63 protein-coding genes, 5 tRNA genes and 1 other RNA gene (1 of these 69 running past the window's edge) are annotated in these 94,117 nt (G+C 35.3%); 17 read left to right on the top strand and 52 right to left on the bottom strand.

Features of this window, described 5'->3' with window-relative positions; translation table 11 throughout:
* The 3 genes from ACFO5O_RS04520 to ACFO5O_RS04510 form a co-directional block, all read right to left on the bottom strand.
* Positions 1 to 11,581 (bottom strand): Ig-like domain-containing protein (locus tag ACFO5O_RS04520; protein ID WP_387961344.1); only part of this gene is annotated, 11,581 nt, incomplete at its 3' end.
* Positions 11,582 to 11,832: 251 nt separating this feature from the next.
* Entirely contained in the window at positions 11,833 to 12,759 is a 927-nt protein-coding gene (locus tag ACFO5O_RS04515) for a PorP/SprF family type IX secretion system membrane protein (protein ID WP_387961342.1), read from the bottom strand.
* A gap of 29 nt (positions 12,760 to 12,788) precedes the next feature.
* Positions 12,789 to 21,962 carry a T9SS type B sorting domain-containing protein gene (locus ACFO5O_RS04510; protein WP_387961340.1) on the bottom strand — a complete coding sequence of 3,058 codons (9,174 nt, stop codon included), beginning with the start codon at positions 21,960 to 21,962 and terminating at the stop codon, positions 12,789 to 12,791.
* A gap of 464 nt (positions 21,963 to 22,426) precedes the next feature.
* Here ACFO5O_RS04510 and ACFO5O_RS04505 point away from each other — a divergent pair, with 464 nt between their 5' ends.
* Together ACFO5O_RS04505 and ACFO5O_RS04500 are read left to right on the top strand one after the other, a co-directional pair.
* The gene (locus ACFO5O_RS04505) at positions 22,427 to 24,016 is read left to right on the top strand and encodes a peptide chain release factor 3 (RefSeq protein ID WP_387961338.1); all 1,590 of its coding nucleotides are present in this window, start codon (positions 22,427 to 22,429) and stop codon (positions 24,014 to 24,016) included.
* 145 nt (positions 24,017 to 24,161) lie between these two features.
* Complete coding sequence (locus ACFO5O_RS04500) at positions 24,162 to 24,389, top strand: (4Fe-4S)-binding protein (RefSeq protein ID WP_387961336.1); 228 nt, start codon at positions 24,162 to 24,164, stop codon at positions 24,387 to 24,389.
* Between the two features lie 134 nt (positions 24,390 to 24,523).
* Here ACFO5O_RS04500 and ACFO5O_RS04495 read toward each other — a convergent pair whose 3' ends face one another.
* The 23 genes from ACFO5O_RS04495 to ACFO5O_RS04385 form a co-directional block, all read right to left on the bottom strand.
* Positions 24,524 to 24,835 carry a DUF3467 domain-containing protein gene (locus ACFO5O_RS04495; RefSeq protein WP_119029556.1) on the bottom strand — a complete coding sequence of 104 codons (312 nt, stop codon included), beginning with the start codon at positions 24,833 to 24,835 and terminating at the stop codon, positions 24,524 to 24,526.
* Positions 24,836 to 24,924: 89 nt separating this feature from the next.
* Positions 24,925 to 29,226 carry a DNA-directed RNA polymerase subunit beta' gene (gene rpoC / locus ACFO5O_RS04490; RefSeq protein WP_387961335.1) on the bottom strand — a complete coding sequence of 1,434 codons (4,302 nt, stop codon included), beginning with the start codon at positions 29,224 to 29,226 and terminating at the stop codon, positions 24,925 to 24,927.
* An 87-nt stretch (positions 29,227 to 29,313) separates the two neighbouring features.
* The gene (gene rpoB, locus ACFO5O_RS04485; protein WP_387961333.1) at positions 29,314 to 33,126 is read right to left on the bottom strand and encodes a DNA-directed RNA polymerase subunit beta; all 3,813 of its coding nucleotides are present in this window, start codon (positions 33,124 to 33,126) and stop codon (positions 29,314 to 29,316) included.
* 124 nt (positions 33,127 to 33,250) lie between these two features.
* Positions 33,251 to 33,628, bottom strand: coding sequence for a 50S ribosomal protein L7/L12 (rplL, locus tag ACFO5O_RS04480; RefSeq protein ID WP_387961332.1), 378 nt, complete (start codon positions 33,626 to 33,628; stop codon positions 33,251 to 33,253).
* Positions 33,629 to 33,687: 59 nt separating this feature from the next.
* Positions 33,688 to 34,209, bottom strand: coding sequence for a 50S ribosomal protein L10 (gene rplJ / locus ACFO5O_RS04475; protein WP_387961330.1), 522 nt, complete (start codon positions 34,207 to 34,209; stop codon positions 33,688 to 33,690).
* Between the two features lie 18 nt (positions 34,210 to 34,227).
* The gene (rplA, locus tag ACFO5O_RS04470) at positions 34,228 to 34,917 is read right to left on the bottom strand and encodes a 50S ribosomal protein L1 (RefSeq protein ID WP_387961329.1); all 690 of its coding nucleotides are present in this window, start codon (positions 34,915 to 34,917) and stop codon (positions 34,228 to 34,230) included.
* 11 nt (positions 34,918 to 34,928) lie between these two features.
* Positions 34,929 to 35,369 carry a 50S ribosomal protein L11 gene (gene rplK / locus ACFO5O_RS04465; protein WP_387961327.1) on the bottom strand — a complete coding sequence of 147 codons (441 nt, stop codon included), beginning with the start codon at positions 35,367 to 35,369 and terminating at the stop codon, positions 34,929 to 34,931.
* 71 nt (positions 35,370 to 35,440) lie between these two features.
* Positions 35,441 to 35,998 carry a transcription termination/antitermination protein NusG gene (gene nusG / locus ACFO5O_RS04460; RefSeq protein WP_387961326.1) on the bottom strand — a complete coding sequence of 186 codons (558 nt, stop codon included), beginning with the start codon at positions 35,996 to 35,998 and terminating at the stop codon, positions 35,441 to 35,443.
* Between the two features lie 20 nt (positions 35,999 to 36,018).
* The gene (gene secE, locus ACFO5O_RS04455) at positions 36,019 to 36,210 is read right to left on the bottom strand and encodes a preprotein translocase subunit SecE (protein WP_387961324.1); all 192 of its coding nucleotides are present in this window, start codon (positions 36,208 to 36,210) and stop codon (positions 36,019 to 36,021) included.
* 69 nt (positions 36,211 to 36,279) lie between these two features.
* Positions 36,280 to 36,352, bottom strand: a tRNA-Trp gene (locus ACFO5O_RS04450).
* Positions 36,353 to 36,416: 64 nt separating this feature from the next.
* Positions 36,417 to 37,604: an elongation factor Tu gene (gene tuf / locus ACFO5O_RS04445; protein WP_387961322.1), complete on the bottom strand. Its 1,188-nt coding sequence runs from the start codon at positions 37,602 to 37,604 to the stop codon at positions 36,417 to 36,419.
* 55 nt (positions 37,605 to 37,659) lie between these two features.
* A tRNA-Thr gene (locus tag ACFO5O_RS04440) sits at positions 37,660 to 37,731 on the bottom strand.
* 69 nt (positions 37,732 to 37,800) lie between these two features.
* Positions 37,801 to 37,873 (bottom strand) — tRNA-Gly (locus ACFO5O_RS04435).
* Between the two features lie 31 nt (positions 37,874 to 37,904).
* Positions 37,905 to 37,986: transfer RNA gene (locus tag ACFO5O_RS04430), tRNA-Tyr, on the bottom strand.
* A gap of 32 nt (positions 37,987 to 38,018) precedes the next feature.
* Positions 38,019 to 38,092, bottom strand: a tRNA-Thr gene (locus tag ACFO5O_RS04425).
* A gap of 100 nt (positions 38,093 to 38,192) precedes the next feature.
* Positions 38,193 to 38,495, bottom strand: a complete 303-nt coding sequence (gene hpf / locus ACFO5O_RS04420) for a ribosome hibernation-promoting factor, HPF/YfiA family (RefSeq protein ID WP_387961321.1) — start codon at positions 38,493 to 38,495, stop codon at positions 38,193 to 38,195.
* 64 nt (positions 38,496 to 38,559) lie between these two features.
* The gene (locus ACFO5O_RS04415; RefSeq protein WP_387961319.1) at positions 38,560 to 39,450 is read right to left on the bottom strand and encodes a tyrosine-type recombinase/integrase; all 891 of its coding nucleotides are present in this window, start codon (positions 39,448 to 39,450) and stop codon (positions 38,560 to 38,562) included.
* Between the two features lie 108 nt (positions 39,451 to 39,558).
* A complete protein-coding gene (rpsU, locus tag ACFO5O_RS04410) occupies positions 39,559 to 39,753 on the bottom strand; it encodes a 30S ribosomal protein S21 (RefSeq protein WP_119029567.1) in 195 nt (64 codons plus the stop codon).
* A gap of 126 nt (positions 39,754 to 39,879) precedes the next feature.
* Entirely contained in the window at positions 39,880 to 41,049 is a 1,170-nt protein-coding gene (locus tag ACFO5O_RS04405) for an acyl-CoA dehydrogenase family protein (protein WP_387961317.1), read from the bottom strand.
* A gap of 18 nt (positions 41,050 to 41,067) precedes the next feature.
* Entirely contained in the window at positions 41,068 to 41,922 is an 855-nt protein-coding gene (locus tag ACFO5O_RS04400; RefSeq protein ID WP_387961315.1) for a ComEA family DNA-binding protein, read from the bottom strand.
* Between the two features lie 32 nt (positions 41,923 to 41,954).
* The gene (locus ACFO5O_RS04395; RefSeq protein WP_387961314.1) at positions 41,955 to 43,655 is read right to left on the bottom strand and encodes an alanine/glycine:cation symporter family protein; all 1,701 of its coding nucleotides are present in this window, start codon (positions 43,653 to 43,655) and stop codon (positions 41,955 to 41,957) included.
* Positions 43,656 to 43,839: 184 nt separating this feature from the next.
* A complete protein-coding gene (locus ACFO5O_RS04390; RefSeq protein ID WP_387961312.1) occupies positions 43,840 to 44,067 on the bottom strand; it encodes a PspC domain-containing protein in 228 nt (75 codons plus the stop codon).
* Between the two features lie 12 nt (positions 44,068 to 44,079).
* On the bottom strand, positions 44,080 to 45,357 hold the full coding sequence (locus ACFO5O_RS04385) for a DUF2851 family protein (protein ID WP_387961310.1): 1,278 nt from the start codon (positions 45,355 to 45,357) through the stop codon (positions 44,080 to 44,082).
* A gap of 112 nt (positions 45,358 to 45,469) precedes the next feature.
* On the opposite strand from ACFO5O_RS04385, the gene ACFO5O_RS04380 reads away from it, so the two are divergent.
* A complete protein-coding gene (locus tag ACFO5O_RS04380) occupies positions 45,470 to 46,015 on the top strand; it encodes a DinB family protein (RefSeq protein WP_387961308.1) in 546 nt (181 codons plus the stop codon).
* 7 nt (positions 46,016 to 46,022) lie between these two features.
* Here the strand turns inward: ACFO5O_RS04380 and ACFO5O_RS04375 are convergent, their stop codons facing one another.
* From ACFO5O_RS04375 to ACFO5O_RS04345, 7 genes are all read right to left on the bottom strand, one after another.
* The gene (locus ACFO5O_RS04375) at positions 46,023 to 47,003 is read right to left on the bottom strand and encodes a PLP-dependent cysteine synthase family protein (RefSeq protein WP_387961307.1); all 981 of its coding nucleotides are present in this window, start codon (positions 47,001 to 47,003) and stop codon (positions 46,023 to 46,025) included.
* A gap of 124 nt (positions 47,004 to 47,127) precedes the next feature.
* The gene (locus tag ACFO5O_RS04370; RefSeq protein WP_387961305.1) at positions 47,128 to 48,369 is read right to left on the bottom strand and encodes an ABC transporter permease; all 1,242 of its coding nucleotides are present in this window, start codon (positions 48,367 to 48,369) and stop codon (positions 47,128 to 47,130) included.
* Positions 48,370 to 48,563: 194 nt separating this feature from the next.
* Positions 48,564 to 48,968 carry a hypothetical protein gene (locus ACFO5O_RS04365; RefSeq protein ID WP_387961303.1) on the bottom strand — a complete coding sequence of 135 codons (405 nt, stop codon included), beginning with the start codon at positions 48,966 to 48,968 and terminating at the stop codon, positions 48,564 to 48,566.
* 167 nt (positions 48,969 to 49,135) lie between these two features.
* Positions 49,136 to 50,008: a glycerophosphodiester phosphodiesterase gene (locus ACFO5O_RS04360; protein WP_387961301.1), complete on the bottom strand. Its 873-nt coding sequence runs from the start codon at positions 50,006 to 50,008 to the stop codon at positions 49,136 to 49,138.
* Positions 50,009 to 50,848 (bottom strand): sterol desaturase family protein, encoded by an 840-nt coding sequence (locus tag ACFO5O_RS04355; RefSeq protein WP_387961299.1) that lies wholly within the window; start codon positions 50,846 to 50,848, stop codon positions 50,009 to 50,011.
* 5 nt (positions 50,849 to 50,853) lie between these two features.
* Positions 50,854 to 51,747: a hypothetical protein gene (locus tag ACFO5O_RS04350; protein WP_387961298.1), complete on the bottom strand. Its 894-nt coding sequence runs from the start codon at positions 51,745 to 51,747 to the stop codon at positions 50,854 to 50,856.
* Between the two features lie 6 nt (positions 51,748 to 51,753).
* Positions 51,754 to 52,248 carry a YkgJ family cysteine cluster protein gene (locus tag ACFO5O_RS04345; protein WP_387961296.1) on the bottom strand — a complete coding sequence of 165 codons (495 nt, stop codon included), beginning with the start codon at positions 52,246 to 52,248 and terminating at the stop codon, positions 51,754 to 51,756.
* A gap of 59 nt (positions 52,249 to 52,307) precedes the next feature.
* On the opposite strand from ACFO5O_RS04345, the gene ACFO5O_RS04340 reads away from it, so the two are divergent.
* Positions 52,308 to 53,003 (top strand): class I SAM-dependent methyltransferase, encoded by a 696-nt coding sequence (locus ACFO5O_RS04340; protein WP_387961294.1) that lies wholly within the window; start codon positions 52,308 to 52,310, stop codon positions 53,001 to 53,003.
* On the opposite strand, the gene ACFO5O_RS04335 is transcribed toward ACFO5O_RS04340, so the two are convergent.
* The 3 genes from ACFO5O_RS04335 to ACFO5O_RS04325 all read right to left on the bottom strand — a co-directional run bounded on the left by ACFO5O_RS04335 (position 53,004) and on the right by ACFO5O_RS04325 (position 59,539).
* Entirely contained in the window at positions 53,004 to 54,623 is a 1,620-nt protein-coding gene (locus ACFO5O_RS04335; RefSeq protein WP_387961293.1) for an amidohydrolase, read from the bottom strand.
* Positions 54,624 to 54,761: 138 nt separating this feature from the next.
* Positions 54,762 to 56,489 (bottom strand): TonB-dependent receptor, encoded by a 1,728-nt coding sequence (locus ACFO5O_RS04330; RefSeq protein ID WP_387961291.1) that lies wholly within the window; start codon positions 56,487 to 56,489, stop codon positions 54,762 to 54,764.
* Positions 56,490 to 56,512: 23 nt separating this feature from the next.
* On the bottom strand, positions 56,513 to 59,539 hold the full coding sequence (locus ACFO5O_RS04325; RefSeq protein WP_387961290.1) for a tetratricopeptide repeat protein: 3,027 nt from the start codon (positions 59,537 to 59,539) through the stop codon (positions 56,513 to 56,515).
* A gap of 209 nt (positions 59,540 to 59,748) precedes the next feature.
* Between ACFO5O_RS04325 and ACFO5O_RS04320 the strand changes: the two genes are divergently transcribed.
* Positions 59,749 to 60,432 (top strand): cell division ATP-binding protein FtsE, encoded by a 684-nt coding sequence (locus tag ACFO5O_RS04320; RefSeq protein ID WP_387961288.1) that lies wholly within the window; start codon positions 59,749 to 59,751, stop codon positions 60,430 to 60,432.
* Here ACFO5O_RS04320 and ACFO5O_RS04315 read toward each other — a convergent pair.
* On the bottom strand, positions 60,429 to 62,012 hold the full coding sequence (locus ACFO5O_RS04315) for a right-handed parallel beta-helix repeat-containing protein (protein WP_387961286.1): 1,584 nt from the start codon (positions 62,010 to 62,012) through the stop codon (positions 60,429 to 60,431). The two genes, ACFO5O_RS04320 and ACFO5O_RS04315, sit on opposite strands and share 4 nt — an antisense overlap.
* A gap of 163 nt (positions 62,013 to 62,175) precedes the next feature.
* Here ACFO5O_RS04315 and ACFO5O_RS04310 point away from each other — a divergent pair, with 163 nt between their 5' ends.
* Together ACFO5O_RS04310 and ACFO5O_RS04305 are read left to right on the top strand one after the other, a co-directional pair.
* A complete protein-coding gene (locus tag ACFO5O_RS04310) occupies positions 62,176 to 63,054 on the top strand; it encodes a glycosyltransferase family 2 protein (protein ID WP_387961285.1) in 879 nt (292 codons plus the stop codon).
* A gap of 1 nt (position 63,055) precedes the next feature.
* Positions 63,056 to 63,988, top strand: a complete 933-nt coding sequence (locus tag ACFO5O_RS04305) for a glycosyltransferase family 2 protein (RefSeq protein ID WP_387961283.1) — start codon at positions 63,056 to 63,058, stop codon at positions 63,986 to 63,988.
* Position 63,989: 1 nt separating this feature from the next.
* Here ACFO5O_RS04305 and ACFO5O_RS04300 read toward each other — a convergent pair whose 3' ends face one another.
* The 5 genes from ACFO5O_RS04300 to typA form a co-directional block, all read right to left on the bottom strand.
* Complete coding sequence (locus ACFO5O_RS04300; protein ID WP_387961281.1) at positions 63,990 to 65,081, bottom strand: glycosyltransferase; 1,092 nt, start codon at positions 65,079 to 65,081, stop codon at positions 63,990 to 63,992.
* On the bottom strand, positions 65,078 to 66,187 hold the full coding sequence (locus ACFO5O_RS04295) for a phosphoethanolamine transferase (protein ID WP_387961279.1): 1,110 nt from the start codon (positions 66,185 to 66,187) through the stop codon (positions 65,078 to 65,080). Before ACFO5O_RS04295 ends, ACFO5O_RS04300 begins: the two co-directional genes overlap by 4 nt.
* Before the next feature lie 466 nt (positions 66,188 to 66,653).
* A complete protein-coding gene (locus tag ACFO5O_RS04290; protein ID WP_387961277.1) occupies positions 66,654 to 67,982 on the bottom strand; it encodes an O-antigen translocase in 1,329 nt (442 codons plus the stop codon).
* 82 nt (positions 67,983 to 68,064) lie between these two features.
* On the bottom strand, positions 68,065 to 69,369 hold the full coding sequence (locus tag ACFO5O_RS04285) for an O-antigen translocase (RefSeq protein ID WP_387961276.1): 1,305 nt from the start codon (positions 69,367 to 69,369) through the stop codon (positions 68,065 to 68,067).
* 192 nt (positions 69,370 to 69,561) lie between these two features.
* A complete protein-coding gene (gene typA / locus ACFO5O_RS04280; RefSeq protein WP_387961274.1) occupies positions 69,562 to 71,361 on the bottom strand; it encodes a translational GTPase TypA in 1,800 nt (599 codons plus the stop codon).
* A 195-nt stretch (positions 71,362 to 71,556) separates the two neighbouring features.
* On the opposite strand from typA, the gene ACFO5O_RS04275 reads away from it, so the two are divergent.
* Complete coding sequence (locus ACFO5O_RS04275) at positions 71,557 to 71,916, top strand: hypothetical protein (RefSeq protein WP_387961272.1); 360 nt, start codon at positions 71,557 to 71,559, stop codon at positions 71,914 to 71,916.
* 117 nt (positions 71,917 to 72,033) lie between these two features.
* On the top strand, positions 72,034 to 72,855 hold the full coding sequence (gene kdsA, locus ACFO5O_RS04270) for a 3-deoxy-8-phosphooctulonate synthase (protein ID WP_387961270.1): 822 nt from the start codon (positions 72,034 to 72,036) through the stop codon (positions 72,853 to 72,855).
* Here the strand turns inward: kdsA and ACFO5O_RS04265 are convergent.
* Positions 72,852 to 73,229 carry a DUF1801 domain-containing protein gene (locus ACFO5O_RS04265; protein ID WP_387961268.1) on the bottom strand — a complete coding sequence of 126 codons (378 nt, stop codon included), beginning with the start codon at positions 73,227 to 73,229 and terminating at the stop codon, positions 72,852 to 72,854. The genes kdsA and ACFO5O_RS04265 overlap by 4 nt on opposite strands.
* Before the next feature lie 229 nt (positions 73,230 to 73,458).
* Between ACFO5O_RS04265 and ACFO5O_RS04260 the strand changes: the two genes are divergently transcribed.
* Both ACFO5O_RS04260 and ACFO5O_RS04255 read left to right on the top strand, forming a co-directional pair.
* The gene (locus tag ACFO5O_RS04260; RefSeq protein ID WP_387961267.1) at positions 73,459 to 75,432 is read left to right on the top strand and encodes an adenylate/guanylate cyclase domain-containing protein; all 1,974 of its coding nucleotides are present in this window, start codon (positions 73,459 to 73,461) and stop codon (positions 75,430 to 75,432) included.
* 17 nt (positions 75,433 to 75,449) lie between these two features.
* Positions 75,450 to 77,015, top strand: coding sequence for an SRPBCC family protein (locus ACFO5O_RS04255; protein WP_387961265.1), 1,566 nt, complete (start codon positions 75,450 to 75,452; stop codon positions 77,013 to 77,015).
* A 5-nt stretch (positions 77,016 to 77,020) separates the two neighbouring features.
* Here ACFO5O_RS04255 and ACFO5O_RS04250 read toward each other — a convergent pair whose 3' ends face one another.
* From ACFO5O_RS04250 to ACFO5O_RS04240, 3 genes are read right to left on the bottom strand one after another with little or no spacing between them, the layout of a single operon-like run.
* Positions 77,021 to 78,442, bottom strand: coding sequence for a Dyp-type peroxidase (locus ACFO5O_RS04250; protein ID WP_387961263.1), 1,422 nt, complete (start codon positions 78,440 to 78,442; stop codon positions 77,021 to 77,023).
* A 5-nt stretch (positions 78,443 to 78,447) separates the two neighbouring features.
* Positions 78,448 to 79,758 carry a hypothetical protein gene (locus ACFO5O_RS04245; protein WP_387961261.1) on the bottom strand — a complete coding sequence of 437 codons (1,311 nt, stop codon included), beginning with the start codon at positions 79,756 to 79,758 and terminating at the stop codon, positions 78,448 to 78,450.
* 1 nt (position 79,759) lies between these two features.
* Positions 79,760 to 80,758: a patatin-like phospholipase family protein gene (locus ACFO5O_RS04240; protein WP_387961259.1), complete on the bottom strand. Its 999-nt coding sequence runs from the start codon at positions 80,756 to 80,758 to the stop codon at positions 79,760 to 79,762.
* Positions 80,759 to 80,901: 143 nt separating this feature from the next.
* Here ACFO5O_RS04240 and ACFO5O_RS04235 point away from each other — a divergent pair, with 143 nt between their 5' ends.
* From ACFO5O_RS04235 to ACFO5O_RS04225, 3 genes are all read left to right on the top strand, one after another.
* Complete coding sequence (locus tag ACFO5O_RS04235; protein WP_387961258.1) at positions 80,902 to 81,513, top strand: hypothetical protein; 612 nt, start codon at positions 80,902 to 80,904, stop codon at positions 81,511 to 81,513.
* A 45-nt stretch (positions 81,514 to 81,558) separates the two neighbouring features.
* Positions 81,559 to 81,852: a winged helix-turn-helix domain-containing protein gene (locus tag ACFO5O_RS04230; protein ID WP_387961257.1), complete on the top strand. Its 294-nt coding sequence runs from the start codon at positions 81,559 to 81,561 to the stop codon at positions 81,850 to 81,852.
* Between the two features lie 70 nt (positions 81,853 to 81,922).
* Positions 81,923 to 82,309 carry a ribosomal maturation YjgA family protein gene (locus tag ACFO5O_RS04225; RefSeq protein ID WP_387961255.1) on the top strand — a complete coding sequence of 129 codons (387 nt, stop codon included), beginning with the start codon at positions 81,923 to 81,925 and terminating at the stop codon, positions 82,307 to 82,309.
* A 2-nt stretch (positions 82,310 to 82,311) separates the two neighbouring features.
* On the opposite strand, the gene ACFO5O_RS04220 is transcribed toward ACFO5O_RS04225, so the two are convergent.
* Entirely contained in the window at positions 82,312 to 83,517 is a 1,206-nt protein-coding gene (locus ACFO5O_RS04220; RefSeq protein WP_387961348.1) for an NAD(P)-dependent oxidoreductase, read from the bottom strand.
* Between the two features lie 135 nt (positions 83,518 to 83,652).
* Between ACFO5O_RS04220 and ssrA the strand changes: the two genes are divergently transcribed.
* Positions 83,653 to 84,048, top strand: a transfer-messenger RNA (tmRNA) gene (gene ssrA / locus ACFO5O_RS04215).
* A gap of 107 nt (positions 84,049 to 84,155) precedes the next feature.
* On the opposite strand, the gene ACFO5O_RS04210 is transcribed toward ssrA, so the two are convergent.
* From ACFO5O_RS04210 to ACFO5O_RS04190, 5 genes are all read right to left on the bottom strand, one after another.
* Positions 84,156 to 84,926, bottom strand: coding sequence for a hypothetical protein (locus ACFO5O_RS04210; protein WP_387961253.1), 771 nt, complete (start codon positions 84,924 to 84,926; stop codon positions 84,156 to 84,158).
* A 235-nt stretch (positions 84,927 to 85,161) separates the two neighbouring features.
* Positions 85,162 to 86,814: a solute:sodium symporter family transporter gene (locus tag ACFO5O_RS04205; RefSeq protein WP_387961252.1), complete on the bottom strand. Its 1,653-nt coding sequence runs from the start codon at positions 86,812 to 86,814 to the stop codon at positions 85,162 to 85,164.
* 252 nt (positions 86,815 to 87,066) lie between these two features.
* On the bottom strand, positions 87,067 to 87,369 hold the full coding sequence (locus tag ACFO5O_RS04200) for a hypothetical protein (protein WP_387961250.1): 303 nt from the start codon (positions 87,367 to 87,369) through the stop codon (positions 87,067 to 87,069).
* A gap of 171 nt (positions 87,370 to 87,540) precedes the next feature.
* Complete coding sequence (locus ACFO5O_RS04195) at positions 87,541 to 89,526, bottom strand: protein-disulfide reductase DsbD family protein (protein WP_387961248.1); 1,986 nt, start codon at positions 89,524 to 89,526, stop codon at positions 87,541 to 87,543.
* 136 nt (positions 89,527 to 89,662) lie between these two features.
* A complete protein-coding gene (locus ACFO5O_RS04190; RefSeq protein WP_387961247.1) occupies positions 89,663 to 90,718 on the bottom strand; it encodes an endonuclease/exonuclease/phosphatase family protein in 1,056 nt (351 codons plus the stop codon).
* Between the two features lie 137 nt (positions 90,719 to 90,855).
* Between ACFO5O_RS04190 and ACFO5O_RS04185 the strand changes: the two genes are divergently transcribed.
* Both ACFO5O_RS04185 and ACFO5O_RS04180 read left to right on the top strand, forming a co-directional pair.
* Positions 90,856 to 93,624: a carboxypeptidase regulatory-like domain-containing protein gene (locus tag ACFO5O_RS04185; RefSeq protein ID WP_387961245.1), complete on the top strand. Its 2,769-nt coding sequence runs from the start codon at positions 90,856 to 90,858 to the stop codon at positions 93,622 to 93,624.
* Positions 93,539 to 94,117, top strand: the start of a protein-coding gene (locus tag ACFO5O_RS04180) for a DUF5689 domain-containing protein (RefSeq protein WP_387961244.1). 951 nt of this gene lie beyond the right edge of the window; the window shows 579 of its 1,530 coding nt (coding positions 1–579); it begins with the start codon at positions 93,539 to 93,541; its stop codon lies off the right edge, out of view. The genes ACFO5O_RS04185 and ACFO5O_RS04180 overlap by 86 nt, the downstream gene beginning before the upstream one ends.

Here is a 94,117-nt window from a genome sequence, read left to right as displayed (position 1 = left end):
CATCGTTTACCGCATTTACCGTGATGTTTTCATTCGCTGTGGCTGTATCCGTTCCATCGGTAATCACATATGGGAAGCTTACCAATCCTGTATAATTCGCTGCTGGAGTGAAGGTAATCACGCCTGCAATATCAATATCTACGGTTCCGTTGGTCACTGCGATACTTTGGGCTGTGCCTGGTGTTAAGGCCGTTCCATTAATCGATACGATGCTTAAAGTATCACCATCGGCATCGGTATCACCTGTTAATGGTAATAACTGAACAGAGGTGTCTTCATCTGTGGTATAAGCATCATCGACCGCTACTGGGGCGTCATTAACTGCATTTACCGTGATGTTTTCATTGGCCGTAGCTGTATCCGTTCCGTCCGTAATCACATATGGGAAGCTTACCGTGCCGTTATAGTTCGTTGCTGGGGTGAAGGTAATCACGCCTGCGGCATCAATAGCTACCGTTCCATTGGTCACTGCGATACTTTGGGCTGTGCCTGGTGTTAAGGTCGTTCCGTTGATAGAAACTATACTTAAGGTATCACCGTCGGCATCCGTATCAGCTGTTAATGGTAATAACTGTACAGAGGTGTCTTCATCTGTAGTATAGGCATCATCGACCGCTACTGGGGCGTCGTTTACCGGGGTTACCGTAATATCCAATGTGCTGCTACTTGTGCCGCCGTTACCGTCACTTATCGTATAGGTGATCTGAGGGACTGAACCTGTATAGTTCAATGCAGGTACAAACCCATAGCTACCATCGTTATTGATCGTAATATCCCCTTCTGTTAAATTAACCGTGGTTCCTACTGAATATGTAGTACCTCCTACTTCAAAGGTTGTAACAACCAATGTTTCATCAGAATTTGGATCCGTATCGTTGCTCAATAATCCTGAACCTGCCGTTACCGTTAAAGTTACTTCTTCTGCCGTACTGTTGGTATCTGGATTGGCCGTTGGTGGCAGGAAGCTTTTTGGAACTTCTACCGTTACTAATGCTATATCACATAGACCCGATCCATCACATACTTCATACTCAAAAGTATCAGTTCCAAATTCGAATCCTGGATTTGGAGTGTAGGTTATTGTGTTATCTCCATTAATTACTACGGTACCGTTTACAGGAGATGTTACAATGTTTGACACTGTTAAAACATCATTTTCAATATCTGTATCGTTGGTTAAAACGGGTATTGTTACTGCTACACCTGGATTGGTAGTTGATAAATCATCCACCGCCACTGGAGCATCATTTACCGGGGTTACCGTAATGTTTTCATTGGCCGTGGCCGTGGCCGTTCCATCTGTAATCACATATGGGAAGCTTACCGCGCCGTTGTAATTCGCATCTGGGGTGAAGGTAATCACGCCTGCAACATCAATAGCTACCGTTCCGTTAGTTACTGCGATACTTTGGGCTGTGCCTGGTGTTAAGGTCGTTCCGTTGATAGAAACTATACTTATAGTATCGCCGTCTGCATCTATATCTGCTGTTAATGGCAATAACTGAACAGAGGTATCTTCATCTGTGGTATAGGCATCATCAACCGCTACTGGGGCGTCATTAACTGTATTTACCGTGATGTTTTCATTCGCTGTTGCAGTATCTGTTCCATCGGTAATCACATATGGAAAACTTACCGCTCCATTATAGTTCGCTGCTGGGATGAAGGTAATCACGCCTGCGGCATCAATAGCTACCGTTCCGTTGGTTACAGGAATGGACTGTGCTGTGCCTGGTGTTAAAGCCGTTCCGTTAATCGATACGATACTTAAAGTATCACCATCGGCATCGGTATCACCTGTTAATGGTAATAACTGTACAGAGGTGTCTTCATCTGTAGTATAGGCATCATCGACCGCTACTGGGGCGTCGTTTGCTCCGTTTACCGTGATGTTTTCATTCGCTGTAGCGGTGTCCGTTCCGTCGGTAATCACATATGGGAAGCTTACCAATCCTGTATAATTCGCTGCTGGAGTGAAGGTAATCACGCCTGCAATATCAATAGCTACGGTTCCGTTGGTTACAGGAATGGACTGTGCTGTTCCTGGAGTTAAGTTCGTTCCGTTAATCGATACGATGCTTAAAGTATCACCATCGGCATCGGTATCACCTGTTAATGGTAATAACTGTACAGAGGTGTCTTCATCTGTAGTATAGGCATCATCAACAGCTACTGGGGCATCGTTCAAACTAACAATATTTACTGTTACCGTTGCTGTTGATTTATCGCCATTTACATCCGTAATTGTATAAGTAAACGTATCAATGCCAGAATAGTTTAAGGCAGGAGTGTAACTTAAAGTATCATCGGTTGGGTCGATTGGTGTTCCATTATTGTTTACTGCTACTGTACCTCCGTTGGCAGATGTTGTGCTTGGTAAGGTTATCGCTCCATTATTTGGGCCATCACCACCAAAACTATCAACACCATTTCCGTTATCTGCCAATACATTAATAATGGTAGTACCACTATCTTCATTAATGGTTACGGAATCATCAACTGCTATTGGTAAATCATTTACAGAAGTAACATTTACGGTTACCGTTGCTGTTGATGTATCATTATTTGCATCGGTAATGGTGTATGTAAAAGTATCAACACCATTAAAATCTGGTAATGGAGTATAAATAACCGTATCGTCTGTTGGATTAGTTGGTGTTCCATTATCGTTTACCGTTACTGTAGCTCCTCTTGCAGTAGTAGCACTTGGCAACGTTATAGCTCCACTATTTGGACCATCACCACCAAAACTATCGGCGCCGTTTCCATTATCTGCTAAAACATCTATACTATTTGCTCCGCTATCTTCTAAAACAGCTACCGTATCATTTAGTGCCGATGGTAAATCGTTAACAGGATTTACTGTTACGGTTACTGTAGCTGTTGATGTATCGTTGTTTGAATCGGTAATGGTATACGTAAAAGTATCAACACCATTAAAATCTAACGCTGGTGTATAACTTACCGTATCATCGGTTGGATTGGTTGGAGTGCCATTATCATTTACTGATAAAGAACCACCTTCAACTGATGTTGCACTTGGCAATGTAATAGTTCCATTATTCGGGCCATCGCCACCAAAACTATCAACTCCGTTTCCGTTATCCGCTAACACATTAATTACAGTTGCACTACTATCTTCATCTACTGTTGCAGCATCATCTACAGCTGTTGGCAAATCGTTAACAGCGTTTACAGTTACGGTTACTGTAGCCGTTGATGTATCATTATTTGCATCGGTAATGGTATAAGTGAATGTATCCGTACCGTTAAAGTCTTGTAATGGTGTATAACTAACCGTATCATCAGTTGGATTAGTTGGGGTTCCATTATCATTTACTGATAGTGAACCACCTTCAACTGATGTTGCGCTTGGCAATGTAATAGCTCCATTACCCGGGCCATCACCACCAAAACTATCTACCCCATTTCCGTTATCTGCTAATACGTTAATTACAGTTGCACTGCTATCTTCATCTACTGTTGCAGCATCATCTTGGGCTGTTGGCAAATCGTTTACAGCGGTAACATTTACGGTTACTGTTGCCGTTGATGTGTCATTATTTGCATCGGTAATGGTATATGTAAAGGTATCTATACCATTAAAGTCTAATTCTGGTGTATAACTTACTGTATCATCGGTTGGGTCCGTTGGTGTTCCATTATCATTTACTGATAAAGAACCTCCTTCAGTCGATGTTGCACTTGGCAGTGTAATGGCTCCATTATTCGGGCCATCACCTCCAAAACTATCGGCGCCATTCCCGTTATCTGCCAATACATTAATAATGGTTGCTCCACTATCTTCATTTAGCGTTACAGTATCATTTTGTGCTAAAGGCACATCGTTAACAGGGTTTACCGTTACCGTTACCGTTGCTGTAGAAGTATCTCCATTGGCATCGGTAATGGTATATGTAAAGGTATCAACTCCATTAAAATCTAATGCTGGTGTATAACTTACTGTATCATCTGTAGGATTGTTTGGTGTTCCATTATTATTTACCGTTAACGTACCTCCGTTTGAAGAAACAGGACTTGGTAAGGTAATAGCTCCTGTATTTGGGCCATCACCACCAAAACTATCGGCTCCATTTCCATTATCCGCAAGTACATTAATTATGGTTGCACCACTATCTTCATTAACCGTTGCCGCATCATCTTGGGCAATTGGCAAATCATTTTCTGATATCACCCACAAATCCAAAGTACTTGAAGATGTTCCTGCATTACCATCTGAAATGGTATAAACCACTTGAGGAACCGCTCCGAAATAATCTGGTGCCGCTACAAACACGTAGCTTCCGTCTCCATTAATAGTTAAATCTCCCTCGGTTAAATTAACCGTTGCTCCTGGTGCATAAGTAGTAGAATTTACCACAAATTGAGTTAAGGTTAAAGTTTCATCCGTATTCGGGTCGGTATCATTGCTTAAAAGACCGTTAGCCGCATTGATAGTTAAAGTTGTATCTTCTGGAAAACTTCTAGAATCTGCGTTTGCCGTAGGTGGAAAAAATGTTTTAGGAACAGTTACGGTAACCTGTGCAATATCACACAAACCAGAACCATCACACACTTCATATTGAAAAGAATCGCTCCCTGCAACTAAAGATGCGTTTGAGGTATAAGTTATGGTACCATCTCCATTTATAACAGCAGTACCATCTGTTGGTGGTGTTGTAATACTAGAAATGGTTAAAGCATCACCATCTACATCGGTATCATTAGTTAACACTGCTATGGTTACTGGTACACTTGTACTGGTTGTTGATAAATCGTTGGCCGCTATTGGTGCATCGTTAACTGGGTTTACCGTTATGGTTACTGTTGCCGAAGATGTATCTCCATTGGCATCAGTAATTGTATAATCAAAAGTATCGGTTCCATTAAAATTTGCTGCTGGTGTGTACGATATGGTATCATCTGTAGGGTCTGTGGGTGTGCCATTATCATTTACTGACACGGCACCGCCATTTGCACTAGTGGCTGTTGCCGCTGTAATTGCCCCGTTACTTGGGCCATCAACACCAAAACTATCAATACCACTACCGTTATCCAGTAAAACATTAACAACTGTAAGGCCGCTATCTTCGTTTACCGTGATAGCATCATCTTGAGCCAAAGGCACGCCATTAAAATAAGTAACTGTTGGGTCGTTAGTTGGGTCGGCATCTGTTGTTCCATTGCCATTAGGTGATTCTATGGTTTCATTATTAGGAATGGCGTTACCATTTCCATCAATATTTGTATCACTTACATCACTTACATCGTCGGTTCCATTTGGGCTATCCCCTAAAACAGAGGCACTATTTTCTATAAATTTCGCATTTAAATCGGTCTGTGTGATTGTTTGTTGCGCTGTAACCGTAACCGTTGTTCCAGGCTCTAAGCTTGCTATTGGACTTCCTGTAATGCTTCCTATATCTGCATTTGCATCGGTAACATCTATATTTGAAATTGTTACGTTACCCGTATTAGCCACTAAAATATCATAGGCAATAATATCATTTAATTGAGCCCCCGATGTTGTAATGGTTTTTGTTACCGTTAAGCTTGGTATTGCTGTAATTATGGTTTCTGTGGCATCATCTAAAAGATTACCATCGGTATCATCACCATCATCACTAACATCGGTAACTGTTATTGCTATAGAGGTATCACCGCTGGCCGTAACACTGTTGGTTACACCACCAACATTGGCGTCGTTTTGCGTTAACGTATAAGAAGCTGTGTAGGTTGCTGTTTCATTAACCAACAAAGTTCCTTCGGTACTACCCAAACTAGAAGGCCCTACAAATGTTGGACCACTTGTTAAAGTTAAAGGTGTAGCATCAGCATCTAATAAGGTATCTACAATACCTACATTGGTAAGTTCTGTATTACCTGTATTGGTGACACTGATGGTATAGGTAAGTACATCGTTAGCGCCATCTATACCATTACCATCGTCTGTTAATACGACTGTTTTAACCGCTTCGATACTTGGGTCTTGTACATATAACACCCCTTCATCTTCAACTGAACATGCATTTCCCGTATGTGTTATTTGCACTTTATAAATATTACCATCCATAGGAACAGTAACTGCCGTAAGCGTTAAGGTTGAAGCTGTTTCACCTGGCATTAACACATCGTTTTCAAACCATTGGTATGATAATCCAGCATCAGCATTTATATCATAATTAGGAGTTCCAGCCGTGAAACTTGAAGCTTCCATGGCTGTTGCCGAAACTGTAAAGGTAGCATTATCTCCTGCCTCAACGGTTTCATCGGCCACTGGTGGCGCTACCGTTGTTTCTACGGCTTTAGTAACAGCAGGCGTTAAACCTGTATAGGCTGTTGCGGCACCAGCTACTTTTCCATCGGTATCGTAACCTGTACCATCTACTTCTCCGTCGTTATTGGCATCGATATGTCCAGCTTCAATAGCATCATTACATCCATCATTATCGCTATCTATATCTAAATAATCTGGAATGGTATCATTATCATAATCTGAACAAGATGGCTGTGATAAAATAACATTATCAATTAACACACCTGTTTGCCCCACACCTAAACTTGTAGACTGAATTATTATTTTAACAGAACCTGTTGCTGTTGGTGTTAATGTTGTTGAATAATTATTCCAAACAATAGAAGATGCTCTTGCCCCTACAACCCCTGGACTATCAACAGCCGCTATATTATTAGGTTGTAAAGTAGTGAGTAAAATGGGCCCTGTACCGTAATCAACTGAAACTTCAGCCTCGAACAAACTTTCTACCGAACTATAATCTAAAGAAAAATTAACTGGTACACCTTCCGTAAATCCTAAATAGGTTTTTTGAATACCGGTAGCATTTGGAGTTCCGTATAAGTCTAAACTTTGTATGCCTTCCGAAGCATTAAAAATATCAAATACAATATCAAAGCTATTGGCGTCGGTTACTGTCCAACCTTCTATACTATTTTGAGCCAATAAGGCATCTACTTCGCCATCATTATCAGCATCTGGCCTTCCACCAACGGTATCAACTCCTAAAACTTGAATTACAGGGTCTTCAAATGAATCATTGTAATATAATTGCCCTGGGCATTCTACACTGTCTAAAATTCCATCGTTGTCATCATCCAAGTCACAACCATCTGGTACGCCATCGGCATCTACATCAGCGGAATCATCAAAGCCATTACAAATGTCGTTTAAGTTAATAACACCATCGGCATCATCATCACATTGGTCGCCAGTAATAGCTGCATCGTAGGCACTAATATTGGCTTGACCACCATTTGCTACGGTAGGCACACCATCGGTATCAACGTTATTACCTAAACTACCATCGCCAGCTACTTGGGCTAATGTAAAGCCTCCATTGCCTTCCAGGGCATCTACACAACCGTCTCCATCACTATCTGTATCCAGTTTATTTGGAATTCCGTCACCATCGGCATCGGTAATTACGGTTGTTGGGTTTACGTAATTATCAACACAATTGAACTCTACATTATGTAATCGTCCTTCAGATGTAGCATTCATACTGAAGGCTACCCCACCTAACCTAATGGTAAGTGAGCTTCTATTGGTATATCTTGCTGAAAAGTTAGATTCTGGAAAACTACTGCTAGACCCCGCAAATGCAGGTGCTTGCCCTGTAGCATACAACAAATCTTCATTTTTCATTGTTAAGCTTGTTGGGTCATTTAAGGTATAGCTAACTGGGAATGTTGTTGCATTGATTTCTGAAAATTCGCCTGTTCCGTCGCCATCGATATCATTAAAGTTCACAAAAAATTCGGCTATTCCTGCAGGGGTACTTGTATCTGCTTGAACAAAATCTATATTATATTCTACAAAAGCTTCGTGCCCAACATGAGGGATAGAAAACCTTGTTATGGGCTTAAAAGAGTTTGGGTCGGTAGCATTATCATCTAAAGCAACAATAGCACCGTGGTAAGTTCTCACAATTGTTACTAATGCATCATAACCAACAGCAACGTCGTTAAATCTAAAAACTTCGTTTTCTAAAAAGGTATTAACATCACCATCACCCGACTCTTCTGTATAATTTAAAAAGCTTAAAACGGTTCCGGCACAAGAGGGTTGAAAATTGGCTACTGTTCGTATTTCATCTTCATCTAAAATACCGTCGTTATCGTTATCTAAATCACTAATATCTGCAACACCATCGGCATCGGTATCTACACAAGCGTTTTTTACTGCGTCTGTAAATACATTATTTGTTCCGTTATAACCCGCTCCAACAACAAGACCGCGAGAGTCTACCGTTGGTGTACCCGTTCCATAAAACCCATTATTATCGCCATCGGCATCAGTTACTAAACCATAATAGGCTTCATCAGCATCAGAACAACCGTCATTATCACTATCAGGGTCCATATGGTCGTGGATGCCATCGGCATCTGAATCGACATAATTACAAGCGAATAGTATCATTTCCATAATATCGGAAGCTCCAAAATTACCAGCTTGTGCTATTTGTAATTGGAAAGAAGAAATTCTTCCCTTAATTTGTAAAGAACCAGCTGCAGCTCCATCAATATCATTCGAGGTACTTTCTGAAGTATACAAAGGGTCGGCAATTGTGCCTGCGCCAGAATCTTTTACCGTAGTGGAGGTCACTTGGAAATCATCTGTTCCTTCTAGACGTGTCCATGTTGCACCACCAAGTAAAGTTACTTCAGCAGAGTATTGTTCACCACTTCCTGCATCTAATTCACCCAATCTGTCTATATGCAAAATCGGGTTTACTACAACTAACGGGTTGCCATAAGGGTCTTCAAAATTAACCGTAATGGTAGAACCCCATGGGTATTGTCCTTCCAAAGATGTATCACCTTCTAAGGTTTCAGACCAAAAACCACTTCCTGCAGCATTAAAGGTTTCATTTGCCGTAAAGCCAGGAGAGGCCGTAGTACTAATTTTAACTACTACGCCATTATTATAGTTATAAACCACATCTGTTGCGGTTCCTCCCCATACTCCAGATTGCTCTGGTGCAAAACAAAATCCTTCATTAGAATCTAAAATTCCATCGTTATCATCATCCAAATCATAGCCATTCGGTATACCGTCGCCATCCGTATCCATAGGATTATAAGTAATGGTGATGGTTGAAATATTCGACCTGTTATCCTCATTATCATTTACACGATATTGTATAGGTGTTGGATCTGAAAGAAAAAAGGCAAAAGGTGTGAATGTAGCAGTACCTAATTGCTGGTCTACCAACCACTTACCTTCTGAAGGAATTGTAAAACCAATGGCATGCCCATGGCTATCGTTAATTACTTCGGTTGCATTTGCTGGTACAATTACATTTATAGATTCTTTGTCTATGGTTCCATCAGCATCTGAATCATTATCTAACAAATAAATAGAAACCGCTGAACCTACAATATTATCAATACTTAAATCGTCTTGAGTTACCGGAGCTATGAAAGGTGTACAAGATTCTACTTCATATTCTACAGCAGCTAACGAGAAATTTTTATCAATTCCATCAATTCTTACATAACGTGTGCCAACTTGTAAAACCGTAAACTCAATTACATCTGGATTGGTTGACGGTGCACTAGTAGTAACCGCTATTTCTGTAGATGCTGGAAATGGCGCCAACAAAAGTTGGTTATCTGCATTTACAGTGCCATCTAATGGGTCGCCATTTTTACTTAACACATAAAATTTAATAGTACTTCCTACTCGAGGAGATACTCCGGCTCCAAAATCTAAAACCAATACGTCGCCATTATCATCGGCCTCAGCAAAGTCCCCATCTGGAGCACCTAATGCTCTGGTACCATTTTTAAAATTACTAGATATCACATTAGTTGCATAACCGGGAGAAATTGTAATTTTTTCATTAACCGCACAACCACTCGCTTCAATATTGATTGTTATGGTTGCGGTATCACAAAGTGCTGTGGTATCGCAAATCTCATAAGTTAAAGTAGCTGTTCCTGTATAACCAGGAGTTGGTTCAAAATTTAAATTACCATTACCGTTGCTGGAAAATGTTCCTCCTGCCACTGTAAGTGCAGAAGTTGGATTAAAAGAAGCAGGGTCGATGTTATTATTACCATCTGTATCATTATCTAAAGCGTTAAAGGTTAAATATTCTGAATTATAAATTGTAAAGTTATCATCGTTAGCTACTGGCGCCACTGGTGGCGGGTTTACAGCTAGTGGAAAGGATAAAAAAGTTTCGCGTCCACAATTATCTGAAACCACCAAGGTGATGATAAGGTTTTCTATATTTGTTACCGGTGATGTTGAAAATGTAGGGTTTGGAATGCTTACATCATCAAAAGAACCTCCCCCTCCATCAAAGGACCATAAATAGGTAACTGAATTCCCTGGAATTGGAGAACTTGCTGTAGCATCGAAACTAATCGATTCGCCACCTTCAATAGAACCAGACACTGGAATATTATTAACAATGATAGGTGTTTTACCTACAGGGGCGTCAAATGAAAAGTTTAGCATTAAACGTTGCGCTGCTACATCATCGGCGGTGCCTTTATTATGGCTGTGTCCAGCTTCATACATGACCTGTCCTCTTTCTGGGTCTCCAAAACCATGACCGTAAGCTACTTTTGCGGCTTTACCAGGGGTATTTCCTGCCAATAAATCGGCTTGATTTTCATCCCAAACCGATATAGATGTAGTTGGCCTCCAGCTACCGCCAGGGCTAGGCAAGTACACTTGCTCTGAACCGTTTTCGGTAGCAGCATCAATAGCACCTAAATATTGCATAAACGAATCTGAAGGGTTATCATAGGTATAAGGCCCTCCAGAACCATCATCGTGAGCTCCGAAGTCTATTAACCCGGGAACGGGGTCACTTGATAAAAAATTAAGTTTTTGAGTTGAATCGGATGGATTTACCACACTTTCTAAAACACTAACGGCATGACAAGCAGCCCAAAACCATCCTTCATTACCTCCATTGGCTCTTGAATTGTTCCAATCGTATAAAATACCATGCGTTGCCCAGGTAGGGTCGGCATGCGGCAATATAAATAAATCATCACAGGCATTTAAGTTTAATGGCGTATCTTGTCTATACGCTGTACTGGGAATTCCTGCATTAACCATATATTCAATACCAATAGCCCCGTTGTCTAAATCCATAACCCAATTTGGGAATGTGGTAAGCTCTTTATGTAAATCAACCGTAATATCGCTCAAAGTTGTATAAGTAACTACGCCTTGGGCATTCCAATTAGCTAAACTATTTATAACGGATTGGTTTTGAGTATAGTCTTTATGAATAACAAATGGTCCTCCTCTAAAATCTAGACCATCAACGGTAAAATCAACACCGTTTCTCACTTTGGTCTTATTAATAGTCCATAGTACAGGTACTTTGTTTATATCTAACAACTCATAAACTAACCCATATGGTTTTAAGGCATTATCAATAGTTTGAGGAAACACCCCCATATCTATTATAACAGACCCTTTAGGTATATCGACTGTTTGAGCGGAAACTAAATATAAGTTGAAAAATGAGAATAATGTAAAACAAACTATCCTAACTTTAAAAGTTAAATTTGTATAAATTATAGATTTTAGCATGTCTTTTAAGATTAATTTATTAACCATTAAAGACAAACTTGGGACTAAATAGGCATTAATTAAGTCGAATATCGTTGAGCGCTAATTAAGTGTAGATGGATGGTTTCTTTTGTTCGATAAAGGAATTTGGGTTTAACGTTCGTATTTCTAGTCAAATTCTATTTGACTTTCTTATAAAATCATGCTGAAATTTAAAAATAAAAGCATCCTTTTTAAGGATGCCTTATAAATAATTATTTTACTGCTTTTTTTTAAAAGAATCTAGGGGAAAAAACTTTATTGATTAACTGCGGCTCAAAACGCAACATTATTTCGTGCGTTCCGCTATTGTAATTATTTAAATTAGTAGTGGTATAATCGTATGCATATCCAATATAAATGTCCTTGCTAATTTGAAGCCCTACGAGCCCAGCTAAAGCATCGTCCCATCTGTAAGCTAGTCCTAAAGTCAACTTATTGTTAAATAAAATATTTGCAGATACATCAGCAATCAAAGGCGCACCAGAAACAGCTTTAACTAGAAATGCTGGTTTCAATTTAGTGGTTTCACTTAAATCAAACACGTACCCACCAATTAAATAATAATGAAGTCGTTCAACTGCCAAGGATTCTTGGAAATCGTCATAATGATTTGTTGTCACAAAATTTGGGACTGACAAACCTAAATACCACTTTTGTGAATGCAAATACAATCCAGCTCCTATTATAGGTGAGAATAAATTCACATTTTCGTTAAATGCAACATCGGGATCTTTGTACCTCCCTTTACTCCAATCTGTATTTAACAAATGAAATCCACCGTTAATGCCAAACGATAATTCAGTATTCTTATCATTCACTTTTATGGTATATGAAAAATTTCCATTAAAAAAAGTCTCGGTGGCAGGGCCTAATTTATCATTTACGATAGACAATCCAAGCCCAATTTTTTTGTTTTTTAACGGGGTATGTACGCCTAATGTTTGAGTTTTGGGCGCACCATCGATTCCAACCCATTGTGTTCGATATAGACCAACGATACTTAAAGTATCTCTTTGCCCAGCATAACCTGGATTAACCCCCATGGTATTATACATATACTGTGTATACTGCGGATCTTGTTGTGCATTAGTGGTTTGCATAAAGAATGCAAATAATACAACGCTCAAATTTTTTATAATTGATAATTTATATGTCATTTTTGTTTCCTTTTGAATGTAATCAATGTTTATCTATTAATATATAGCCAATCAACTATTGGTTCAGAACCATCACCTATATCTAACACATAATAATACGTTCCCACAGGCAATTGATTCGACCCTGATATAGTAGCACGGCCATTTGAAGTTCCGTCCCAATTATTTTGATAATTGGCCTGTTCGAAGACTAGGTTACCCCAACGGTTGTAAACTTCTAATTTATTACTAGGATAGTTCTCAATACAATCAATAATAAATGTATCATTAACACCATCACCATTTGGCGAAAACTCATTATAAACCGTTAAGCAAATAGGTTCAACAACTGCGCTAGACACATTATTTTGTGGATTAATATCAGCTCCTCCACTTGAATTTAGAACTCTAGCAGTATTTAAATAGTCACCAAAACCAAGAACTTCTACAATTACTTCTAATATTTGAGAGGTACCAGCATTTAATTGAGGAACATCCCACACCCCGGTAATTTCAGAATATGAACCAATTGTAACCACTGAGCTTAAATAATCATAACCACTTGGAATGATTTCTTCAATAGTAATATTAGTTGCATCAACATCGCCTTCATTAACTAATACAATGCTAAAGGTTACTTGATCTCCAACTTTAGGTTTTAAATTATTAACAGCTTTTGAAACTGAAATATCAAAATTACAAACAACTGTTACTGGTTCAGTTATATCTTGAGCATTGAAACTACAAGGATTATTAGAATCAGTGCCATTCATATCTTCTACAGAATCCAACACGCCATCGCCATCTGAATCTTGATCACTTTGTGCATCATAAGGATCGGTACCATTTGTAGCTTCATCGCCATTAGTCACGCCATCACCATCACAATCAGCAGCCTGCCAAATAGCATTTGTGCCATCATAACCAGTGTAGCCTGCAGCTTGGGCTGGATCACAAGGATCATTTTGGTCTGTCCCATTATTGATCTCATTATCATCATCTATACCATCGCCATCTGTATCGCCTGATGCGGCATAAGGATCGGTACCATTAGTAGCTTCATCGCCATTAGTCACACCATCACCATCACAATCAGCAGCCTGCCAGATCGCATTTGTGCCATCATAACCAGTGTAGCCTGCAGCTTGTACTGGATCACAAGGATCATTTTGGTCTGTCCCGTTATTGATCTCATTATCATCGTCTATACCATCGCCATCTGTATCGCCTGATGCGGCATAAGGATCGGTACCATTTGTAGCTTCATCGCCATTAGTCACGCCATCAACATCACAATCAGCAGCCTGCCAAATAGCATTTGTGCCATCATAACCTGTGTAACCTGCAGCTTGGGCTGGATCACAAGGATCATTTTGGTCTGTCCCGTTATTGATCTCATTATCATCATCTATACCATCGCCATCTGTATCGCCTGATGCAGCATAAGGATCGGTACCATTTGTAGCTTCATCGCCATTAGTCACGCCATCACCATCACAATCAGCAGCCTGCCAAATAGCATTTGTGCCATCATAACCTGTGTAGCCTGCAGCTTGGGCTGGATCACAAGGATCATTTTGGTCTGTCCCATTATTGATCTCATTATCATCATCTATACCATCGCCATCTGTATCGCCTGATGCGGCATAAGGATCGGTACCATTAGTAGCTTCATCGCCATTAGTCACGCCATCACCATCACAATCAGCAGCCTGCCAAATAGCATTTGTGCCATCATAACCAGTGTAGCCTGCAGCTTGGGCTGGATCACAAGGATCATTTTGGTCTGTCCCATTATTAATCTCAATATCATCGTCTATACCATCGCCATCTGTATCGCCTGATGCGGCATAAGGATCGGTACCATTTGTAGCTTCATCACCATTAGTCACGCCATCACCATCACAATCAGCAGCCTGCCAAATAGCATTTGTGCCATCATAACCAGTGTAGCCTGCAGCTTGGGCTGGATCACAAGGATCATTTTGGTCTGTCCCATTATTGATCTCATTATCATCATCTATACCATCGCCATCTGTATCGCCTGATGCGGCATAAGGATCGGTACCATTAGTAGCTTCATCGCCATTAGTCACGCCATCACCATCACAATCAGCAGCCTGCCAGATCGCATTTGTGCCATCATAACCAGTGTAGCCTGCAGCTTGGGCTGGATCACAAGGATCATTTTGGTCTGTCCCGTTATTGATTTCTAAATCGTTTGACACACCGTCACCATCTGTATCTGTATTCAGATATGGGTTTGTTCCGTTATTAACTTCATCGCCATTATTGACACCATCACTATCACAATCGGCAGCTTGCCAAATTAAATTGGTTGCATCATAACCTGTATACGTAGGGGCTTGCATAGGATCGCATGGATCTGTTTCATCTGTTCCATTAACAGTTTCTAAATCATCTGGAATACCATCTCCATCGGTATCTACTCCCGAATAAGGATCAGTGCCATTAGTAACTTCATCGCCATTAGTCACGCCATCACCATCACAATCGGCAGCTTGCCAGATCGCATTTGTGCCATCATAACCTGTGTAGCCTGCAGGTCTTGCCGGGTCACATGGATTTTTAGGATCCGTTCCGTTTCCAATTTCAGTAGCATCGTTATCACCATCACCATCACAATCATTTCCAGAAGTCACAGGTTCGGTAACATCGGCCACATTGTAGTCACAGGCATCATTTGGATCTGTTCCATTTGCTAATTCTGTTGTATCCAGAACTCCATCATTATCGTCGTCTAGATCACAAGTATCTGAAATTAAATCGCCATCAGCATCTGGGCCAACTTCTAAATAATCAGCAACTGTATTCGCATTTGTATCTTCAGGGGTCGCATAACTGGCCAAAGTTACTGTCCCATCTGGATTGGTTGAAGGAGGGTTACCTGTTCCGTAATAATCATTGTCTCCACCGTCAGCAGTTGCGTCATCATAAGCTTCATTCGCATCATTACAGCCATCGCCATCACTATCTAAATCAAAATGATTTGGAATACCATCATTATCTGTATCTAAATTGGCACAAATTCCAAAGGTATTCAACGTACAAAAATCGGCGTCTTGGTAATTTGGAATCCCATCCATGTCATCATCGGCCATTGGGTTAAGCCCGTTAGATTCTACAGTATCTAAAATTCCATCATTATCATTATCTGCATCTGAATAATCTGCCACACCATCACCATCAAAATCATTAAACGTTGCATCACGATAATCAACATCACCACCGAATAAAACATCGCCATCGGTGTCTGGAAAGTTATCCTCTTGGGAATTATCTAACGCACCGTTAACATCTATAAAAGTATCCCCTTGAATAAGATCGTCATAATTATCGTCTAAACCATTAATTCCTGTTACTCCATCAGTTTGCCCATCGGCATTGGTATCTGCCGTTTCATTTCCGGCTTCCTCAATATCAAAAATGGTATCATTATCAGAATCTAAATCTAAATAATCTGGAGTATCAGTTCCGTCAGTATTAACTACAACTATAGGAGTACCAGAATTATTAACATCATAACTGTCATCAAGACCATCATTATCGCTATCTAATTCACTAGGTGGAATATAATCGACTGTTGATTGTCCCTCTACATTATCAGGAATTGTATCATTATCTGAATCTAAATCTAATTGGTTAAACTGACCATCATTATCTGTGTCTACAATAGTTAATGGTGTACCTCCAAGGGCGGAACCATCTCTATTATCAAAGTTATCGACGGCGTCAATTATTCCATCAGCATCAACATCATTAGTAAAACCACTACCATATTGACCATTACCGTTACTATCTATTCCACCGGCCTCAATCACATCAGCAATACCATCATTATCTGAATCGATATCATGAATATCGTGTCCGCCATCACCATCAGTATCAAAAGGAATAAGGCCAGCAGTGCCCACTGCTAAAGGCACACCTTCATTGCCTGAAGTTTGATATACGTCTGAACTGCCCAACAACCCTGTACCAGGCATACCATTACTATCGTCATCTTGAGTGCCACCTGCTTCAGTATAATCAGAAATACCGTCATTATCAGAATCTAAATCCAAATAATCAGGTTCTCCGTCACCATCAGAATCTGTAGGATTGGTTCGTGGGTTTCCGTCGCCATCTAAATCATCGTCTTCATAACTGTCTCTAATTCCATCATTATCAGAATCATAATCAACTGTATCCACAACCCCATCTTGATCTTTATCTTGTGTAAAAGCTTCTCTCCAATCTCTATCACCACCCACCTGATCAACGTCTGGATGATCTGTTGGCAATTGATTATTATTTGTTGCATTTAAGGGATCTGAGGTATTAGTTATGACATTATCAAAATCATCATGTAAGCCATCTCCATCACTGTCAACAAATAATACAGGGTCAACAATGCCATCATTATCTAAATCTAAAAGACCATCAATAGAATTATCAGTGGCATTTTCAGCCATATCGAAATCATCCCCTCCAATACCATTTATAACATCAGAATTTGTATCGGCATAATCTGGTGCACTACCTCCATCGGTATTTGTATAACCAATACCAACACCCCCATTATTAACATCATAGGCATTATCAATCCCATCACCGTCGGTATCTAATCCTGTTGGTGCTCGATAAGTAAAGGTTGATTGCCCTTCAATGTTATCTATAATCCCATCGTTATCTATATCAATGTCAAGGGTATTATTTACACCATCATTATCTCTATCTTTGTTAAATCCGAATCCACCAAGAATATTTCCTGCAGCATCAGGATCGTTAGTATCTGCTAGGCCATCGCCATCTGAATCTGCAGGAATACCAGTCCCAACAATACCATTATTATCACCATCAGACACTTGAAAGTTTCCTTCAAACGTATCTGGTAATCCATCACCATCTGAATCTAAATCTAAATAATTTGGGATGCTGTCTGCATCTGAATTTAAAAACTCTGGTAATGACACTTCACTTTCCATAGGGTCATGCCAACCGTTATTATTGGCATCAACAAAGCCGTCTACCTGACCATCATTATCAGTATCGTTATAAGAAGCATTATTTGAAAATGCCTCTGTCAAATCGGATATTGCGTCATTATCTGAATCTACATCCAAGAAATTATACAATGTATAACCTGGATTTACATCACTAGTTACATCCGTATTTATTGGATTAGTTGCCAATACACCACTTTCAGGTGAAGTCTCCAATTCATCTGCCAATCCGTTCACTCCAAAAGAAGATGAGTCTACAAAACCATCATTATTTGCATCAATATTTCCTGCTTCAATCACGTCTGGAATTGCATCGTTATCTGCATCTAGATCCAAATGATTGGCAACACCATCATTATCAAAATCATAAAGCTGCTCAATCCCTACAGTATCATCACCAATAAGGTTATTTGAGTCATCTTCATCTAAATATGCTGGTACGCCATCATTATCTGCATCAGCATTTGGATTATTTCCTCCGGATTCAAAAGTGTCAGGTACTCCATCATTATCATCATCTAAATCTGAAATATCAGCAACTCCATCATTATCTGTATCTAAAAGCACAGTAATTGAAACCGTATTTGTACTACATACCTGTGGGGTCACTGCCGTATTACATACCGTATAATCAACCGTTACTGTAGTGCCTTCTTCGCCTGCTGCTGGGGTATAGATCATCACTCCGGTAGAAGCATCAAAACTTACTGTACCTGTTGCTGTGCCTGTCCCTGCATCTACCAAACTTGTATTTGCCCCTGGTAAGAAATCATCGTTCGTTAAAACATTAACCGTATTACTTGTCCCTTCGGTAACATCTAAAACATCCGGAGCAGTCGTTGGAACCAACCTGTTAGGATCTGTAGTATCTCCATTGCCATCATTATCATCATCGGGATCTGTACTATCTGGAATACCATCGCCGTCTGTATCTACTTCTACAGTGATACTTACCGTATTTGTACCACATACCTGTGGCGTCACTGCCGTATTACATACCGTGTAATCAACCGTTACTGTAGTGCCTTCTTCTCCTGCTGCTGGGGTATAGGTCATCACGCCAGTAGAAGCATCAAAACTTACTGTACCTGTTGCTGTGCCTGTCCCGGCATCTACCAAACTTGTATTTGCCCCTGGTAAGAAATCATCGTTCGTTAAAACATTAACCGTATTACTTGTCCCTTCAGTTACCGTTAAATTATCGGCCGCTGTTGTAGCCACTAGTGGATTTGGATCTGTAGTATCTGGATTACCATCATTATCATCGTCAGTATCTGTACTATCTGGAATACCATCGCCGTCTGTATCTACTTCTACAGTGATACTTACCGTATTTGTACCACATACCTGTGGTGACACTGCCGTATTACATACCGTGTAATCAACCGTTACTGTAGTGCCTTCTTCGCCTGCTGCTGGGGTATAGGTCATTACTCCGGTAGAAGCATCAAAACTTACTGTACCTGTTGCTGTGCCTGTCCCGGCATCTACCAAACTTGTATTTGCCCCTGGTAAGAAATCATCGTTCGTTAAAACATTAACCGTATTACTTGTCCCTTCGGTCACTGTTAAATTATCGGCCGCTGTTGTAGCCACTAGTGGATTTGGATCTGTAGTATCTGGATTACCATCATTATCATCGTCTACATCACATTCTCCAACTTCTCCATCTGAATCAATATCTGAATCTACTGTAGTTACCGATGTATTAGTACCCGGGTATGCTGCTCCAGCAACAGTTCCATCACCATTTATGGTAGGCGGATTACCTGTCCCATAATACTCATTATCACCTCCATCTGCTGTAGCACTATCATAGGCTTCATTAGCATCAGAACAACCATCATTATCAGAATCAGTATCTAAATAATCTGCGATGTTATCATTATCAGTATCCGCTGGTGTACAAAAGGACAAATCTCCTATTGCTATTCCTTGAAAATTTGCTGGTGTGGGATTAACTTGATTATAATATATATCAATAGATTCAATTGGAACTGAAAAATTTAGTACTAGATTTTCATTAGTTCCAGCACCAGTAAATGTATTATTTCCATCATAAGTGATATTGGCTCCTGCTGTGTAATCAGCTGGAACTAAATCATAGGATCTTCCTTCAGAGGTAATAACAAATTGAACTTGATCGGTAAAATTAGCTCCTGTATCTATATCATAAATGGTAAACGCTAAATTTGTAACTGATCTTGAAAATTCAATTGTTTGAATGGTTTGACCTCCATTTATAGATTCTTGTAAAAATGTATAAGCTGAGGGTGCAAAAAAGTTATTTATTCTCCAATCCCCTACGCCTGGTGTTGGATTAGTGTTTGTTGTTCGAGACAAAGAAATGCTTACTCCATTAAACAACAAAGGTGGCGAGGCTATAGAAAATACAGGGTCCTCTCCTGACCTAATGGTAGTTCCTTCAACATAATGATTATTCCATATTAAAGACGCTGTTTGACAATTTAATTCAACCGTATCTAATATCCCATCGTTATCATCATCTAAATCATCTCCATTAACTACCCCATCGCCATCGGTGTCTGTTCCTGTACCACTAGAATTTGAGACACTAATATTTACAGTAGCGGTTCCACAAACATCAGGATTAGGATCTGAATTGCAGACTTGGTAAATAACTGTCACCAATTGCCCCGCTTCTGTTGCCAATGGTGTATAAGCTAATTCTCCAGTTGAAGCATCTAAAACTATTGTACCTCCTGCACTCCCACCAATTCTTGTTAAAACAGTTGTACCTAAATTACTTGGGTTTAAATTCGGTAAAAAATCGTCATTCGCAAGTATATTTATATTAGTTGCAATATTCAAGGTCGCAGTTGCACTTTCATCAACAGCAACTGGAATTAATGGATTAGGGTCTGAACCATCAGGGTTACCATCGTTATCATCATCAGGATCAGTACTATCAGGATCACCATCACCATCGGTATCTAGTCCTCCGCATGCTGAAGATACAGCAGGATTGGTTACATCTGAATTAGTTCCTGTGTACCCATCTGTATTTCCAATAACCCTCCCATTAGCGTCATATCCAGTTCCAGAAAGTTCTCCAGATTTCGTAGCACTTTCTGTAAATCCTGCTTCTAAAACATCATTACAGGCATCACCATCAGCATCTAAATCCATATGATCAGCAATTCCATCTAAATCGGTATCAAAATTATCATTAACACCATCAGAATTAGTATCTACAAATCCTGCATAGTCAGGGTCTAAATAATCTGGCACACCATCACCATCAGAATCTGCACTTGGATCTACACCTCCAGGAGACTCTTCAGTATCTAGAATGCCGTCGTTATCGTCATCTAAATCATTGGCATCTGTAACACCATCATTGTCATTGTCTGAAGATGCATAAACGGCAGCTGCAAACTGATCATCATCACTTGCAATAATATCACCATCAACCCCTAAAATGTCGGATGCCGACCCTCCTAAAGCAGAAGAAGGAGAACTAGCTGTTGCAACTGCTATTCTAAAGTTTTGATTTGTAGTTATCCCGATAACAGACAAGGGCACAAACCAATCAATAAAAATGGGATCGGTATTACAACTTGCATTATTATTTAAAGCGTCTGATCGTTGTGAATTCGAATCAGGATTATAAGTACCTAGAATTATACCTGAAGTGGTTCCATCTACATTTTCAACCAATACATCATTATTATTTCCACTACCGTAAATAACTTCTCGTTCAAACCCAGGATTTCCAGGAATACTATTTGGATCAGAAGGGCCAAACTTTAAATCAGTATCAAATAAAAAGCTATAACCAAATGCTCCATTAGCTTGTTTAGCTATACGCATTCTAAATACCATGATTTCATCACCATTATCTGGGGTGCCATCTGGATCTGAAATATAATAATACCCACCTGCAGATCCTGTGGAGGGATCACTTACAATTTCTGTGGCCGCACAACTAGACCCTGTTTGAAGATCTGAAGAAGGCTCTGCTGTTAATTGTGGTACTTCTTTAAATGGTATCTCAAATTGCGGCAACTCATTTCCAGTTGTAAAAGGTAATCCAGTAAGTGTTGTCCAGCCATCTCCATTAGGGTCCATTGGATTTGGACTTGGAGCAGCAGGTGTATAAATCTGACCTGGCGTTTGAGCGAATACTTTAGTGAATAAAACGGATACACAAAACACGACAATAAGCGTAGTGTTTTGGAGAGTAAAGGTTTTCATAGCGGTTTAGGGTAATTTATTTTTTTATAAAGTCTTTTTTAGTTTAGAATGACCATACTTAAGACAACCTCATCGAGAAATTTCGACCTTTAATCGATGAAATATCATTTTTTAACGTTGAAATGCAAATATACGATTATTATTTACTTAACCTAACAATTATCAAATATATTATGCATGCATAGTAATTAAAATTAAGCGATACCCATAAGAAACTATTTTACTTATAATAATTCAAATTATTTATTAAAAAAACCTGATTAATTTAACGAAAACGTTTTCGGCGAACATAATTCTAATAGCTCTGTTTCAATTTATTATGTATTATAAATTTCCTGAATTGGTCATTGTTCTTTGTGTAATTAAATGGATGTTAATCATAATTTAGTGATGTCAATGAATATTTAAGACGTGGGCTTTATAAAGGAGCAAATAAGTTTATCTTTGCCGAAAATTAATCATTAATGAATTTTAATTCCGAAATTAACAGACGACGAACCTTTGGTATTATATCGCATCCAGATGCTGGAAAGACTACCTTAACCGAAAAATTATTACTTTTTGGGGGTGCCATTCAAGAAGCTGGAGCAGTAAAGAGCAATAAAATAAAGAAAGGAGCCACTAGTGATTTTATGGAGATTGAACGTCAGCGTGGAATTTCTGTTGCTACATCGGTTTTAGCCTTTGAATACGATGGCATTAAAATAAACATTCTTGATACTCCCGGACATAAAGATTTTGCTGAAGACACCTTTAGGACTCTCACTGCTGTTGATAGTGTAATCGTTGTTATTGATGTTGCCAAAGGGGTCGAGGAACAAACTGAAAAACTTGTTGAAGTTTGTAGAATGCGAAATATTCCAATGATAGTTTTTATCAATAAACTAGATAGAGAAGGAAAAGACGCCTTTGATTTATTAGACGAAATAGAACAAAAGTTAGGTCTTCAAGTCGTTCCTTTAAGCTTCCCTATTGGAATGGGATACGATTTTAAAGGCATTTATAATATTTGGGAACGAAATATTAATTTATTCAGCGGTGACAGCAGAAAAAATATAGAAGAAACCATCGAAATTTCTGACCTAGAGGCAACGGAACTCAATTCATTAATTGGTGACAAAGCCGCTAAAACCTTAAGAGATGAAATTGAACTTGTAGAAGGTATTTACCCCAGTTTTGACCGTCAAGCTTATTTAGAAGGAAACTTACAACCTGTATTTTTTGGATCTGCGTTAAACAATTTTGGTGTTCGTGAACTCCTAGATTGTTTTATTGAAATTGCTCCAAAACCAAGACCAAAACGAAGTGAAGAACGTCTAGTAAATCCAGACGAAAAGGATTTTAGTGGATTTGTATTTAAAATTCACGCTAATATGGATCCTAATCATAGGGATCGATTGGCATTTGTTAAAATTGTTTCCGGAAAGTTTGAAAGAAATAAACCTTATTTACATGTTAGACATGGTAAAAAATTAAAATTCTCCAGTCCAAATGCCTTTTTTGCAGAAAAAAAAGAAATTGTTGACATTTCCTATCCAGGCGATATTGTTGGTTTACATGATACCGGAAACTTTAAAATTGGTGATACTCTAACTGAAGGCGAAGCCATAAACTATAAAGGGATCCCAAGTTTTTCTCCCGAACATTTTAGATATATCAACAACGCCGATCCTTTAAAGTCAAAACAACTTTATAAAGGCATAGATCAGTTGATGGATGAAGGTGTTGCACAGTTATTTACTTTGGAACTGAACGGTAGAAAGGTTATTGGAACAGTTGGTGCTTTACAATATGAAGTGATTCAATACAGACTTGAACATGAATATGGTGCTAAGTGTACATATGAAAACCTTAATGTACACAAAGCGTGCTGGGTTGACCCTGATGACCCTAAAAATGAAGAGTTTAAAGAATTTTTGAGAGTGAAGCAACGATTTTTGGCTAAAGACAAACAAAATCAATTAGTTTTTCTGGCAGATTCGGCATTTTCATTACAAATGACACAACAGAAATATCCAAGCATTACCTTTCATTTTACTTCTGAATTTAATTAAAAAAAGATGTAGTTCATCTAATTTTTATGAAAAATGTTGTTTTTTATCGATTTTTTTGTACATTTAATCGAATATTATTTACATCGTCTATATGGTGTAGCTAACTTTAATAGAGAATCATAACCCCAAAAATGATCTGCTACTTATGGAAACAAATGCTAACGTTTTCAGTAATAAAGATATTACTGTAACATTCGAACCCTGTGTATGTATTAATGCTGAACGTTGTGCTAAAGAGCTTTCTGATGTCTTTAGAAATTCAGTAATTCCATGGATCTACCTTGATGGTGCTTCCACAAAAAAAATCATTAATCAGGTTAAAAAATGCCCTTCGGGCGCATTAAAATTTTACTACAACAAAGAAGTTGCTTAACAGCATAAAAAAAACCTTTGATTAAATTAATCAAAGGCTTTTTTTATTAAGCTTGACCTGTTGGCCCAAAATTTAATGGTATAGGCGGTTGCTGAAAAAACTATTTCGAGCAACCTTTACCTTATTACTTTTATTTATGCCTGACCTGTTGGTCCAAAATTTAAAGGTATTGGCGGTTGCTCGTAATCTTTAATTTCACCATGAGCATTTTCAAATCGCTTTACATTATCACCTAATGCTTTTAGTAATCGTTTAGCATGTTGAGGTGTTAAAATAATTCTAGCCTTTACTTTACTTTTAGGAGTACCTGGCATGATACTTACAAAGTCCATTACAAATTCTGAAACTGAATGATTTATAATAGCAAGATTAGAATAAGTGCCTTCGGCTACTTTTTCATCTAATTCTATATTTATCTGTCCCTGCTTGTTTTTATCTTCAGCCATGGTTTCCTTTATTAAATTTTGAATCAACTTTAAATTAAATCAGGTTCTGGTTTCACTCCAATAAAGAAGTGAAACCATATTCACCTTATTTAGTTATAATTCATTTCTTGTTTAGCCTTCATCATTTCGTCGAATTCTTCTTTAGATCCTACAATGATGTTTTCATAACGCCTTACCCCTGTTCCTGCTGGAATTCTATGCCCAACAATTACATTCTCCTTAAGACCTTCAAGATCATCAACTTTAGCATTTACTGCTGCTTCGTTAAGTACTTTTGTAGTCTCTTGGAAGGATGCAGCCGAAATAAACGATTTCGTCTGTAATGAAGCTCTAGTAATACCTTGAAGAATTGGTGTTGCAGTTGCTGGGTGAGCATCTCTAGCCACAGCCAATTTTTTATCTTCTCTACGTAAAATAGAATTCTCGTCTCTTAATTGGCGCATCGTTACGATCTGACCTGGTTTAAGCGTAGCTGAATCTCCAGCATCTTCAATGACCTTCATTCCAAAGATTTTATCGTTTTCTTCAATGAAATCAGATTTGTGAACTAATTGGTCTTCAAGGAATATTGTATCTCCAGAATCAATAATCTGTACTTTACGCATCATTTGCCTAACAACAACTTCAAAGTGCTTATCGTTAATTTTCACACCTTGTAAACGATATACTTCTTGTACTTCGTTTACTAAATATTGCTGTACCGCAGATGGGCCTTTAATATTCAAGATATCATCTGGAGTCACAGAACCGTCAGATAGAGGCATTCCTGCTTTTACATAATCGTTTTCTTGAACAAGAATTTGATTAGATAATTTTACAAGATATTTTTTAACCTCTCCTAATTTAGATTCTATGATAATCTCACGGTTACCTCTTTTAATTTTTCCAAAAGAAACTACACCGTCAATCTCACTTACAACCGCAGGGTTAGAAGGATTACGCGCTTCGAATAACTCGGTAACACGTGGTAAACCTCCAGTAATATCTCCAGCTTTAGCTGATTTACGTGGAATTTTAACCAAAACTTTTCCTACACTAATCTTTTCACCGTCATCAATCATTAAGTGAGCTCCAACCGGTAAGTTATAAGAACGTATAGTATTTCCTTTAGCGTCGTCTATATGAAGCGTTGGAATCAACTTTTTGTTTCTAGATTCAGAAATTACTTTTTCTTGGAATCCTGTTTGCTCATCGATTTCAACTTGATAAGTTATACCTTGCTCAATGTTTTCATATTTTACTTTACCAGCAAATTCTGAAATAATTACTCCATTATATGGATCCCATGAACAAATAACATCACCTTTTTTAACTTTATCCCCTGGTTTTACATTAATGAATGAACCATAAGGAATGTTATTGGTACTCAAAGTGATACCTGTTTTCTCATCGACAAGTTTCAATTCAGAAGTTCTAGAAATTACAACTTGTGTTTTCTTGCCTTCTGCATCAGCACTTTCAACAGTTTTAAGATCTTCGATCTCTGCTATACCATCAAATTTAACGATCAATTTATTTTCTTCGGAAATGTTACCAGCAATACCACCTACGTGGAATGTACGCAATGTTAACTGAGTACCTGGCTCTCCAATTGACTGAGCAGCAACAACACCAACAGCTTCTCCTCTCTGAACCATTTTACCGGTAGCTAAATTACGGCCGTAACACTTAGAACAAATACCTTGTTTAGCTTCACATGTTAATGCAGAACGTACTTCAATAGACTCTAATGGAGAATCTTCAATACGTTTAGCAATAGCATCATTAATATGCTCACCTGCACTCACCAATAATTCTTCAGTTAATGGGTCATAAACATCATTAAGAGAAGTTCTACCTACTATTCTATCTTCAAGAGTTTCAATAATCTCTTCGTTTTTCTTCAATGGAGAAACTTCAATACCTCTTAACGTTCCACAATCTTCACTATAGATAATAACATCTTGTGATACATCAACCAAACGACGGGTTAAGTAACCCGCATCGGCAGTTTTAAGTGCGGTATCGGCAAGACCTTTACGAGCACCGTGGGTTGAGATAAAGTATTCCAAAATTGAAAGACCTTCCTTAAAATTAGAAAGAATAGGGTTCTCAATAATTTCACCACCTCCTGCGTTTGATTTTTTAGGCTTGGCCATTAAACCACGCATTCCTGTAAGCTGACGAATCTGTTCTTTAGATCCACGAGCTCCAGAATCAAGCATCATATACACAGAGTTAAATCCTTGTTGATCTTCACGGATACGCTTCATTGACAACTCGGTCAACTCGGCATTGGTAGATGTCCAAATATCAATAACTTGGTTATAGCGTTCATTATTGGTTATCAATCCCATATTATAGTTACCCATAATACCATCAACTAAAGTATTAGCTTTATCGATCATACTTTGTTTTTCTGGTGGGATAATAATATCACCTAAACTAAATGATAAACCACCTTGAAATGCAAACTTATATCCTAGAGTTTTAATTTCATCAAGGAATGCTGCTGTTTCAGGAACACTGGTTACTTTCAAAATGTTACCAATAATATCTCTTAAAGATTTTTTGGTAAGAACCTGATTAATGTAACCTGCCGCTTCTGGCACTTTCTCATTAAATAAGACACGACCAACTGTAGTTTCAATAATTTGGGTAGTTAACTCTCCATTTTCATTGAAATCCTTGGTTCTAACTTTTATTCCGGCATTTAATTCTACTTTCTTCTCATTGTAAGCAATAGTTACCTCATCTGGAGAATAGAATGTTAAGCCTTCTCCTTTAACTTTAACCTCATCAGTAGATTTACGTAGCTTGGTCATATAATATAGACCAAGAACCATATCTTGAGATGGTACAGTTACTGGAGATCCATTAGCTGGATTTAAAATATTATGCGAAGCCAACATTAATAGTTGTGCTTCTAAGATTGCTTCTGGGCCTAATGGTAAATGCACCGCCATTTGGTCACCATCGAAATCTGCGTTAAATGCAGTACATACCAATGGGTGCAACTGGATAGCTTTACCTTCTATTAATTTAGGCTGAAAAGCTTGTATACCAAGTCTGTGAAGCGTAGGAGCACGATTTAAAAGTACTGGATGTCCTTTTAAAACGTTTTCTAAAATATCCCAAACAACTGGTTCTTTTCTATCTATAATTTTCTTTGCAGATTTTACAGTTTTTACAATACCTCTTTCAATCAGTTTTCTGATAATAAATGGTTTGTAAAGCTCTGCTGCCATGTTTTTTGGCAATCCGCATTCAAATAATTTTAATTCTGGTCCAACGACAATTACCGAACGTGCTGAATAATCTACACGTTTACCTAAAAGGTTTTGACGAAAACGTCCTTGTTTTCCTTTTAATGAATCTGATAATGATTTTAATGGTCTGTTAGAATCTGTTTTTACAGCAGATGCTTTACGTGTGTTGTCAAATAATGAATCTACTGATTCTTGCAACATACGCTTCTCATTACGTAAAATTACTTCTGGAGCTTTGATTTCAACCAAACGCTTCAAACGATTGTTACGAATAATAACTCGACGATATAAATCATTTAAATCTGAAGTCGCAAAACGCCCACCATCTAAAGGCACCAAAGGTCTTAATTCTGGTGGAATGATTGGAATAGCCTTCATGATCATCCACTCTGGCTTATTTTCGCGATTGGCATTTGAATCTCTAAACGCTTCAACAACTTGCAGACGTTTTAAGGCCTCTGTTTTACGTTGCTTAGAGGTTTCGGTATTTGCTTTATGACGTAAATCATATGACAATTCATTCAAATCAATTCTTGAAAGCAAATCTATCAAGCATTCAGCTCCCATTTTTGCGATGAATTTATTTGGATCGTGATCATCCAAATACTGATTTTCTTGTGGAAGTGACTCAAGAATGTTTAAATATTCTTCTTCTGTTAAGAAATCCATTTTTTGCAACGGCTCGCCATCAACATTTTTTGCTAAACCTGGTTGAATTACTACATAACGTTCGTAGTAAATAATCATGTCTAATCGTTTAGATGGTAGTCCTAATAAGTACCCAATTTTGTTAGGTAACGAACGGAAATACCATATATGTGCAACAGGCACAACAAGGTTGATATGCCCAACACGGTCTCTACGTACTTTCTTTTCAGTAACTTCAACACCACAGCGGTCACAAACTATACCTTTGTAACGTATTCTTTTATATTTTCCACAAGCACATTCAAAATCCTTCACAGGACCAAAAATACGCTCACAGAATAAACCATCTCTTTCTGGTTTATGAGTTCGATAATTAATAGTTTCTGGTTTTAGGACTTCACCGCGAGACGCAGCCAAAACAGACTCTGGAGAGGCCAAACCAATTGAGATTTTATTAAATCTCTGTACTGTATTCTTATCTTGTTTTCTTGCCATAATACTTTATAGTCTTCAGTTAGCAGTCTTCAGTCTTTAGTTGCAAATAGTACTGCTAACTGAAGACTGTGAACTGCTTCCTTAAATTTATTCTTCTAATCTAATATCTAATCCTAAACCTTTTAATTCATGCATCAATACATTGAATGATTCAGGCAATCCTGGTTCTGGCATTGGTTCTCCTTTTACGATAGCTTCGTAAGTTTTAGCTCTACCAATAACATCATCAGACTTCACTGTTAAGATTTCACGAAGTGTAGCCGATGCGCCATAAGCTTCAAGTGCCCAAACTTCCATCTCTCCAAAACGCTGTCCACCAAACTGTGCTTTACCACCAAGAGGTTGTTGCGTAATCAATGAGTAAGGTCCGATTGAACGTGAGTGCATTTTATCGTCAACCATATGTCCTAGTTTCAACATATAAATCACACCAACAGTAGCAGGTTGATCAAAACGATCTCCTGTACCACCATCATATAAATAAGTATGACCAAATCGTGGAATTCCAGCTTCGTCAGTAAACTCATTTATTTGATCTAAAGTTGCGCCATCAAAAATAGGAGTTGCATAAGTGCGTCCTAATTTTTGACCAGCCCATCCAAGTACGGTTTCATAAATCTGACCAATGTTCATACGAGATGGTACACCAAGCGGGTTTAATACGATATCAACAGGAGTTCCATCTTCTAAGAATGGCATATCTTCTTGACGCACAATACGTGCAACGATACCTTTGTTACCGTGACGACCAGCCATTTTATCACCAACTTTTAGTTTACGTTTTTTAGCAACGTATACTTTAGCTAATTTGATAATTCCTGCAGGTAATTCATCCCCAACAGAAATGGTGAATTTCTCACGACGCAATGACCCTTGCAAATCATTTTCTTTAATCTTGTAATTGTGGATTAAATCAGCAATAAGCGCATTAGTATGGTCATCGGTTGTCCATGTTCCTGATGTTAAATGTGTATAATCATCAACAGCATTTAACATTTTAAGAGTATATTTCTTTCCTTTAGGAATGATTTCTTCTCCTAGATCATTAAAGATACCTTGAGCCGTTTTTCCGTTTACAATTGCGAATAATTTTTCAACTAAAATATCTTTTAGTTCATCAAATTTTCTATAATAAACAGTTTCTAAAGCATCAATATCTTCTTTATCTTTTGCTCTCTTGCGTTTGTCTTTAATTGCTCTAGAGAATAACTTCTTGTCGATAACTACACCATGTAATGAAGGTGATGCTTTCAATGAAGCATCTTTAACATCACCTGCTTTATCTCCAAAGATTGCTCTTAAAAGCTTTTCTTCAGGAGTTGGATCACTTTCTCCTTTTGGTGTAATTTTACCGATTAAAATATCTCCCGGCTTAATTTCAGCACCAATACGGATCATACCGTTTTCATCCAAGTCTTTAGTAGCTTCTTCAGAAACGTTAGGAATATCATTTGTTAGCTCTTCATTACCTAATTTAGTATCTCGAACTTCTAATGAATACTCATCAATATGGATAGAGGTGAAAATATCATCACGCACCACTTTTTCAGAAATTACGATAGCATCCTCAAAGTTGTATCCTTTCCAAGGCATGAAGGCCACTTTCATATTTCTACCAAGTGCCAATTCTCCATTTTCAGTTGCGTATCCTTCACAAAGCACCTGACCTTTAGTTACTTTATCACCTTTTACCACAATTGGTTTAAGGTTAATAGAAGTACCTTGGTTGGTCTTTCTGAATTTTACTAAAGGATAAGATTTGGTATCGCTATCAAAGCTCACCATAGCTTCTTCTTCAGTACGCTCATATTTGATAATGATTTCATTAGCATCAACATACTCAACAACACCATCACCTTCTGCATTAATCAATACTCTTGAATCTGAAGCCACTTGACGTTCTAATCCAGTTCCCACAATAGGAGCCTGAGGACGCAATAATGGTACAGCCTGACGCATCATGTTAGATCCCATCAAAGCACGGTTAGCATCATCATGTTCCAAAAATGGAATCAACGATGCTGAAATAGATGCTACTTGGTTAGGAGCAACATCAGTATAATTAGCATTTGCTGGATCAATTACAGGGAAATCACCTTCTTGACGAGCAATAATTTTTTCGTCAAATATTTTACCATTCTCATCCACTTTAACATTGGCTTGAGCAATAAGTAAATCTTCTTCTTCTTCAGCACTTAAATAAGTAGGTGCATTTTTAATGTCCACTACTCCATTTTCAACTTTTCTATATGGCGTTTCAATGAAGCCCATTCCGTTTACTTTAGCATAAACTGAAAGTGAAGAAATCAAACCAATGTTTGGTCCCTCTGGAGTTTCAATTGGACATAAACGACCATAATGCGTATAGTGAACGTCACGAACCTCAAATCCTGCTCTTTCACGAGATAAACCACCTGGTCCAAGAGCCGATAAACGACGTTTGTGTGTAATCTCTGCTAATGGATTGGTTTGATCCATAAATTGAGATAACTGATTTGTTCCAAAGAATGAATTAATAACTGAAGACAAGGTCTTCGCATTAATCAAATCTATTGGCGTAAACACCTCATTATCACGAACGTTCATACGCTCACGAATAGTACGTGCCATACGAGCTAAACCAACACCAAATTGAGATGATAATTGCTCACCAACAGTACGTACACGACGGTTAGATAAGTGATCAATATCATCAATCTCTGCTTTAGAGTTGATAAGTTCTATTAAATATTTAATGATGGTAATGATATCTTCTTTAGTAAGCACTTGCTTGTCCATACCAATATCAAGACCTAATTTTTTGTTCATTCTATAACGACCTACTTCACCCAGTGAGTAACGTTGGTCAGAAAAGAATAATTTGTCAATAATACCACGTGCTGTTTCCTCATCCGGTGGCTCGGCATTACGTAGTTGACGGTAAATATGTTCTACAGCTTCTTTTTCAGAGTTTGTTGGATCTTTTTGAAGCGTATTATGTATAATGGCGTAATCTCCTTGTTGTGCGCTTTCTTTATGTAAAAGAATAGTTTTCACATCCGCCTCAAGGATTTCCTCGATATTATCTTTATCAATAATCGTGTCACGATCTAATACAATTTCGTTACGCTCGATAGATACTACCTCTCCAGTATCTTCATCTACGAAATCTTCATGCCACGTATTAAGTACACGCGCCGCTAATTTACGACCAAGTACTTTTTTCAATCCGGCTTTTGACACTTTTACTTCTTCAGCAAGGTCAAAAATTTCAAGAATATCTTTATCACGTTCAAAGCCTATAGCTCTAAACAATGTAGTTACCGGTAATTTTTTCTTTCTATCAATGTAAGCATACATAACGCTATTGATATCTGTTGCGAACTCAATCCAAGATCCTTTAAAAGGAATAACTCTGGCTGAATACAACTTGGTACCATTGGCGTGGAAGGATTGACTGAAGAATACTCCAGGTGATCTGTGTAATTGAGAAACTACAACACGCTCTGCACCATTGATAACGAAAGTTCCACTAGGAGTCATGTAAGGAATGGTTCCTAAATACACATCTTGAACTATGGTTTCGAAATCTTCATGTTCAGGGTCAGTACAGTAAAGTTTTAACCTTGCTTTTAACGGCACACTATAAGTTAGACCTCTTTCTATACACTCTTCAATGGTATATCTTGGGGGATCAATAAAATAATCCAAAAACTCCAAAACAAACTGATTTCTTGTGTCTGTTATAGGGAAGTTTTCCATGAAGGTATTATATAGGCCTTCATTACCTCTTTGTTCTGATTTAGTCTCTAATTGGAAAAAATCCTGAAAGGATTTGATTTGAATATCCAAGAAATCTGGATAATCAGTTCTGTTTACTATAGAGGAGAAATTTAATCTTTCAGCTGTTTTTGCTAACATCGATGAACGAGATTTTGATTAAAAAAATAGTTGTTTTTTTATGTACATTTTATATACACAAAAGGGTTTAGGTCATTCCAATTAACTTGGAAGACCTAAACCAAAATTTGTAGGTTTGTTGAACTTACTTAAGCTCAACTTCAGCTCCAGCCTCTTCTAATGATGCTTTTAAACCTTCTGCTTCTTCTTTAGAAACACCTTCTTTGATGTTGCTAGGTGCATTGTCTACTAATTCTTTAGCTTCTTTTAGACCTAAACCAGTTAATTCTTTAACTAATTTTACTACTGCTAATTTAGAACCACCAGCGGCTTTAAGAACTACGTCAAATTCTGACTTTTCTTCAGCTGCATCACCAGCGTCAGCACCACCACCTGCAGCAACTGCAACAGCAGCAGCAGCTGGCTCAATGCCATACTCTTCTTTTAATATTGTAGCTAATTCGTTAACTTCTTTTACTGTTAAATTAACTAATTGTTCTGCGAAATCTTTTAAATCTGCCATTTTCTATCGTTTTAATAATTTTAAAAATATAATTTGTTTAAGTGCGTACTTATTTGTGTTTATCCTTCTTTTTCGGATAAGGTTTTAAGGATCCCTGCTAGTTTTCCTCCTCCAGATTTAAGAGCAGAAACAACGTTCTTAGCTGGTGATTGTAATAATGCTATTACATCTCCAATTAACTCTTCTCTAGATTTGATATCAACTAGTGCATCTAATTGCTCATCACCAATGTAAATTGCTTCTTCAATAAAAGCTCCTTTAAGCAAAGGCCTATCAGATTTTTTACGGAAAGCTTTAATTACTTTTGCTGGAGCATTTCCAGTTTCAGAATACATTACAGAGGTATTACCTTTTAATATAGTTGGAAGATTTCCGAAATCTTTTTCAGAAGCTTCCATAGCTTTTACTAATAATGTATTTTTAACTACAGCCAATCTTATGTTTGCTTTGAAACATGCACGACGTAGATCTGAAGTGTTTCCTGCGTTTAATCCAGATATATCTGCTAAATAGATATTTGTATTATCTGCTAATTGAGCAGTCAACTCTTCAATAACTTGTGATTTTTCTTCTCTTGTCATAATATTAAAGTTTAACTACTAATTAATTTTAGTATCTATGGATATACTTGGACTCATAGTACTAGACATGTAAATACTTTTTACATAAGTACCTTTAGCAGCTGTTGGTTTCAACTTCATTAGTGTTGTTAACAATTCATGTGCATTGCCAACTAGTTTTTCTGCATCAAAGGATGCTTTACCTATTGGAGCATGTACAATTCCTGTTTTGTCAACTTTAAAGTCAATTTTACCTGCTTTAACTTCGGCTACAGCTTTCGCTACATCCATTGTTACAGTACCTGTTTTTGGGTTTGGCATTAAACCTCTTGGACCTAAAACACGTCCTAAAGGGCCTAATTTACCCATGATAGCTGGCATAGTGATGATTACATCAACATCTGTCCATCCATTTTTTATTTTTTCAAGGTACTCGTCTAAACCTACATAATCAGCTCCAGCTTCTTTAGCTTCTGCTTCTTTATCGGGTGTAACTAAAGCTAAAACCTTCATGTCTTTTCCTGTTCCATGTGGAAGGGAAACAACACCTCTAACCATTTGATTGGCTTTACGTGGATCAACTCCAAGGCGTACAGCCAAATCAACTGATGCATCAAACTTTGTAAAAGAAATTTCTTTTACTAAAGCTGAAGCTTCCTCAAGAGAATAAAGTTTATTTTTTTCAACTTTTGCTCTTGCTTCTTTTTGCTTTTTTGTTATTCTTGCCATTTCAAAAATTTTTAGTTGGGTGCTTGACCGCCTTTAACAGTTATACCCATTGATCTTGCAGTACCTGCAACCATCTTCATTGCAGAATCGATTGTAAATGCATTTAAATCTTGCATTTTGTCTTCTGCTATAGCTTTAACTTGGTCCCAAGTTACTTTCGCTACTTTTTTTCTGTTCGGTTCTCCAGATCCTTTTTTTACTTTGGCCGCTTCCAATAATTGTACAGCAGCTGGAGGAGTTTTTATTACAAAATCAAAGGATTTATCTTTGAAAACAGAAATAACAACTGGAAGAACTTTACCAGGTTTATCCTGAGTTCTAGCGTTAAACTGTTTGCAAAATTCCATGATATTAACTCCAGCAGCTCCTAAAGCGGGTCCTACCGGTGGCGACGGATTCGCAGCACCTCCCCGAACTTGTAACTTAACTACTTTACTTAATTCTTTTGCCATTTTAATAAATTTAGTTTGTACATCTTTTAGATTGGAAGCAAAAAGACATACGCTATCTGTTGTAACAATTATTAAACTTTTTCAACTTGCATATAACTCAATTCTAAAGGTGTTTTTCTTCCGAAAATTTTCACCATTACTTCGAGTTTACGCTTTTCTTCATTTATCTTTTCTATGGTCCCATCAAATCCATTGAATGGTCCATCAATTACTTTTACTGTTTGTCCTAAAGTAAAAGGTATAGCGATGTTAGCATCTGCATCTACCGAAAGCTCATCCACTTTACCTAACATTCTATTCACTTCAGACTGTCTTAATGGCACTGGATCTCCGCCTTTTGTTTCTCCCAAAAAGCCAATTACATTGGTAATTGATCTAATAATATGTGGAATCTCTCCACTTAAATTAGCTTGAATCATTATATAACCTGGAAAATAAACACGTTCTTTGTTTATCTTCTTACCGTTACGAATTTGTATTACTTTTTCAGTAGGAACCAGAACCTGCTCAACATAATCCTCAAGACCTAATCTAGAAATTTCATTTTCGATATAAGACTTGATCTTATTTTCTTGACCACTTACGGCTCTAACGACGTACCATTTTTTATTTACACTAGTTTCAGACATTCTTGCGACTTTATTTTTAGTTAAATCCAACTAAAATAGGCTTTAATAACTTTACTGAAAACAGTATCTACTCCCCAAATTGCCAATGAAAAAATGATTGAAAATACAGCCACTACAACAGTTAATCGTTGCACTTCTGACCATATTGGCCAAGTGACATTATTCTTTAATTCTTCAAAAGACTCTTTGATATAATTTGTAATTCCTGCCATCTGATTTTTATTATCTTAAAAAGTAAGCTCTAGTTTATTAGAGTAATTTACTCTCCTTCTTTTTATTCGCACGGGTTGAGAGGCTCGAACTCCCGACACCTGGTTTTGGAGACCAGTGCTCTACCAACTGAGCTAAACCCGTAAATATAAATCAAGGCGTCACACTTTTTCGCATGACACCTTAACTCATATTTTTATGGTAATATTTAGTCTAAAATTTCAGTTACCTGACCAGCACCTACTGTACGACCACCTTCACGAATTGCGAAACGTAAACCTACGTTCATTGCAATTGGTTGGATTAGCTCAACAGTAATAGTTAAGTTGTCTCCTGGCATTACCATCTCTACTCCATCAGGTAACGCGATGTTTCCTGTTACGTCAGTTGTACGTACGTAGAATTGAGGACGGTAATTATTATGGAATGGTGTGTGACGACCACCTTCTTCTTTTTTAAGGATATAAACTTCAGCTTTAAATTTAGCGTGAGGTGTTACAGAACCTGGTTTTGTAATTACCATACCACGAGAAATTTGAGACTTCTCAATACCTCTTAATAAGATACCTGCGTTATCTCCAGCTTCACCTCTATTAAGGATTTGACGGAACATTTCGATACCAGTAATAGTAGATGTCAATTTTTGAGCACCCATACCAATAATCTCTACTGGATCACCAGTATTAGCAATACCTGTTTCAATACGACCTGTAGCAACTGTACCACGACCTGTAATAGAGAATACATCTTCGATTGGCATCAAGAAAGGCTTATCAACCTCACGTAATGGCTCTTCAATCCAAGAATCAACAGATTCCATTAATTGTATAACTGAATCAACCCACTTTTGCTCACCGTTAAGTGCACCTAAAGCAGAACCAGCAATAACAGGACCATTGTCACCATCATATTCATAGAAAGACAATAAATCTCTGATTTCCATTTCAACTAATTCTAAAAGCTCATCATCATCAACCATATCCACTTTATTCATGAACACAACGATACGAGGAATACCTACTTGACGACCTAATAGAATGTGCTCACGAGTTTGTGGCATTGGACCATCTGTCGCTGCAACCACAAGAATGGCACCATCCATTTGAGCAGCACCAGTAACCATGTTCTTTACGTAATCCGCGTGACCTGGACAGTCAACGTGAGCGTAGTGACGATTAGCTGTTGCATATTCTACGTGTGACGTATTAATTGTGATACCTCTTTCTTTTTCTTCTGGAGCGTTATCAATTTGATCAAATGATCTTGCTTCTGAAAAACCTGCATCAGCTAATACTTTAGTAATAGCAGCAGTTAAAGTTGTTTTACCGTGATCTACGTGTCCAATTGTACCTATATTTAAGTGTGGTTTTGAACGATCGAAAGTTGCCTTTGCCATGTTTAATTTATTTTAATCTTATTTAATATTAGTGTTCAATTCAATTTTTTTTAAGAGCCAATGACGGGATTTGAACCCGTGACCTCTTCCTTACCAAGGAAACGCTCTACCCCTGAGCTACACCGGCTTTTCATTTACGATTTGCCGATTTTAGATTTACGATTAATAATCGCATACCGTAACTCGTAAATTTTTGAGCGGGAGACCGGGTTCGAACCGGCGACATTCAGCTTGGAAGGCTGACGCTCTACCAACTGAGCTACTCCCGCAATTTTTAAGGTCTAGACCTTGAATATTTTGTGGGGAGAGCAGGATTCGAACCTGCGAAGTTAAAAACAACAGATTTACAGTCTGTCCTCGTTGGCCGCTTGAGTATCTCCCCAAAATATTTCATTAAGTTTTTAAAAGAACTTGAGCCGATGGAGGGACTCGAACCCACGACCTGCTGATTACAAATCAGCTGCTCTAGCCAGCTGAGCTACATCGGCTTTTCACTACTTTTTTAACCATAAAAAAGCCCGCTATTTCTAACGGACTGCAAATGTAGAGATTTATTTTTTTATTCAAAACATTTTTTGAAAAATTTTATTACGAATGTGCTCTTAATTTTTCTTTTCTCTTTTTTAGCTGTCTTTCTAATGATGAAACTGCCATATCGGCCCCTTCCTCAAACGTCTTACACTGTTTTTTTACAACAAAACTATCTCCTGGCACACTAACGCGTGCTTCAAAAACTTTATTCTCCTTATCACTGGTATTTTCTACTTTCAAATACACATCTGATTGGATGACTTTGTCATAAAATAAATCCAACTTATCCATACGTTTTTGAATGAAATCAATTAACTTCTTGTCTGCACTAAAGTTTACGGATTGCGTGTTTACTTTCATCTGTTCAGGTTTTAATAAAAATGAGATGCTATTAATTTCTCATTTTTAGATTAGACATTACATGTTACTTCTTACTTCTGGGGTGTGCATTGGCATACACCTTTTTTAACTCTGCTATACTATTATGAGTATAAACTTGAGTAGCTGCAAGACTTGAATGACCCAAAAGTTCTTTTACAGCATTTAAATTTGCACCTTGATTTAGTAAATGCGTAGCAAATGAGTGCCTCAATATATGAGGGCTTCGCTTTACTTTACTAGATGCTTTACTAAAATAATCATTTATAATTCTGTACACAAGGGTTTCATAAATTTTAACTCCCTTTTTTGTTAAAAAAAGAAATGATTTATCTTTTATAACTTCAAGATTATTCCGTTCTCCCAAATAGGATTGTAAGGTATCGATAACCGAATTTATTAACGGAATATAGCGTTCTTTATTTCTCTTCCCTAATACCTTTAAGGTTTTATTTGAAAAGTCAATATCGATAATTTTTATTTGTATCAATTCAATGCGTCTAATCCCAGTTGCATAAAATAATTCCACAATTAACTTATTACGAACAGCTTCAAAACCAGAGTCTTGATTTAACTCTTGTAAAACCAAATTCATTTCTTGCTCTGAAAATGGAATTTGAACTTTTTTGCTTGTTTTAAGTGCCTTATGTTTTGCTAATGGGTTAGTAGTAATTGAATTTGTTTTTAAAAGAAATTTAAAATAGGTGTTTAATGACGAAATTTTTCTATTAATACTTCTATTACTGATTCCGCTGTCTACTAAATGTACAATCCAATTTCTAATTTGCGGATAATTCACATGAGCTACTTCATTATCCTTACACTCGTTTGTTATAAATGATTGAAAGGATTCTAAATCTCTTTGATAGGATATAATTGTATGCCCTGAATAATTTTTTTCGTGTTCGAGATAATCCGTAAATAATTTAAACGACATGGTAGAATTTAGTAGTACAATCTAAAAATACAAAGATTTTAGATTAACTATAGATATATACAAAAAAAAGTCCCGCAATTGCGGGACTTTTAAATGTTGAATATATATTTATATATTTTCTTGATCTCTTAATCTCTGAATGTATTGTGCTTTTTGAATCTGCGCTCTACGTTCTACAGAAGGCTTGGTGAATTGCTTACGATTTTGCAATTGACGTTTCGCACCAGTTTTATCAAACTTACGTTTGAAGCGCTTTAGTGCTCTATCTATATTCTCTCCTTCTTTAATTGGTATTATTAACATAGTGTCTTAACCTCCTCTCTTTTAAATTTCGGTTTGCAAATATAAAACCTTATTTACAATTAGCAATAAAAAAAAACTTTTTTTAACCATCTTTAATATTAATCACTTAAGACCCACATTTTAAGCTTATTTCGTAGCTGGCTTATAATCTTTTTTATCGATAACCATTTTGGCGATAATCTCCCTTAAGATTTCTGAAGTGCCTCCTCCAATAGGTCCAAGACGGCTATCTCTAAACAATCTTGCCATCGGATAATCTTCCATATAACCATAACCGCCTAAAAACTGAAGACAACCATAAACTACCTCATCAGCCATTTTTGTAGACTGCAATTTTGAAATCGTAGCTTCTTTAACTACGTATTCACCCTTATTTAGTCTGCTAGCAACCGTATAATTATATTCTTTACAGATTTCCATAAAACTGTACATGTCAGCAAATTTATGGCGAAGGGCCTGGTATTTATTTATTGCTTTACCAAAAGTTTTACGTTCAGACATGTATTGTTGCGCATAATCTAAAGCATACTCTGCTCGTGCATGGGCATTAATCCCCATAATTAAACGCTCAAGCGCAAAATGTTGCATTATATACGGAAACCCTTTATTCTCTTCACCCATTAAATTATGAGCAGGTATACTAACATTATCAAAAGCGATTTCTGCAGTATCAGAAGCCCTCCAACCTAGCTTGTCTAATTTTGAAGCTGAAACACCAGGAGTATCCTTATCTATAACAAACATACTAATACCCTTGTTGCCTAATTCTGGATTTGTTTTAGCAGCAACAACCATATAATCGCAATAAACCCCATTGGTGATAAACGTTTTTGAACCATTTATAATATAGGTGTCTCCTTTTTTAACTGCAGTAGTTCGCATTCCGGCAACATCACTTCCTCCAAAAGGTTCGGTTACGCATAAGCATCCTATTTTATCTCCTGTAATACTTGGCGCTAAATAACGCTCTTTAATGTCGTTATTTCCTTCCTTATTAACATGAGTCATTGCCAAATACACATGAGCCCAAATGGCAGCAGCAAAGCCACCAGAATTAATTTTCTGCATTTCTTCTAAAAGAATAACGGTATAAAATAAATCTAGATTTAGTCCCCCATATTCTTCAGGATAAGGAAGTCCAAAGAATCCCATCTCTCCAAATTTTTTCCAAATAAACCGATCAATGGTTCCTGATTTTTCCCATTTTTCAATATGAGGAACAACTTCCTTTTGCAAGAAATCCTTTAAACTCTGTCTAAACATTTGATGTTCTTCAGTGAAGTACATGCTATTCATATGCGCAATTTTTAATTTTTATTCGAGGGTCAAATATAACTTAATTATCTCAATTTTATTTACTGGAAAGTTTTTAACCTTTAATAAATCGTCAAGTGATTTATAACCTTCAATGAGTATGCGCCTTTCAATAATATGATGTGCAATTTCATAATCTATATATTGAATAGTTACTAATTGATTGGCCGTTGCAGTATTCAAATTTAGTTTTTCAATGGATCTTGGCGTTTTAACTGTAAACTCATTCAAAATACGCTCAATAACTTCTGGGCTCAACCCATAAATGTCGTAAAGTTGGATATCTGCGATAAAACCACCGTTGAACTTATTTCTATATTTTATAATCCTATCTGAAAGTGCTTCACCAATACCATTGATTTTTTGGAGTTGTTGTGCCGTAGCTGTATTTAAGTCTTGTTTTTCTGCTAATGTTTTAGCCCCAAAACTTTGGTATTTATAATTTGACGTTTTCACTTTAGGATTAGTAATCCATTCTGGAAATTGAAAATATGGTGAAATAATTTCCAGTAATGAATCTGATACCTTTGTTACATTTTGAAATTCTTGAGTAGAATTAATCCATTTATCTTGTGCCCTAAATTTAAAAAGTCTATCGATTTCATCACCTGACATTCCTAAAGTGTAGCCTTTATAATCTGTAATATAGTTAGGATTAAAAGGATAGAGAATTGGTTTGTTTTCTTCATATGCCGCCAATCGCAGGGAATCAATTTCATGTTCAAATTTGGATATTTCCTTTTCATCTACAGTGATTTCACTTGAAGGCAGATCAACAAAAAAATACACACATTGCAATACAATTATGAGGACTAGGAATAAAAAAATCCCACTTCGCTGCTGTTTAGAAAACATAAAGTGGGATTTCATATGTATAATTAGAAAAATTAGTCTTCTATGGCATCAGCTTTAAGCTTGATAGCATCAAGGTATCTTCTTAGTTGTTTCTTAACAACTGGGAATAACAAGAATAAACCTACCATATTTGGGAAGATCATCGCAAATATCATTGCATCAGAGAATGACCAAATAGAGTTCATACTTGCTGCTGCACCTATTACCACAAATGTTAAAAACAATATTTTATAAGCTAAATCTGCTCTCTTTCCTCTTCCAAATAAGAACTTCCAAGACTGCAGTCCATAATAAGACCAAGAAATCATTGTTGAAACTGCGAAGAGTACAACAGCCACAGTTAAGAATACATTTGAATACGGTATATATTGAGCAAAAGCTTGCGATGTAATTCCGGCACCTTCAAATGGTGCTCCATCGATGTAAATAACTCCAGAACCATCTCCGCCATATTCAAAGAATCCACCAAGGTTAAATATCACAATTACTAGAGCTGTCATCGTACAAATGACAACGGTATCAATAAATGGCTCTAATAATGCTACTAACCCTTCAGAAGCAGAATATTTAGTTCTAACGGCTGAATGCGCAATAGAGGCAGAACCAGCACCGGCTTCATTTGAAAACGCCGCACGTTGAAAACCTACCAATAAAACACCAATTAAGGAACCAACACCAAAAGCAGTTGGATTAAAAGCTTCTTTAATAATAAGACCAACAGCATCATCAATTAAACCGAAATTACTAAAAATAATATATAAACAAGCAACGATATACAATAGGGCCATAAACGGAACTACCTTTTCTGTTACTTGCGCGATACGCTTAATACCACCTATGATAATAATACCAACTAATATAGCCAATACAAGACCTACAATAGCCCCTGCCGCTGTACTTTCCCAATCAAAAAGCTCTTTGATAACAATAGTGGCTTGATTAGATTGTGCGGCGTTACCACCACCAAAGGATCCTCCTATACAGAAAACAGCGAATATACCAGCTGCAATTTTTCCGAAGGTTTTAAAGCCTTTTGCTTTAAGTCCTTTACTTATATAATACATTGGTCCGCCATATACTGTTCCATCTTCACCGACATCACGATACTGAACACCCAATGTACACTCCACAAATTTGGTAGACATCCCTAATAACCCACATACTATCATCCAAAATGTTGCACCTGGGCCTCCAAGCGCAATAGCTAATGCTACACCAGCAATATTTCCATTACCAACTGTTCCAGAAACCGCAGTGGCCAAAGCTTGAAAGTGAGAAACTTCACCATCAGAACTTTCGTCTCTAATAGTATCTACTATGTCACCATCAACTGCTAAATCGTTTTCAACACTCACTAAATGCTCTTCAATGTCGACCTTCGATAAATCTTGTCCTTGTGCAATACCTCCTTCACCGTAAAGTTCTTTAGCGCCGTGCTTTTCTATATCTTCATACTTTCCTCTAACGGTGCTTATTGCCGTCCAGAAATATCTAATATTTGGAAAGCCGAAATAAATAGTAAAAAACAAAGCACTTCCAACTAATAGAACTAACACAAATGGTATTGTATATACGTCGTCCTGATAAACTGGAAAAAATATAACGTCAGTAAAAAATTGAGCAATTGGAGCAAAGGCTTGGTCTATTTTTTCATCAAGACCTATTTCTTCTTCTTGCGCAAAAATAATTGCGGGATATACAATAGCTAGAATGGATAGAAGATATTTCTTCATAATTTAGTGTTTAGTTAGTTTAAAATTAAAGGCGACAAGATGCTAAAAAAAATTGAGTTTTTAAAACATCTGCTGTTAAAATCATTTACAGCTTAACTTATGTTATAAATTGTGTTTAATTCTTGTATTTCTATGTCTGGGTAGGTTCTTGTTCGAAATAATTTTAATCATGGATTGATCATTGTTACAAATCAAATACTGAAGAGCGTTTAGTATAGACTAGGTCCTTTATTCGTATCCAAAAGGCGATAAACAAATAAAGTGCAAAACCAAAGCCTAATGTGACAAAGGTTAAATACATAAAAGATGTACGAACGACTTTAGCCCTTATTCCAAGACGGTCGGCGATACGTTGACATACATGATACCCATGTTTTTGAAAATAAAGTAAGGTTTTATAAAATATGTTCATGCTGCAAGTTAATCAATTCCTTGTTAATAGCGTATTGCCAATTCCACATTGTAAACATCTATTCTTTTCGCAATAACTATTCTTTAATTGAAGAAGTGCTTGCGATTGTAGTGCAGATTTAGAAATAGGTTTAAGACTATCAAATTTTTCTACAATACTGTTCTTTTCTGAAGACATACTTTGAATAAGACTTATGATTTCGTCATCAATGTCTTTTCCCAAATATTTAGAATAGCTGAATTTTACAGGAATAATAGTATTGATGAGCAACAAATTTATAAAGGATTTAGACATGACTTTCTTTGAGGCTTTTGAAGCGCTGTTAAACGAGTAATGTTTATCCCAATATTGAGTAGCTGAAACCTTAAATACCTTATAATAGACTTCCAAAGTTTCGATGGCCATTAATTTTGAAAATAAATTCTGATAACCATGATATAGCATTGCTAATTGGGACAACCTAATAGTTGGAAAATTAGGTGGTCGTAACCTAAAAAATTTTACCGGCATAACATGGCTATTCTCTAACTTGAATTTCTGTTTTAAAAATTGATAGTTTTTAGCCAATTGCATAAAATAAGGATCTTGAACCTCGTCATCCAACAAACCGGCTTGACCAAAAAACAACGCTTCGAGTTGATCAATATTAGATTGTACTTTACGAACTACGGAATATGGTACAGATTGTGCGAAACTTAAAAACGAATCACCATTAACCTTTAGTCCAAAGTTTTTGGCCAGTAATTGAAACAGGACCGATTCCCAATCATTTTTAGAAGTCTCCAATAACCTTAAAATGGTTTCAGATTTTCGTTCGAGACGCTCAAAATACAAGCGTTCTAACCAATGGTCGATTACAAAATTATCTACTTGTGCAAAATCCTGTTCACAATTAATCCATTTTCTATAAGGACTCGTCAAAAGATTTTTATAATTTTCAAAAAGTGTGTTATCAACAAATTTCTTTAATTCTAAAGTTGCCAAACAAGAGTTGTCTTTTCTGAATATGTTGGTATCATGCTCCCAAACCACATGTAAAATTACATTGTCATAGGCTTTATCTTGTTCGTGGTTATGTACAAACCATTCAGATGCTTTTACATGAATTTCTACATTGCCAGCCCAGAACTGTTCTCCAATTTTAATCTGCGCATTAAAAAAATCAGGGCCAGAATTGGTATTGTGTTGCCCAACCGAAAGAATATCCAAAGCCTCATGCTGAGCTGTAGTTGCACGCAACACATCAAATTTTAGGTACTTCCAAACGTAATGTAGAAAATCTTCTTGCATAAACTAAAGGTAAATATTTTCAGAATTCAAAATTCAAATACTTTTATACTGAAAATAAAATCGTTAATTTTAAAAGTGCCAAAGCCATTGCCTACTTTTAAAATAAGTAGCCATGTCATTACAAAATCTTTTTAACCAGATTGAAAATGCCCGTTCTCAATTTTTAAAAGAATGTGAAGGATTAAGTATCTCACAAAGCCATTTTAAACCATCACCAAAAGTTTGGTCCATTACCGATAATACCGAACATTTATATTGGGCCGAATTTGGAGGCATCAATGGCATGTGGAAAGCCATTGAAGGCAAGAAAACAAATAACCCTGTTTGGACCAAAGCAGCCATCCATGAAGGATTAAGTATTGAAGACATTGTTGATTTAACTTGGAAACCCAAAGAAGATGTTCCATTAGGTGCCGAACCACGTATTGGAGGCTCATTGGAGTTTTGGACAACCTCACTTAAAAGCTGTTCAGTTTTACTAAAAGATCTGTACGTCGAGCTCAAGACGCATGAGCATTTAGAAGAAATCATTTATCCTCATCCAATATCTGGCCCTTTAAATGTTATCCAGCGTTTTGAGTTTTTACGATTTCATATTGATAGGCATAGCGAACAGGTTAGAAACCTCAAAAAGCATCATGATTTCCCGAATGCCTAATCGATAACTATTCCAAATACCCCATTTTCTTCATCCAATCGTTGTTAAACATTTTTCCCACATAACGACTCCCGTGATCGTGAAATAAAACCACAACAACATCATCTTTTGTAAACTGTTCTTTTAATTGAAGTAAGCCTTTAACAGCCGCACCAGCGGAGTTTCCTAAAAACATACCTTCTTCTTTTGCTAAACGTTGGGTATAGACAGCAGCATCTTTATCGGTTACTTTGGTGAATCCATCAATAATACTAAAGTCCACATTTTCGGGTAAAATGTCCTCACCAATACCTTCGGTGACATAAGGGTAAATTTCATTTTCATCAAAAATACCTGTCTCATGGTATTTTTTGAATACAGAGCCATAAGTATCAATACCCCATACTTTAATATTCGGGTTTTGTTCCTTTAAATATTTTCCAACGCCAGAAACTGTACCACCGGTACCCACACCTACTACAAAATGTGTGACTTTCCCATCAGTCTGCTTCCAGATTTCAGGTCCTGTACTTTCATAATGTGCTTTAGCATTACTTGGGTTATCATATTGATTTACATACCAAGAGTTAGGAATTTCGGTCGCCAAACGTTTGGAAACCGAATAATAACTACGGGGATCATTAGGAGCCACATCGGTTGGACAAACAACCACCTCTGCACCAACTGCGCGTAGTATATCCATTTTTTCTTTGGATTGCTTATCGCTAATCACAAAAATACATTTATAGCCTTTTACAATAGCTACTAGTGCCAATCCCATACCTGTATTCCCTGAAGTTCCTTCAATAATTGTTCCTCCTGGTTTTAGTCTACCATCAGCCTCGGCATCTTCAATCATTTTCAAGGCCATACGATCTTTAACAGAATTTCCTGGGTTAAAGGTTTCGTATTTAGCCAAGACCAAGCAAGGCAATTCATTTGTGAGTGAATTAAGTTTTACTAAAGGGGTGTTTCCAATAGTTTCGAGTATATTTTTGGCGTATTGCATGTGTAGTGTTTAATCCTGCAAAGGTAATTTTTTAGTACAAATACGCGAATGTTTTTATAAAGTAAAAGGAACTATGACCTAATAAAAAACTAAATTACCTACAGCTAATACAAACTGTTTATCGCTAATCAAATCGTATGGCTTTTACGGGGGAAATTCGGGTAATGATAACCGATGGGATGAGCAGCATTAATAAACAGGCCAAAAACGTACCAATATTGAGCATTACAATATAATCCAACCCAATATGCACCGGAATGGTTGATACATAATATTGTTCGGGATCAGGAAACTTTAAGAACCCAAACTGCTGCTGTGCAAAAAGGAGCCCTAAACCTATTACGTTTCCATAAATCAACCCAAGGCTAATCAAGTAAGTTGCATTATATAAGAACACTTTTCTGATGCTCCAATTAGAACTACCCATAGCTTTTAATATTCCAATCATCTGGGTGCGTTCCAATATCAAAACCAGAAGAGCCGTAATCATGTTGATGCCAGCGACAATAATCATAATGCCTATAATTCCATAGGTATTATTGTCAAATATTTTGATCCATTCGAAGGTTGAAATGTATTTTTGTTCAACCGTTTCGGCGTTGAGATCACTTGGTGTTGCTTTATAAATCTCGAGGCCTTTTTCTTGAATTTTGGTAAAATCGTCAAGAAATATTTCAAAACTACCAATTTGATCAGATTTCCACTTGTTAAGACGTTGTACATGACGAATATCACCAATCATGAACGTTTTATCCAATTCCTGAAAACCAGAATCGAAAATTCCAACAATTTTAAATTGCCTGATATTTGGAATCTGGTCAATATTTTCCTTACCAAATACCACTTGAAAACTATCACCGAGCTTAAATTGCAATCGGTCTGCGATGTATTTTGAAATTAAAACATCGTTGCTTGTTTCTCCAGTAGAATAATTAGGCTGTTGACCTTCAATTAAAAATTCTTGAATGTAAGACCAATCATAGTCTTTCCCAACACCCTTTAGAACAATACCTTCAAAGTCAGTTGTGGTTCTAATGACTCCAAATTTGGTAGCAACCGCTTGAATATGTTTTATGCCTTCAACCGATTCAAATTTTGGGTAAAATTCTTGCGCAATAGCTATTGGAACAACTGTTTCATTAGACACATTACTATCATAATTACTAATTGTCACATGACCATTAAAGGCAACTACCTTATCGCGTACCTTTTGCTGCAATCCCAAACCAGTGGCAATGGCAATAAGCATCACAATAATACCAATAGCTATGGCAGCAATACCAATTTTAATTATTGGTGCCGAAACACTACTTTTATAGGCTTTGCTACCAATTATGCGTTTAGCAATAAAAAATTCGTAATTCAAAATTTAGATATGCGTTTAACCGTTTTCAAAAATACAGTTTTATTATTTGTTTTAATAGCAATTTCACGCGGTTCTAAATCTTGATAAGATTCACAAATAACGGTAGAAGTTAATGACTTCTGTCATTTCCTTGAAAGTGCAAATAAAACCAAAGGAATTTTATCACAGATAGTAAGAGAATAAATTATTGAAGCCTATTTATCTTCATTTTTTAAAGCGACTACCTTGGTTTCAACTGGTAATACTTCTGTATGATCTTTTAATACCTTCACCACAAATACAATCTTCAATGGAGATAATGAAACTACAAAAACGTGTTTTCCTTTGGATAGGTTGGTTAACGGAACTTTATGATAAAATGACCCAGCGTAGGTATCAATCTCACGTTTATATTCACGGTTTATAGAATAGACATAATGAATTTTTTTATCACTCTTTAAAATCAACGTATCTTTTGTAGCGTTGAGTTCGTGAATTAAATCATGAGCCCTAACATTATAGTTTTTTTCAAGTGAAGCAAATGCATCTTGTGCATTTAGTTTTTTTTGAAATGTAAGGCCCACGATGGACGCCATGACTAGTCGACGATATTTTCCCATATATATAAAATGCTATTAGTTCCAACTCTTGTTGAAATAATAGCATTAGTAAGTCCCTCGGGATAAATCTATACAGATTAGGTTACTAAACGCTAAAAAAGTCTATGAACGGTAAAAATATCGGTAGAATGTACATTTTTAAATGATAAACGGTTATAAAATGCAATTTATCTTACGCTAAATCTATTAAGAACGATGTCTGGATAGTCCGAAATAATCCCATCTACTTTGTAAGAAATTATCAATTCTATATCATCTTCTTTATTAACGGTCCATGGAATTACTTTAAAACCTTTTGATTGTAAATCCTTTACCGTGTTAGCATTCAATAATTTAAAATACGGACTTATAATTTCGGGTTTAAAACTTAAATTATTCATTTTATCAGCTATCACTTCAAACTCATCTACCAATAAAGCTGTTTGAATTTCAGGGAATTTCTTTTTAACAACCTCTAAAGTTCTTACATCAAATGACTGCAATGTTGTTCTTTCACTTATTCCCCTAGAAACAATTAGTTCTAAAACAAGGTCAACAAATGTATCAACTTTTGGGGTATAGATGGTATCCCATTCTGGTAAACTCTTTATTTCAATATTGTAGAAAGTAGTGCCTTTTGATTCTTTTTCTGCCATAGCAATGACCTCATCAAGCAAAGGTTTATGAACCCTTATTTTTTGCTGCTTGGGAAATCTCAAATGCGGTTTTGAGCCACAATCGTATTGTTTTATGCTATCATAAGTCATTTTGTAGAGATTAAATGACAGTTCCTTTTCCTTTGAAATTGTATCCCCATAAGGATCAAGTGCTATTTCATGATTCATAAATGGATCATGAGACACTACAACTTTGTTATCTTTGGAAATTACAACATCCATTTCTAAAGTTTGCACACCAATATCAAGGGCTTTTTTAAAGCCAACTATAGAATTTTCAGGAAAAAGGCCTCTAAAACCTCTATGCCCTTGGACATCAATCTGTGGATTGGAATTACAATTGGTTAAGGCCATAAAACTTAATAAATAGAATAAATGTTTCATTTAATCTTTAGGTTGGATGAAGGTTGGCTTTTCATACTTTTGAAACGGTTGCACCAGCAGTTCTTTTAAATTGCCATTTTTTACCTCATCAGGAAACACATCTACACCATACACCAATTTATCCCTATCCAAAACCATAAAGGTTCCTAAAAGGCGATCCCATACTGAAAAAATATTACCGTAATTTGAATCGGTATATGGTAATACGTTATGATGATGAACTTTATGCATGTCTGGAGAAACGATAAAATAACTCAAAATCCTATCGATTTTTCTCGGCAATTTAATATTAGCATGTGAAAATTGCGTAGCTACAATAGAAAGAGATTGGTACAAAAACACAAGTGCAATTGGCGTACCAACTATAAAAACGCCAAACAAGGTGAACACAAACCGAATTACGCTTTCTAAAGGATGGTGTCTATTGGCAGTAGTGGTATCTACATGATGATCGGTATGGTGTACCAAATGAATCATCCACAAAGGTTTAACATTGTGTTCAACATAATGTGGTAAATAGGCTCCAAAAAAATCAAGGAAAAAGACTCCTAAAAATACATATAGCCACAACGGCATTTCTGGTAACCAATTTATAATTCCGAAGTTGTTAGCACTTACCCAATCGGCGGTATTTAGCAACAAAAACGCAAGCACAAAATTAATAGCTATGGTTGTAAATGTAAAAAAGATATTAGGCCAAGCATGACGCCACTTTTTATAGTTAAACTTAAAAAGTGGAACTGCCCCTTCTAAAAGCCAAAATAGTGTCAAACCTCCAACAAGAATCAAACTTCTATGTGCGGAAGGGATGGCTTCAAAATAATTGATAATGGTTTCCAAAGTATTTACAAATTATTTTTAAAAATTAGGTTTGCTTTTTTTAAATCTACTGCCGAAAGTTTAGCTCTCCATTCTCGCGCATTAGTTTCGTCTTTTAGTAGAAGGTACGACGTAAAATATAAAAAATTTACTAAAGATTGATTTTCTTCCTGAATTTCTGACTCATCTATACGCTTCAAATTCCTTAAGACTTTTTTGGGGTTACTTAAAATCAAATCTTGTTTGAGTTTTATCAGGTCCATTTTTTGCTGAAGCGCAATTAAATTATCATATGTACCATCTATCAAATAACGCTCTGCTTCTTCGAGATAGATGATTGATAAGTTGATTATTTCATTTTTTATGGCCTTGTTAACTAATATCGCAAAATCAATATATTTTGAGGTTAGACGAAATGCACTATAAAAATTCTTCACCTCTCTATAACCTGCCAGTTCTCCTTTAAGTACAGACGTATTTAACGCATAATAACTTATAAATTTGGCAATATCTAAATACTCGTCATAGACTATGTCTGTATTAATAATATTACCGTTAATATCCATAATTTTAATGGTGTCATCATTAAATTTATCAATATAATTTTGAGATCTTTTGCCCTTAATTTCATTAAATAATCTAGGGTATTCAGATTCATTTACAACTACAGGAACAAAATACTTCCAAATCAACTTATTTAGTTCTTCGTTTTCGAATAAATTTACAATAGCATCAACTCCCTTTTCATATTCAACCGCAACATGATAAGGATCTAGGGTTGCCTCTTCCCATAACATAAACACCAATTTATCTTGGACATAAGCCAATCGTTTGGCGGCATCAAAAGAGGTCATCCATTCTTGCGAATGGCAAAAATTTACAATTAGAGTTAATATGCAAACGAGTTGAAGTTTTTTCATAGTCTGTTAAATCTTAATTCTTTTTTTCATCTCTTCCACAATATTGAAGGCTGCAGGACAAATAGCAACATTTTTTAATGTGAGATTTGAAATTTGTTGAAACTTCTTTCTATCAGTATGCGGAAATTCTCGACACGCCTTAGGCCTTACTTCATAAATGGAACAGTAATTATCCTCACCCAAAAATACACAAGGAACACTCTGCAGCACATAATCCTTATCTTCGTCAATTCTCAAATAGTTATCTATAAATTGTGAAGGCTTTTGTCTAAAATGTTTGGCTATGCGTTCAATATCTTTATCTGTAAACAATGGCCCTGTTGTTTTACAACAATTGGCACATTCTAAACAATCGGTCTGTTGAAACTCACGTTCATGTAACTCTTGCATCAAATAATCAAGCTGCTTTGGCGGCTTCTTTTTTAATTTTGAAAAGAAGGTTTTATTTTCCTTATGCTTATCTTTGGCAAGCTTTGGAAGGTTATTGATGATATCTTGCATATTATAAAAGTAGTATTTTTAATGAGAAGCTGAACCTTTTTAAGCAAGACAAAATTTTCATGAAAGATTTATTTGGAAAGGCCTTACTAGATTACCACACCAATAACTATACCGAAGACATTGTAACTTCTACTAATATTTCGGGTGAAGATGACTTACCTCTTCCCTATTTATTCCGAAGTTTTAATGAAATGCCAGAGTTGGAGCAACACGCTTTAAAATTAGCTAAAGGAAGGGTTTTGGATGTTGGCTGCGGTTCAGGAAGCCATAGTTTATGGTTACAAGAAAATGGTTTTGAGGTTAAGGCCATCGATGTGTCTAAAGGTGCTGTTGAAGTTGCCAAACAACGAGGTGTACATCATGCTGAAGTCAACAACCTTTTGAATGAAACAGATACTTTTGATACCATTCTCATTTTAATGAATGGTACTGGTATTTTTCAGGAATTATCACAAGTCTCGAATTACTTAACCCATTTAAAGTCACTTCTAAATCCAAATGGTCAAATTTTAATTGATTCTTCTGATATTGCCTATATGTATGAAGATGAAGATGGTGGCATTTGGATAGATACAAATGCTAATTACTACGGAGAACTCGATTATTTTTTGAGTTACAAAGGCGAAAACGAAGTCCCAATGAAATGGCTTTACCTTGACTTTGACACCTTGAGTAAAGCTTGTAAAACCGTTGGCTTAACCTGTGAAATGATTCTCGAAGGCGAGCATTATGACTATTTAGCTAGACTTACTTAACTATCGCATTGCCTTACCACCAACAAAGGTTTGTTCAACTTTAATGTTTGGTATTTCCTTAACTTCAATGGTCATAATATCCTTATCCAAAATGATAAAATCGGCAAACTTACCAACTTCAATACTGCCCTTTTCATGCTCTTCAAAATTGGAATAAGCCGCCCAAATCGTCATTCCTTTTAAGGTTTCTTCTCGCGTAAGTGCGTTATTTATTTGATATCCACCCGCCGGATAATGTTCTAGGTCTTGTCTAGCTACTGCTGCATAAAATGTTAAAAAGGGACTTACTTGTTCAACCGGAAAATCAGTTCCAAGAGCAACTTTTCCATAAGCATTTAACAAGTCTTTGAATGCATAAGCTCCTTTTACGCGTTCAGACCCCAATCGATCTTCGGCCCAATACATATCGGAAGTGGCATGTGTTGGTTGCACAGATGGAATAATATCGTTGAACAGACTAAAGTCTTCAGGTGAAATCACTTGAGCATGTTCAACTCGCCAGCGTCTGTTTTCTTTTCCTTGCAACACCTCCTTGTAGGTTTTAAGCACAACATGGTTTGCTGAATCGCCAATGGCGTGTGTATTCATTTGAAATTTAGAATTTGAAATACGTTTGGCGGCATCTTTAAAGGTTGCAAGATCGGTCACCAAGAGCCCAAAATGATTCGGTTTATCAGAATAAGGTGCTCTTAACAATGCGCCTCTCGAACCTAAAGCTCCATCAGCGTAATATTTAAACGATCTCACATTTAACTTATCGGTTTTTGTAACACCTTTATTTAAGAAGTAATCAAGGTTTTTACTCGAAGCGGAAACCATGGCATAAACCCTCATGTTCAGTTCACCAATTTGCTGTAAACTATCAATAACTTCAATTGCTTCAATACCTAATCCAGCATCATCTACTGTAGTCAAACCCAAATCAAAACAAATATTTTGTGCTGCCAACAAGGCCTTCACCATATCATTTCTAGAAGATTTTGGCCAATGGTCCATAACTAGGTTTTCGGCATTGTCAATTAGCACACCTGTTGGTTTCCCATTGTTTATAAGTACCTCCCCACCATCAATTTTACTTGATGCATTAACATTGCCTAATTTTAAGGCTGCTTCGTTACAAAGAATAGCATGACCATCAATTCTGGTCAAAGCAATTGGAGTATCAGGAAATAACTTACTTAACAAGACATTGTCTGGAAATTCTTTTTCTTCCCAATCGTTTTGGTCCCAACCTCTTCCAACTATATAATCTAGATTATTTTCATTCTGAAAATCAATCACTCTATTCACGACCTCATCAAAACTTTTGGTGCCAACCAAATCTACAGCTTGCTGATTAAAGCCTAAACCTAAAAAGTGGCAATGTGCATCAATAAATCCTGGCACTATAGTTTGTCCTTTTGCATCAATAATGGTATCTGCTTCAAATGCACTTTGAATACTTTCATTCGTTCCAACTTGAACAAATTTTCCGTCCTTTATTGCAAAAGCCTCTGCTTTGTCAAAATTGGTATTAACGGTATAGATATTAGCATTGATTACAATTGAATCTACTTGCTGCTTTTCTTTTTGGCAAGAAAAAACAAATACAATGATTAGAAGTGAAAGGATTTTTTTCATTTGTTGATGTTTTATTAATGAGTTCTCGATACATCTCGACACCCGAACTGACTAATGGTAAAAATACAAAAAGCGTTCAATTGATGAACGCTTTTATTACCATACATACTCTGTATATAGTTCAGGGTGAGTATTACCTTAAAAATCAAACTGATAAGTAGCTCCTACCAAAAACTGAATGCCTTGTACAGGATAATTCTGCCACTTTTCATATAATTTGTTTACCATATTATTGGCTTTTGCATAAACTGAAAGTCGGTCACTTATTTTATAGCCCAAATGCGCATTGGCATCAAAATAACTATCTAAAGTAACGGTCATAGGTGAGGATGGCGATAAAGTACCTTCTTCGTAAAACTGGTCTTTACGCTCTCCTACATAATAAAGTCCAGCTCCGGCAAACCAATTGGCATCGATTTGATAATCTAAGAATAAAGAGCCTTTAAAATCTGGTAAGTTCCAAGCTTCTTCTTGTAAATCTGTAGAATAGCCAAAATATTCGGCTTTGATTCCTAACTTAAAATTGCGATTGACGTCTACATTCAATTCACCAGCTACGGAGTAGGTTTTAAGATCGTCATAAACAACTCCGAAGGAGTTTCCGTATTGGTAATCTTCAGTAGCACCACCTAAAACACTATTGGACTTAAACAAAGCTCTATTTCTATCAGCACCATAACGACCACTAATATTATAGCTCATGCTGTTGGATAGTTTTCCTTTTAACCCTAATGAGGCATCGTATTGTCTATCTGTAGGGAAAATAAATAAGGTTGGCGACACATAAGGATTTTCATTAGCCAGCTCATAATATGAATTTTGATGTAAACCTCCTTCAATTCCCCCGTAAGCGATTAAAATTTCATCCACCAATCTATAGCTTGCCGTAAAATTTGGATAGATGTAAAACTTGTTCTTACCTCCTTCGGTATCATTTAAGTACACAAAACGTACACCAAGGTTAACGGTAAGGTCGTCTTGCCTTAATTGGTAACTTGGCGCAAGACCAACATTAACATTGCCATAGTTGATTTCAGTATCTGTATAATAATTTCGATCAAATTTTCCTCCAATATAATCGAGTGAAATCTCGGTACTTATGACTTCATCCTGAATAGGAACGTCAAACGCTGTATTAAACACAAACCTATTTTCACCAGAATCCTGATCGTCGCCAAAACGTCTGAATCTCATATCAATTCGTTTTACAAGTGCATCTTTAAAATCGATCTCGCCACCAAAATGAGCTGAATAAAAGGTATGATCAACGTCTAACATACTAGCAGTAGTGCCATCAAACAATGGCTGTGGCAATCCGTACCAATTGTATTTTTGATATTCAAAACCACCGTCAACATTCCATGACAAATCACGTAAATTACTACCGTAATTGACATTTAATTTTGCTTTTGTAAAATCGTCGTCTAATAACAAGCCATCTATTCCACCTTGCGATGAATGATAACTAAAATAACCTCCTACACTTTCTGCTCTACTTAATTGATGATTTAAATAGACTTCACCTAAAATGGTAGTATAGGTTCCGGCTCCAACAGAAGCATAATTATCATACAATTTTACTGGCTTCTCCTTATCAACTGCAGCTGCTTTACCTTTTGCTGGAGTAAATGTCGATGCCACAGGAATAGAAAAAATATTATATTTCACCTGCTTTTTTACTGCCGTAGTTGAATCGTCTAACGTTGGCGTCTCTTTGATCTTAAATGCATCTGAAATGGTGGGTGTGTAGGGTTTTACAACATTCACCACATCGGTATTAATAGTGTCCTTTTCGCGCTGCTGCGAAAATCCATACAAAGTGCTCAATGTTAGTACACCAATTGCTATATTTTTTATTTTGAACATAATCGATTGTTTTGAATGATGAATTAATTACCGTCTTCGGTTTGGATGGACGAATTTGTTTTGGCTTCTTCACTTTTGATGCGCTTTAACTCTTGTTGCGCTTCTGAAACGACATCGTCGAATTCAGCAAAGTTTTTAATGACACTTTCTAAAATATAAGTGGCTTGAAACGCATCCTTTAAGGCATAGTAATTTTTGGCCATCACCACAAGTCCTTTAGCACTATAGTACTTATAACTAGAATAATCTTTTGCCAATTTTTGAACAGTAGTATTGGAGCCTTGGAAGTTGCCTTCCTTGTGTTTAAAGTAAGCATTGTAATAGAGTGCTTCAGCGGCCAATGCGCCTTGCGCAATTTTTTCAACTTCGGCATAGGCCGATTTTGCCTTTTGCTCATTACCTGTTTTTATGGCAGATCTCGCTATGATAATTTGTGCATCACTTTTAACCTTGTTATCCATTTTTGAATTGCCCAAAACCCGTTCAGCATAAGAAACTGCTTCATTATAATTTTCCAATTGATAATAGGCGTTCATTAAGTTTGATTGGGCATATACAATATTCTGCGGATAATCTGCTTCAGCTTCCAATCGTTTCAACAATGGAATAGCTTTGTTCCATTTTGAAGAATTCAAATACGTTTCAGACAATTTTACAATGGCCTGCTCTGTAAATTCACCTGGTTGTTTAGAAACCACATACTCGTAATGCGGTTGTGCATTTTCAGGAAGGTTCTTTTTTGAATACAATTCGGCTAAATAAAAATGGGATTTTAAGGCATGGATTCCGTTTGGAAAACTATTTAAATACCCATTAAATTGTTTTATGGCGTTATCTGTATTATTGTCTAGATATTGTTTTTCAGCAGCCAAATAAGTGGTGTTATCAAGCTCCGCATCTGTAACATCAACATAATCCAATCGTTTTACCCAAGCAGCGTATTCATCTACACGACCAAGGTCTATATAAATCAATCGGGCTGTTGCCACGGCTTGAAGTGCTTCTTCTGAACTTGGATAATCATTAGCTACTTTTTTAAACTTGCTCAAAGCACGCTCGTTGTCATTGGTATTGTAATAAGAAAGCCCTTGACGAAGTAACGATTTTGAAACGAACACACTATTACGGTATTCAGAATTTAGGCGATCGTACATAGACATTGCTCTATCAATTTGATTAGCTTTCACATAGGAATTTCCTAATTCATACATGGCATCATCTCTCAATGATGATCTCGGATAACCATCAATAAATGTATTGAGATCCCTAATTTTTCTATCATTTTGTCCCAAATACCCATAACTCATGGTTTTTTGAAATGATGCGTAGTCTGATTCGATTTCATTTATTGAAATGGCTTTATCATAAGCTGAAATGGCTTTGTCATATTCACTAGAGACGAAATAACCATCACCAAGTCTTAAATAGGCATCATTTAAACGAAGTTTTTCTTTGGTATTAGAATTTATAAAACTTTGAAAATGTTTAGTTGCTTCGGGATAATTCTTCAATTTGAAGTAATTATAGGCAATATTATAATCTAGATTTTTATATTCTTTGGTATTGGATGCTTGTGCTTGCTGCTTAAACTGTTTAAACCCTATTAATGCATCATTATAATTAGTGAGATGATAATCGGTTTCGGCTTTCCAAAACGTTGCGCGCGCCGTAAAAAGTGGATCTTTAGCTTCGTTTATTGAAGCGTTAAAAAGCGCTTTTGCATTGTTATAATCCCCTTCATTATAAACTTCAATACCTCTATAAAATGTTACTTTTTGATATGCAACTCTATTTTCAAAACTACGTTTGCCCTCCAATAACTTCATAGCCTCCTTATAATTTCGAGACGTTATGTATGAATCGATCAACAGGGTTTCGATTTCTTCCTTGTAGCTAGTTTTAGGATATTTTTCTAGATATCCAGTTAATACTTGAGGTACTGATTGATATGGATTCCCTATTTCATAACTTATTTTTGCATAGTTTAGCCAAGCATCTTCCTGAATTTTAAGATCGAAATCCATTTGAGATGCATTTCTAAATGCATTAAGGGCTTCTTGTTTTTTATCTAGATTGATATAGCTTTCGCCTAAATGATAGTAAGCGTTTTGAGCTACACTATTATTACCTCCAATAATTTTATTGAACTCTGAAATAGCCTTTTCGAAATCGTTTTGTTTATAATAGGCATAGCCCAATTGGTAATAATCGGTATTATTCCATTTACCCCGCTTTCCTTTGTATTGGGTTAAATACGGAATTGCTTCGGCATATTGATTTAGATTAAAATAACTCTCACCAATGATTTTAGACAATTCTGAAACCTCTTCTGGACTACTTTTTGGCAACTGTTCTTTTGCTAAAGTAATGGCTTTTTCAAAATTTCCTAATTTGAAATTTAAATCGGCCTGATAATAGGATAATTTCTCTTTATACTTTTCATTATCACTCACCTGCTCAAAATATTCGTTGGCTTTGTCATAGTCGTCACCTTCATACGCCATAAAACCAATATAGTATTTGGCTTGCGAGCCATATTCTTTTGAATTTACTACACGATTTAAATACTTTTGGGCACCCACTTCATTGCCTGTTGAATATAAACTATACCCATAGTTAAAGTTAAAATGGTCTCGTTCTGATCTTGAAATACTATTCTCATCCACCTTTTCATACCATTTTCGAGCATAAGCATATTTACCATTCACAAAATAATAATCTCCAACATCTAAAAAAGCGGTGTTGCGTTTGGTACTCGTAGGATATTTATCTACAAATTTCTGTATTTGATCGTCAGCATTTTGCTGATTTAAACGCACTGCACAATTCGCAATATAATAAGCGCAATCTGATTCTAATTGTTCATTATTAGCAGTATCCTGAATTTGATCAAACAGAGATTGCGCTGCTAAATACTGCTTATTATTATATAAAGTGAGTGCCTTTTGATACTCTACCAAGTCATTGGTGTAAGTGGCTGTTTGCTGTGCTTGAATGAAGGTGTTTAGCATCACGAATGCTGCCAAAAGCACAAGTTTTTTATGAGTCATTAAGTTCGTTTTTAGTTGAATGTTCAAAGATAAATCAATATAGAACCTATAACGACAGATTTAAATTATAATTATAAACGAAGTTATTAAAAATGATTTTTTGTTTTCTGGCTAGTGATTTCTGCAATCTTTTAATAAACTTTTAATCTTTGATTTTCAACTTTTAATTTTAAATAATACATTTACCGTTCATAAAACTGCACCCAAAAATGTCCGAAACAATATTAGAATTAAAAAATGCATCTATCTTTCAAGGCGATAGCATGGTATTGAGCAATGTCAATTTTGAAATGAAAAAGGGCGACTTTGTGTATCTTATAGGAAAAACTGGAAGTGGCAAAAGTAGTTTTATGAAGACACTTTATGGTGATTTGGAACTTACTGAAGGTGATGGCCATGTGGTCGATTTTAACTTAAGAACTCTCAAAGAAAATGACATTCCGTTTTTACGCCGAAAGTTGGGCATAGTTTTTCAGGATTTTAAGCTGTTACCCGATAGAACCGTTAATGGAAATTTAGAATTTGTTTTAAAAGCTACTGGCTGGAAGGATAAATCTGAAATTAACGAACGCATTGAAAAGGTTTTGGGAAAAGTAGGCATGAAAACCAAGGGCTTTAAATTTCCACATGAGCTCTCTGGAGGAGAACAACAACGTATTGCTATTGCAAGAGCATTATTAAATGATCCTGAATTAATTCTTGCTGATGAACCAACAGGAAATCTTGATCCGCAAACTAGTGTTGAAGTCATGGAAGTATTGCAAGAAATCAATAAAAATGGCAATACCATTTTAATGGCTACGCACGATTATGCTTTATTGTTGAAATATCCAAGCAAAACCTTAAAGTGTGATGAAAACAAAGTGTTTGAAGTAGTACAGCGCAAGGTTTAGAAAATCCAACTCAACCAACTCTTCAATAGTCCAACTTTTTGGGGTTGTGAAACCTCCAAAATAAACACTCCAAAATTGTCTAGTGTTTTATTTTTATTGCCTCTATTCAATTTCATTGGGAAGGATATTTTTTTATCCTTACTTAATATTCCGGTTTTTAGCACTTCAGAGTAATCCTCTACATCCCTGATAGTATATTGTATGCCTTTAGGGAGTCCGTAACTTGAAAAATCTACAGTAACATCGTCTTCATTTTTACTAAAAAGTACCACACGATATTTGTTTTCATCATATTCATTTTTTGTGATATCCAAAACCGCATTCAAATTGAATTGGGAAATTGGTTTCCAAGAACTTTTAGTGTCCATTCCATACCGTTTCTGCCATTCTTCCACAGTAAAATCTTCTTTAGATTGAATTCTAATGGTTTTGTTTTTTCTGGTATAATAGCTATTGCCAGACAACTTCCATGTTTTAGAATCAAAATTATCATAAAATGAAGGATAAAACCTTATAAACCCGCTGTAAACTATATTGTTTTTAAACTCGAGTGTTTTAGCATGCAAAATGCGAATACCATCATTTCTACCTAAAATAATATTGTTTGTAACTGAAACATTTTCCACAGGCGCATTTTTATTAAATCCTAATGTGAAAGAGGGTAATTCGCCATCAATCTCATTTTTAATATAGTTGGTATTATGGTAAAAGATGTTTTTAGTCACCATGATGTTTTTAGCAATGTTAACTGCATTATTATCGTTGGTTGCAATTATTAAATTGTCTTTTGGGATTCCTGTTACCAAAGCACTATTGAAAATAACATTATTGTCTAAAATGACATTTTTGACATAGGCATCACTAGCTTTTCGATTATCAGACCAAACCTCAACGCCTTTATAATAATTGTTGAAGATGATATTATTCTTTATCAATCTGAATTTATCAGATGAATTTTGCACATATATGCCTACACCGCTTCCGCGTTTTGCAGAATAGTAGCCATTGTTGTATATGATACAACCGTTTATTTCGGCATCAGCAGTGCGCTTCCAAGATCCAAAGCCCGAACCTGGATTGTTGTGGATTAGAAGATTGATAAACTTGCATCCAGCCCCACTTGAGTGATTAATTCCATCAACATTTTGAAAATTCGCATCCCCTTGCTTCCTTGAGAATTCACCCAAAAACGTAATCTCCAAATTTTTGAACATCACCTGTTGTCCTTTAACTTCCAAGACAGATTTCCTGCCGGATGTAACATTACCATTCAAAATCACTTTGTCATTTTTAAAAGCAGTAACAGTGATAAGCTTATTGGCAATAGTGCTCTGTAAAGTGCTTATAAACCGTCCATCGTAAACACCTTCATGAATATAAACAATATCGCCACCATTCACAGTTTTCGGCGTTTGGATCATTGCAGTTTGTAAGTCCCATGGATTTTGTAAAGTTCCATTACCTGAGCTAACTCCAGGAGTTGATTTGTGGTCTGAAGGAAAAACATGAAATTCCTGTTGCGCGTGAATCCATACACTTAATAAAAATAGACCGATTAAGATAACGTGTTTTTGTTTCATAACTTGCGGAATACAATTTCCGTACCATTAAAATTGGATTAATTTTTAAATCATGTATTTTTATCTATTATTTTGTTAATCTAACTTTCAGAATTTGAGTGAGATTAACTTTTTTTAAGAACAAATTAAAAATCTCTGAATTAATCTACAACCAATATTAAGAATGAAAGGGTTAAGCATTTGCATTCCTATTTATAATTATAATTGTATTGATTCTGTCAGGACACTTTGTGAGCAAATTAGGCATTTATCTGTAAACTGTGAAATACTTTTAATAGATGATGCTTCCACGATTTCGCTTGATGAGTTAGCTAATTTTCAACATCAATTCTACACCTATGAAAAATTAGCAAAGAATATTGGAAGGTCTAAAATTAGAAACCTATTGGTTAAAAAATCAAAATTTAATCATGTTCTTTTTATAGATGGTGATTCCGGTGTTCCTGAAAAATTTATTGAAAATTATATGCTACATATCGAAAATCATCCCGAGGCTATAATTTGTGGAGGAAGAATCCATCAAAAAAAACTAAGCAAGACCAAAAGATTAAGATATAATTACGGCGTAAAATATGAGGATACTAAATCCTCTCAACGTATTAAAAAACCATATCACCGCTTTATGACAAATAATTTTGTGGTTCCAAAAGAAATCATGAAAACCATTCCTTTTAATGAGGAACTATTAAACTACGGCCAAGAGGACACTTTTTTTGGATATGAGTTAAGAAAAAACCAAGTTGAGATCATTCATATTGATAATGAAGTAGCACACCTTAATTTAGAAACTAATCAAGAATTCATAGAAAAGTCAAAACATAGTATAGAAAATCTTATTTATCTTAAAACAAAATATCCAGAATTTGTTGAGTATAGTAAATTGTTGTCAACCATTACTAAATTCAGAATATTTAGATTGAGTTTTATAAAAAACTACTCCTATTCATTTTCGAAATTTTTTGAATTTATAACCCGGCACAGCGGCAACATTTATAGTTTTCAGATGTTCAAACTTTTTTACACCATATCCTTAATTAAGTAAAATGAACTTATCAAGCAAAAATCCTTTTTTCTCCATAATTACCCCATTATATAATAAAGAAGATTATATAGAAAATACTTTAAAAAGTGTTTTAAATCAAAGCTTTAAAGACTTTGAAATTATTATCATTGATGACGGCAGTACAGACAAAAGCTTAAAAATAGTTTCACAATTTAAAGATCAGAGAATCATTAAAATCAAGCAAGACAATAAAGGGATTTCAACAGCACGAAATATTGGAATTAATCACGCCAAAGGAGATTATATTGCGTTTCTTGATGCGGATGACCTTTGGAAGACTGATTTTTTAGATAGCATTTATGAATTGATAACCATATACAAAGATTCACTCTTTTTTGCTACTGGTTATGCTTCATTTTATGACGGTCAAAAATTAAATTTAAACTCTAATGTGATACAACCAAATCAAAATGAATTAGTCACTAATTATTTTGAAAGACAAAAAAATCTATATGCCTCAAGTTCTTTTGCTTGTCATAAATCGGTGTTCGATACAATTGGATTGTTTAATGAAAAAGTGAATTATGGTGAAGAAGAAGATTTTGCAATTCGATGTTTTCTAAAACATCCATTGGCTTATTGTAAAACCACTAAAGCATACAGGTTAGATGGCGTAGAAAATCAATTGACAGCTCCAAACATAAATAATAAACGAATAATTCCGGATTATGACACTTTTCTAATAGATAATCCAAATATTAACCTAAAAAAATATATTGATTTTATACATTATAAACTCGTTCTTCTTTTTAAAATGGAGAGAAATTACAGGTTGGTGGAATTTTACAAGAAAAAAATTAATGTTAATCATTTATCATTAATTCAGAAATTTAAATTTTATTTACCCATCCGTATATTCTTAATCGCTAAAACAACTTATGTTTGGTTAGTAAAGCAGTTCGTACGTGTTTGAATTAGAGATTTAAACCCTCAATATAATTCTTCCACAGTTTACTAATGTTTTCCATCGAAAATGGTTCTAAACTTTTTAAACTATTAGCCTTTAACTTGTCATAAAGCGGGCTATTCGTCGTCAATTCATTTATAGCCATGGTGAGTGCGGTAAAGTTTTGATTTTCGACTAATAGCCCATTTTGGTTATGGTTGATTATTTCGCTAGGTCCAGATTTACAATCAAAGGCAATTACTGGGGTTTCGCAGGCTAAAGATTCTAACAAAACCCTTGGAAATCCTTCACCTTTACTGGATAATATTAGAAACTCTGCCTTTCTTATATATTTAAATGGATTTTCTCTAAATTCAATTAATCTTACATTTTCTTGTAGATTTAACTTATTGACGATTTCATTAAGCATTTTTTTTTGAGGTCCATTCCCTAAAATAATAAGACTAATATTTTTTTCTGGTAAAATAGAGTTCTTATAGGCCTCAATTAGTTTATCAAATTGCTTTATAGGATCAAGCCTACCAACAGCAATCACAAACTTTTCTTTAAACTTCACCTCCTCTTTTTTGTATTGTTCAACAATATAATTGATATCTACAGGAGAATGAATTGTACTTACATTTTTAAAATTATATTTTTTCTCTATTTCCTTTTGAATTGTAGTCGAAACTGAGTTTATACCAGCATAGTTTCTATATAAATGCTTTGAAAGAAATGTAGGGTTTGGTAAGTACCATTCCAAATTAAAATGTCTTATCATATTCACCATCTTTGATTTAAACACTACCTTATTGAGAAGAAACTCTCTTAAAGGGTAGTTTTTCATTCTAAAATCTAATATCAAATCAAAATGATTGGTTTGAAGAGTTTTTTTAAGTTTATTATATCTTAAAAATTTATTAATTACAGTACGCGAACCCTTTTTATATTTACCCAAATTGATGAGTTCTCCGGTATAAGGATAAACAATATCATCATAAAGGGTTATGATAACAACTTCAAATCCCAGCTTTGATAATATAGTCGATAACAATCCTGCAGAGCGCTCGGCTCCACCTCTATTTAATTGTTCAATAAGCAAACAAATTTTAAATATCATCTGTTTTCATTTAACTTAAACGTTTCAAATTGCAAACTATCATGAACCATTCGCTTTCTTTCTTTAAAACTTGCACTAAATATACTTCGATCCTTATCTAATAATTCGCTCTCAATCCCCATAAAATGAGTTAAGCTATGAGGAAAATCATCTAGCATATATGCTCTTGATTCATCAATTACAAAATCATCCGGTTTTTGAAATGTTTCCGACATAAAAACTAAAAATGGAACCTCGTACATCGATGAGGTTGGTTTGTCTGCAAAGTGTCCAAAAAAATCAGCGATATCGTACACTTCTTCGCCATGATCTGAAAGATAGATTACAGCGCTCTTTTGAGCTTTGAGGTCTACAGCCTTAATAATTTCAGATACAATGAAATCATTATATAAAATTGAATTGTCGTAAGAATCAATGAATTTATTTTTCTTATTCATTTCCTCCGAAGTGAATTTAGCAAATTGTTCGGGATAGCGTTTATCATAGGCGTAATGATTCCCAATGAGATGAATAAAAATCACTTTTTTACCATGATGTGATAATCTGTCATTTAGCTTTGGCAATAATACTTCGTCTAATAAAGTAACATGCCTAAAATCATTATATGATAAGAAAAAACTTTCATCAGCGGCAGAGGCTAATCTTGAAACTAAATTGTCATGAAAACCCACAGGTCTTTGATTGGAAAGCCAGTACACCTTGTATCCCGAATTTTTCAAATAGTCTAATAGCGAATTTGAAGCTTGGGGTCTTTCGTAATTAGATAATGTTAATATGTCATAAATCGACTCGGTTGTATATACATGTGAACTAATTACGTTTCTGTAAACAATTAAAGAATCTGAACGTCTATTTAAATTAGGTGTTGTTTCTCTTGGATACCCATAAATACCCATATGTTTCCTTGTGGCCGATTCTCCAAGGATAATCACAATAACATCATTATCTGTATGAACCTTGGTTTGAATTATTTTTTCCTCATTATTAAAATCGTTAAACGATTTTACTTGATTTTGATATTGAACATAGGATTTAAGAGTGACATAGGGTAAATTCCAATCAACCAAATGAGCGAATTTTAAAACCCCAAGGAAGATAATTATCAACCCTGAGCTCAATATGAATCCCCTTAATTTGATTCTGTTTTGTAAATAAATCCTTTTTGAAAAAAAACTAAATAGTGGTATAAAAAATAACAGTAACCATACTAAATTATGTTGATAGTACACCGAACTAAACTCTTTAATCTCGTTAAAATTAGTATTAAGAACCACATAAATATAAGCCGCATTTATTCTAGTTTGAAAAAGTAAATAAAGACCGGTTTCAATTAACATGAATACATAGTAAAAAACCAAAATAATATTAGCTACTTTCCTTCCAATTTTAAAAACAGAAAGTTGATTGATAACTAAGAAAACAATTATCAGAAATATTATGTTTTCAAATAGGTTTGGGAAAGTGGTATATTCAATTTCCCCTACAGTAGTCTCTAATATAAATGCTAAAAGCAATGGGTAAACCAGTAAAATAAAACTTGGTTTGAAATGAAGGTTTAAATAACTTTTAATTTTAGGCATTATTTTTCCTTTTGTAATAATGAAAAACAAATGTACTTACAATAAACAAATAAATTAAATAACTTAAGGCGTGGGCTTTAACGACTCCAACTAGACCATAAATGTCTATAAAAATATAACTCAATCCAAAATATGATATACTTGTTATCCCGTTACAAATTAAGTAAGCCTTTACCATAAGTTTTGCATGAAATTGTTTGACCAACGCAATTGCCAAAACACTAATAAAGTCTCCAATTAATTGCCAAAAAAACAATGTTGACGTCGGCAAAAATTCTTCACTTAAAAAGACCCTTAATAAAAAAAAGCGTAATAGATAAATTAAAGTGAAACATATTAAAAGCGCTGGAATTATAAAAGTATAGAACCCTTTTAATTCCTTTTTAAATACTTTCCATTCATTGATTTTTGAAAGTCGCGGTAGTAAATAAAAAGAAGTTAGGCTTATAAAAAATATTAAATAAAAAGCAGACAATCTATTCATTGCCTCCCAATAACCAGCTTCAACAGTGCCTAATTTTTCTATGATAAGATTTCGAATCAATAAAAATGTAATGGATACTATTGTCGTAGCATAAATAGACATTAAAAGGTAAACATTCATTTTTTTTACAACATCAAATGAAAATAACCTCAATCTAAATGCATTATAAAGTAGCACTCTATCCTCCCCTAATGCAAATAAATTTATCACAAAGACCGCTACAGGACCCATAATAACAGCAATTAAGCCTCCGGCCAATCCATACTTAATAATAAATAGTACAGAAATAATTGTATTACCTATACTCAATACTGAATTAACTACTACTAGCTTTTTGTAACGCTCAAGGCCATTGAGTATATAAATAATAATTAAATTGAAGGATAAAAAAGGCAATCCAATGCCTAACACTTTAATTACATAATCGTAATCTTCTGTTTTAAATAAAATACCACTCCACGTTTTAGAGAATAGTAACAATATAAATCCTATTAAAAACGCAAATCCTAGACTTAATATAAATATCGTGGCAATGATTTTATTTTTTTGTTTTTCATTTTCACTATGTTCAGAAATATATCTTATTGTCCCATTTTGATACCCTTCTGCAGTAAAGCTGGAGACTATTTGAGTGAAATTCTTAAGATTGCCAAGTAGAGCAAATCCCGATGGGCCTAAAAAATATGCAAAAGCTTTAAATGTAATCATTCCTGAAATAGCTTTTACACCAACAATTATTGCGTTATAAAATGAAGATTTTATAAGTAGCCTGTGTTCAAAAAGAGCTAGTTTAAATTGTTTATTTTTTATAAATCTATTTGCAAATTTTTTAAGCACAGAAAACTAATTAGATTTGACTAATTTAAACCAACTATAAAATACTTCAAATAAAATCATATAAGAACAAAATTATTACTATTTACGTTTTATCATCTTGAGGAATAACACTAAAAATAGAACTATTAAATATCAACAAGACGATTCCAAAATACATCAAATAGCTAACAAAATGAGCTATTACAGCACCTTTAACACCAACGCCATCTATTAGATAGATACTTGAAAAATAAAGCACAACTACCAAAAATAGCTCTATTATAATAAAATGTACAAACATCTTTTTTGCAATAAATTGATAGGCAATAACTATAGATATCACTTTTACAAAATCTCCTAGCAATTGCCATCCAAATAATTGCTCTACCGGTTGAAAAGCTTCAGAAAACACTACTTTAACAATAAATGGTCGTAACAAATAAATTAATAATAGACTTAAAGCAAATACTGGTATGATAGCTTTATAAACGTTCAATATCTCTGATTTAAACTCTTTTTTACTTTCAATATTGCTGAATTTAGGTAAAATATATAAGGTCATCAATGAACTAACAAACATGAGATAATAATCTGATATTCTATTCATTGCTTCCCAATAACCAGCATCCTTTATTCCCGAATGGTCAATTATATAATTTCTAATCACAATTGAAATCAATGGTAAGGCAACTACTGTGACCAAAGCTACTGCAGTGAAAGGTCCTAACTTCTTTAAAATTTCACCATCAACATTAGAAATTTTAACATACGAAACGAAATTTTTTCTGTTAACTATCCCAACTAAAGTTATTAGAAAAATTAAGGAAGGGGCTATCACAGCAGCCACTAATGCGCCATCAATTTTATTTTGATAAATAAGCACTAAGGTAATGAGAAGTCCAAGGATTTGACCGATGATACTTATGATCAATAATATTTTATACTTTGAAAAACCGTTCATTATTGAAAAACTGAACATGTTTAACGAATAAAACGGAAGTGCCAATGCAAGGACTCTAATTACATAAGCATAATTATAATTTTCCGAAAACAAAAAGTCATTAACGGCTTGAGCATTATAATAACACAAAAAGGACACTAATAGTGTCGAAAAAAATCCTAAATAATAGGCGGTAGACAGGGTTTTACTTAACTCAACCGCATTTTCCTTAAACTCAGCTATGTATTTAACCAAACCGTTATAAAAGCCTAAAATGGCAATAGAATGAATGGCAGTCAAGAAATTTTTTAAATTACCTATTAGAGCCATTCCCTCAACGCCAATAAAAATAGCAATGGCTTTTGATGTCAAAATACCAGCAACTATTTTTGTGAGAATTGTAGCCGTATTAAGATGAACGACCTTAAACAATACGTTTGTATTTATATATTTCAGAAGTCTTTTCAACTTAGATAAATTGATATCATTTTGGATTGATTGCGCTTTGGTGCAGTAAAACTAAAGCTATTATTTTTTTTTACCTAAATTTTTTCCACAAGCCCATGTAATGATTTACTTATATATAAAAATTCTCAATTTCGCTATAGAAAACAAAAAAGCCAGCATATTATACTGGCCTTTTTTATAACAATAGGTTAATTATATCGCTTTGGAACGCTTACGTTCAACTTCCGTCAACAATATTTTACGTAAACGAATATGGTTAGGTGTAACCTCTACATACTCATCTTTTTGGATATATTCCAAGGCTTCTTCTAAACTAAATTTAATAGCTGGAATGATTCTGGCTTTATCATCTGCACCAGAAGAACGAACATTACTCAACTTCTTAGTTTTAGTAACATTTACAACCATATCATCACCTCTAGAATTTTCTCCAATCACTTGCCCTTCATAGATATCTTCGCCCGGATCGACAAAAAATTTACCTCTATCTTGTAGTTTATCAATAGAATAAGGAATAGCTTGACCTTTTTCCATAGACACTAAACTTCCGTTTTGACGTTCAGGAATACCGCCTTTTAGAGGTTGATATTCCTTAAATCGATGCGCCATAATAGCTTCACCAGCTGTAGCGGTTAGTAATTGATTACGCAAGCCTATAATTCCTCTTGAAGGCACTAAAAACTTACAAATCATACGCTCACCTTTAGCCTCCATACTTAACATTTCACCTTTTCGAATCGTAACCATTTCAATAGCCTTACCCGAAACTTCTTCTGGTAAATCAATAGTCATTTCTTCAACTGGCTCACATTTCACCCCATCAATTTCTCTAATAATAACTTGTGGTTGCCCTATTTGAAGTTCGTAACCTTCACGTCTCATGGTCTCAATTAAAACCGATAAATGCAATACACCACGGCCAAACACCATAAATTTATCAGCACTGTCTGTTTCTTCAACTCTTAAGGCTAAATTCTTCTCAAGCTCTTTTATTAAACGATCTTTAATATGTCTTGAAGTCACATATTTTCCGTCCTTACCAAAAAATGGTGAATCATTAATGGTAAATAACATACTCATTGTGGGTTCATCAATAGCTATAGTTTTTAAGCCTTCGGGCGTTTCCCAATCTGCTACAGTATCTCCAATCTCAAACCCTTCAAGTCCAACTATGGCGCAAATATCTCCAGCTTGAACCTCTTCCACTTTTTTACGTCCTAAACCTTCAAATATATGTAGTTCTTTAATTTTTGATTTTACAACATTGCCTTTGCGTTTTACTAAAGAAATGTTCTGTCCAACTTTTAATTCACCACGAGTTAAACGGCCAATGGCGATTCGACCAGTAAATGATGAATAGTCCAAAGACGTAATCAACATTTGTGTGGTCCCTTCAGCAATTTTAGGTGATGGGATATGTTCTACAACCATGTCTAATAATGGTTCAATGTTTTGAGTTCTATTTTTCCAATCGTCACTCATCCAATTTTGTTTAGCCGAACCATAAACCGTTGGGAAATCCAACTGCCATTCTTCAGCTCCCAATTCAAACATTAAATCAAAAACGGCTTCGTGTACTTCATCTGGCGTACAATTTTCCTTATCAACTTTATTAATAACCACACACGGTTTAAGCCCTAAATCAATGGCCTTTTGTAAAACAAATCGGGTTTGTGGCATTGGCCCCTCAAAAGCATCTACCAATAGTAAAACGCCATCAGCCATATTCAAAACACGCTCCACTTCACCTCCAAAATCGGCGTGACCAGGAGTATCGATAATATTAATTTTAGTGTCCTTATAAACTACTGAAACGTTTTTTGAGGTAATGGTTATACCCCGTTCACGTTCCAAATCATTATTATCAAGGATTAAATCTCCAGTGTTTTCATTTTCACGAAACAGCTGACAGTGATACATAATTTTATCAACCAGAGTTGTTTTTCCGTGGTCAACGTGAGCGATGATCGCAATATTTTTAATTTGAGCCATAATAGTGCCTTATTTTAAGCGCGCAAAGGTACGTTATATTTTAATATGCACGTATTATATTTTGACAATTAGTTAATTAAATGTTATAATCCATATCACCGAAAACTTTACAGACGTTTCAAACGTTTAATAGATACATACATTTTGAAGATTAGCTCATAAAATACTAATTATCAAATATTTAATTATAATCATATGAAACCTCTTAATAATTATACAAAGTTTATACCTTATCTCTATTACATTGCCATCATAGCCTATTGGTTTACCGATGTCAATAGAAATGAAGGCATAACGGCCTATCCTATTTTACTTTTTGGAATTCCATTTTTATGGCAGATTATAAAACCCAATCCTAAACTCAATTTTGCTTTAGGAATAACATTTGTTTGTTTGTCATCCTATTTAATATTGGCCTACTTATCAGATGTTTTAAATCTGGTTACTCTATCAGAATCAGCCAAACGTTTCTTGATTTACGGTGGAGTATTTGTAGTTGCCAATTTTATTATGGCCTTATGGATTATTAGAAACAGTTTAAAAAGGGCTTTTTAAATACCTTAAGTTATATCTAAAAATTCAAATTAGGATTTTGAAGTAATATGAATAAAAGTTGATTTTTCACACTTATATTTTATGTAACTTTGCAACTTAAAATTGAAACTTAAGTTCATGACACTTCAGGATGTTCCTAAATTAAAGCATACCAATTCAAATAACTTCTTTTTATTATGTGGTCCTTGTGCCATTGAAGGAGAAGACATGGCCTTGCGAATTGCTGAAAAGGTAGTAACTATTACCAACAATTTAAATATTCCATATGTGTTTAAAGGAAGTTTTAAAAAAGCCAATCGCAGCAGAATTGACAGTTTCACCGGTATCGGAGATGAAAAAGCGCTGAAGATTTTACAAAAAGTATCGAAAACGTTCGACATCCCTACCGTAACAGACATTCATGAAATCTCTGACGCAAAAATGGCTGCAGAATATGTAGATGTATTACAAATTCCAGCTTTTTTAGTTCGTCAAACTGATTTGGTAGTGGCCGCTGCTGAAACTGGGAAAGTTGTGAATTTAAAGAAGGGACAATTTATGAGCCCAGAATCCATGAAGCATGCGGTACAAAAAGTTAAGGATACAGGCAACGATAAAGTATGGATTACAGATAGAGGTACCATGTTTGGCTATCAAGATATGATTGTTGACTTTCGAGGGATTCCAACGATGCGTCACTATGCTCCTACCGTTTTAGATGTAACACACTCTTTACAGCAACCTAATCAAAGTGCTGGTGTAACCGGTGGTCGTCCTGATATGATTGAAACTATTGCCAGAGCTGGCGTAGTTAATAAAGTAGATGGTTTATTTATTGAAACCCATTTCGATCCAGCAAATGCAAAAAGTGATGGCGCTAATATGTTGCATCTTGATAACCTCGAAAAATTATTGACCAATTTAGTTGCTATTCGGAAAACAATTAATGCTCTTGACTAAATAAACCAAGCCCTTTTACTTTTTTCAATAGCTAAAGCTGCAGTTTTTAATAGTTTAACAAATTCTGGTTCATTAAATTCTTCCAGAGATTTCACCTGAATTGACCTTACTTGCTTTCTATTATTATAATCCTTAAGTATAGGAAAATCATGCTCAAGTAAAATGCCTTGAACAAAAGCGATATCTACATAATATGTCCCTTTTAAAACATTCAGATATAATAAGGGCTTTTTACCAATATTATAAAACGGAATATTATAGCTGTAACGTTCAATAACGTTAGGAAGCGTTTTAAGAATTACACTTCGAACGTAAAGCATTATTGATTGATATGGTTCTTTTTGATTTAAGAAATAGGCTTCAACTGGCTTCATAAATTAAAGATAAAATTCAAATTTACTGAAAACACTAAAATGGCAATTAATACTTCTACAAATTATTAATACCCTCCTATTTCCTAGGCACAAACTTAATACTGTCAAGCAAGTACGTAAGTTTTTTACTATATTTACCTAAACAAGTGATAATTACCGTTCTCATTTCTGTTTTTGAAATCCCAATATCTATTCATTGATTGTGTTTATGTTGATTTAATATTATAAAATGAGTCACAATCGTAATAAAAAAAGGCAACTGGCGTGTATCATGTTTACTGATATCGTTGGATACACTGCTTTAATGAGTAAAGATGAAGGTTTAGCTCTTAAAACTTTAGATGAAAATAGATTTATTCATAAGTCTGTTATTAATAAATATGGTGGAACCTGGATAAAAGAAATTGGAGATGGCGTATTGGCGATGTTTACTACGGCTACAGATGCTGTTTATGCGGCTTGTGAAATTCATACTGCTTCAAGAAAAAATGAACATCTAAATATTAGGATTGGACTACATTTAAGTGAGGTTATTTATGATAATGGTGACATTTTTGGAGATGGCGTTAATATTGCCGCTAGAATAGAACCAACAGCACCTTCAGGAAGCACTCATATATCCCATGAAGTCCATAGTAATTTGTATAATAAACAAGGAATAAACACAAAATTTAAAGGCGAATTCAGTTTAAAAAATGTAAAAGATGGTATTAAGATTTATGAAGTCATTATTTCAGAAGAATTTGAAAAACAGTTGTCTTCAAAAATTAGTGATTTTAATTCGCGAAATATAGAAGCAGATAAAAAAAGCATTGCAGTAATGCCCTTCCTAAATATGACCAACGACCCAGAGCAAGACTATTTTTGTGATGGCATTGCTGATGATATCCTTATTACCCTTTCTAATATTAAAGAATTAAAAATTGTAGGACGCAGCTCATCATTTCAATTTAAAAACAGTAAACTTTCAGAAAAAGAAATAGGCGCTATTCTAAATGTAAATCATATTCTTGAAGGTAGTGTAAGACGCAGTGGCAATAGGCTCCGCATTAATGCTTTATTATATAATGTATTAGAAGAAAGTCAAGTTTGGGCCGAACGCTATGACAGAGAACTTGTTGATATTTTTGAAATACAAGACGATATTGCCTCTAAAATAACTAAACAACTAAAAGTTAGCCTTTTTGATAATGTTAAGCGAGTCAGTCCAATAAACATGGAAGCTTACGAAATGTTGCTAAAAGGACGGTACTATGAAGAAATGTTCATTCAAGGATTTGACAAAGCTTTATCATGTTACATGCGAGCAATAGAAATTGATCCTAATTATGCAGAGGCGCATTCAGCTTTGGCCAATCTCCATTTCCTTTATACTATGCATCTTATACATCCACCAAGAGACGGATTTAGAAAAGTAAAATATTATGCTGAAAAAGCACTCTCCTTAAATAATGAAATTGCCGAAGCTCATTTTGTTCTTGGTCAAACCCATTTCTGGTTTGATTGGGATTTTGAAAAAGCTAAAATACAATACGAAAAAGCGGCTAATGCTACTGTCCCATTTTACTTTACAGGGGTAACTATTGATCCATGGTACAATGCATTTGTTCAAGGTGACTTTGAAACAGCTATAAATGCAACCTTAAAAATAATAGAAACAGATCCGTTATCCTTTTTCAATCAATATTTATTGAGCTGCTATTATACTTGGGGTAAACAACCTAAAAAAGCTAGAGATGTTTTAACCAATATGCTAATGACCGTCCCAAATTACTCTGAAGCACAGCGTTTACTAGCCTACAACAGCTTTTTAGAAGGTGATAGTGAGAGAGCTGTAATAGAAGCTAGAAAAGCTGTTGAAATGGCTCAAGGGCTTGGATGGACTCAAATTACATTAAGCATTGTACTTGCACAGAACGGTCAGGCAAATGAAGCACATGAGATTCTAGAAAATCTTCAAGCTTCTAATGAAACTGTACACATCTCCCCATTAGGAATAGGATTGATTTATGCTTATTTGAATGATTTTGACAATGCATTTAAATATCTAGAAAAAGCGATTGCATATAAAGATATTTGGTTAGTATCGTTAAAATATGGCCCTGAATACGAACCTCTGCGATATGATTCTAGATTTGATGCATTACTTAAAAAAATTGGTTATCCTGAAGTAGACTCTACCGTTGAATTTAATTTAAATTAACCCTAAATAGGCAAAATATGGCAAATCAACCAACCAACACCTTACAACTCGGTCATGAATACGTTGCTTCAGATGAAGATGTGATTATTCAAGAAATGGTAAACGAGATGCAAGTTCAAATGGAGCGCATGTATGCCGATAAAAAAATGTTGAGGCAAATCCACACCAAAATGCATGGTTGTGTTAAAGCCAAATTTATAATTGAACCTAATTTAAGTGATGATCTAAAAGTAGGCGTGTTTAAAGCTGCTAAAAATTACCATTGTTGGGTTAGATTTTCAAATTCTCAAACTAACCCTCAACCCGATAAGAAAAAAGATATTAGAGGTATTGCTATAAAATTAATGAACGTCTCTGGCGAAAAAATTCTGAATGATAAAAAAAATGAGCAAACACACGATTTTCTTTTAATGAGCAGTGAAACGTTTTTCTCTAAAAACATCAAAGAATTTAGACAAACCTTAAAATCCTCTACGGCGAAAAATAAAGCACAACTATTGTTCTATTTTTTAAATCCTAAACATTGGGGAGTTTTTAAACGTTTATTAGGCTCGCTAGTTAAATGTGATAACCCTCTTAATATACCTTATTGGAGTACACAGCCATACCGATTTGGGAAACCAGATAAAGCAGTAAAATATTTTCTTAAACCATCTGCCGATAACACTATTATTAATGAAAGCCTCACAGATCCTTATTATTTACGATTTAATTTAGGTCAAACTTTGCATAATCATGCCGCGAAATTTGATTTTTTTGTCCAATTTCAAACGGACGCCTCACTTATGCCCATTGAAGACCCAACAGTTCCATGGGATTCTGAATTTATAAAACTTGCAACACTAGAAATACCAGCTCAAGAATTCGACAGTAATGCTCAAATGGCATTTGGTGAGAATTTATCATTTAATAGTTGGCATGCCTTACCAGAACACAGGCCTTTAGGCAGTTTTAACCGTGCTAGAAAACGAGTTTACGAAGCCATGTCAAAATTTAGACACGAGGTTAATGGTATTCCAGATGTAGAGCCAAAGGATCACTCAGACTTTTTAACAGGCACACATATTCCAGAATTACGAACGATCACCCATTCTGTTCCAACCAAACATGTGAACTGCATAAAATCCCAAGTATTGGTTAATTGCAGTAAAAAAATAGCTTTTGAATTTATTTCAAGTAACGAAGAATTACCCAATTGGTTAAAAAAAGTAGGAATGATACATTCAGCCTTAAATGCCGAAGTAATTGAAGGTCCTTATAACAAAGTTGGTGCAAAACGAAGAGTGTTTTTTGATGGCGGACATTCGGTGTTAGAAGAGCTAATGAGTTACAACCCTTACGCCAATTATTCGTATAAAATTTCAGAATTTACAAATGTCCTGAAAAAATTCTCAACACATGCCTACGGCGAGTTATGGTTTGACACAGTAGACGACAAAACTCGAATTACTTGGGACTATACATTTACACATAAAAACATGTTTTATGGTTGGGTGTTAAAAATACTCCTTCCTATTGTTTTCAAAAAATTTATGCAATCTAGTTTAGAAAATGCCAAAAATTATATTGAAAATGGTGATTAAACCATTTAGATACTGCACAAATACCTAATAGTTGTAATCGAAGGAAAAAAGAAATATGCACCTCCTCTAATGGTCACAAAACGTTTAAGGTTTTTAACTGTTTTATTATAGGGTTCTCCTTGAATGGTGAACTGCTGCTCCTGCCCTTCTTCAGGATTCTCAACTACTCCAATGATTGGGTCTGGGTCACTGTATAACTGTTTTATTTTTGGATAGTTAGACCATGTATATTGCAAAAACTCGAATTGTCTACTAATATCAGCACTAAAACAATTAAAGTATAAACCCACTTCGCCTTTTGGTTTTTTATTATTAGGAGAGCCAATAATTGGATCCCCATATAATCTTGCTCGCCGGATTAGTCGATGACGATTACTCAACAATAATGATTCTTTTGGTGAGTCTCTTTCAAAGCTGTCTCTAGGATTCATACGTCTTAAATGCGAACCGAAAGGACATTTAGCCCCTTTTGGGTCATCTTTGGCATATAAAAAATCATTTTCATCGCTGGCCCCACCAGGGTCTTTGTCTGGAAATTTACTTAAAGGTGCACCACTGGGCCATCGACCCACCATTTTAGAGGCAAGTTTCACACTTTCATGTTCATTTATACTTCCATCTTTATTAGCTGTGCAGCCATTCATAAAGTCCCAAAACCCTTCAACATCTTGTTGCATTTGTCTAACTATCAAGTAACTTCCATTCTTACCTAAATCCTTTTTTCCTGGTCTAGCAGGATTGGGTGGTAATAAATTTAAATCCCCTTGGTTTTCGAATATAGTTGGTGAATCTGGGTAGACATTATAATTGTTTTTATAGCCTAAAATAAATTCGCCAGGATTCACACAATTATATTCTGGTCCTGTACGGCCACTCCCTTTAATAATTGGTTGGGCAATTCCATCCCTAAACCCAAAATGTTCTTTATTATCTTTTAAAGTTAAGCCATCTAAATTTCTAGAGACTTCTAATCCATGAGACTCAAAATCTGTTTTTAATGATTCATAAAAATCTAAACATGTTTGCTCATCTTTTCCAAAGGTCAACAGTAGTATTTGAACCTGTTCGTGTTGAGAAGCTCCCCATAACCACCGTTGTGGATCACTGCTATCGATATCACCCAATAGTCGCTGCCTGTGAGGTGTTACCATACCTTCTTTAAATGGTGGTGAAAATGAACTTATATTTGATTCTGACATACCTAAAGCTTTCAAACCATCCCGGGCAAAGGCAATATTCAAACAGGTATCAGGCAATTCATCTTTATTGACGATACTCGCATTGGTTAATTTAGTACTTATGGAATTAATCCAACGTTTAGCAGCTTTTGGGTTTGTAACTTTTAAAAGTGAAAACCTTGAGAATTGCATATTTCCATAAGCCCTTACGATGTAACCTTGTACGTCTTCTAATTCTATTGTATGCATTTGTTTTAGATTAATTGAAAGAAATGTTTTGCTTGTTTTTCATTAAGGTTTTGCGATAACATCACCCTAATTCTTGAATTGTTATTGACGTTTTTTATAGAATATGTTGGGTAAGCTGAATACCATATTTGGGTTGGTAATTCAGAATCTCGACTCCAGGCCAAAAAATGCTCTTCGTCATAGGCTCCTCCTGTCAATAAAAACTTCGTTTTAGGAAATACTTTAGTGTTTGAAAAAATACCCGTTAAACCCCATCCGCTCTGGTCAATAAAGTCGCCTAAATATTGTTGCCAGCTCCCATCAAAGTTAGAGAAGAAAAGTACCCTTTTGTTATTATCAAATAAAACCCAACGCGCAAAATGAATAGTTGGAATGCCCATGAGCTCTCCACTTACCATCTTTATAGGTATGAGCGTTCTGGCAAATAACATCATGGCCTTAAAGGTTATTAATCTCACCTTACCAGGCTTCATCTCGACTAATTGCGTAAACTGGTTTTGATAATTAATGACTTTGGTTTTCTCTCCGGTTCCAGACTCTTCACCATCTGTAAGATCTTCATATTCTTCAAGAATCTTTATTTTTTCAGGATCGAGGTCACTTCTGGTTTTGGTATAATATTCATCTTTTCGTTCATACCCAAACTCAACAATAAGTATCCAATTAATGATAACTGGAAGTAGAAGGACTAAAACCAAAACGAGTAAGGCCATTTTAAACCAATTAGTTTTAGGTAATTTAAAACGCTCATTAACCCATGAAAAATCAGGATTATTTTGCACATCACTTTTTAACTTTTTATGGAGTTCTAAAGCTGAAAAATCATCCCAATTCCTTGAATCTAACAATTTTCTTAAATGCATTCTCAATGCTTGTTCTTGCTTAATTTGCTTGAGACTTCGTCCGGGGCTTCCTCTATAAAATGCTGAAACTTTAATACTATGCGATTTTAGATACGCTTTTCGCGATTCTAAAGTTCGTTGTTCAGGGTTAGGATAATTAATACAACAAGAATATATTCTATCAATAAGGTCATGTTCCTGATCATTACATAGGTCTGTAAGATGATCTTCTAATGTACCATCAAAATTTGATGAAAACACCAGCTTCGGTTCTTCTGTTGTTCCTTTAAAAAATATAGAATTTTTATCATCTATAACGATCCATCTTAAGTAATGAATGGTTTCAGATTTTTCAAACAAACTGTGCTTACCTTTCTCAAGGGCATACTTCATCCCTGATAAATAACCATATAAATCATTTAATTTTTCGGGAATTATTGGAGTTACAAGGGTTAATGGATTTTGTTGGCTCATATTAAGTTGAGACTTTTTGATTGGTTGTTTTAAGCGATTCTAAATATTCAAAATACCTAACGGTTCCTTTGCGTCCTGATTCAACCAAAGCTTCTTTATCTTTATCAGACAAATTAAAATTGGTTGCAGAAATTCCTAAATCGTCAATAAAAATGGTTCTACTTACTAAATGACTTTCTTCAAATAATTCAATATCCTGTGAATTCATTAAAGTATCAAATAGATGTTTAATATATGAAGTTATCCACATGCTGTACCTAAACTTATGGAGATAGTGCTTTTTCTTATCACCCGATTTTCTGTTACGACTTGCTTCTTCTTCTAAAGGGTTTTCATCATACGATTCATAAATTCGTTTAGGCTCTAAAAACAAGCCTAAAGACTCTTTGTTAACCGTTAATTGATTTTTATGAAAACGAGGTTTATCAAAAAACGATAATGGATAATTAAAAATCACGCCTCCATCAACGTAAATATGATCGTTAGGAATTTTATTTGAAAACTGCCATCCTTTAAAGAAGAATGGAATAGACATTGAAGCTCTTACAGCTTCAGCAACAATGCATTTAGGCGTGTTAAATTCTGAAAATTCGGTGATATTATGTAAGTTGAGATTGGATGCAAATACAATGAGATCCTTGCCACCTGCATTCTTGAAATCACTAAAAGTTGCATTTTGTTCTAAATTTAATGGAGATGCTGCATAGCATTCATAAATAAATTTTAAAATTTCATCTCCAGTATAAAGTCCGTATTTTGTAAATATCCTGATAGGATTCCAACCACTTTTAAAAGCTTTGAAGTCGAGTTTTTTCATTAACTCCTCGATTTTTTCTGGAGATAGCTCTAAAGCAATCATTAATGCTACAATTGCTCCTGCCGATGTTCCAGAAACTTTTTCGATTCCTTTAAAAAGACCTTTGCTATCAAGCTCTTTGAGCGCACCAACATACGCAATCCCTTTAACGCCGCCTCCCTTTAACGCTAAATTTTTTATCATGTGTGAAGAATTTAAGGTAATTTACGACAAAATATTTTATGTCCCACATTTTCAAAGCATTATATAAATCAAAATCAATCTATTTCAATTTATTTGTTTTAAAGACAAAATTAGATTTACTTTGTTTTTCAAAGTGCTTTAATATGGAATCAAAAGATTATTTGAAAGATATCAACGAGATTAAAGAGTTAATGAACAAATCATCTCGCTTTATTTCTTTAAGTGGCCTATCTGGAATTTTGCCCGGTGTATATGCCATGATTGGTGCAGCTATTGCTTATTGGCTGGTGACCAACTCGGGGCAAGACTATTTAAATTTTGATGGAACAATTTTTAGGCTTGTTATGTTAGACCTGTTTCTTATTGCAACATTTAGCATTGCTACAGCTATTTATTTAGCCACACATAAAGCAAAGAAAAATGGAGTAAAAATATGGGATCAGACCTCTAAACGTCTAGTAATTAACTTTTTGATTCCGCTTGTAACCGGTGGTATATATATTCTAGCCCTATTAAGACAGGAAAACTACGGGCAAACTGCGGCATTGATGCTCATTTTTTATGGCCTTGCTTTAGTTAATGCCTCTAAATATAGCATTGGTGACATTAAACATTTGGGTTTAATAGAAATTATTTTAGGCTTAATCTGTGCACTATTTCCTAGTTATGGTTTTTGGTTCTGGATACTTGGTTTTGGAGTAATGCATATTATTTATGGTACCATCATGCATTACAAATATGATTACAAAAAATAAAGTTAGATCTAAAAACAACATTAAGCCATTTAATTTAAAGTCAATTTGAGTTTAATCAACAACATAAATAAAGTTTTCGACCATAGAATTAGGTTGGGTATCATGTCCATTTTAATGGTTAATGACTACGCCGATTTTAATACCCTTAAAGAGTTATTGGACGTAACCGACGGAAATTTGGCAAGTCATGTCAAAGCACTTGAAAATGCAGATTATATGAGTGTAGAAAAACGGTTTATAGGCCGTAAGCCTAATACCAGATACGCTGCCACAACTTTAGGCAGAGCCGAATTTAAAAAGCATATTGACGCGCTTGAAAAATTAATTAACACGCAATAATCTCAATTGTTTCCCAATCATCTCAAATTGATTTAAACATGGAAGTATTCAATACGCTAGTGATAATCAAATGAATTTAAAATTCAACAAGGTTTATTTTATAGTATTCCTAATGCTCCTTGCAATTGAGGTAATCATTGCCGCTTTCTTAAAGGATGGTTTCATTCGCCACACTCTTGGAGATTATCTGGTTGTGATTTTAATGTATTGCTTTTTCAAAAGTTTTATACCAGCAAAACCATTTTATATAGCAACTACGGTTTTGGTGATTGCGTTTGTTATAGAATTTCTTCAGCTTTACGAATTACTTAGTGTATTAGAACTTCAAGATAATCGCATCGCAAAGTTAGTTCTTGGAAGTACGTTTCATTATGGTGATTTGATGGCTTACACTCTAGGCATCATGAGTGTGCTCCTTATAGAGTATTATATTCAATTAAAAGTTAAAAAGATTTAGCTTTATTCTAAACCATCCACATAGTCTTGTAAATAGGCAAATCTAGGTGTCAATTTACCATTTTCTGTGATTTTAGCTCGATCTAATATACCATCGGCATCGTTGTTGAAAAACGCAGGGATAACATGTTCTAAAAACAATTCACCAAAACCTTCACTGGCATCTTTTGGTAGTTCGCAAGGCAGATTGTCAACCGCCATGACCGTTATAGCTTTATCATCTTTAAAATCAATTTCAGATTCAGTTTCGGGATCATAACCATAAATTGGATCTGCAATTGTAGAAGCCCTTAAAGTTGTTGCAACAGGTCCATCCACATCACAACTTACATCAGCAACTACTTTTATATTAAAATTTGGAGATTTAACATCCTCTCGGGTATATAAAAAAGGTGCTCCATTACCATAAAAATGACCTGCGATGAAATAATCAGTCACTTTGGCAAAACGCATAAAATTTGAATCATATACTTCGGGATAATTAAAAAAATCTTGATTGTCAAGTATTCTTCCATCCTTTCTTTTATTATAATTCAACACATCTATTTTACAATAGATCGGTTCATTAAAGGATTCATTTAAATAAGTATCAACATCGACCTGTTTGATATCCATTGCATCCAAGATTTCTTGAGCGCCACCTGCAACCTTACCACTGCCAGTTAATAGAATTTTAATATTTGGTAATTCTATTTTATTCAATTGGGCTATTAATGCGATTTGATCTTCTAAAGTGTTCGCTTTAGGCAAATTCCAACGATCAAATTTTAGACCCCAAGCTCTAAAGCCATTGTAGGCTCCAACTACACCTGCGTAACGGCCAAAACCAATCAATCTAACTCCATTTGCTTTTACAATTGTTTCATGGTCATAGAGCGTTATATTCTTGTCTAAAATAGCCTTTAAAAGCTTTTGGTTATAAGGCTGTTTTTTTATGGTATGGGAAAAGAAAAAATAAGATTTATTAGCTATTAAAGCTTCAATAGGCACTTCTTTAACACCAATCATTACATCGCAATCTGAAATAGTGTCAGTCACTTCAAAGCCTTCAGCACTATATTCTTTGTCTTTAAAAACACGAATATCTGAAGATTCAATTTTAAATTGTGCAGCTGGAAAACGCTTTTTAGCTTTTACTAATTCTGTAGGTGAAAAAACGACGCGTCTATCCGGTGGATTTTTTCGCTCTTTAATGATTGCAAATTTAATACTCATTATAAAAAATACTATGTGATAAAATTGGTAAAACCTTAATCAAAAAACGGAATAATTTTTGCACGAAAATACTAGGATTTGCAAGGTTAACCAAACTTTTTGATAACTTTGCATCCTTATTACTATTTAGGGGTCGACTGGTTTTGACAGCGAGATTAATTAAATGGTAAGCACGTCGTGTAATGACTTTGAAACACGTAAAAGGCTAGGTCAAATTTTAAACGGCGAGAATAACTACGCTTTAGCTGCTTAATTCTGAATAAAGTAAGAATTAGCCTTTGTCACGCCAGGCGTGAAAGCTAAATGTCTCTTGAAAGCCTTGGTTAACGGCGGTCTGATTAGAGGCATCGTAAAAGTAAACCTAGAATAGTTAGCGCTTTGATGACTATTTGAAACTAAAAAAGATAAGTTGTAAGTAGAGTGTTTTTAATCAGCTTACAATCGAAAACCATGAAAAAACTAAACGTGTAGAAGGCTATTTGGTTACTTGTTTGGACGAGAGTTCGATTCTCTCCGACTCCACTAAACTTTAAACTTTTTAGAAATAAAAACCTCTCCATTAGGAGAGGTTTTTTTGTTACATCTATTACAAAAGTTTGCTATCAACCAATTTCTTGATACGAATTCAGCTACTAGTGACCGCTCATGTGTTTATTATAAACCCAGATTTCATCCCAGCTGTTCTCAAACGTTGCATTAAACAAATCTTGTTGATTTTGCCAAGAATTCTCACCATTAACTTTTTTAAAGGTTTCAACCCAATTCACATCCCTATCAAAATCTGCCCAATTGGGGCTAAAACTAAACGTAGCAATATGACGACCTAAATCTCCTTGTCTAAATTCATTATAATAAACACCCCAAGGATTCACGCCTTCAAGAGCTTTAACGGTTTTACTTATTCTTTCAAAAAAGGTATTCACACCTGGGGTTGGTCCATCTTTGATTTCAAAATATCTCACGAACATTATTGGGTATTTAGAATTATCGTCATCAAGCATATCGGTATTATTTAGCTTGTCATTGGAACGCCAATATTCAATGGTTTGAATTTTTTTAATGTAAGGCATAACATTATCCCTCCAGTCGGCGTCATGACTACCTTCTGCTGGACGGGTGTCATTATGCTTGTACATCATAGGGCCCATTTCCCAAATAATATTACCAGCGTTAGGTCCAGAGGTAATATTGTAAACAGTAGCCTTGTGCGGTCCACTTTTATGGTAAGTGGCATTATGCTTTCTCATATTTTCTTGTAAAACTTTGAGTTTAGTATTATCAGGAGTTAGCATAATATCTTCCCATATTTTGTAGGTTTCAGAACTATCTTGGGCATTAATGGTTTCTATAGCTCCAAAAAGCATAGCCACCATTATTAAAAAAGAAATTGATTTTTTTTTCATAATATTAATTTGTTGGTTAGAATCATAATACAGCTTTTGCAAAATGATAATTTTGTAATAAAATGCACTATAGTAATCGTATTATTGACGAATTGAAAAAATTCAGCAGATAATATAAAGATCTGTTTTGGAGTGTTTTAAAGATACAAAATAAATTGAATTACTGGGCTAATAATAGATTACAAAAAAAGCCTTTTCAAATGAAAAGGCTTTTTAAATGTGATTATTGGACGTTTTATTTCATAAAATAAATATAGATAGTTATTACAACTAAAGTAATTAGAGCTCCAACGAGTTTAACATGTTTCCATGGAGTAATATCTACTTGTTTGGTATATTCTTGTGTATAGGCTTCTTTTCTTGGGAAGAAATAGCCTATTATCAGCATAATAATAATGTTAGAAACAAAAAGAATAGCCATAACATGTAAAAAATGAGGATAAGCATCGGCTGCAATCAATTTTAATTCACTTGGATCAGTTATACCTGCAGCTTTTGCAGTATTTAGAGCGTCTTCTATTCTATTTGGACCAATAATAAATTGACTAATAATATACATCAATGAACCCGAAATAATTCCAATTTTTGCGGCAATAGCTGGAACTCTTTTAGTCACATAACCAACCACAATAATGGTAAGAATAGGGATACTATAAATTCCGTTAATCTCTTGTAAATAGTTAAACAAGCTTCCTGCATTGGCAATTAAAGGCGCAATAAACATTGCCGACAAAGCCAAACAAATACCAAATATCTTACCATATTTAACTACAGTTCGCTCTGGTGCTTCTTTATTAATATGCTGTTTATAAATATCGATACCAAATAGAGTAACCGAACTATTCAACACACTATTAAACGAACTTAAAATAGCCCCAAATAATACTGCTGCGAAAAAGCCAACAAGGTATTTAGGTAGCACCGCACGAACCAGTTCTGGGTATGCCAAATCGCTTGAGGCCAATTCGCCATTAAAGTAATGATAGGCTATCATTCCAGGCAAAACCAAAATTAATGGCCCTAAAATTTTAATAAATGAAGCTAGAACCAAACCTTTTTGACCTTCAGCCAAACTTTTTGCACCTAATGCTCTTTGAATAATCTGTTGATTAGTTCCCCAATAGAATAATTGCACTAGCATCATCCCAGTAAAAATGGTTGAAAACGGAACTTCTTGACCAGGATTACCTGTTGAATCAAAACGCTCTGGATTTGCAGACATTAAGGTATCCAATCCTCCAAAAACGGATCCATCACCAATAGCCATTAACCCAAAAACAGGAATAAGAATTCCTCCAATTAATAAACCAATAGCATTAATCGAATCTGAAACGGCTACAGCTTTAAGCCCTCCAAATACCGCATATATAGATCCAATAATACCTATACCCCAAATACAAATTATCAAAGCAGTTGTATCCGAAACATTCAGCAAGGTTGGCACGTCAAACATACCACTAATAGCTACAGAACCCGAATATAAGATAACTGGAAGCAAGACCACAACATAACCCGTTAAAAACAAGCCAGACGTAATAGTTTTTGTGGCTACATCAAACCTACTTGCTAAAAATTGAGGTATAGTGGTCAATCCACTTTTAAGGTATCTGGGCAGTAAAAAAACAGCAGTAACAACCATAGCTATAGCCGCCAATGTTTCCCAGGCCATAACCGAAAGCCCATCGGTATAAGCACTACCGTTTAATCCTACAATTTGTTCTGTTGATAGATTAGTAAGTAATAAGGACCCTGCTATAACACCTGCCGTTAAACTTCTTCCTCCTAAAAAATATCCATCGGAAGAGGTTTCATCAGTGGTTCGGGTTGCGTAGTACGAAATAACGGCCACCAATGCAGTAAAGCCAATAAAAGAAATGATTCCAATCATAGTAAATTAGTTAGTTATTGAATTAAATTTTCAAAATGTGTTGGAAGATACTAAAAAAATGGCGTCTGTACATTTACCATAAACTTTATGGCTTATTATTTTTAATTCATCAATAAATCGGTTTACTATTTGAGAAATTCGTAATTAAGTATAGAGTTTTCCAATCTTAAAATCTAAAAATTTATTATAATTACCAACAAAAAAAGCCTACCCAATACTGGGAAGGCTTTCATATAATTTTTTTAGTACATATTATGCCGTCTCTACGTTCTGCACATTATTATTGTACTTTTCAGATATTTTGTTTCGAAACTCTGAAAGTTGTTGCAATTCTTTTTGAATTTCCTGACTTCTGGTTTCAATCTTCTTGAATTTTTGCTGAATTTCTTGTTCTACAACAGCTTTATGCTCCTGGTACTTCGCTTCTGCTTGTTGACGCATCTTTAATTGACGTTCTTTCCTTATTCTTTCAAAAAACTCAAAAGAATAAGCGTACACATACATGCCTACAAATAATAGGACAATTGCTGATAAAATGATTACACCGTTATTCATAACTTAAACTATTAAACAATTATTAATCAATTTAAGATTTGGGGTTTTAAACTAATTATGCTACAATAATACTAATATAAGTAATTCATTAACAAAATACTAGACAAACTGTTAAAATTTAAGTTTAAGATGAGGATGCTTCAATAATTTATGGGCTTTTTAAAGAATATTTTATTCAACTTTAAAATTCTCCAGTCCGGCTTTCAGCCAAGTGAAATATTCATCAGAATTAGGCGTATAGGCTATCGTATGATTTAATAATTCGAAGTCATGATTTAATAACACATAAAAAGGTTGCGAATTATTTTGAAAATTAATGGTTTGCAACGTCGCCCATTTATCACCAATCGTTTTGATTTTCTTTACACCACCAGAAGGCTTCAGGTATTGAAACTGCTCTTCAGCAGGAAGTTCTCTTCTATCGTCAACATACAGCGAAATAATTATATAATCCTGACTTAAAATGTCATATACGTTTGATTTACTCCATACCTGTTCTTCCATTTTTCTGCAATTCACACAAGCCCAACCAGTAAAATCCAACATAATTGGTTTATTTTCCTGTTTAGCAGCAGCTATGCCTTCCTCTAAATCTTTGTAACAATTAAGACCTAATGGACATTCAGAAGATTTATCATAATAACTATAAAACAAAGGTGGAGGGAAACCACTCAACAGCTTTAAATTAGCATTGGCGGTATTGGTTAATCCAGGAATTAAATAAACCACGAAGGCAAGGGTTAAAATTCCCAGCGTTACTCTCCCTTTGCTTAATTTTTGCAAAGGTCCATCATGTGGAAATTTAATCTTACCAAATAAATACAGCACCATTGCAATGCCTATTAAAATCCATAACCCTATAAACAATTCACGCTTTAAAAAGCCCCAATGTTCCACTAAATCGGCGTTCGATAAAAACTTAAGTGCAAGTGCCAACTCAATAAAACCAAGTACCACTTTAACTGTATTTAACCATCCACCTGACTTTGGCAAGGAGTTAAGCCATTTTGGAAACATAGCGAACAAAGTAAACGGCAAGGCAAGAGCCAGACCGAATCCACTCATTCCTAAAGTCAACTGGGTCGCACCACCATCTGCGGTTAACGAACTTCCTAATAAGGTTCCTAATATTGGACCTGTACATGAAAAAGAAACAATGGCCAAGGTTAATGCCATAAAAAATACGCCTATCCATCCTCCTATTCGGTTAGCTTTACTATCTAATGCATTACTCCACGATGCTGGTAAAGTCAATTCAAAATAGCCGAAAAATGAAAACGCAAAAACTAAAAAGATAATAAAGAATATCACGTTTAAAGTGACATTGGTCGAGACATTATTTAATATTTCTGGATCTAATGAATCCAGAACATGAAAAGGTAAACTCAATAATACATAAATTATAAAAATGAAAAAACCATAAAGAATTGAGTTAGCCATTCCTTTTTGGGAGTTTGCTGAACTTTTGGTGAAAAATGAAACCGTTAGTGGTATCATTGGAAACACACATGGCGTAAGTAAGGCTATAAGTCCACCTAAAAAGCCTAATAAAAATATAGTAAAGCTGCTTTTCTCTTCAACTTTTTCGGTTTCAAAGTTATCCCAGCCTGTAATATTGAGGTCAAAGGCTTGAGACAATTCTTCTTGGTTTTTACTTTCCCCAGTAGATACTATATCTTGAATTGTAGTTCCTTGGTTTTTAAGGTCAAAAATTAAAGTTTTTTCTTCAGGGGGTAAACACTTTTCGTCATCACAAACCGAATAAAACACATATCCTGTGATATAGGCAATGTCTGCATTTACTTTAACTCGCTGCTTGAACACCACTTCATCATCAAAACTCTTTAAGTCTGTTTGAAAAATCTCATCAAAATGTGGCTCAACATATGGTTCTTCGGTCGTGCCAAGAAGTTCGAAATGGAGATCATCATTTTGATAGGAAAACTCCGTGGGAATGGGTCCCAAAACATCGTCTGCTAACAATTCTTGTGACGGCAAATGCCACCCTTGGTCTATGACTGCTTTGGTAACTAAAACATATTCGGAATCGGATATCTTTTCTACAGAAGTTGACCATTCAATTGGGTCAAATATTTGAGCATTTATTGAAGTAAAGGATGTAAAAAGTACAAATAGAATTAGGAAATATTTCTTCATTAAGCATTTAGTTTAGATCAACTATAAGGGTCATCTTTCGATTAAAATCAGTCTATAAAAGACAAATTTAACAGAACAAGTTGTATTAAACCTATAAAGATTTCATAAAATTAGGAGAATATAGGTCTTATTAACCTTAATTCTCTACCTCTTTAATGACAAACACATAAACTGGAAAGTGATCACTAAAGCCATTTGTAAAGCCTCCATCTGCAAAACTTCGTAGCGGGTATCCTTTGTAACGGCCCTTTTTGTTGGTAAGGAAATTTTTGTTATAAATACTTGCCTTGTAAAATTTATAAGAAGAATAATCTTTATCTAGAAGTGGTTTTGTCATTAAAATTTGGTCAAACAAACTCCAAGCATCTCGGTAGGCAGTAGTCCCTAATCCATTTTTATACATGGTTTCATAAGGATTATAAATCCCTTTAAAGCCTACTTTATCTCTATCATCTTCAGCTTTTAAAATGTCTTTTATGCTGTTGTTTGTTGGGTCATCATTTAAATCGCCCATTGTAAATATTTTAGCGTAAGGATCAACAGCCTGTAAAGAATCGATAATTAGTTTGTTTAGTTTTGCTGCAGCCTCGCGCTTTGGGCGACTTCTTGCCTCTCCTCCACTTCGAGACGGCCAGTGATTTACAATAATGTGAATAAGGTCACCATCTAGTTTTCCAGACACCAATAATTGGTCCCTTGTATAAAAACGATTTTTAGTTATATCATCATAAATTTTCAATTCGTGTTTACTGGAGCTTATGGGCTGAAATAAAGCCTTTTGGTACAATAAGCCTACATCAATCCCTCTTGCATCTGGTGAATCATAATGTATAATTCCATAATCTTTATTTAATAGCTGCGGATCATTAACCAAATCTACTAAAACCTCTCTATTCTCAACTTCACAAACACCCAAAATTGCAGGTGAATTTCTTGCTTCATCTACACCTAAATCGGCAATAACTTTAGCCATATTACTTACCTTCTTTTTATAAATGTGTTGTCGATCTACTTTCAATTCCATTATTGGGCTAGCTTCATCAAACTTTACAGGATCATTGATGGTGTCAAACAAATTTTCGAGGTTGTAAAATGCTATCGTATGAATTTTAAACTTCTTTTTGTCCTGCCCAGCTATCATAGACACCCATAATATCAGCAGACAAGTCAACACTAAACTTTTGTATTTCATTTGTTCAATCAATAGTTATATTGAAAGTAAATAATTATTAAATAAAATTATAACATGTCATAAAAAAAATTAAATTTGGCAGTCTACTTACAGTCAGTTACTTAAGGAAGAATACTTATTTATTGTTTATGTTACGAATGGGGAAGCTATTAATTCCTTTTTTGATTCTCTTCAATTTTTCCTTAAGTGCATTTGCACAAGCTACTCTTATTAAAGGAAGTGTTAAAGATGCCCTTACACTTGGTCCAATAATGGATGTTACTGTTGTTATTGAAGAAACACAACAAACCACATTTACAAATGCCAAAGGCGAATTTATATTTTCTACTAACGTTCCGTTGGGAGAACAGGTTTTAAAAATTTCAAAGCCAGGGTATCTACCCAAACGATACCCCATTGTAGTTAACCAAGGTAAAACCGTTGATATTAGTGACATGACCATGGACATTGATATATCAGTATCTGCTGACCAATTTACCATCACACTTTCTGATGATGAATTAAATGATGATATTGGCGGCGCCGATAATATTTCAGGACTCTTATCATCTTCTCAAGATGTGTTTCAACGCACTGCTGCATTTGAATTTAGCGCTTCATTTTTTAATGTTCGTGGATTAGATTCAGAGAACGCTACAATTTTGATTAACGGGATTGAAATGAACAAACTGTACAACGGAAGACCACAATGGAGTAATTGGGGAGGCTTAAACGATATGATGCGAAATCAGGAATTATCAACAGGTTTAGCGCCTTCGGCATATAATTTTGGAGGAATTTTAGGAAGTACTAACATTAATACTCGCGCGTCTAATTACAGAGAAGGCGGTCAATTAACCTACTCATCATCTAACCGAAGTTATACCAACCGTTTAATGGCTAGCTACGCTACTGGATTGATTGAAAATGGCTGGGCTTTTGCAGTAATGATTGGAAGGCGGTGGGGAGATGAGGGATATCAAGATGCAACATTATACGATTCTAATTCATTTTTTACTTCAGTAGAAAAAAAGATAAATGACAATCATAGTATAAACTTGACTTCTATTTACGCGCCTAATAGTCGAGGAAAATCTTCTCCTAACACTCAAGAAGTGTATGATTTAAAAGGTATAAAATACAATGAATATTGGGGTTATTTAGATGGTGAAAAACGCAACTCGCGTATAAAAGAAGTTAAAGAACCTATCCTGATGTTAAATCATTTCTGGGATATTTCATCCAAAACCTCATTAAACACCAATCTTGGTTATCAATTTGGCCAGTTAGGAAATAGTAGATTAGAGTATTCAGGAGGAGCGAATCCAAGTCCAGCTTATTATCAATATTTACCAAGTTACGCACTTTCTGATTCAGAGGGACCCGATTATGCATTAGCTTATCAGTTGGAACAAAACTTTTTAAATGACGGCCAAATCGATTGGGAACGTATATTTGATGCCAATCTTACCAATAATATATCAGGCCTAAATGCAACCTATGTTTTATATGAAGACCGAAGTGATGACAAACAATTAACGCTTAATTCTATTTTAAGTTCAGAACTCACTGAAAATATTCTTTTAAATACCGCTATAAATTATCAAACTTTAAAATCTGAAAATTTTGGAAAAATCATAGACGTTCTAGGCTCCAATACTGGCGTTTTAAATGTTGATTCGTTTGATAATTACCAGTACGACGCTCAAAATCCTAATCGCGTGGTTGGCCAAGGTGATAAATACAAATACAATTATAATTTATTTGCAGACATTATTTCTGGTTATGCCCAAGCGCAGTTTAAATACAATAAAGTCGACTTTTATGTATCTGGAAATATTACCAACACCAAATACCAAAGAGAAGGTCTTTGGGAGCATAGTAGGTTTGCTGGAGATGGTTCATTTGGAAAAGGTGAAGAATTATCCTTTACCGGATTTGGAGCAAAAGCTGGAGCTACTTATAAAATTACAGGAAAACATTTAATTGATATGAATGGGGGCTACATTACTAAAGCACCTTCATTACGAAATACGTATTCAAATTCCAGAGAAAATCATAATATAGTTCAGAATATCGATGAAGAAAAAATAAGCACAGCAGATATTAGTTACATATTTAGATCACCAATTGTAAAGGCAAAAGTCACAGGGTTTTATTCTAAACTTGAAGATGCCAATGAAGTAGGATTTTATTTCGCTGATGGATTAAGTGGTGATGATATTCAAGACAATGACACAGCTGCCTTTGTTCAAGAGGTTTTGCAAGGTGTAGATAAAAAGAATTTTGGAGTTGAAGTTGGTATTGAAGCCCAAGTAACTCCTAGCATAAAGCTAAAAGGTGCTGCTTCGGTTGGGCAATACACTTATGATAATAACCCTAACCTTTACCTTACCTCATCTAGCTTTACAGGGCCAAGAGGATCAATTAATTATGGTGAAGCCAATCTTAAAAACTATAAAGTTGCTGGTGGATCTCAACGTGCATTTTCTGCTGGTTTCGAGTATCGCGATCCAGAGTTTTGGTGGGTTGGGGCAACTGCAAACGCTTTTACCAATACGTATTTGGACATTAATACCTTAACAAGGACTAAGAATTTTTATTTAGATGCAGATGGCTTACCATTTAATGACTACGACCCTGATATTGCCTCTAAACTTTTAAAACAAGAAAAATTTGATGACTATTTAGTAGTTAACCTGATTGGCGGAAAATCCTGGAAAATTGATAATTACTTTGTTGGTTTTTTCGCCAGTATTGGTAATGTCTTTAACCAGGAGTATAAAACCGGAGGATATGAACAAGGACGCAATGCCAATTACCGTGAATTAAGAGATGATAATGCAAATCCTATTCGTGTTTTTGGCCCTAAATATTGGTACGGTCGTGGCTCGACTTATTTCATTAATACCTATTTCAGATTTTAAAATATTATTTATGATACCTTATGTTGCACAATACTCTAAAATCACACCTTACCTTGCAGGTGTTTTGATCTTAATGCTCATCTCATGTGTACAAGATGATGACTATAGTATACCCAGAAGCTTGGGTATTGAGGAAAATAGACGTCTAAATGAGCTCTTAAACAGTAGTGCAAGCGCTATTAGCATTTCTCAATTGAAACAATTGTTTGTGCCTGGTGAGACCACAGAAATTGTTTCAGACTTATACGTTAAGGGTTATGTAACCTCCTCAGACGCGAGTGGTAATTTCTATAAAGAATTTTATTTACAAGATGCCCATGTAAATCCAACGGCTGCAATTAAGGTAGTTCTTAATCAAACCTTTTCTTATAATCAATTCAATACGGGACGAGAAGTATATATCTCATTAAAAGGATTGTATATAGGAGAAGTAAGAACCAATGATGGTGTAATCGCAATAGGGGGAATTTCAAATGCAGATAACGAAGTTGAA

It is taken from the genome of Geojedonia litorea (genome assembly GCF_042654525.1).
Classification (GTDB): domain Bacteria; phylum Bacteroidota; class Bacteroidia; order Flavobacteriales; family Flavobacteriaceae; genus Geojedonia; species Geojedonia litorea.
Note: the sequence above shows the minus strand (reverse complement) of the source record. Positions and strands in the feature narration are given on the sequence as shown.

Excerpts from the sequence above, each read along its gene's own strand:
- ACFO5O_RS04205 (WP_387961252.1), bottom strand. The coding sequence starts at position 86,814 with ATGATTGGAATCATTTCTTTTATTGGCTTTACTGCATTGGTGGCCGTT.
- ACFO5O_RS04360 (WP_387961301.1), bottom strand. The coding sequence starts at position 50,008 with ATGAAACATTTATTCTATTTATTAAGTTTTATGGCCTTAACCAATTGT.
- ACFO5O_RS04380 (WP_387961308.1), top strand. The coding sequence starts at position 45,470 with ATGTCATTACAAAATCTTTTTAACCAGATTGAAAATGCCCGTTCTCAA.
- ACFO5O_RS04265 (WP_387961268.1), bottom strand. The coding sequence starts at position 73,229 with ATGAAGCCAGTTGAAGCCTATTTCTTAAATCAAAAAGAACCATATCAA.
- rpsU (WP_119029567.1), bottom strand. The coding sequence starts at position 39,753 with ATGTTAATAATACCAATTAAAGAAGGAGAGAATATAGATAGAGCACTA.
- ACFO5O_RS04300 (WP_387961281.1), bottom strand. The coding sequence starts at position 65,081 with ATGATATTTAAAATTTGTTTGCTTATTGAACAATTAAATAGAGGTGGA.
- ACFO5O_RS04245 (WP_387961261.1), bottom strand. The coding sequence starts at position 79,758 with ATGAGCCAACAAAATCCATTAACCCTTGTAACTCCAATAATTCCCGAA.
- ACFO5O_RS04190 (WP_387961247.1), bottom strand. The coding sequence starts at position 90,718 with ATGAAATACAAAAGTTTAGTGTTGACTTGTCTGCTGATATTATGGGTG.
- typA (WP_387961274.1), bottom strand. The coding sequence starts at position 71,361 with ATGGCTCAAATTAAAAATATTGCGATCATCGCTCACGTTGACCACGGA.
- hpf (WP_387961321.1), bottom strand. The coding sequence starts at position 38,495 with ATGAAAGTAAACACGCAATCCGTAAACTTTAGTGCAGACAAGAAGTTA.
- ACFO5O_RS04195 (WP_387961248.1), bottom strand. The coding sequence starts at position 89,526 with ATGAAGAAATATTTCCTAATTCTATTTGTACTTTTTACATCCTTTACT.
- ACFO5O_RS04340 (WP_387961294.1), top strand. The coding sequence starts at position 52,308 with ATGAAAGATTTATTTGGAAAGGCCTTACTAGATTACCACACCAATAAC.
- ACFO5O_RS04495 (WP_119029556.1), bottom strand. The coding sequence starts at position 24,835 with ATGGCTGAAGATAAAAACAAGCAGGGACAGATAAATATAGAATTAGAT.
- ACFO5O_RS04320 (WP_387961288.1), top strand. The coding sequence starts at position 59,749 with ATGTCCGAAACAATATTAGAATTAAAAAATGCATCTATCTTTCAAGGC.
- ACFO5O_RS04305 (WP_387961283.1), top strand. The coding sequence starts at position 63,056 with ATGAACTTATCAAGCAAAAATCCTTTTTTCTCCATAATTACCCCATTA.
- ACFO5O_RS04315 (WP_387961286.1), bottom strand. The coding sequence starts at position 62,012 with ATGAAACAAAAACACGTTATCTTAATCGGTCTATTTTTATTAAGTGTA.
- ACFO5O_RS04200 (WP_387961250.1), bottom strand. The coding sequence starts at position 87,369 with ATGAATAACGGTGTAATCATTTTATCAGCAATTGTCCTATTATTTGTA.
- ACFO5O_RS04330 (WP_387961291.1), bottom strand. The coding sequence starts at position 56,489 with ATGTTCAAAATAAAAAATATAGCAATTGGTGTACTAACATTGAGCACT.
- kdsA (WP_387961270.1), top strand. The coding sequence starts at position 72,034 with ATGACACTTCAGGATGTTCCTAAATTAAAGCATACCAATTCAAATAAC.
- ACFO5O_RS04365 (WP_387961303.1), bottom strand. The coding sequence starts at position 48,968 with ATGGGAAAATATCGTCGACTAGTCATGGCGTCCATCGTGGGCCTTACA.
- tuf (WP_387961322.1), bottom strand. The coding sequence starts at position 37,604 with ATGGCAAAGGCAACTTTCGATCGTTCAAAACCACACTTAAATATAGGT.
- ACFO5O_RS04250 (WP_387961263.1), bottom strand. The coding sequence starts at position 78,442 with ATGCATACAATAGAATTAGAAGACGTACAAGGTTACATCGTAAGGGCT.
- ACFO5O_RS04400 (WP_387961315.1), bottom strand. The coding sequence starts at position 41,922 with ATGTTTTCTAAACAGCAGCGAAGTGGGATTTTTTTATTCCTAGTCCTC.
- ACFO5O_RS04390 (WP_387961312.1), bottom strand. The coding sequence starts at position 44,067 with ATGAACATATTTTATAAAACCTTACTTTATTTTCAAAAACATGGGTAT.
- ACFO5O_RS04275 (WP_387961272.1), top strand. The coding sequence starts at position 71,557 with ATGAAACCTCTTAATAATTATACAAAGTTTATACCTTATCTCTATTAC.
- rplK (WP_387961327.1), bottom strand. The coding sequence starts at position 35,369 with ATGGCAAAAGAATTAAGTAAAGTAGTTAAGTTACAAGTTCGGGGAGGT.
- secE (WP_387961324.1), bottom strand. The coding sequence starts at position 36,210 with ATGGCAGGAATTACAAATTATATCAAAGAGTCTTTTGAAGAATTAAAG.
- ACFO5O_RS04345 (WP_387961296.1), bottom strand. The coding sequence starts at position 52,248 with ATGCAAGATATCATCAATAACCTTCCAAAGCTTGCCAAAGATAAGCAT.
- ACFO5O_RS04405 (WP_387961317.1), bottom strand. The coding sequence starts at position 41,049 with ATGAATAGCATGTACTTCACTGAAGAACATCAAATGTTTAGACAGAGT.
- rpoB (WP_387961333.1), bottom strand. The coding sequence starts at position 33,126 with ATGTTAGCAAAAACAGCTGAAAGATTAAATTTCTCCTCTATAGTAAAC.
- ACFO5O_RS04260 (WP_387961267.1), top strand. The coding sequence starts at position 73,459 with ATGAGTCACAATCGTAATAAAAAAAGGCAACTGGCGTGTATCATGTTT.
- ACFO5O_RS04515 (WP_387961342.1), bottom strand. The coding sequence starts at position 12,759 with ATGACATATAAATTATCAATTATAAAAAATTTGAGCGTTGTATTATTT.
- nusG (WP_387961326.1), bottom strand. The coding sequence starts at position 35,998 with ATGTCTGAAACTAGTGTAAATAAAAAATGGTACGTCGTTAGAGCCGTA.
- ACFO5O_RS04235 (WP_387961258.1), top strand. The coding sequence starts at position 80,902 with ATGGAATCAAAAGATTATTTGAAAGATATCAACGAGATTAAAGAGTTA.
- rplL (WP_387961332.1), bottom strand. The coding sequence starts at position 33,628 with ATGGCAGATTTAAAAGATTTCGCAGAACAATTAGTTAATTTAACAGTA.
- ACFO5O_RS04225 (WP_387961255.1), top strand. The coding sequence starts at position 81,923 with ATGAATTTAAAATTCAACAAGGTTTATTTTATAGTATTCCTAATGCTC.
- ACFO5O_RS04385 (WP_387961310.1), bottom strand. The coding sequence starts at position 45,357 with ATGCAAGAAGATTTTCTACATTACGTTTGGAAGTACCTAAAATTTGAT.
- ACFO5O_RS04325 (WP_387961290.1), bottom strand. The coding sequence starts at position 59,539 with ATGACTCATAAAAAACTTGTGCTTTTGGCAGCATTCGTGATGCTAAAC.
- ACFO5O_RS04375 (WP_387961307.1), bottom strand. The coding sequence starts at position 47,003 with ATGCAATACGCCAAAAATATACTCGAAACTATTGGAAACACCCCTTTA.
- rplJ (WP_387961330.1), bottom strand. The coding sequence starts at position 34,209 with ATGACAAGAGAAGAAAAATCACAAGTTATTGAAGAGTTGACTGCTCAA.
- ACFO5O_RS04500 (WP_387961336.1), top strand. The coding sequence starts at position 24,162 with ATGGAAACAAATGCTAACGTTTTCAGTAATAAAGATATTACTGTAACA.
- ACFO5O_RS04415 (WP_387961319.1), bottom strand. The coding sequence starts at position 39,450 with ATGTCGTTTAAATTATTTACGGATTATCTCGAACACGAAAAAAATTAT.
- ACFO5O_RS04240 (WP_387961259.1), bottom strand. The coding sequence starts at position 80,758 with ATGATAAAAAATTTAGCGTTAAAGGGAGGCGGCGTTAAAGGGATTGCG.
- ACFO5O_RS04255 (WP_387961265.1), top strand. The coding sequence starts at position 75,450 with ATGGCAAATCAACCAACCAACACCTTACAACTCGGTCATGAATACGTT.
- ACFO5O_RS04210 (WP_387961253.1), bottom strand. The coding sequence starts at position 84,926 with ATGAAAAAAAAATCAATTTCTTTTTTAATAATGGTGGCTATGCTTTTT.
- ACFO5O_RS04505 (WP_387961338.1), top strand. The coding sequence starts at position 22,427 with ATGAATTTTAATTCCGAAATTAACAGACGACGAACCTTTGGTATTATA.
- ACFO5O_RS04185 (WP_387961245.1), top strand. The coding sequence starts at position 90,856 with ATGGGGAAGCTATTAATTCCTTTTTTGATTCTCTTCAATTTTTCCTTA.
- rplA (WP_387961329.1), bottom strand. The coding sequence starts at position 34,917 with ATGGCAAGAATAACAAAAAAGCAAAAAGAAGCAAGAGCAAAAGTTGAA.
- ACFO5O_RS04395 (WP_387961314.1), bottom strand. The coding sequence starts at position 43,655 with ATGAAGAAATATCTTCTATCCATTCTAGCTATTGTATATCCCGCAATT.
- ACFO5O_RS04335 (WP_387961293.1), bottom strand. The coding sequence starts at position 54,623 with ATGAAAAAAATCCTTTCACTTCTAATCATTGTATTTGTTTTTTCTTGC.
- rpoC (WP_387961335.1), bottom strand. The coding sequence starts at position 29,226 with ATGGCAAGAAAACAAGATAAGAATACAGTACAGAGATTTAATAAAATC.
- ACFO5O_RS04310 (WP_387961285.1), top strand. The coding sequence starts at position 62,176 with ATGAAAGGGTTAAGCATTTGCATTCCTATTTATAATTATAATTGTATT.
- ACFO5O_RS04350 (WP_387961298.1), bottom strand. The coding sequence starts at position 51,747 with ATGAAAAAACTTCAACTCGTTTGCATATTAACTCTAATTGTAAATTTT.
- ACFO5O_RS04510 (WP_387961340.1), bottom strand. The coding sequence starts at position 21,962 with ATGAAAACCTTTACTCTCCAAAACACTACGCTTATTGTCGTGTTTTGT.